The sequence below is a fragment of the Stieleria varia genome (assembly GCF_038443385.1).
GTDB classification, from domain to species: domain Bacteria; phylum Planctomycetota; class Planctomycetia; order Pirellulales; family Pirellulaceae; genus Stieleria; species Stieleria varia.
Map to the genome: position 1 here is coordinate 9,342,469 of NZ_CP151726.1, position 115,343 is coordinate 9,457,811.

Sequence of the window (115,343 nt, forward strand, 5' to 3'; positions counted from 1 at the left end):
CTTTGGTGCGGTCTCGCTGGCGGCAAGCGCACAAGCACTGTCCAGCAGGTTGATGGCCTTGTCGGGAAATCGGCGATGTGACAAATGATCCCGGCATAATTCCACGCAGGTCTGCAACAGCTCATCGCTGGGCAGGGGCAGATCGTGATGCGAGAATAAGGTATCGCTCAGTCCCTTGAGAATTTGAATCGTCTCGGGTTCGGTCGGTTCCTTGACGGGCAAAATCTCAAATCGGCGACAGAAAGCGGGATCATGTCGCTCCATCAAATTGAATTCACGCAGGGTGGTGGCACCGATGCATGGAAAGATCCCGCGACCCAAAGCAGGTTTCAGCATGTCGCCGGGATTGCTGTTGCCGCCTCCGACGACCAATTGGTGAATCTCGTCGACAAAGAGAATGATTTTGTCGCCGTGCATCTCCAGTTCTTCGACGAGTTCCTTGATCCGCTTTTCGATGCTGCCGTGGATTCCCGTTCCCGCAACCAAGTCGGTTGCTGAGATCTGGAACACGCGTCGTCCGCGAAGCGCCTTTGGACAGCTATCGTGCCCGAGCATAGCAACAAAACCTTCGACAACCGCCGTTTTTCCCACACCTGGTTCACCCACCAAAATCGGATTGGGCGCGTAGCGTTTCGTCAAAATCCTTGACAGTCGACTGACCTCCAACGAACGACCTACGATCGGGTTCTTCAGCTTGGCAGGGGTCATCTCACGTGCGAGGCTTTCCAGTACCGGCAGCTTGATCGTTTCCGGTTCGGGCTGCGACTCGGGTTTGATGATCGGAGCAACAGACAGTTCAGAGGGATCCCGGTCTCCTTTTTGAAAGAGCGTTGTCGCTTTGTCTTGCAGCAATGGTTCCAACGATTGCAGCAATTCGCCCATTCGGACCTTGCGATCCCCCGTCGTCGAAAGTTCTTCGATGATCGACTTCAGATCAGGCGCCAACGTCACCCGCTGGCTTTCGTCAATCTCTACGTCTGCTGGCGTAACGGACTCGATGGGCACAAAGCCTTGCAGAATCAGTTGGTCACGAAACACCGGGTTGGATTCGACGAGCGCATGAAACAAATCAGGCAACTCGATGGCTTGCGAATGCCGACGCAGGGCGTGTCGTTTTGCCGCAACAAAGGTAGGAACAAGTTCTGGATGTATGCTGTCCATCTAGAGATCAATCCCCAAGTCAGTGCCGCCGGAGGTCTCACCGTCACCCTCGACTCCGGCATCCGCTTTCATGCGAGCCAACAACGCCTCCAGTTGGGCGATCGCTGCGGCGCGCGACTGCGTGTCGGTTTCCAGGGTCGCCGCTTCGCCGTCGTTGATCGCCTTCATCATGACTTCATAATAGTTTTCCGCAATTCCGACCAGCAAATGGATGCATCGCTGAAGCTGGTTGGCCGTCAAGTCATTGTCCTCAAGTGGAAACTCCAGAATCATCCGGATCTCGCCATCATTGGGGTCGTACTCGAATTGGGCGCCCTTGGTTCGCAATGAAATGACGAGACAGGTTTGAAAAATGGCTTCACGATGGGGGCCATCTTTGTACTTGAATGCCATCGGGGTAAAGAACTTGATGAATTCTCCGTTTTCTTCCAGGACGATCACGATCCCGATGCCTTCATCGCCATCGGTGTCGCGATAGCTTTTGGTCTGAAAGCCAACACGGATCCACTTGTCCTCTTTGACGTCGTATTTCAGTCCCAGCGTGTCAAGGTGCTTGCTGATTTCTTGATAGGTGGTTGCCATGGGATAGTAGGCCTTTTTGTATAGCTCAGGAGTGAGTCGCCGGCGAGCGGGATGGTGCAACAATGCCGTTCAGGATGCGGACATGATAATGGAAAGGCCCCAGGTTGTGGGGCAGGCAACCCCTGATTCCAGGCCGCCTGGATCTAGCCCGGATTATTCATCAGCCGGCACGCGATAGCGTCCGGTTCTCGATTACAGGCGGAGAACCGGACGTTATCGCGTGACGGCTGATATGCGCAGTCTGCTCTCGTCCCAATCCCCGTAAGCCGTCTCATGCAAACGTATTGCGAACACTGTAGTGAGTCGCGTGAATAATCCGGGCTAGGACTTGATCAAGCGTAGCAGTTCATCCGTCGTGAGTTTGCCGCTCCGATCGGTGCCTTCCAGCAGACTCTCCGCGAGATCACGTTTCGTTGCGTGAAGGTTCAGAATCTTTTCTTCGATCGTGCCCGCCAGGATCATGCGATAGATGGTGACCGGACGCTGCTGGCCGATGCGATGGGCGCGATCGGATGCCTGATCCTCGACGGCCGGATTCCACCAGGGGTCCAAATGGATCACATAGTCGGCCGCCGTCAAATTCAAACCGGTACCACCTGCCTTGAGGCTAATCAGAAAGACCTCGCCTTCGCCCGCCTGGAAGGCATCGACACTCTGCTTTCGGGTTCGTGCCGGCGTGCTGCCGTCGAGGTATTGATAAGCGATCCCGCGTTGGTCGAGTTGCTCTCGCACCAATTGCAAATGGTCGACGAATTGGCTGAAGATCAACGCACGATGATTTCCGCTCCGCAGTTCATCGATTGTCTCCAGCACCTGAGCAAGTTTCGATCCTTCGATGTCCGACTCAGGCATGACCAATTTCGGATGACAACATGCTCGCCGCATCCGCATGATTTCGCCGAGGATTTGTAACGGTTGCGGTTTCCCGTCGGCGGCTTCGGCCAGTTTTTCAACGGCCCGAAGTCGGACTGCCTCATAGAAGGCGGCTTCGTCATCACTCGGCTGGATTCGCAGCGTCGTTTCGATTCGTGGCGGCAACTCGGTCAAGACCTGAGCCTTGGTGCGACGCAGAATGAATGGTGCGACCAGTCGCTTGAGCCCCTGGCGAGCAACAGGGTCGCCGTCTCGCTCGATCGGGATTGCGAATCGATCTTGAAAACTCTCGGAACTGCCAAGAAGCCCCGGATTGATGAAGTCCATCAGGTTCCATAGTTCGCCCAGATGGTTTTCCATCGGAGTTCCCGTCAACAAGTATCGGCAGTCGGCGGTCAACTGTTTGGCGGCCTTTGAACGTTGCGTAGCGGCATTCTTGATCGCTTGTGCTTCGTCGAGTATGAGCGTGGCGAAATCGATCTTCTTGAGCTTGTCGATTTCGTTTTGCATCAAACCGTACGAACACAGCAACACGTCGCTGGTTTCAAGCGAATCAAGCAGTTCGTTGCGTGACGATTCGGCAAGGATTCGTGGACGCAGTGTCGGGGCGAACCGAATGATTTCGTCTTGCCAATTGTGAATCACTGAGGTCGGTGCGACAACGATCGCAGGACCTTCAGCAGCCCGTTGCAGCAAGACCGCGATGGCTTGAAGCGTTTTCCCTAATCCCATGTCGTCTGCCAAACAACCGCCGACTCCCCATGCCGCCAGGCGTTGCATCCACGCAATGCCCTCGTGCTGATAGGGTCGCAACTCGGCTTGCAGCGTTTCCGGTATCTTGATTTCAACCTCGGTGGAGTCCCTCATCCGTTTCAGGCACTTCTTCCAATGCGCATCAGAGGTGACCTTTACGTCGCCCAAGTTTTCCAGCAACTCCGCATGGACGGCCCCGAAACGCAGTTTGCCTTTCGCGGAGCGACCATCACCGAACATCCGCAAGTCCTCGATGCGACGCCTGAGATTGCTCGTCAAAGCGAGAAACTCCCCGTCGTCCAGTTGGACAAATCGTCCCGGCGAAGCCGCAACCAAGTCGAGCAATTGCATCATGTCGATGGTGCGATCACGATCCAGCTTGAGTTCCCCTGATGCGGCAAACCAATTGCGGTCGCGACGAATACGCACTCGCATCATCGACTCACTTGCCTCACCGGCGAGTCGCAACGATCGCCCCTTCGGCCAATGCACACTGACGCAATCATTTTGGTTCAGAGATTCGAGAGCCAACAGCAGTTCGAGAGACTCGATCGGAGTGGGAAAGCTGGCTGTCCAGTTCTCGATCAAATGACTCGCAAAGCTTTGGCATCGATCGATCAACGATTGAGCGTTTTCAACCTCACGCGTCAAATCGCGATCTGCCGACGTTGCTTCGCCATCAATGGTTGCAAACAAGGTCTTGCCGCCTTCGCCAGGTCGGCACGTAGGACCAGTCGTGCCAAAGGGTTGCACATAAAGCTCGGCACGCAATCCTTCGCCGATCGGTATCAAATGAAGATGCAACTGTGCATCGCCATCGATTCTTCGCGCCGCAGTGCTGGTCGGCTCGTTACCGCTTTTTGACCCGTCGCTTGACTGCCCGGCGTTTCCACGTCCCATGTCTCCAATTTCGGAATGGATCGTCACCACAGAGGCCAGTTGTGTGACGGCTTCGAGCACTTTGGCCGACGCGGACTTGGGAACTCGCAAGCCTCTGCCGAGCATCTTCTGCAACTCCAGATGCGAAGTTTCAAAGATCGTGACGGCGATGTCACCCGTGGCAGTTTTGTCGAATTGAACGTCGTGGAGTCCGTCAGGCCTTGGCTCCAAGACCAACTCAATCTGTGAATCGTCGAGCTCTCGAACGATCAGCGAAATCGGCTTTTCGACGATCTCTAACGGTTGGTCGCGTTTACCCGGACGAAAGATCCTGGGATGCCCGATCAATGCACGTGAACCGGATCGCGTTTCAAATTCGGTATACTCCTCTGGATAACCGTAGTGGCCGCGTTCAGACCAATTTCTCAGGGTCTGGCAAAGCGTCACATCTTCCGGCGTCAGGAATGCGAAATCCGGTTCCGTGTACTGGTGAAACAAACGCGACAACGCCACCTTGCGTCCCTTGGACCAATCCTTTCCTTTGCGTACTTGGTGAAAGACTTCTAGCTGAAAGTCATGTTTGTCGTGGGAAATCTCAAAAATCAATCGGTCCGTCGCTTGTGGGTCGGTGCCTGATTGGGCGGAAGGCGACTTTTGACTTCCCAACATTGCGATCGCCGCTAATGTTCTCGACCAAGCCGGCTCGGGTTCCACGAAACGCACCAGGCTTGCGGTTTCGAGGCTCTGATGAAGCTGTTCTGCGAGCTTCTGCTGTTCTTCCGCTGTCTTTAGATTGGACTTTCCCGCAGCCGCATAGGCTTCCGCGGCCAACCACTCGCACCCACTGGCTTGCAACGAACCAGCCGCATCGATCAGCCCATTGACCTGCGAGGTATCGTCACCGCCGCTTGCCAGCCAGGCTTGCAAGTAGCCCGCCGCCCATTTGGCAATCGGGGTCTTCGCCTTTCCATTCAAGTTTGAAATCAGTCTCGTCGTATCACCAGGAGCACTCACGAACTGCAAGCCAAACTGAACGATGGCAAAAGCGTCGGCATAGGGCGACACACCTGACTTGATCGCCATTTCGCTCGCCTTCCATGCATTCTCCCATTTGGCGTTTGGGTGGCCAGCGACGGCCGCGAACGTTGCCAACACCGAGGGCAATCCACCAAACTTGGTCAGGATGCGTTTGTTGGATCGATTGGATAGGGTCCCCGAAAGCAGATCAAAGACGGTATCAAAATCGCCTCGCAGCAATCTCACACAGCCCTCGACATCGTTCATCGTGCCGGCTGTTTGGTCGTTTATCCGTTCCAGCAATGCCCGGTCTCCCGACGCCAGCGCCCACTCCACCAACTGCGGCATCAATTCATTTGAATAGGGAGCATCGCCGTTGAGCAGTTTACGAAGTGCTTGAAAGCCCTGTTCGTCTCTCGCCGTACCGGTAATCCATGCGGGGAGAACAAACGAAAAATACTCCTCCTGAAACTGCGGCTTCAGTTGTCGAAAGATGTTTTCACAGAAGGGAGACAGCAATGGTATGGAGCCATCGGTGATATCGCGTCGGGCGATTTTCCACGCCTCTGCATCTTGAAGATAAAAGGCAAGATAAAAATCCAGTTGCGGGTTGCGACTTGCCCAACGGCTGGCGGACTTGGCGAGCGAGACTAGTTCGCGTGCCCAATTTCCGGAAAGCCCCTCGCGGATGAGCAGGTCCATCAAGTCGGGGTGAGGATGCGTGCGCGTCGTGTTGAGCAATCTCAAGCGAATGAAATGCTGCAGCGAGTCACGGAGAAAGGCTTGAGTGAAGAGTCGGCCGTTGTCCTGTCGCAGATCAAAGGTCTTGATGTGTCGGTGGATCGCGTCGAGGCTGCTCGCTTCATGCTGAAAAGCCATCACCTGCAAGACTCGCTTTCTGGTGACATCCAAACGGCCGTATTCTTTTTGCAGTGTATTCATCCCGATATTCTGACATGGACTACCCAAGTTGAGAATCACCACGGTTGAGACAAAGAGGGCAGGCCTGGGCTGTTCAAATTTGGGGTTGAATTGATGTTTCGGCGTTTTTCTTTGTGCCGTTTTTGCCCACTGTCGCCTTCCCAAAGGAACTTGGGTGAGGTCGCGATTTGCCGTTCAGGCGAATGCGAGGGAGGGGCCGTCTGCGCAAGTCAATGATTGGCAACGGCAAAATGCTTAGCGGGGCACGCGCTATCGACTTGGAAAGTCGAGCGACGATTGTCGTTCGACTTTCCAAGTCGAAAACGAACACCACCATCCGCCCAAAAACAAACCAGACGCCTTGCGTCGTGCTTCGCAACTGCTACCTCCCAGCTGCGACCGAGGGGCGTGACAGAAACTTGCGGATCGCACAGTGCCACAACCCCAGATTTTGAACAGCCCTTACGCTAGCCCGGATATTGCATGGGCGTCAGTCGCTGCGACGCAAGTGATAGTAGCGACTTGGTTTACGTTGAACGCAGGAGGTCGCCGTTTGATACATCAGCCGCTGGCGCGATAGTCATCGCATCACGTTTGCGTGGAACGGCTTGCGCGGATTGGCACGAAAACAGTCTGCGCACATCAGCCGCCACGCGATAGCGTCCGGTTCTCACACCTATACTCGGGAAGCGGACGCACTCGCGTGCCGGCTGATGAATCATCCGCGCCTAGCCGTGGGCCTCGAACCACAATCCGCACCACTCGTCCACTCTGGCTTCTCCCCCAGCTTTTCTGGGGGAGAAGGGCTGGGGATGAGGGGGCCGAGCGCTGAAGCGTTGCTTCATCCAACACTCATCCATCCCAAGCGACGTCGCGCACGAAAAGCCAACTACCAACTTCACTCCTCCCATTTCCAACTTCCAAACATGATTCGATCCTCCTTTTTCTGATTCGAAGCTCCTTCCGTCGAGCTTGTCTCGGCGGAGGAATGAATCCATCTTATTTAGACTGTGAACAAAGAGTCACAGCCGGTCAATGAAAACATCCGATCTCAATTCGGCCAAGAACGCGACATCAAAAAGGCCGGCAACATCTATCACCGGCGAAAACCCAATACAAGGCCTAACCCCAGCAAAGCTTTCCCAATCTGACGAGGAAAAAGTGACGACTCGGCGGTTACTGGGCTATTCTTCCGCCGCAATGATTTTTAGCAGAAAAGTTCGGATATTGACACGATGGCGGGCCAGAATGTGAGACGGCCATTTAACCAGCTGGGTTCGATATGCAGTGACGTGCAGCTTTCGGGAACTGGAGGCGGAGCGAACAAACCAGCATTCAGCGTCTCGCCATCGGTCGTCAATTCACCTAATCCGATCGAGCCCCGGTGCTATCTCACGATCCAAGGAGATCACGAAGTTGAGTTCTGTGGGAATGGACACGATGCAACTAGCGCCTGAGAAGTGGGTGGATCGATACGGCGATGCGCTATTCCGGTACGTCGTCTCTCGCCTTCAAGACGCTGAGTTGGCGGAAGAGCTGGTTCAACAGACGCTGCTCGCTGCGCTCGCAAATCAATCGCAATTTGCCGGTGCTGGTAGCGAGAAAGGCTGGCTGATGAGCATATTGAAGCGAAAACTGATTGATCATCTACGATCGCGAAATCGATCGCAGACCCGAGATTTTAGCGACGAGTCTGACGAGTCCCTTGATGACTTTTTTGATCGACACGGCCGTTGGCGACAGAGAGTGCGAGCTACACTGCTCGAGCCCTTGGACTCAATCGACCGCGATGAGTTTTGGCCCATCTTTCAGGGGTGTGTGTCTGAATTGCCGGACAAGCAGGCGGGTGCTTTTCTGTTGCGTGAAGTTGACGAATTGTCAACGCCCGAAATCTGTAAGGAGTTGCAGATTTCCACGTCTAATCTTTGGGTCTTGCTTCACAGGGCACGGCTGAGATTGGCCGACTGCATGACGAGACGTTGGCTACACGAAAAACAATAGGATGCAGGCCGGCGAATGATGCGAAGTTGTAAAGAAATCTCAAAGCTTGTCTCAAGCTCGCTCGATCGAAAATTGTCATTTCGAGACCGGATTGAAGTGTGGATGCACCTCAAGATGTGCCGCCTTTGCGGAGCATTCTGGCGTGATCTCCGGAGACTCAGGTCGAACGTTCGAGGTCAAATCGTCGAGAAGGAGCAAGATGAATCCATTTGCTTGAACCCCAGTTCCAAAGCAAGGATTCAAGCTGAAGTTAACAGTAGAATTGGCGGTGATGATAAAGAGCCGTGATCGCTGGCAAGAGTGCGATGGAGATCACCAGTAGTCGGCGAGGTCACCATTCCCGGTGTGCGGTTGAAGTTTCAAGACTGGATGCTACGGATCGGTTGTTGCTCGTTCGCAAGCATAAATTTTGGGACATTCTGTAAGCATCCTCACAGTTCTACGTCCTGTTCAACAGAGTGTTCGGTGATCAGCAACCGTCGAGTTGCCACCGATCGCGTTGTGAGATTGGAAACGCATCTGTGCAACGGACGATTTGGCATTTACAGCACTGCGACATTTTTTCGGAGCTCTCTATCGAGAGCTTGGAAAGAATCGAACCAAGATGTCGGGCTCGCAAGTTCGCAGCGAGAACGCCGATTTATCTACCCAGCGAAGTGGCAGACAGTGTTCTTCTGCTAACGAGCGGAATGGCAAAGATTTGCAATCTGACCAACGAAGGCAAGCAATCCATTCTCGCGTTTGTCGAACCCGGCGAGCTGTTCGGCGAACTGGCCGTATTTGAGCGAGAAACGCGTGAAGAGTATGTTGAAACGATCGAAGCATCGACACTGGTCATGATACCGATCACTGCAATGCAAGAGCTGGTCGAGAAAAATCATCGGGTGGCTCTCTCGCTTACAAAAATGATTGGACTCCGAAGGCACCGCATCGAACGTCGCCTCAAGAATCTGCTCTTCCTGTCCAACCACGACAGGCTGGTCCACCTCCTGCTCGACTTGGCTGAACAGTTCGGGATTCACTGTTCGGATGGGATCAGGCTTCGGATCAAGCTGGCACACCAAGAGCTTGCCAACTTGATGGGTAGTACCCGTGAAACCGTTACGATTCTCCTTGGGCATCTGAAAGACGAGGGTTTGATCGAGGTCGGTAGAAAACGAATTGTGTTGCTGGATGCTACTCGAATGGCTAGTCAAGTTCATCGGAAATCGACTTGGGATCACCTCGACGGACCCAATTGAATAACAGCAGCAGGAACCATGGTGCAAATTCGATCCAGGTAAACACAAAATCAAAGAACGCGGGTCCGGCATAGCGAGTTCCCAAGACAGCAGAGTCTGGGAAGTGATCCGTGAACCAGAATCGCAGGTAATATGCAAAAACGATTCCGCTGATCCACACCCAGGCACGGTTCTTTGCGAAGGGCAGCAATGGTAGCGTCCATGTCCAATACCACGGATTTTGAGTCGGCGCAAGCAGCCAAAACCACGCGATGGTGAGGAACACGCCTTCGAGAAACCAAGCAACCTGATCTTCGGTTTGGTGGCGACCGTTTCCGTAAGTCCGGGCAATCCAGAATGCAATCAGCAAGAAAGTGAGCGAGGTGACTCCTCTTGCGATCAGAAACGGAGGGGCAAGCTCTGCAAGTGAGCGCCGCCAGGAGTCCGGCACGACGGTAAACCAGGGTTTTGCGTGTGCCCCACGTCCGTTGTCAGGACGCAAGTTTTCGACGGTGATCAAGAACAGGAAATCGTTCATCTCCCATCGTTGCAAGAACGTCTTGACGCCCTCACCAGGGTCACTGCCAGCTGTCCCCCGGTACGTCATGGGCGACAGCAACATGACGATGAAAAGGCATCCAACTCCACCCCAAATGATGCTGCGGCGCAAGCCGATCTTGTGAAACGCGTGCACCGCGAGCATCGGTGCGATCACGATCGGATACAATTTCGCTCCAACGGAAAGTGCGAATGCGACAACCGTTGCCAGGCACACACGCGTCGGTACTACCGAACCTCTCTCTACGCAAGAGATTTGTTTGGCTATCAGGTAAACGGTCAGAGTCATGAAGAACACGGCGATCGCATCGAGATGCCCGCTGTTTGCGATTTCCTTGACCAAAAGTGGGCACCAACCGTAGATGATCGAAAGCGAGACGGGCTGTCTGGCGACCCGCAATAGCTTGATGACCAGCCAAAGTGTTGCCAAGTCAAACGCAGTCAACCACGTCTTCATCACGATCAAGCGAGTGTAAATGCTTGCTTGCTCTGGCGTCGTTATGTCGGACAGGGCGAACACGACCTGACTGACGATCGGATAGACGGTTGGTAGCTCGGCAAAATGGATACGATCCAGCACCGCGGCAAGCGACGGTCGATGATCTCGAAGATCGACAAGTCGTTGCAACGTATCGTCATCGACGGTCGAACTGGCGTTCTTGACCTTTTCAGGCGAATAAAGAAAGGGGCTGACACCTGCCGACGTCGCGGCACCGTCCCAAATGTATCGATAGATGTCGATCTCCAAGATCGGAATGGAGAACAACATCGTCACACGGAACACTACGCTGCCAGCAATGACGATCTGGAGGCACCGGCGATGGTCAGAGAATTTTCGAACCAGTCGGATGCCAAGCAGATACACAAAGAAAAGGAGCCCAAACAGCGCAAGGGTCAGCAGGGTCGGTCGCTGCTGTGGGTCCGAACCATACTGGAACCGCCAGCTCAGCCAAGAAATCCATCCGTAAATCACGGCGGAGGCGCAGACCAGCAATCCCATGTGGACCAGTTGTCGATGACTCGGTGGTCCTGTCTCGCGTTCAACCATTGCCGATATGAGTCGCCTGAGCAAACGCTGCAGATCGAGTGCTGCGGATCGACCTCGGGGCGATCAGCCCGTACCTGGCGATCGACCACAATATTTTGTAACCGGCCTTGATCGTGCCGGTTAGGGTGCCACTGATCTTGCTGTGCCCGATGCGTTTACGATAGGGGACAGGAACTTCCAGAAATCGCAAGTCGTGTTTAGCCGACTTGATCTGCATTTCGATCGTCCACCCAAAGTTCTTGTCTTCCATTTCGAGCTGTTGCAGCTTGCGATAGTCGATCGCACGAAACGGACCGAGATCGGTGTAGCGGACGCCGAACAGGATTCTCATCAAGAAACATGCCAATCGATTTCCGTAGACGCTCTGCGGCGGCATTGCGCCCCGTTCGCGTTCTCCTAGCAATCGAGAGCCGAGGACGAAATCGTATTGGCCATCTTGAATCGGCGAAACCAATGCAGAAAGAAACTCGGGATAATCACTGTAGTCGGCATCGAGGAAAACGATAATCTGCGGCGGATTTCCCGATCGAGCGCAGCATGCTCTGAGCGTCTCAAGACCCTTTAGGCAGGCTGCGCCGTAGCCTCGGTTGGTTTCGGAGACCACTGTTGCACCGTGTGCCGCTGCAACACTGGCGGTGCTATCGGTCGAGCCGTTGTCAACGACAATGACCCGTCCAACGCGAGGTAAATCCTGAAGCACCAACGGAAGAGAATGCTCTTCGTTCAGCGCCGGGATGATGACCGCAATGCCCTCAAATGCTTCGATGGTTCCGCGATTGCTTTCGGTTGACATGATTTATTTCCTAAGGGGAGCACGTGAGGTATCCTTCCTCATGAATGATCATATCTGCGTCTGGCCCGCACGTCTGTGTTGCATCGCACAATTTGAGCAACTTTATGCTGCAGGCGGTTACAGCATGCTACAAGGAGTTACAGCATGAAAATCCAATGCCATGAACTGTTAGATCAGGAACAGTTTGCGAGCCCTCGCCCATCCGATCCATTAGATGACAGACTCGTCGGCCTCTTGGATTGAAACGGATAGATTTAAATGTGGCGTAGACCTTTGCTACTGAATTTGATTCCTTTACTCGTTTTGCTAGCGAGTGGGTGTCAGTCATTCCTTCACCAGGCCGCCTCTCTTGCTTACCGCGACCCAGCAACCGAAATTCACGTTGAACGCGGAAGACCTAATCGACTCATTGACGGGATAGGTTCGGTTGTCGGCATCCCATCCAAACTGACCCTTTGGGATCATAGGGCGGACAATCATCAGGTTTCCAAGGAAACGGAAGCCGCGTTACTGGAGTACATGGACCGAAATCAGCTCAATGAAACGCTTGTGCGAGTGAATCAGTATCATCCTTGGGGCGAATGGAAACGACTTGTGTCAAATCAACGTGTGCATCCGGGATGGCGGTACACGTTTGGTGTCTACAATGGCTTGAAATACACACTACTGCCGGGACGTCTTCTTGGCGGCGATTGGTACAATCCATTTACCGACACAACCCACATCTATTCTGACTTGGCTCCCCTGGCCATTGCCCGCACCGCCTATGCCAAAGATGTGCGTCAGCAGTCTCGTCCAGGGATGTATGCGGCCTCTCAGGAACTACCGTTGGTGGGAATGATCCACGAGTCACGGGCGAGGGAGGAAGCTTTGGCATATTACAGTCGACGAGGTGATGCACGAGAACTGCAGGACGCTAAGCGTGTGATTGAACCCGATTACGGTGGGAGCTGGGGAGCACAAGTGGCCTCATTCCTTCCCTATGGTGCCCCGCTGGGCCGACTGGTCGGTGCTGGTGCCGGTCACCTGACCAATCGTGTTCGCGGCGGGCGCCCTGTCGAGCGGACAGGGCGTGCGTCAGGGGATGGTCCCAATGCGTGCGATTCGGATTCGTACGATCGTGGGTCGGACGCTTGGCCACACGCATCAACTAAGCTGTCAGCGCGCGAGCAATAAAGGATCGATCGACAGCCCAGGGTACGCACTTGAGTCCATTGCGAATGGGCCATTCCACGATTCACCGCAACTGTCAACGACAGTTTTGAAATCTACAATGCGGCCGGACGAAGTGACCAGAGAAGTAATTGGAATTGCCCGACGAATAGTTTGGATACGCAATTTGTTGGCTCACGTAGCCCGAAGAGTAGACGGGATAGCTCGGGGATCCATATTGAGGTACGGGAGCGGAGAAAGTTGGTTGGCTGTAGCTGTGATATACCGGCGCGTTCGACACTACGGTTGCTCCTGCACAGTTCCCTGACGCGCAACCTGCACCCGTAACCATTGATGCTGGCTGTTGATACGCCTGGGCGCTGGCGGGTGCTGAATAAGTTGGGACGGATGATGAAGACATCGCAGGTGCCGCGTAGCCTCCGCGAGATCCGCTCTGCGCGAAAGCATTCGTCCCGAGGACGAAGACGGAAACGGCCGAAACCAGTACTACGACGACCGTTCGTTGTGACGCAAATTTCATTCTTAGATTCTTCCAGGCGAGGTATCGAAATCGTTATTGGCACGATTTGACGCGCCAAACAGTCTGGGAATTGTGGGCAGACAGTAGCGATTGAGGTGTGAGGAGGCTCACACTCGGGCGAAAAAATCTGAATAGATTCCTTGCCAAACCACTGACTCCTCGCGACATATCGGGAATGTCAAGACTGATGTCTAAGCGCTCAAACGATTCGAAACTCAGCTCAATACACTTATTGATTGGGAACCGTACCAGAACCGAAGGAGGCCTTGGGGGTGTCGGCTTTTCCAGCAGATTGCGTTACTCCTTGACCGTTGAGCGACCAGTCGTAATCCATGAACACAACATCGACCGACCCAAGGTTCGCGTGGATGAGTTTCTGTTTCAAGTTCTGATCCTCGGTCAATCCAGAAAGCCAAGCTAAATAGCCGCCGGCGGTACTCCAATCGTCTCCGTACCAATCGAGCAGCGGACTCAATTGCACCGTATTTGTGGACTCATCGTAATGAACGTACTTGGGTGTGTTGGCAAATAAGACGCTTTGGTCTTGGAGTTGCGTGCCCAGACGGCGGCCGGTGTATGCCTCTCGTCGGATGGATGGGCAATCACGTGCGGCGCAGACCAATGCGACATGTATCCGAGGCTCTCGAAACCGCTTGCGGATCAGCTCGTGTTCGATCTGGTTCAAGCTGAGTGTCTTTCCCGCAAATAGATGCTCTTTGATGTCAAAGAACCCCAGTTCGTCTTGTTGGAAGTTCATCACCGAATCGGCAATCTTGTGGCGGATGACGCCGTCGATGACAAACGCATTGTAGGCGTTGCAGAGCAGCGCGAGTTGGTCGGTCGCGGTTGTCAAGTTTTGTGGCTCAGCCTCGGAGAGCTGTCGGAGATAGGTTCTGAAGAGATAGTCACGCGACATCGCGTCATAGTCGACCAGTCCTCCGTCGACGTATGATTTCAGCAGGTAATCCCACAGATTGTGGTCCACTCCTGAGGGGTCGGCAGAGATGCTGGGACGGGTCGTTAACTTGACCTCGTGGAACGCCTTGGCAGCGACCACGAAGGGAACGGCGAAGGAGATGAGTGCAAGCCAAAAAAATGGACCATAGTATCCGTTCTTCTTCACTGGGATTTCTCCAAATTCTGTTTGGGTAGGATTCGCATCACGCCACACAGCGATCATCCTGCTCGGTCGCTTCAGCGGCGATCACTGGTAAAGATTTCGTTGAGGTGTTGAGGTCACCCAAGTGAAGAACATCCATGGGACATCTCACGATGCACTCGTTGCAACCGACGCAAGGAGAATCCGTCAAGGTGATCGGCAACCCCTTCAATGCACGAGATTTAATGTCGATTCCCATTTGGCAGTACTGGTTGCACACGTTGCAGTCGATGCATTTCCCTGGCTCGGGCGTGATCTTGAAGCGAGACCATCTGCCCCAAAAATTCATCCAAAACGCCAGCGGGCACCACATGCGACACCACAGGCGTTGCCCAAGAAACGGATAAACGCCGATTGCGACTGCGCCTGCCAACGCCGTCCCGACCCACAGGTTGTATTGGGACAAAGGGCCGGTGAATCCATAAAGATCAGCGATGGTGACGATGGCAGCCAAGGCGACAAACACAAATCCGTATCGTTCATATCGACGAGGAGTATCTCCCTTGGGGCCTCGATGCCGATATCCATTGCCCACGGTTTCCGCTAATGCTCCACAGGAGCAAATGTAAGAGCAATAGATTTTCCCCCAGCGAATCGTCATCAGCGGGATCACAACGAAAGTCAGGAACACGGCCCACACGACGCCCGCGACAGCAACGGTATGCCACCATGCCGGATCACTAGGGCCGACTGCGGGGGCAACCTGAAAGGCGGCTAAGTTGAGCGGCCACGCGTTCAGTGATTTGGAGATCAATGGCGTCCAAGGATTCCTTCCCAGGAAAACGGCAATGAAAGTAGGGATCCCCCACCAAAGTGTCCATTGGGTTACGATGATCGTCAGGTTGCGTCGCCAGATCATCGCGTGACCCGACTTCGCGGCCCAGTAGATTCCGAATCCGGCAATGGCTGAAAAGTACGCTAGGTAGTACAGACCGTAAGCGTTGCCAAAGTATGTCGGTAACAAGTGATACATCCAGGCAAAGCCGGGAACGTAGTACGGACCAGGACCGGCTTGTCCAGGGTCGAGCGTTACGACTGATGGCAAGAGGTGCGACGCCAAGTACGCTAATGCGCCGGTCCATAAGATCTTTCGCCCATGCGGTATTTCGAGAATCGGGTGTTTTCCCTTGGATCGCATACCGGCCGCGATCAGATCGATTGCCAACATGGGGAGCAGGATCAGTGGCAGAAACCATTGGCATATCGCCGACATCGTTTTAAGAGGAATGACACTCGCCAGGTGGTCTGCTCCCGGAATCAGCCATCTCCCTTGTCCCGCCGCATCAGGGTGCAATGCAAGATGCTTTGCACCGAAGTAGATAAACACCCCAACGAGCAAACCGATCAATGCATAAAAAACACGCTTCTTGTTCCAGATGCCATCCAATTCCAAGTCGCTATTGAGATAAAAGTCGATCGGAGGCAGCGTACCGAGTTTGGCGATGACAACGTCGTTGCGAAGCGTCTCCGAGGAGTCGCCGACCGTTAGTTGGACATCATGATCCCCGATTTCGGTAACCTGGCTGGACATCACTGCTCGCAATCCACCGTCTTGAATTGCCGCCTCCAACTGACGCCGATTTTCTTTCTTGGCCCGATAAAATTCTGTGCCACGATACGACAGCGTGACGCGATTGTGCTGCATCAGCATCAGTGTGGATTCGATTGCGGAGTTGCCTCCACCGACCACCAGTACATCACGATTCACATAGTCGGTCGGCGATCGCAGTTGATAAACAACGCGTCCTTCTTTGTCCGCGCCAACGCATTCGAGCGGTCGAGGCTCTCCCTGGCGACCGATCGCAATGATGACTTGGCGAGTCGGGAAGCGTTTTGACTCAGAGGTGACGACTTCGAAAGCGCCGTCCTGCCGTCGTTCAATCCGTTCGACGGAAGTATCTTTCTTGACGACGAGCCCTTCCTCGGTGACCAGTCGATCGAGGCGATCCATGAACGTGTCTCGATCTTCGTCCACGTCGAAACCAATGGCGCTAGAGTCCGAGACGCCACGCGGCTCGCTATACACCATCTTGCCAAGTGGAAAGTCGGCAATGGTGCTGGCCAACTGCCCGCGCTCGAGCAACACGTACCGGAAACCCTGCCGTTTCGCCTCGACAGCCGCCGAGATTCCTCCCGGTCCCGCACCAATGATCACGACATCCAGCGGTCGATCGGCTGGATCCGATGCGGCGTCTGATTTCGCCAAGTATTGGACCACTTCCCGACCGTGTTGAGCAGCAACTTTGACCAGCGGCGTGCCGGTAGCGTCACCAATGACAAAGATTCCCGAAACACTACTCTCGTGACGATCGTTGGTGACCGGCACAATTTCCTGGGTCGGGACGGTCGCGAAGTAAGTCGCTTTGTTGCGGGAACGGCTTCGGCTCGTCTGCATGAAACATCCTTGTACATTCTTGGCGATCGAGCATTTCCTGTTGGAAGATGCCTTTTCCGCGAGACGTTACTGGGGCTCCACGGTCGTGTCCGTGAGGTCACTCACAATGGATCGGATTTCAAGAAATCATGGGAGTTTCTCAATGATCGAAGCGGGGTCCAGACGGTTCTTGTAGTCTAGATCGCTGTGTGCGAACACAATTTTGCCAGTCGCATCGACGATATAAACGGCGGGGATTGGCAGGGCATGATGGTCCCGCCCCGAAGCCGATTCCAGGTCGATCCCGAAGCCCTTGTACTTTTTCACTGTCGCATCGTCGACTTGAAAAGCGAGGCCAAAGGCTTTGGATGCCTTTAAGTCGGAGTCCGAGTAGATGGCAAATGGAATGGAGTTTTTGGCCTTATTATTCGATGTACTAGCCGGACTGTCAGGGCTGATTGCCACCAACTGTGCTCCCTTGGATTGGATCTGCGGATAAGCCTTGATCAATTGTGCTGTGTGTCGCGTGCAGATAGGGCACCATCCGCCTCGGAAGAACACCAGTACCGTCGTTTTGCCCTCCGTCAGTCTCTTGAGTGTCGTCTCCTCTCCCTTGGCGTCCCAGAGGGTCGCATCAGGTATTTGCGTCCCCTGCTCGATGGGCTTGGTCTGTTCAGCCGATTTGGCAATGGAAGGTTCGCCGCCGCCTGCGGTCGACGTCACGATGAGAGATGCTGCCAGAGAAGCCAGGATTACGGAGCGGACCATGGAATGTTGCCTTTTGAAGGAGAGTAACGAAGGGCACTAGGGAAAATGTACATCTTCGGAAGTAGTCCGCCGGGGTTCCATCAGCAGTTCGAGCATCCTTGTCGTGAAATCCGGGTCGGAGGTCAGTTTTCGATGATTTGCACTCACTTCGCCGATCGTCGTCCAAGAAATGATTGGATTACCGTACTGCATGGGCCCCAAAGCGCTACGCACCGTTGTTGTATTGTCCCCAGGTTCTTCACTTTGGCGTCTGACGACGTTGTTTCCAACGTCAGACGCTAGAACGCTGGGAGTCTTGAGGGATGTGCCAACAATCAGGTGCAGGCTGGTGCCAGCAGGCGACTCGGCAGGGGAGTCGAGGGCTTGGTGAAAAGCCTTGGCTTGGGCGAGGCAATTTCGCAAATGATCCACGGCGACCCAATAGCGTTGCTCTTCGTTTGCGGTGGCGGGAAGCAACTCTTCCAAATCGCTGGCATCGCCACGGTTCGCTAAGCCCCAGCCACGCTCCATCCAAGTTCGCACATCATAGAAATCCAATGATTCACCTGTCACGGTATCGACGACACGTCCATCCTGCGGTCGAGGGAGGAGCTGATAGACTGATGGCATCGTTCCCAAGACGGCAGGCGGATAATAAGGAAAGAAACGGGAGAGTTGGTGGCCGTTGACAAGGTCCTCTACTGCAAAAGTGGATCCCGTATTCGGTGTTCCGACCAGAATTGCGTTACGCACATGACTGGCGCCTGCCTAGGCAATTACCTGCGAGCTGTTCTCGTGGTCGCTTGATCGTTCAGGCCCCAGTCATATTCCAAGAAGCTGACGGAGCCGCGGCCCTGAGAGGCGAGTTGCTGTGCCGGGCCTTGTGGCAAGTAGGGAGCGATTCGTTGAAGTTGGGATGCTTGGTTTGCACCGAAATCCTCGCCAAACCACTCCAGGATTGCGGAAAGCTGGAACTGTTGACGTTGCGCGTCAAATCGAAAATTTCGTTGGTTGGAGAAGAAGTTCCGCGAGTTCGTTGACAGTTGTTCGTCGAGACGATCTGCGGTGTAAGCTTCATTGAGCAATCGCGGGCAGGAGATGGAGGCGCAAACAATCGCGAAGTGAATCCTCGGCTCGCCCATCTTTCTCAAAACTTCGTGCTCCATCTGATTCAATGAATAAGGCTTGCCTCCGACGGTCAACAGCAGATCGTCCCAGATGTTGTAGCCGATCAATTTTGCGGTGTGATTGCGGATACTGGACGTCGGATATTCACGCAAGATTCCCTTGATCGTGACCGCATTGTAAGCATTGATCCAGAACGAGAGCTTGGCCGCTGATGACGCTTGGGCATTGGGGTTGGCAGCGGACAAATGTGACAAATAGGTGTCAAGGGCCTGTTGATCTGCCGCTGACTGTTTCCATGCTTGGTAGTTCACATTACCGTTCTGGTCAACGTAGCGCTTCAGTAACGCATCCCAGCTTCGGTGGTCAATCTGATCGACCGATACTTGCTGCACAGGAGCAACGCTCGCGCCAACGGAAACCTTCGTTCCCGCCGCCGCTTGCTGAGAAGGAATCAGTAACGCACACACAGCCGCCAGCGGAACCAGGCAAAATGAAATTGACATGCATTTCATGGGATGGGACTCCATTCGAGAAAAAGGTTGGGATGGGAGCAAACGAACTTCGCTTTGCCGAACGAAATGACAATAGCGAGCGAAGCTTCAAGCCCGCCAAATCATGGCAAGTTCCAGCCCGGATTAGTCACTCGACTCACGATAGTCATCGCAACACGTTCTCATGAAACTGTTTACGCGGACTGGCACGAAAACAGTCTGCGTCTATCAGCCGCCACGCGATAGCGTCCAGTTCTCCGCCTGTAATCGGGAACCGGACGCTATCGCGTGCCGGCTGATGAATAATCCTTATCAAGAGTTCAAACATCCGGCGAAACGTCTCGCCTGACGTCACTCACTCTACGGAGGCAACTAGAAACTGACTGTGAGGTGACGAACTCTCTAAAGAAGTATTTCGAATGTCTTTGTTGTGAGCTACTGATTGTGGCTTTTGCATCGACTCCATTCTCTTGCGGCAGTCAGGACACTTGAGCAAATGGGTTTGGATCGCAGTCACTAGAGACGGGGCCAAGTCCCCGGAACTCAACGAATCAAGATGCGAAACCACGTCAGTGCACGTGATGCCTCCGAATCGAGGCTGCGAGGGCTGGGGCGCGTCCGATGAACCCAGCGAGACCAGCAGCAGGAGGAGGGGAAGCAACGCGACGGGCGTTCCGGCGCGGACGAGTTGCTTTCGTCTTCGTTGTGATCTTGCTCGTTTCGCGAAAGTGGTCAACGCTCCGGTCGTCAGCGGTGTCCATTCGGTCGAGTCGCGGTTTCCTTGGCGGATCATGGTTCTGGTTGCACATTAGGGGAGTGGTGGAATTCCGGCCCTGGAGTTTCTGCGCGGACAACATCCCTGCCCGTCGATTATCTTCGCACCACGGAGCCCTGCGACTCAGTGTTGTGGCTCACAGATGCGTCCTTGGTTGGCAAAAAATCGGCACTCTTGATTATCAAACGAATCGTTCGAACTGGAGCTTGGGGTAGTGCCGAAAGTTCGCTATAATGCCGAGCTTGGAAAGCAACTTCAGGCTCGCTGTCACCTCGTTGGCTGGAGGTCGATGGTGAACGATAAACTCGGGCCGTTTCGTCATATTTTCTCGGGTGTGCGAGTTCTTGCTTACTCGTACCAGTTTAAATGATTCCGTCTTCACTTTGACGCAATTCTGCCCGATGTCGCCATCGACTGAACTCACTGTCCGCCTCGGATTCTTTGCCGGCGTCTTGTTATTGATGTGGCTCGGGGAGATGCTGTTCCCGCGTCGTCGTCTTAGTTTGCGGAAAGGGCCTCGGTGTGGTAGCAACCTCGGTCTTGTCGTCGTCAACAGTCTGTTTTTACGTCTCGTCGTTCCGGTAACTGCGGTCGTGGCGGCGGGATACTTTCAGGCCCACGGTTGGGGCCTCTTTATCCTGATTTCCTTGCCGGTGTCGGTTGAGTTCATTCTTGCATTGTTGATGTTTGATTTTGGCATCTATCTCCAACATCGGCTGTTTCATGCAGTTCCGCTGCTGTGGCGATTCCACATGGTTCATCATGCGGACCCTGATTTCGACGTGACAACGGGGCTGCGTTTTCACTCATTTGAAATCGTGATCTCTGCCGCACTGAAGCTTGCATTGGTTGGCCTGATTGGTCCCAGCCCGATGGTGGTGATTGTGTTTGAAGTCCTGCTCAACGCCTCATCCATGTTCAATCACAGCAATCTCGGTATTCCCAAACGCATCGATCAGGTACTCCGATATGTCGTGGTCACGCCCGATATGCACCGTGTTCACCATTCTATTGATTCACATGAGGCAAATCGCAACTTCGGTTTCAATTTACCATGGTGGGACCGGATCTTGGGCACCTATCTGGATCAACCGAGTCGGGGCCACACTGCGATGGAAATCGGCGTAAGAGGGCACAGCAATGAACGACAGATTGCTCGCCTTTTGGGAATGGTCTTGCTTCCGTTTCGTGCGCAGCCCGATGACGGTCAGTTCACGCGTCGCCCATGAAGGCCCGCAAGACGAGAAACAATAGCAGTTGCGTTCAGCGAAAGCGTCGCTGTCGAGCGATCAAGCAGATCTCCGGTCCGCTCAGACTCAAGCTGATCGCCTTGCAAATTGCTTTGATTCGTTGCGGTTTGTGAACTTATTCACAGAAACCATGCGAGCTCCTTTGCTAATCCGCACTCTGTCTGCATCGGCGTTGCGGCGGTGGATTCTGGTGTCGAAATAGCGGCGAGTACTTTTCGCCATTGTTAGATCTCTCACAGAGCCACGGTAGCTGGATTGTCGATGAGCATCATGAACCTTGTTCCAGAAAAACGTCAAACTCAAAAGGGAAAAATGCGCAAGTCACTTCATTCAACTGTCTGCGTCTCCGCAATGATTGCGGTGGTTTCGTTCGGCTTCACCGGCTGCCGACAGGCAGGCGGTTGCCAGAATGGTAGTTGCCCGGCTCCGTCCGGTGGCTACTCCTCGCCTAGCTATGGTGGACCAAGCAATCAAGGATCGGCAACCGTATCTCCCAGTTACTCGGCACCGTCGCAAGAATACGCGGCACCCGGCGGATCTGGCACCCGCAGTGCGCCTGTGATGAGCGGATCAGGCACACGGTAATAAGTTGTTGACCAGGTGCGGTAATTCGTCGGAAACTTGACGCCACGGTGCTGGCAAAATTTCCATAAAATCCAATTCACACTGTAAGGAGACCTGAATTGGAGCGTCCTTCTCTGAACCAAGATTACCGTGCGACCCACGGTTTTGTTCACCGAATTCTTTGGAAGGATGCCCGCAACAATGAGTCAAGCAACGCAAACTGATGTTTCGACAGCCGAGTCGGCCGTTTACCAACGTTATGCCTCGGCGGCGCAGGCGGTCGAGCCGGAGCTTTGTTGTCCTGTTGATTACCGCGCCGAATACCTGACGGCGATACCCGAGGAAGTCATTCAGCGAGATTACGGATGTGGAGACCCCTCTCGCTTTGTTTGCGAGGGCGACGATGTACTGGATTTGGGAAGCGGCGGCGGGAAAATCTGTTTCATTGCTTCGCAAATCGTCGGAAAGACAGGGTCCGTGACCGGTGTGGATTGCAATCAGGAAATGCTTCAGCTCGCGCGCCGTTCGGCGGACGCGGTTGCGGCGAATATCGGCTATCACAACACGTCGTTTCGCTACGGTTTGATCCAAGACCTGGCGCTAGATCTTGACGACCTCACTGAGGTGATCGCTTCGCAGCCTGTTTCTGATGCAACAGGATATTTGCGACTCCGTAACTTGGAGGAGCAGCTTCGTACCGAGCGACCGATGATCGCAGATGAGTCAATCGACTGTGTGCTTTCCAATTGTGTTCTGAACCTGGTACGTCAACCTGATCGCAAAAAAATGTTCTCCGAAATCTTTAGGGTGCTTCGGCGTGGCGGACGAGCGGCGATTAGCGACATTGTCAGTGACGAGAGCGTGCCCGAACGGTTGCAACAAGACTCAGCTTTGTGGTCGGGATGCATCACGGGCGCGTTTCGTGAGGATGAGTTCCTGGCGGCCTTTGAAGACGCTGGGTTTCATGGCATGGAGTTGGTCAAGCGAGAAAGCGATCCGTGGCGAACCGTCGAGGGGATTGAGTTTCGAAGCGTTACCGTTGTCGCCTATAAGGGCAAGCAGGGTCCTTGCCTAGAACGTAATCAGGCGGTCGTGTATCGGGGACCATTCAAGAAAGTCGAGGACGATGACGGTCATGTTTTCCGACGTGGAGATCGGATGGCCGTCTGCGACAAGACATTCGGGCTGCTTCAGCAGGCCCCTTATCTCGAAATGTTTGCTGCGGTTGAACCCCGAGAGAGAATTCCGCTCGAGAATGCTGTGCAATTTGACTGCCGCCGCAGTGCGAAGCGAGACCCGCGTGAGACCAAGGGGACGGATTACGACGCAACGTCGGATGCTCCTGCCGGTGCCTGTAGCGATGGAGCATGTTGTTAAAGGATGGGCAGAGTAATTGCTCAACGGTATCAGTCGAACAAACGTCTCTAGATGGATTGCCATTTTGTCATTACCACTCGTGCACCAAGATGAGGAAGGAAACGCCGCGATTGAGCGAGAGATCCTCGAAGGCGTTTCTCCCGGGCGAAGTATGCCGCTTTTTCGTCAAAAGATTCGCGAATGTGGAATCGATGGGCTGAAAGCCACCGGCATCGAAATCCTGCAGATTAATGTCGGAAAGGTTTGCAATCAAACTTGTACGCATTGCCACGTCAATGCTGGACCAACTCGTCGCGAAAGCATGTCTCGCAAGACGGCAGAGGCGGTCATCGATGTGCTTTCGCGCACTGGCATTCCCACGCTGGATATCACAGGGGGGGCACCGGAGATGAATCCCAACTTTCGGTGGTTGGTTGAGCAGGCCCACGCACTGGGGCGACGAATCATCGATCGCTGCAATCTGACTATTCTGGTGGCTGGCGGATTCAGGGATCTTCCAGAGTTTCTGGCCGAACACAATGTGGAGGTTGTTGCCTCGTTGCCTTGTTATCTCGAGGAAAACTGCGACAGCCAGCGAGGTGACGGCGTCTTTCGCCGCTCCATTGAGGCATTGAGACGGCTCAACAGTCTCGGCTATGGACTTCCCCGATCTGAGCATAAACTTTCGCTGGTCTACAATCCCATCGGCCTATCACTGCCCCCCCGGCAGGAACAGCTGGAAGCGGATTATCGCCGAGAACTACGAACTCGCTACGGTATTGAGTTTACGCATCTGCAAACGATCACCAATTTGCCCATCAGTCGCTTTTTGGACGATCTCTTGAAACAAGACCGACTGGATGAATACCTGCAACTGCTCATCGACAATTTTAATGTCGCAACCGTTGGAGGATTGATGTGTCGAACGATGATTTCGGTCGATTGGCAGGGCCGCCTGTTTGATTGCGATTTCAATCAAATGCTCGATTTAGAACTGAGTGGACAATGCCCACGAACGATCCACGATTTTGACTTCGGCAAGCTTGCCAATCGTGCGATCAAGACAGGCCGACATTGTTTTGGATGCACTGCAGGCTGCGGTTCGAGCTGTCAGGGCGCGATTCTTGCTGGCGGGGAATCACCAGTAACGAACATTCAATACTGAAGCACCAGGTCAGTCTGATGATCGATCCAATCTTTGCCCATCTTGTAAGAAACCGAAGTGACAGTCGTCATCTTTGTATAGGGCTCAAGTTTTCCCGTAACAATCCGATTCGAGTAAAGACATGCAACAATCAAAAATTCAAAAACAGTTTCGTTCCATCAGCAAAATCTCCGGTTTTGCAGTGGCAATCATCACTTCATTTTCAATGGTAAGCTTGGCATCGGCTCAGTCTGGAACACGTGCGGTACCGCAGTCCGGAAAAGTCGCGGGAAGCGGAACAACGAGTCCCACAAGCAGCGTTGGTCTTCAAGGCTACTGCCCTGTTTGTGTCATCGAGATGAAAAAATGGATGAAGGGGAGCACGCAGTTTTCTGCGCAGTACGACGGAAAGACGTATTTGTTTCCCGGTGAGGAGCAGCGGCAGATGTTTTTGAAAAGCCCAGAAAAGTACACGCCGGCACTTGGCGGTGACTGTGTCGTCGCGTTGGTTGAAATGGGAAAACGCGTGCCGGGAAATCTCAATCTCGGCGCGTTGCACGACAAGCGACTCTATCTGTTCGCAAATGAGCAGGCTAAGGGGATGTTTCTCGCCGATCGTGCAAAGTATGCGAACGCGGATTTGGCCCTCGGCGGCAAATGCTCGGTCTGCCGTGTCGAAATGAACCAAGAGGTTCTTGGATCAGCCGAGTTTACAAGCATCTACAAAGGACTTCGCTATCAGTTTCCGAGCAAGGATCAGCAGCAAATGTTTAATCAGAATCCAGACAAGTACAAAGTGGCGAAGTAGATCCCCTTGTCTTGAAGGCTGGCCCTTTCAACCTCGCAGCCGCGGAAAGCTCGCGTCGAAGCCATGGCGTGGACGTGAGTTTTTCGTTTTCTTTGCGGTAACACTGTTGGCGCATTTCAGTCTCGTATGAGTTCTGTTTCAGGATGAAACGCTTTCCATGCAAACCAGAAAGAGTGCATCCAAAACACACCGCTATCGGCGTCGGTCACGCGAGCGGTTTGCGACGTTTTATTGAATGCAATCGAGTATGATTTTCCTCCAAGAGTGTATTTTCGGGCCGCTGACATGCCCGGATCGGGCTCTGCGATTCGATGAGCGTTTGCTTTTCCCTCATCGGTCCAAACAACGAGGATCGGCGTCTTGGCGGGTAGTGTGCGGTCCAAAGGTTGGACAGGAAACATCAGATTGGGTGAGTTGAAATACTGAGCATAGGGGTTGTGGCGATAGTCCCTGATGTGCCCGGTCTTGCTGGAAAGTACTTTTGTTTCAGGGTGCATTTTTTTCCACTCGCCCCAGGTCACCAATTCCATTGGTAACGTCTTTAACTTTTTGCCTGCGGCGGGTCCCGAAACGCCCTCTCCAAGGACTTGTGACCACAAACTTTCTGGCTGTCCCCCTCTGTCGTAGATCAGAACGTTGCTGTTGTAGAGCAAGCCCGAGACGCCAAATTCTCGCACACCAAGAGGTGTTCGCCGGTCGAAAACGGCGGCTGAGTCACAGAGTGGGCAATAGGTGACCGCGAACGGAATCTCATCGAGCTGATCGTTGACAATTTCGTGGAAATTCAAGATTCGAATCGGATAGGCTCTGACATTGGCTCCGGATCGCACTCCGACGACTCGGTCTGAGGGGCTCAAGAAATCAGCCTCATTAGCGCCTACAAAAGTGGGACTCGTCAATGCAGGGATGCCATCTTTCGGAGGTCCGCCAGCACGAATTTCGTTTCGAGGAATTATTGCGTTTCTCAAGTCGAAACCCACACCTCCATGCTGAATGATGAGGCGGCTTAGGCTTGAAGCTGATGAATGGTCGTCGACATGCTGGCTTTCTAGCGTTGACCAAAGAGACAGCGCAACGCCGATCGATATCGATATCGCCATCATGATACGTAACTTTAGTGACATGATTTTCTCCGCAGTTTTCGGAACCAAGAACAGAACCCGAGTGGATTCCGATACAGATTATTCTCGACCATCATTTCGCTGTCTGTGAATTGGGGCACGGAAAACTCGTTCGTGAGAGACGATAAGAGACCACGGGACGCAACTGCGCGTAACAGAGTCCGCCTCGATATGTATTTCGTCGACTTGGCGGAGACTGACTCGCAAGAGTCATCACGTAGCGAGGGACGATCTCTCAGGGTTGGATCACATCCGAAAACTAGGCATTATGGAAATCACAATGAAAATGACCGTCGTACATTGCTTATTGGTGCTCTGCAGCTCGGCAGTACTCTTGGCGGCCTGTCAGGCCGGAGAAGAGGCTCCGTTTGCAGCGGCAGAATCATCTGACGTCAGCACAGATGCGCGTCATGGTGGTTCAGTCGGAACGAGAGTGAACAATCGGTACCATGCCGCTCGCAATGGCGACGTGCTCTTGACGACGGCAACGGCGAACGCTCACTCGCAAGGCCCCACATTGATAACGCTCGGCGCGGGCGACGATTTGCGGCGACATCTCAATGGTTCGCATCGCCGAGTGATCTTAGACTTCTACGCCGATTGGTGTGGGCCCTGTAAACAGCAGGGACGTGTATTGCATGAAATCGAACATGTGGCAGCGGATGCAAATGCTTTGATCATCAAGATCAATGTTGATCAACACAAGGATTTGGCGGAGATCTTCTCGGTGAAAGCTCTGCCTACGGTCATGGTGTACGGAAGGAGGACGATCCTTCAGCGACGCACAGGACTGACCAGCGCTGAGGTGCTTACGAGCTGGGTTCACTAGCAACAGTGATTTCCCACGGTATTCCCATTGGTCGCAACGGTGGGTTGAGTCCGGTCGTCTCTCTTGAAGTTAAACTCTGACAGAGAGCCTGAGGGCAGAGAGCCTGAGGGCAGCGGGAGTTTAGCTGCTTTGTCTTGAGCGTCATGATGCGTTACTGGACCATTGGGTGGTGACGGTGACAAAGGCTTCGGTGAGTTGTGTGAGTTCGTCTGCGGTGATCGTCAGTGAGGGGGTGAGGTAGATGCAGTCTCCAAAGGGACGCACCCAGACTCCCGCGTCGACGAAATGTTGCCTCAACTGATCCAGTTGGTGCAGCCTATCGACTTGGACGACCCCGATCGCTCCTTTGCAACGGACGTCGACCACATTCGAGAGATTGCGGCAGGGTTCCAGTGCTGTGACCAGTTGGGATTCGATTTGAGAAACCTGCTCCAAACGAGGCTCGGTTTCGAACAGATCGAGCGATGCGTTGGCCGCTGCACAGGCCAGAGGATTGCCCATGAAAGTCGGGCCGTGCATCAATGCTTTGCTGGGGTCGTCAGACAGGAACGCTTGATAGACCCCGTCACGGGCGACCGTAGCGGCCAAGCCGATCGCGCCCCCCGAAAGTGCTTTTCCCAGGCAAATGATGTCCGGCACCACCCCGGCTTGTTCGACCGCGAACATTGTGCCGGTTCGTCCGAATCCTGTCGCCAATTCGTCCGCGACCCACAGCACACCATGCTTGCGACAGCTGCGATCGATTTCGGTCAACACGTCCGCGGAGTGAAAACGCATACCGCCGGCGCCCTGGACCAGGGGTTCGATGAAAACGGCTGCGATCTGTTCTCCATGCCGCGTCAGGAATTCGTCGAACTGCTCAAGCCGTTCTGGCGAGTCAGGTATCGGCAGGCTGTGCTGTTGCAGCAGGGCGTCACCGAAGTGCGCGTGCATGCTGCGTTGAGGGTCGCACAATGACATCGCTCCCGTGGTATCGCCGTGATACGCATGGGCGAATGAGACGAAACGTGTTCGTTGTCGGTCTCCGAGGTTGCGATGAAACTGAATCGCCATCTTCATCGCAACCTCCACAGCCACGCTGCCGGAGTCCGAGAAGAAGACGTGATTCAGATCGCCCGGCAGGATCGCCGCCAATCGCGTTGCCAGCGTGGCGGCCGGTTGATGTTGAATGCCTCCCATCATCACATGTGGCATGCAGTGCAATTGCCGTGTCATCGATTCAACGATGTGCGGATGATTGTATCCGTGGCATGCGGACCACCAAGAGGCAAGACCATCGATCAACCGACGTCGATCGGAGAGAATGAGGAAAACGCCTTCGGTCCGAGCAACAGGCGTCGGCAAGGGTGCCGTTTGCATCTGGCAGTAGGGCATCCACAAGTGTTCGCGCGAGGCGGATTGCCATGCCGGAGTGCGATCGGATGCTTTGTCGAAGCCCATGGATGGTGATTGACGGAAAGTAGAATGCAAGGGTGAGCGGTTGACCGTGGGCCGTCAGGCACCGGGCATGTTACTGTTAAGTGTAGCGGGCAGTGTGTAAGGGGTAAGGCCCGGCCACTATCGAGAACGTCCCGCTTAGGACGCAGCGGAATCAGAGAAATTCACAGAAAGTGACGTTCAATCCCAAACAGCTCAACATATCCAAACGGATGACGCTACCAAACGCCATGAGCCGTGACGCGTAAGCGGCCGGGTATTACACGCTTCGAGCATCCGTTTCAGTGCGTCAAACCCGTGGCCTGACGGCCAGTGGCTCTGGGCGTATGACACCACGGAGCGTTTGTGCTAAGCGGGACGCTCGCTTGCGTGTCGCGGCTCACAAAGACTTGGTCGAAAGATGCGGGCCTGTAGGTTCAGTGCGGGGAATTCTGGCGAATCCCATTACGAAGAGTGAAGCGGGGTCGGACGATTTTCGGTGCGGGGTGTGTTCGCTGAAGTTCGCATGCGTCGGTACGAGAACTCGGAGACGGGATCGTTTAACATTTGATCCAAGCTGCGATCCAATTCGGCGGGATCGATCCGTACGTCACCGTGATGGACACATTGTTGCGGATTCACCCTGTCGGAAAACGCGTAGTAGTAATCTTGGCCAGCAGCGGTCGCGAGTGTGACGTAGCAGTTGGGGGTCAGGTCGACGCGATCGCGAATCTCCAAAACGCGTCCAGCGGGCGGCATCGCGATCATGTTGGTCAGCCCGGCTCCGTGGATCGACACCAGATGACTCGTCGATGAAAACAACTCGACTTGTTCACGCCACGAATATGAATCGGCCGCCACACTGTCAAAACGGTGATTCGTCAAAACGGATGCCAATTCGGCTTCGTTGACCACCCGACGCCGGTTCGCGTCTCGGCGACTGAGGAAGACTCGCCGCGTGCATGGGGCTGCAGTGCCATCTGTTGATCCAGCGCTGACATGCTTCCAAAAACGATCTCGCATGGCGTCGATCAAGTCCGGGCGAAAGGTTCCCGTGACTGCTGCATGACTTGGCAACACAAGTTCATCGCAGTGAACACGCTGAAATCGACTGAGCTGCCGAACGTCGGCCAGATCAAATGCGTCGAGACTGTCCCGGATGAACCCGTAGCGTTTGGCTGCAGCGGGCAACAACAACGTCAGCTCCGCCGTCGATCGGACTTGCTCGGCCAACAGCAGCCTCGGTAGTGCATCGCAGATCCAGTGAAAGTATCCACAGCTCCAGTTGTCTGTGATGCAGAGGGCGGGGTTCGTCATGCGAGATTTTGGGCGAACCAGCGATTCGGCAAATGCTCGCCAATGTTTCCTGCGTCGATAGAACTCCGCGGGGCCGTCGTCGGTGGCGAAGCATTCGCGGAGGTATTCACCTTGCCATCGGATCGGGCCACGACCGGGCACCGTGATTTGGTGATACGTGGTTACCGAAGTTTCCGGCAAGGCACAGCCGCCCGCGAGATTGTCAAACATCCAGTCATCGACGGGCTGGATGTTTTTGGGCGGACGAATCGGATAGTGGCTTGCAGCGTCCAACGCATCGATCGAATGGCCAATGCTGGGGCGGCCAATGCTGGGGCGGCCAGCAGACGAGCGTTTTTGGGGCGAGGAGCAGGGGAGCCGATTCATCGAAAAACATTCCGGGCGGATTCTTGAGAACCAATCACACCCGATAGATCAATCGGCTCGGGATGGCAAGACAGATTTGGGATCTGAAAGGCTGGGCAAAATCTCAGCGGCGTTCTCGCAGTTCCTGGACTTCACGTGTCAGACGCTCCAGGTGTTCTCGCATTTCAATGATTTGGCGGGTCAGATCATGCATCTTTTCTGGACGCACGGCATCGGGAGAGCCTGGTCGATGAATCAATCGCTGAGGAGGTGGGATGGCACCAGGAGGACGGTTTTCGTGCGGTGCGTTGACGCGTGGCGGCGCGTTGTCTCTTTCGTGATGTCGACTCTCGTGCTCGCGGAGTTCCCGTGCGGTGGCCTCGATCCGCTGCTGGATGTGATGGGCGACATCGGGCATCCCGGCGTGATGCAAGTGTTCGAGGGCTTGTTGCATGTGTTGCAGACGTTGGCGAATCTCGTGGGCGGGATTGTCATGTCCAGGTCCGTGTTGGTTGGGTCCGTGGTTTTCAGGTCCGCGGTTTTCAGGTCCGCGGTTTTCAGGCCCGTGATCAGCGTGCTCGTGGTCGCCATGCTCGTGCTGATCGGGATCGTGGTGGTCACCGTGCTGGTCGACATTGAATCGGTGGGCCAGGTGTTCCAGTTCTCGACGCATGTCTGCTGCGGCGTGCTCCAGTGTTTCGGCGGCGAACCGGTTGCCGTTTTCGCCTAACTGTCGGGCGCCCCTGATACAAGCTTCCACGCGCTGCTCCAATTCACGTTTCTCGTCGTGCATGCGTTCCATCCGGGCTTCCTGATCGCGATCATTTCGGTCGTCATCGGCGCGGACATGAGAATTCTTGGAAAGCCCGATTGTCCCCAACAACAGGACAACAGCAAAGCAAATGCGGAGCGGCATGGAGTGTGGGCAAGGCATTAGTTGGTTCACTCTTGGTGGGAGAGGGAGGGAAACGACTGATACGCTCAATGTAGCATCGGGATGGTGGCAGCAGTGCCGACCGCGTCGGTGTTCCTTTGAGAGCGGATCAGTTAATCTACTAGGCGACGGAAATTCTGGTGAATCCCATTACTTTGAGGATCAGGATTCAAGTGTCCAAGTTTGTCATTCTAGAACACCGCATCGGCCCCGGTTTTGCTCGCAATCCGGATAGGATCACGCCGGATAGGATCACTCAAAATGCCGTGCATTGGGACTGGATGTTTCAGACGGGAGACGTCCTGAGGACCTGGGCAACCGATCCGATCGCCGGTCTGGCGGATGCAGTGGAGTGCTGCGACGAGGCGGGCGCTGAGCGACCCGCATTGTCTGGAGTCAATGTAGCACAGCGACTGGCCGACCACCGGATCGCGTATTTGACGTTGGAAGGGGACATCGGTCGGCAGCGTGGAACGGTTCGACGAATTCTGTCGGGAGTGTTCGGTCTACTATCGGATGAGCCGGATCGCTTTTCGGCGGAATGTTCACTGGACAGGCGTGTCGGACGACTGGCCATCGAGTTTCACCGAAGCGTTCCAGAGCGATCAGACGAAGTGCGTGACGCTGATCGCACTGCGTCCGATGCAGAATCGCTATGCGAGTTGTTGTGGGAACTCGACTCCGAATCGTCACCGGATTGATCTAAAACAAGCATCGTGGCACCGGGCAACATCGTCAAACCCAGCAGTTCGTGTTCCGCGATGGAAACGAACCGATGGACACGGCCCTGAGGTTGAAAGGACGCTTCCGCTTTGGGGCCGGTGTGACCTGCAACACTGAGAATGCCATCGGTCATTTGGACGGACTCCACCACAACGGGACTGACGACGTATTTTGGATGATCTCTGGGAACACTGATCAGTGCGACGGGACCTTCGTCAGTCAGGTCCCATTTGACATCGACATCCCCCTTGGCGGCTTCGTTGGTGATGTTGTCGAGAAAGCGTTGCATGGGCAGCGGCAGTGCGCCCGCACGTAGATTGCTGATCTGAACAGCCAGCAAGTTGGCATGCTCTGTTAGCTTCACCGACACCTGGAAAGAAACCACGGTATCGATTTTGCGATTCTGGTATTTCGCCGCCACCAACATGTGGTCGTCGCGGATCAAAATGCGAGGGTCGCTGACGCCGCGTGTCAGCAGGATAGGAAACTTGCGAGGCAGCTCCTCCAGCAACCAAGCGTTGATTTGTTCATCGCTGAACTTTGCCCGCCAGGAGCCGCTCTTTGCCGCTTGACTCTGAAGCTCCTCGACGTTGGCGGTCAACTCTGAACTCGCCTCTGCCGTTTCCACCGGCATCCGCTCGATCGCTTCGGCGTAAAAGTCAGGAACTTGTTGAGTCTGGCGATGAGCCCAATAGAGAACCCCCGCACCCACGATGCCTATTAGCACGAGGGTCATCACAATGCGTTTGATCCATCGCCACATGCAGGGCCTCAGAATCTAAGGGGAGTTGGTAACCAATTCTTGATACGTTCTGCCACGGTCGCTTGTTCACTGGAGGCCCCCGGTGATCGACCGTCACCTGGTTCGCTGGCGCTGTTGGTTCCCTGGGCAGGCGGGGCTGCCTGAGTGGTCGGGGGGACGGGCTCGGTGTTGATCAAATGCCGGGCCCATTCATTCTGCAACAAACGTGCCGCGTGTGTGAGGTCTCCGTGTTGTAAACCCTGCATGGCCAAAAAGGCTTTTCCTTGCAGCTCGGCCCGCTCATTTTGCAGCGGGAACCAATCGTGCAAGTGCACATCGTCGATCCAGACTTGACCATGCGACAGGCTGTCTATGGTCAATCGTAGCGAGTCCACCCGTTCCGGGTCCAGGTTGGACACTTCCAAAACCAACGTTCTGGGTTGCCATTGTCCGTTGAGTGGCACGAGTATTTCATTCGCAAAACGAATGGGTCGGCCATTCTGATTGGCTTCGATCGAGACCCGTAATCGGTGCTGTTGGTCGCCGCTGCGCATCGCACCTCGACACGCCAGCGACACGGCCAAACGTCCGGTGGCAGGAGGCGAAATGGTTTCACTGACGATCCAAGTCCGACCGAGTCCCTGAGAATCGGTGGTCATCCGTACCGACTGTTTCCCCTCCACGGCCTCGCCGGTGTCCAAGACGACGGAGTCGAGTGGATGCTGGGTATGCATCCATCCTGGCACTCCGACCGCGCCAGATCGCTCGAATCCTCCGTTGGACAGCAGCCCACCGTCGGCTGGTTGCGCGAGTTTGGCAATGCGTTGGATGACGGCTGCGACATGGCTGGAGATCGCTGCACGCGTGCTGGGGTCATCGATGTCAGGACTCTCCCATCGCGTCAAAGGCATACGGACAATCGTGCCCGTTTCGGTCGCATCAACGGGCAGCGACAGCACGCGAGTTTCGGATGGACCCAGTGTCACGACAATCGGATCGACCTTTCGACCGACCGCATTGATCGCTTGCGCTGCGAGCTCGGCACGCTGCAAATTGCTCATTGCAGGAGTGTCCTCATTCAGTGCTCGTGTCCAGTTTCCGTCGTCGGCTCTCGGATGCAGCACCATGGTGTTTTGCCAAGGTGTCACGTTGCAAATCCAAACCAGCAACTGGTTGTTGTGATACGCGAATCGCAGTTGAACGGTTTCGTTTTTCTGATCGGTCGGTGACATCGAATGCATCGGACCGACCGGCAATTGTTGATACCAACTCAGCAAGTCCAGGATTTCGGTGTCGATGCTGCTCAAATCGCCGGAGGAATCGACCACCACCATCACGGGATCATGAAACCGGATGGCTTGATTGATGTCGTGCCGCAAGCTCTCGGAATGTTGCCAGCAAGGCGAACCGGAGTCACTGGCACAAAGCCCCAGTCGCACCGCGGTGGACAGAGAACCCGTGAGTTCACTTTTTTCTGTAACCGTTTTGGGCTCTGCATTCAAGTCGCCCATCCATGGATCGGTCGCATGTCGCCGACGATCCGCCATCGCGATCAGTCTGCCATGAGCGGCTGCCCCGGCTTGACGTTTCCACTGCACGAATCCCTCGGGTCTCGTCGAGAGAATCGTCGTGGCGTGGTCGGGTAATTGATTGGCGATCGATTGATAGAATTGGTAGCTGGTTTCTCGGATCCATTGCTGCAGGACTTCTTTGCCGGAACGCTGGACCCAAGCGGCCAGACCGGCACTCTCCGTTGGCACACTACCCAAGCCACCCGGCAATACGCTCGCTTGCATGACACCGGATTTCGCAAACCGTTGCAGCGTCGCGAAGTCATGGGCGTCTGATTCAGCAGGCAAAGAAAGGTCGTTTCCGTCGTCCGTTTGTAAAATAACACCTGCAAAGGAGGTTTCTGATTGGATGGGTCCGACCGCATCCATTACAAAACGCTCCAACTCTCGACGCACGGTCGGATGCAGCAAGTTGTAGGCAACCGGTCGGCCACTGCCTGATCGCAACAGGCCAGACGCCGCCGGATTGGTTTCCAAGCCCTGTTGCCGCAAATGCTCCAGTCGTGTCAGCCGAATCTGAGTACTCACATCCACGTAACAGGCCAATCCAAACTCGCTCATCCAACGAGCAAAGCAGGCTGTACGATACGCATCGTACTGATTCTGTTCACGCGAGGGAGTACATGAGTTGGTTTCAAACCACACTCGCTGGTTGTCATTGACGGGCAATGAAATCGCGTTGTACCCGGATGCAATCGCGTGGTTGGCGACACGCTTCGACGCCACCCAGTATCGATACATTGCAACGGTCGATGGATGTAGGTTTTGGTCGGAGATGCGTTGGGCAGTGTCAGTGGTGATCGATTCCGGCCATGACAACCCCTTCAGACGAAAAACGGCAACACGACCGGTGTCCAGCGAACCGCCAGAGTTGGTTGCCTGTTCCGAAGAATGAGTCAGATCCTCTGGACCTGATGCCACGGTGATCGACACGAACTCGATGCTTTGCGATGAACTGCGGTTGACGATCCGAATGAACTCGTCCCCATCGCGTGGATAGTGCACGAACGAAAACTCGTCCCAAGCGGACGACGATGTTTCACTGATCGATAGCAACCGGTGAGGACTATCGAGCGACTGACTGGGCAGAATCAGTTGCTGGACCGGGAGATCGAAATCGTCGCGGTTGGAGATCTCCACCGATGCATCGATTTGCTGGCCAGATGGAACGCGCAGGGTGATTCGGTGCGGCGAGAATCCTTGCCGATGTGGCAGCTTTGCCGAGTAGGTTTCTTGGGGGGGCAGCACCGAGACCGGTGTGCCGGCACGCTCAACAGATGGCAGTTGACGTTTCTTGACGATGCCATTGCCGGGAATCCATCGGGTTGCGGACTCTGGCAACCATTGCGAGATCTCCCAGTCGCTGTGTTTCGCAGGATGAATCGTCGCCAGCGTTTGCCAAACGATGCTGTCTTTCAGCGTGCTTTGCACCGACGATCTCGCCGCATCGTTCCCAGGAGCGGCAAACACGATCAGCGGACGGCGAAGCTCCATCAGGGTTCGTTTTTGACCACGCAGCCGAGAGAGCAGGTTCCCCGAATCATCTGTCATCACGCGACAACGTATTTCGTAAACGCCGGGCTGGTCCGGTGCGACTTCGTCGACCCTGATCGGACGGCCGTTGCCGAATGCGTCGATGGCAACCTTTGTTTCTTCTGCAACGACCGTTCGTCCATCGTCGACTCGGATCAGTTCGTATCGCATCGAGACGTCTTGCGAAGGCGCGGTGAGCAACGACCGAATCTCAACGAACACCGACGCGGATTGTTCCGCTGAGAGCAAGGGCCATGTCGGCGCGTCACTGGTGATGCGAATCACGTCTTCGGCAATCCTGCCGATCGACCACTGCAAGCCGCTGTTGTCGGCAGTGGATACTAAGGGCTCGGCAAGCAATTGAGCGGCCGTTGTGGTGGTCGGTGGTATCGCTTCGGCACCGGGCACGACCGGACGAAACGTCACTGTGAGGGGTGTCTCCGGCGGACCTTGAAAAACAAATCGAGTGCGACCCGACAACGTCAGAGCGTCGCTGCGAAACGACAATGATTTGCCATCGGCGCTCAACATCAACGCCCCGGTCGAACTCTCGTCCTGGCTCGCGTTGATTACTTTGGTGAAGATCGCGCTGGGCGAATTGACCGAGACGGTGAACTCACACGCTCGGGCTTGAGGAGATTGCCATGCCAATTGCAGTTCCGCATCGATCGCATCACCGATCTGCGACTCACTGCGCAGTGGCGGCGACTGGCCCAACACACGGTTTGGCGAAACGATCCCCAGCAATACGAGGAAAACGAACGGACACACCGCAACCATCGCCCCACGGCGAAGCGGCGCGACCGTTTGTCGCCGATAGATCAGACATCCTTGTCCATGCATTCCGAAGAACCCTTGAGAGATCCAGCGTCGCATTGCTTGCAATTGCGCGACACTGCCATCGGCGAGAGTAGCTGTTGGCCGGGTGACGCGTAAAGATTGAATCTGTGTTCACATCTGTGTTCACTATTGTTTGCGCGTCGTGATGCGTTCTCGCCGCAATCGGTGAGAGGTATCGAAAAGCCTCAGAAAAGAGAGGCAAACCACGCCGACGGTTCCCAGCGTGGTCGCGCCGGCGATCAAAAACATGATCACAATCTGGTATTTCACCGCTTGCATCGGCGCCATTCCGGAAACCAGTTGGCCCGTCATCATGCCGGGCAGGCTGACGAGACCGACGACCATCATCGAGTTGATGATCGGGATCATCCCCGTTCGAATCGCGTCACGCATCGATGACTGGGCGGACTCCCAGCGTGTCGCACCCATTGCCAGCAAACTTTCGATTCGATCTCGCTGAGAGGACAGGTTTTGAGTGAAGGAACTCAAGCCGACGGAGATTCCGTTGAGCGTGTTTCCCAGCACCATGCCCAGCAGGGGGATCGCGTACTGCGGCTGATACCACTTTTCCAAATCGCGGAAGACGACCAGTAGGGCGAATCCGGTCACCGACCAAGCGCTGATCCAAACGGCCGTGATCGCAACGGCCCGCATCCCGGCGAAACGGTGTGGGCCGCGGCCGGCCGCCGTCAAAGCAGCGATCAGCGTCATCACGGCCCCCACGCCGATCACCGGAGCCCAGTGCTGCAGCCGGAAAATGTACGATAGCAAGTATCCGACAAGCAGCAGTTGCACGACGGTCCGCACGCTGGCGATCAACAGCGTCCGCTCAAGCTTGAGTTGCATGAGCACCGAGATCACGCCGTTGACCAAGACCAGTGAGGTGGCCAAGGCGACGTGATAGAAATCGAGCTCCAAGTATGGACGCATCATTCAGTGGCCTATCGAGTGGCCCGCTAAGAGTGAAATGGACCGCTGGGTCATCCGCTCTGACTGCCGGGCATCGTGCGAGACCCACAGGAACGATCGCCCGCTCTGTGAAGCTTGCCATTCCAAGATCAAGCTCTCCACCAACGCAGTGGTGTCCGGATCGATCGCCGCAGTGGCTTCGTCCAAGAGCAAGATGACCGGATCCAACTGCAACGCGCGAACCAACGCAATCAACTGCGATTCGCCACCGGACAATTCCGAGTGCAGCTGTGATAGCATGTCGCCAGGTCGGCCCAAGCGTTTCAGCCAATCCGCAGCGTGCTGGCGAGAAAATTCACGATGACGATGGATCGACAGGGCGTATGGCATTCTCAGTACGTCCAGGACCGTCTCATCAAACTGGGCGGTACGTTGCTGGACGTACATCACTTGGCTGCGAAAACGTGGAACGTCTTTGTCCGCCAAGGTGGCACCCCGCCATTGCAGCGTGCCTCCGTCAATCGGTTCCAGCATCGCAAGGCTTCGCAGCAGCAAGCTCTTTCCGCTGCCGGACGGCCCGGTCACCGCGATCCGTTCTCCACCGTTGATCGAGAGTGACACATGATCAAGCACCGCGCGGCCCTTGAAAGAGCGACACAGCTCGGTGGCTTTCAGCAGGACGTCGTCGGTCACGTCAGGTCTTCATTCTCCCAAGGGTCATCCCACTGGTTCCACCGTTCCAAGTAAGTTGCATAGGCGGCACACAGATCGGCACGCTGCTCGATCCATGCTTTGGATTGGGCGACCAGCTCCAGTTCTCGCTCGAGAGACATTTTGCCGGTCAGGACCATGGAACGCAGAAAGACAAAGTACGTGTCCAGAACATCGCATCGGCAATAGTCGCTGATGGCCTGCAAGTCCCCCGCGTCGTATTGCTCCTGGACTTGGTCGCCCGTCAAAGTGATCTTGCCGGGTTTGCCGAGGATCTGAGCCGCCAGATTCAGACCGCCGTTGAAACGCGTCGCACTGAAATTCGTCAACAGATCTTGCAGGTCCATGTGGGCGTCGACAGAAAACCGATTGCGTGGCGATCGATAGCCGTCGGATTTGAACCACTGGCCGAGCGAGATTCCGTAGCGAAAGGCGGCCATTTCCATCAGCGGGAGGTCAAAGGTGCGTCCGTTGAAGGTCACCCATTGCGGGCGTTTGTAGACCTCCCAGCCCTTCCAAAAGTGGGCCGTGATCACGTGGCTGCGAAACTTGGGCTCGTCCAAGGAAACCAGATCGATCAACTGAAAATCCTTGGCGACTTTCGCCACCACGACGGAAATCGGCATTTGGAACGTGTAGGGTATGAAGGTCGTCCCCTTTTGCTCCATCAATTCGTCCTGGTAAGTCTTAATCGCCTCACAGGCAGAAAGACCCTGTCCCGGGTAGCGGACTTTCGCGATCAGCTCACCATCGGCGATACTTTCGCAATCAAAGACTAAATGAGCTACGGCTTCTGGCATCGCGTAGGTTCGATCAGGATGGAGACGAAGTCATGAACGCCGAGGCGATAACTTACCACACCCGCCCGATTGTCGAACCCACCCGGAGCAACAACGCGAGATGATTTCGAACGACCCCAACCACTCGTACCATCGCGTCGTGATCCGCCGGGATCGCCTGCTGGAGAGGTTTCTCCGCTATGTCCAGATTGGCACGGCGGCGGATCCGCACAGCCAAACCTATCCCAGCACGGCATCTCAAGCGGCGTTGGGCAAGATCCTGCTCGCCGAGCTGCAGGAGATGTCCGTCGACGACGCCCACCAAGACGAAAATGCACTCGTGTGGGGAACCGTGCCCGCGACAGACGGCGGCGGCAGCCCCGCGGTCGCTTTGGTCGCCCACATGGACACCTCGCCGGAGGCCCCGGGGGATAACGTTCGGCCGCAAGTCATCGATGCGTACGCGGGAGGCGATATCACATTGCCGTCAGGCGAGATGATCCGAGTCGACTCGTGCCCGGCGCTAAAACAACTGATCGGCAGCACACTTATCACAACCGATGGCACCACGTTGTTGGGTGGAGACGACAAAGCCGGTGTGGCGATCATCATGGAACTCGCCCACACTCTGATCGAAAACCCGCATCTGATGCACGGCCCGGTTCGAATCCTGATGACTTGCGACGAAGAGATCGGCCATGGCACGGACAAGATTGATCTGGATAAACTCGATGCGACGGTCGCCTACACGGTGGACGGCGGCGGTGCAGGCGATATCGACGTGGAAACCTTTTCGGCAAATGCCGCGACGGTCCGATTCATCGGCGATAACATTCATCCGGCGATCGCCAAAGGACGCATGATCAACGCCGTGCGTGCGGCGGCCGATTTTGTCGCTGCCTTGCCGCGCGACACCGATACGCCGGAAACAACCGACGGACGCGATGGGTTCATTCATCCCCATACGATCAGCGGTGGTGTCGGCCAGGCAAGGGTCGATCTGATCTTGCGTTCCTTTGAAACCGACGACCTGGATCGCTACGCCGCTCAGCTCGAGCAGGTGGCGCAATCCGTGGCCGATAAAACGCCGGGCCTGAAATTCGAAGTCTCCATCCGACGTCAGTACCGAAATCTGCGTGACGGACTGCAATCCTTGCCCCAAGCTGTCGATTTGGCCCAACAAGCATTCCAGAATCTCGGACGCCCTTGCAGCCTGGAGATTGTCCGCGGCGGGACCGATGGTTCACAATTGACCGAGCGAGGTTTGCCGACGCCTAACCTGTCCAGTGGACAACACAACATCCACAGCGTTCGTGAATTTGCCTGCTTGGATCAAATGGTTCAGGCGGTCGAACATCTCATCGAGACCTTGCGGTTGTGGAGCGAACAGCGATGCTAGTGGAGCGTCAACTTTTAATCTTTCGGTGAGCCGTCCATCAAATTGGGCAGCAAACGCAAAGCGGATAATGAAATGATTTCCCCAGAAAAAGTACGCTTCGGCGACCTGGACAGCTACGTCGTTGCTCCGCGCAGTCGACCGGAATTGGCCGTCGTGCTGTGCCACGGCTATGGCGCCCCGGGACATGACCTGCTGGGCGTGGCGATGGAATGGATCGAGTGCCTGGGTTCGGATGCGTCGCGAATTCTGTTTGTTTGCCCGATTGCACCTCACTCGCTCGCGGAGTTCGGGATGCCCCAAGGTCGCGCATGGTGGCCGCTGAACATGGCCGCGCTGATGGACATGGTCCAGGCCAAGCGGTTTGATGAACTGCACCAAAAAGAGCCGCCGGGAATCGTCGAGGCTCGGGAGGCACTTTCCTCACTGATCCGTGCCGTCGTCCGTGAAGTCGCCAGAAAAGAAATCCCGTCAGGAGAAAAAGCGCCCCTTGCGCTGGGCGGATTTTCTCAGGGGGCCATGCTCTCGATGGAAACCACGCTCCGAGGTGACATCCCCAAGCCACAGTTGCTGATGCAGTTTTCTGGAACCGTCGTGTGCGAGTCTCAGTGGAAAGCAGCCATGCCAGATCACTTGGCGGGAGTCCAGGTCTACCAAGCACACGGCACCCAGGATCCCATCCTGCCGTTCGAAAGCGCCAAGCGTTTGAGGGATCTGCTGAAAGAATCCGGTGCCGATGCACGATTCCATGAGTTCCTTGGACCACACACCATCGATTCGCAGTCGATCAACGACACCGCGGACGCCATCAAAGATCTGCTTGATCAATTGGAAATCTAAATGAAACAGCGATTTGCAAGTCGCCGTTGCGTGGGCGATGAATACTCAGCCGACTACCATCGACAACTGATAGAGAACGTGCCGGGCGACTGTGTTCTCTCGGTCATGCAGGACCAAATGCATTGGCTCTGTGAACTTGCCAGTAGCATCAGCACCGAACAAGTCGACCGAATCCATTCACCGTATGGATGGACCATTCGCCAAGTTTTTGAACACTGTGCGAACGCCGAACGTGTGAGCGGCTATCGAATCTTGCGGTTTGCCGCCGGTGACCCAACGCCACTACCAGGCTGGGACGAGAATGCGTATGCGGATAGCCGATTCGGCCTGGGCAACTTCTCGCACTTGATCACCGAGCTGGGCGATTTGAGAAAAGCAAATCTGATGTTGCTGAAGCGATTGTCGCCGCTTGCTTGGGACCGTCGAGGGACGGCCGACGGCCAGCAGCTCACCACGCGCGCGCTGGCGTGGATTGCCGCTGGTCACCTGCAGCACCATCTTGAGATCGTTGAAAAACGATGCGGTGTGATGGTGCCACGTCATTCGAATCGAGGCGAGTGATCCCGATTCATCGTCTCGCTGAGCCAAAGATTACTCAGCGGTTGTTTCCGTCGACTCTTCTTCTTGTGCCACTTCTTCTGGAGTGACTTCTGCAGCAGGCTCCACCACAGCGTTCTGTGGCTCACCGCAACCCGTCAGGGTCGTCAACGTGCAGAAAACGGGAAGCAACAGGAACAGGAATGCGAACTTGCGCATGATGGGCCTCGAATCTGGTTTGAATTGAAATCTGTGTCGGGACGTTATTCGTAGGCGGTCCCGACACAACCGCCAACTAGAAGTATTCCCTGGTAACCCATCCAGAACAAGCCGCCTAACGGACGAATAGGCTTCTCGCGGCAGTACAGTCCCTGCAAACGATCCAGGTTCCGGTGCCTCGAATAGGCAAGTGAACACGCCTGCCAAGCAGCTTGGAGCAGGAATCTGCCGTTCCCACCCCTTCACGCTTGATTCTCCGCCCGCAATCGCCCCAAACCGTTGTCTTCCTCTCCCCCGCAACGCCAAACCAGCGACCAAAAAAATATTGATGCCAGAAGGACACAAAACCCATTGGATTGCACGCCGACACGACCAGATGCTCCGGGACCAGGTGATCCGAGTCACCAGTCCACAAGGACGATTCCGCTCCGACGCCCGCAACGTATCCGGCAAAACCCTGACCGGTGTTCACGCGGCAGGGAAACATTTGTTCTACGAATTTGAAGGCCAGCGGATCGTACACATCCACCTTGGACGCTACGGCAAATATCGCGAGCATAAAGTCCCGCCGCCTCCACCGGTCGGCCAAGTACGGTTGCGAATGATCGGTACACAAGCGTGCATCGATCTGAACGGCCCGACGACCTGTCGTGTGATCACTCTCGAAACACGAGATGAGATCGTCAGCAAGTTGGGACCAGACCCTTTGGCCGGAGGCCGCAAATCCGTGGCATGGGATTCTATTTCCGTAAGCAAGAAACCGATCGGTGCGTTGCTATTGGATCAATCCGTGATCGCCGGCGTGGGAAACATTTTTCGCGCCGAGTTGCTTTACGAGATAGGGATGGATCCCAATAAGCCCGGCAATGCATTGACCAAGCCAGACTTTGATCACATGTGGAAAGTCTTGACCAGGATGATGAAGACGGGATTGAAATACGGCAAGATCATCACCGTCACAGCCAGCGAAGCCGGCAAGCCAATCTCCCAGTTGGCCGACAGCGAACGCTTTCGAGTCTATCGCCAACCAAACTGCCCCGGTTGCGACTTCGCAATTGAAACCACAGACCTAGCGTCAAGAAAACTCTACTGGTGCCCCCACTGCCAATCCCAAGCACGTCAGGCTTTCTAGCCTGTCACCTCTTGTCCCGGTCCCTTCGCCGCGACGCACCAGGCCTGGACAACACATGACGTTCGACGTAGCGGCAGACGGTAGAGAAGTGGTCGTCACTTTGAACAGCAAAACTCTTGTAGCGGCCTTGGTAGAGATGGCCGGTTCCGGTGGTGTGATAGTGTGCATGGTAGCGTGCCGTATGAGTCATCGTGACCCAGTACATCCCGGCGACATCGCATTTGGGGGGACGAGGCATGGATCGAACCCAAGGCTACGAAACGAGGGCGAGACCAACTCCACAAAACCCTACCAAAGAGAAAGCTACCCCTTCAACCAAAAAGGCTCCTGATATTCTTTTGTCAACGCTGGCGAAGGTAAGCAAGCAAGTCGGCCATTTGCTGTGGCGTCACTTCCTTTTCGATCCCCTCGGGCATCAGGGAAATGTCGTTGGATTTGATTTCCTCGATTTCATCTCGCGAAACGGAGACGACTTTGTTTTCCGCCATCTTCAACACCACGTTCCCTCCCGAATCATTGACGATCAATCCACTATAGACTTCACCGCGATCGGTCAGAATCGAATAAGACGTATAGCGTGGCTCGACCTTTGCATTGGGATCTAAGATGTCATAGAGCAAGGCTTCCGGGCTGCGATTGACCGCGTCTGTGAGGTCAGGTCCGATCTCGTGTCCGACATCTCGCAATCGATGGCAGTTGGCACATGCGCGTTGAAACACGGCCGCGCCATGTTGAGGCGATGCGTCAGCGGTCAAGGCCGACTGATACTGCCCGGCGACCGCACGGCGATTGGCCGATACCGCACCGCCTAACAACTCAGACGCAAGCGAGCGGATGGACGCGTCGCTGTGTTTGAGCAGCCGAACACGTTGATCGATGGATAGCAATGATGGCGACATGGTTTTGTCTTTCATCGCCTCAAGCATCGAAAGGGTCCCATCAGTGCGACGCAGCATGGTATCCATCGCTATGGGACGCGCCGCCGGCGCGAGTTGAGACCAATGCTCAATGAGCAACTGACATTTGGCAGTCGATACGACGCGGGAAAATGAGCGAACGGCCGCGACTTGAATCTCTGATGGTTGATCCGCACGGAAGAGCTCACGCCAAATCGGCAAGCTCTCTGCTTCACCGCGTTGAGACAACAGCCCGATTGCAGCAACGCGGCTTTCCAGAGATGCATCGGGATCGCTCAGCACCGATTCGCCGTCTCGGATCCAGTCGGCCAGAACGCCGGCGACCGCGGCAAGTTCGCTTGGGGGCGACTTCACAAAGGCCGCCAAGGTCGTTCGCCCCATGGGGCCACGATGTCGCTGCAAGCCATCCGCAAAACCAACGACGGCGGCGTATTGCCACCATGCTTGGAGCGGTGCGGGGTCGCCAAAGAATGACCGCACAAAATCCCGGATTTCGTTCGTCTCTCCGCGAGCGCCGGTGATGGCGGCCAAATCATGAACAAAGGAAAGCCGATCGTCGGTGGCGGAGGAAACAAACTCCGCGTCGGCTACACACGCTTTCAGCAGTTTCGTCGAACGCATTGCCGCCGTCGTCAGGATAGCGTCCCGAATCAGTGAGTCGTTGAAATGTTGTTTTGCTGCGTTGGCCAACGCAGCGGTCGCCCCTTCTGACGTCGTGCCGCCCAACGAAATCACGGCTTGCCGCACCACCGAATCGTCGGTGTCTCCCACGTGGCCGATCAAGGTGTCCAGCAATGCTTCGTTGTCGAGTCTGTCCGACGAGAGTTGAGCCGCTGCGGCGCGGACATGCCAGTCGGAATCTCCCAGTGCAGCGATCAAGTCTTGATCCTCCAACGCATGGATCCCCGCAAGAGTCCAGAGACAGTGCAGCCGTCCACTGGAACTTTGACTCAATCGCAACTGCTGCCGCAATGCCACCACCATTTCGCGTGAGCTGCCCGATGCGGCGTAGTCTTCTACGATCAGTTGTTGCGCGATGAATTGACGCCAGCCGTTCGGGTCGCTCAACATGGCGACTCGCTCAGCGACGGTCCTGGGCTCGACGTAGGGTGCTGGCGGAGACACGTCCTTGGCAACGATGCGATAGACGCGTCCTCGATCTTCTCCTGCGCGCCAATCCAACTTGGCGGCGATCTCTGGCGGCAAGAACTTGGGATGCTCGACCCACAGTCGATACATGTCGGCCAGATACAGTGCGCCGTCGGGTCCACTGGCGAGACTGGCCGGACGGAACCAGGGATCGGTGGATGCTAAAAAATCAACGCGTCTCTGAGCTCGACTTGCCGTCAGCATCGAGCCTTCGCGATCGATCACGCTGCGAGTCACAAGGTGCCCGATGGGTTCACACACAAACACGCTGTCTTGATAAGGTCTGTCGGATGTATCCTTTCCCAGGGCATCACCGGTCAACGCCGTCACACCGCACGCCGCGGTGTGCGTTCCCGCGTGAGAAAGGTAGTTGCTCTTCATCTCGATCAACGGATAGACGCGTGAGTCGCCGCCGGAGGGTGCAACATCGTATGACATCCGCGAGACCAAATGAAAGGGATTGCGCGCTGCGATCTCTGGCGTCAATGTAGTCGTGATGATCGGGTTGCGGTTGGTGCAGTAGAATCGGTTGCCCCAGCGATCGACCGTGTTGCCGAACTGTCCCCAACCGCCATCGGCACGAAATCGCAGCGTTCGAGGATCGAAGAGAAAGTCTCGCCGAGGCATCTCGACCGCTTCATCCGGTGACGCCGACGAGACGATCTTGCCGGGCCCGTAATTACAATGCACCCAGTTGTCGATTCCCCACCTCGGGTTTCCGATTTGCATCTGCGGGTGCGCGGGCGTGAATCCATCGAAGAGCACGTTTCGAACATCAGCGATGTCGTCGCCATCGGTATCGACCAAGTGCACGATGCGAGTTTGCTCCCCGATCAGCAAGCCGCCGCGATAGGGCATCGCGCTGTGACAAAAATTCAGGCCATCGGCAAACACGGTTCGCTGGTCCGCCCGTCCGTCGTCATCCGTGTCCTCGATCAAGACCACTCGTGAAAGCGGTGGCTCGCCCTCTGGAGGTCCCGTCGGATAGTCTCCGTATTCGACAACAAACATTCGACCTTGGGGGTCGAATGTGATGGCAACGGGATCCATGACCAGGGGCTCTGCAGCGAATAGTTCCAGTCGCAACGATTGTGCGATCTCAAAGCTGCCGAGAGAATCCTGGGCTTCCATCGGATCGGCGGTGGCCGCGTCGACCCAGTGCCGGCCTCCCCGTGTGCTTTCGATCACCTCCAGGGCATCGTCGGCAACCGTAGGCGGATCTGCAGCATGCAACGGGCAGGCGAGCCCGTAAAACACAAATGAAACGGCTAAATAGGCAGAAACAGCGAGTCGCATGGTGTGTGTCCGTTTGGTAATGCGGGCGGGGGCATCAGTGCGGGTGGGGACAATGGCAAACGCGTCATCGTAACCGCTCCAGAGCGTGTGAGCGGTCATCCTGGCCGCGAGTCACGGTTTTTCAGAGCTGCCTCGGCGACGTCGGATTGAGCCCGAAAGTAGTGGAAAGTCGGGCAAATAGGGCATTTCTGGAGGTGGTCATTTTTGACTGTCGAGTAGAATGACTGGACCCTCTGTGGTTCGTCGCATTCGAGGCGAGACCTCGACTCCCCCTCGGGGTTCAAACGAATCAGGCACTCCCGCCCCCGCCCCTTCTCAAATTGAGTCCGGCCATGCTCCATGACCGATTGTCATTATCATCGCAGCGTTGGCAATTCTGCCGTTGCCAAATTGCACATCGCCAAACCGCACATCGCCAAATTGCACATCGCCGCCGCGGCAGTCTCCTGGGAGCTTTGCTCACCGTTCTCGTGATCGCCGGATTGGTCGGCTATGCCGGCTACCGTTACATGCTGGAGAAACAGTCCGGCATCGATACGAGCACGCTCATCACCCAGGCGGTGGTGGTCGCACCCTTTGATCATATCGTGCTGGAACAGGGTGAAGTCGAGAGCAGCAGCAATATCGAATTGGTTTGTGAGATCAAGTCGCGGGGAACCAGCAGCGGAATTCCGATTCTGTGGGTGATCGACGAAGGAACCCGTGTGAACGAAGGCGACAAGTTGGTCGAACTCGACGCTGCGGCTTTGGAGACGGCGCTCAAGGAGGACAAGATCAGTGTGATCGCAGCGGAAGCCAACGTGACCACCGCTCGTGCGGCGGTGGAGCAAGCCAAGATCGCCCGGCAAGAGTACCTCGAAGGTGTCTTCAAAACAGAGGAACGTGCGATCCTCAGCGAGATGGCCGTTGCCCAACAAGACCTCCGCAAGGCCCAGTTGGCATTGGGCAGCAGCCAACGCCTGGTCGCGAAGGGCCTCGTCAAATCCCTGCAACTCGATGCAGACAAATTTGCCGTTGCCAACGCACGTAACCAGCTGGCCGCAGCGGAGGGACGCTTGAAGGTGCTGCAGGATCTGACTCGCAAGAAAATGCTGGTGCAGTTTGACAGCGACATCGAGGCCGCCGAGGCACAGTTGGCCGCCTACGAAAGCGAACTGGAGGAAGAGCAACTGCAGCTTGCCGACACGACCGCTCAACTGGAAAAGTGTGTGATCAAAGCCCCCGCGGCTGGTGTCGTCGTGCATGCCAATCGCTACAGCAGTCGTGGCGGAAACGCGGAATTTGTGGTCGAAGCCGGTGCGACGGTCCGCGAACGCCAAGCCATCATTCAACTTCCCGACCCTTCGCTGATGCAGGTCAACTGCAAAATCAACGAATCTCGCATCACCCTGATCGAAGCAGGAATGCCCGTCAAAATCGCCGTCGATGCGATCCCCGGTTTGCAGCTTCGCGGGCGAGTGACCAAGGTCAATCGCTATGCCGAACCGGGCAGCTTCTTCAGCTCGTCGATCAAGGAATACGCGACACTGATTGAGATTCTCGATCCACCAGACGTGATCCGAACCGGTATGACCGCAGAAGTCCAAATCTTTGTCGAACAGATCGCCGACGCTGTTCAAATTCCAATTCAAGGACTCTACGAGCACGGCGACAAAATGTATTCGCTCGTTCAGCGGGGACCTCAAGAGTTCGAAACGGTTGAAGTCGAACTCGGCGCAACGAACGACACCATGGCCAGCATCAAGTCTGGCCTGAAACCAGACGAGGTCGTTGTTTTGAACTTGAGAGAACATCTCGACCTGATGGACCTGCCTGAGCTGAGCGCGATCGACAACAGTGAGATGAAAGACATCGGCCGCGGCAATCCCGGCGCGGCGGAATCCGCAGAGCGTGGTCGCCCTGACGGTGCCCCCGGAGAACGCGGAGAACGCGGTGGACGCGGTGGACCAGACGGTGGACGCCAGGGTGGTGGTCCCGGTGCCGGTGGACCTGGAGGAGGCGGCCGCCCCGATCCGGCCACCATGGTCGAACGTTCCATGAGCAACAACGACAAGGACGGCGACGGGGTTCTGTCGCCCGAGGAAATCAGCGCGATGGATCCTCAGTATCGCGATCGTGTCGCGGAGGCCGATGCAGACGGAGACGGTTCCATCACGCGGGCGGAACTCACCGAGCATATGCAAAAGCGTTTTGGAGGAACCTGAGTCGATGTCCGTTGCCGACGCTTATCGTTCGCAAGATTCCAGTGACAACGTCGCGGGCACACGTCCAAACGCCACGTCGATCCGCAACTTGCAAAAACATTACGTGCTCAAAAGTGAAACGGTGAAGGCGCTTCGCGGTGTTTCCTTTGATGTGCCCGAAGGCGATTACGTTGCCATCATGGGACCGTCGGGAAGCGGCAAAAGCACGCTGCTGAACTTGCTGGGTTGCCTGGACAAGCCCACGTCGGGCAGTCTGCTGTTGGGCAACGATGACATCGCCATGATGACTGATGACCAACTCGCCGAAATTCGATCCGAGAGAATCGGATTTGTGTTTCAGTCCTACAACCTGATCCAGCAACTCACGGTCGTCGAAAACATTCAGGTGCCGTTGTTCTATCAGGGCAAATTGGGTGGCAAAGAATACCAACGCGCCGTCACGTTGGCCTCGCGAGTCGGCTTGGGAGATCGCTTGGATCACCGACCGACACAGCTATCCGGTGGTCAGCAACAGCGGGTTGCGATCGCACGCAGCCTTGTTAACGATCCGTACTTTGTTCTTGCCGACGAGCCCACCGGTAACCTCGATTCGGTCACCACAGAGGAAATTCTCAGTCTGTTCGACGAACTCAACGCGGAAGGCCGAACGATCATCTTGGTCACTCACGAAGACGAAGTCGCCGAGCGAGCAAAACGCGTGGTACGACTCAAAGACGGTTTGCTTCACACCGACACACTGAACGATCCCGCGCGACGCGAAGCAGCGAAGAAACGCCAAGCTTTGCACGCCGCAGAAATCGCCGCGCAGGAATAAACACCACCATGATTTGGCTTCGCACTCTCCGCCTCGGCGTCAAAAGTTTGGCCCTGCACCCGCTTCGCAGCGGCCTGACCATGCTCGGGATCCTGATTGGTGTTTGGTCGGTTATTCTATTGACCGCGATCGGACAAGGCGCCAGCGATCAAGTCCAGCGTCAATTCGAATCGCTCGGTGCCACCACCATCATCGTCCGCAGCCAAAAACCGCCCGAGGAAAAATTGGCCGGCATGAGCGCCAGTCAGTACGGTTTGCTGCGAAGCGACATGGACACGCTGCTTGCCACCGTCCCCACTATCAGGACCGCGATTCCGATTCGCGAAATCAGGCGTCAGTTCACTTACCGCGATCGAATGATCGACGGACGACTCGTCGGTTGCACTCCCGGTTACGCCGAAGTCAACACGTTGAAGGTCCGGGGGCAAAGCGGTCGCTTTCTCTCCGACGCCGACGGCATCAACCTCGACACGGTCTGCGTGATCGCCGCCGGCGTTGCCGAACGACTTTTCCCTTACGAAGAACCTCTGGGCAAGCGGGTCTACATCCCAGAGAGCAAGGACTACTACCGCGTCGTCGGCGTCTTGGAGGCTCGTAATCCATCGGCAGCCATCGGTGGCTCATTGGACTCGCAAGATTTCTCGGCAGACATCTATGTGCCGATCGAGACCCTGCGAAGTCGTGTCGGTGACACCATCGTGACTCGCCGTAGTGGACAGTTCCAAGTTGAGATCATGGAACTCAACCAGATCACCTTACAAGTCAACTCGGTTGACGAAGTCAAAAAGACAAAAAAGATGATTGAGAATCTGCTCAATCGTTCGCACGGTGATATCAACGATGTCGCCGTGGTCGCACCCCTTGAGTTGCTTGAGCAAGCCAAGAACTTGCGGCTGATGTTCTTGGGCATCGGCGTTCTGATCGCCTGCATCTCCCTTGTCGTCGGCGGCATCGGGATCATGAACATCATGTTGGCGAGTGTCACCGAGCGAACTCGCGAAATCGGCATCCGCCGCGCACTGGGTGCCAAGCAGCGCGACATCGTTCGCCAGTTCTTGATCGAAACGCTCGTGCTCAGCTTCGCGGGGGCCGGACTCGGCGCCCTGCTGGGGTTCCTCGGCCCATGGATGTACTCCCAACTCATCTACGTGGTCAAAGAAGGCTTTCCGGACAAGTTCGCGGCGTTACCCGAAGCGATTCGTGAAGCCGAACCGACGATCGTTTATGAAATCATCCCATTGGCCATGATCATCGCGGTCGTGGTCGGTCTCTTTAGCGGACTCTACCCGGCAATTCGGGCCGCCAAGATGAATCCGATCGACGCATTGCGTCACGAATAATGAACAGCGATCCGACCGACAGCGGGAAATGGGTCAACTTAACCAATGCGAACGAATGCGTTGCCTCGGCCGCGCAGATCACTTTAGAACTCCGATTGCGGGCGGTGCAAACCTCATTGCCGGTCGCTGCCGAGCAAGCGGATGAAACGCCGGAGCATGTTCATCGGCTGAGAGTGGCAACCCGACGCGCACTAGCTGCATTGGAGCTCTACGCAGATTTTGTGCCCGGCAAGGATGCCACTTGGCTTGCTAAGCAGATGAAAAAAATTCGCAAAGCGGCAGCGCTCGCGCGTGACCTGGATGTGCTTACCTCGCGTTATCACAAGTCACCAAGCTCCAAGCGTAAACACATCTTGCGTCGGCTCAATCGATTGCGCAGCAGGGCACAACGATCGATCGTAGGTCTGAATCAAAAACTGACTGAGAACGAACGCCTGAGTCGACGAATCGATCGAGTGCTGCGCGGAATCGTTCAGGACACCGATGTGAAATTGGTTGATTTTGCCCTGTCAAAGATCGGGCAACAGGCCAATGCTTTTTTCAATGGTGCGCCGGTTGATCTCGGCGATATCGATCAGCTTCACCGATTTCGTGTCCAAGCCAAGGCGTTTCGATACTCAATGGAGCTCCTCTGCGACGCTTTGCCCGAAACGATCCGCTCGGACATTTACCCCTTGGTCTGCCTTGTCCAAGATCACCTTGGCGAAATCAACGATCACGCCGTCGCGCAGCAAAAACTCAAGCAGCTTTGTCGCAAAGAGAAACGTGATGGACATTCACGCCAGGTGAAAAAGTTGGCGAGGAGAGAAAAACAGGCTATGCAGTGGGCGATCGCCAGATTTCAAGACTGGTTCACTCCCCGTTTTCTGAACGATTTTCGGCTCAAACTCGACGAAATCCTCACCAATTCTCCCTGAGACACCCTCCGCGAGCATCCAATCGCTGAATCACCGTTGAGTAAAATCCGTGTCTTGCTGTTAGAATATGAGAACACACCCCCTCAGCTTTCCCACCTCCAACTTCCCGCCGATTGAGTTTCCACGATGACGCGATCATTGAAGCTTTCCCGACGAACCCTCCTGCGTGGCACCGGGGCCGCTGTCGCTCTGCCTTGGCTGGACGCGATGTCCTCTCGCAGTGCTTGGGCGGCCGAGACGGGCAAGCCGCCGGTACGCTTGGCGTTCTTTTATGTTCCCAACGGCGTGAACATGAACGATTGGCGTCTCGGGGAACCCGGTGAGCTCAGCGAACTGTCCCCGATTCTCAAACCGCTCGATCCCGTCAAAGACAAAGTCAACGTGTTGACAGGGATGGCGGCCGACCACTGCAATGGTAAGTCTGCTTCGCATGAACCGGCCGGCGGCGGCTACTTGGTCGGACGCAAGTGCAAACACTCCGAAGAACCCGAGGTCGGTGGCGCGTCGGTCGATCAAGTCATCGCGAGACAGATCGGCTACCAAACTCCCATCGATTCACTGGCCCTGGGAATCGACCCCGGTCACCGTGGCGACCACGGTTACAGCGGTACCTACATGTCACACATCTCATGGCGTGACAAACAAACACCGGCGGCGCTGGAACTCAATCCGAAACAACTCTACGACCAACTGTTCCGCGGCAAGACTCCCACCGCACCCGACTGGAATGCCCCCAAACCGACCGAGGCGGCGCAGAAAGATGATTCGGTCGAAGCCAGTGTGTTGGATTTGGTCCGTGACGAAACCAAGTCACTGCAACGCCAACTGGGTTTCAACGACCGTCGCAAACTCGAAGCGTATTTGGATGGATTGCGAAGCATCGAACGACGTATCGCATCGGCCGATCGTGATGCTCACTCGCACCATCAAGACTCGTTCGCAGATGATGCTCATGTACAGGGGGCACACGGCAGTGACTCGGCGGCAGAAATCCCCACGCTGATCATCCCCGAGGGAAAGGGCATCCCATCCGTCTATGCCGACCACGTCAACTTGATGCTCGACATCATGACACTCGCTTTTCAAACCGATACCACTCGTATCGCGAGCTTCATGTTCTCCTACGAGAAATCCGGACGCTCCTATCCAGAGATCGATGCCAAGGGATCGCACCACTCGACATCCCACCACCAGAGCAAAGAAGAAAACTTGGTGCAGTTGACCCGCATCAACAGACACCACATGGAATTGTTCTCGCGAATGATCCAGCGAATGGCGGAGATCCAGGAAGGCGACGCAACGCTACTGGACAACGTGATGCTCTGCTACGGCAGCGGCATCAGCGACGGGAACAAACACAACAACGACGACTTGCCCCTATTGATCGCCGGAGGCGGTGGCGGAACCATCAAAGGCGGTCGCCATCTCGTCTACAAAGACAAAACACCGCTGTGCAACCTGTATCTCGAATTCCTATCGCGAATGGGCGACCATCGTGAGTCGTTCGGTGACAGCAGCGGACTGTTGGGCAATTTGCAGGGATGAGCGATCCAATCATGTTGCGTTCATTTTGGCACTCAACGGTGCGTCCAGTCGTTGCTTGTTCGCTCGTTTGGATCTGTCTGGCAACGGTCGCGCAGGCTCAGCCCGGACGCGACAAGGATCCTCTGTCGTGGGACCGCAATGTCCAAGCAATCGTCAATCGGTTCTGCGTCAAGTGTCACAATGAAAGTGAGCCCAGCGGCGATGTGAATCTCGCTCAAGACGAAGACATCCGGCAGATCCTGGAACATCGTCGCACTTGGGAAACGGCACTGTCGGTTGTCGAGCAAGGTGAAATGCCGCCCGATGATGCACGTCAGCCCTCGGACGAACAGCGACAACACTTGATCGGTTTCATCCGCCGCACCCTTGAGGAACTCGACTGCAGCGAGGCCGCCGATCCTGGGTACCCGAATGTCCGACGTCTGAACCGTGTCGAGTACGATTTGACGATCGAGGACTTGACCGGACTACGGATGAATTTGGCGGAAACCTTTCCGCCCGATGCCAGCGCGTACGGCTTTGATCACTTGGGCGAAGTCCTCAGCCTTGCGCCCTCTCAAGTCCAACAGTATTTCGACGCGGCGCAAAAAGTTGTCGCTGAGCTGATCCGGCAAAAAGATACTCGACCCGAACTCTACATACGAGCCTTTGGCAACAAGCCGGCCAACCGCGACGACGAGCGTGTGCAAGCGAAAGCTGCGGCAGAACGTTTCGCCACGCGCGCTTTTCGTCGACCTGTCGAATCCGACTATATCGATCAGTTGATGGGGCTCTATGACAAAGCCCGTCAAAAAGACCAGACGCACCAGCAAGCGACCGGGCATCTGTTGTCGGCCGTCATGATCTCACCCAAGTTTCTCTTGCGTGTTGAACAGAATCGGCCCGGCCTCTACGAAGCGTATCCGGTCGACGAGTATGAGCTGGCGACGCGATTGAGCTATTTCCTGTGGTCACGACCACCGGACGATCGACTGTTGGATCTCGCTGCGGGCGGCAAACTTTCACAGGATGACATTCTGGAGCAGGAAACTCGCAGAATGCTAGCCGATCCACGCAGCCTCGCTCTGGCAGAAAACTTCTTCGGTCAATGGTTGTCCCTGCGAGACGCTCAGACACATCAACCCGATCGCGAGCAATTCCCTCAATTCAACGAAGCTCTGCGGCAAGCGATGCAGGACGAGATGCGGCTGCTGTGCAGCGAGATCGTGCAAAACAATCAACCGGTCAACGACCTGATTGATGCCGATTACACCTACCTGAACCAATCGCTTGCTGAGCACTACGGTATTGATGGTGACTTTGGCAAAGAGCCTCGCCGTGTGCAGCTCGCCGATCGCAGACGCGGCGGTGTGGTCACGTCGGCTGCCCTGACGATGCTGTTGGCCGACCCGGCTCGAACCAATGTTCCCCGACGCGGAAACTTCATCGCCGGTCGTTTACTGGGAACGCCACCACCACCACCGCCGCCCAACGTTCCGCCACTGGAAGATGTTGCCGACGATGGCACGCACAAGACGTTGCGTGAATTGCTGGAACTGCATCGTAGCAAACCCGAGTGCGCCAGTTGCCACGCCAAAATGGATCCGCTGGGTTTTGCTCTGGAGAACTACGACGCGATCGGTCGTTGGCGTGACACGGACAACGGACAACCGATCGACGCCTCCGGTGAATGGACCGGTGGCGAAGAGTTCGACGGTCCCGTGGGCTTGAAAGATTTGCTGTTGGAGAAACGCGATGAGTTCTCCGCGACACTCATTCGAAACCTATTGATCTACGCATTGGGCCGTGGCTTGCACGGCAGCGATGAATGCGTCGTTCAAGATTGCTTGAAAGCAGCTCAGCAGGACGAGTACCGTTTTGCAACCATCGTCGTGGCGATCACCAAGAGCGTCCCGTTCCGCTACCGACGCAACCCGATCGACTGACCGTTTCGCCTCGCTCTGATTTTCAAGTACGGCGGCAAAAATCTCGCGCGGTGCTCCAGGCTGCCCTCTGGTGCCCAAGCATCGCCACGCGGCGGCTCCGAGATTTCTTCGATCATAAATCCGCTGCGGCACAACCCACCCAGCAGCATGTCGAGGCCGTGTACGAACTCCACGGTCCCGGTTTCACGATAGCCGTTACATTCCGTTCCTCCAGGCAAACGTCGTCCTTCATCACACGGGTGAGCGATCCGAAAACCGCTGGCGGGATCAAAATCGGTGGCTTGCAGGCTGCCCGGCTGTTTCTGCTGTGAAAAATAAACACCGCTAGGTTTCAACACGCGTGCAATCTCTCGGTAAACAGGCCAGACGTCGGCCACATAGCACAAGCTGACCGGATGCAGCACCGCATCGAACGTCGCGTCGCCCAACATCGACAAGTCGTCCATCGACGCTTCGATCAGTTGCAACGACAGCCCCATGCGTTGGGCGACCAGTCGATCGATCGAGAGTTGCAGAGAGCTGAAATCGACGACTGTAACGTTCGCGCCCGCGATCGCGTGCAGCGGCCCGTGCGTTCCCCCTCCCGCCGCCAAACACAACAAGGATCCGCCACTGAAACAGACTTCGTCTCGCAACCAAGGGTCGACGGCCTGCAACGCCTCCTGTCGTGACTCAGGCAAAATGCCGCTGAACACGAAGCGAGGATCGTTTGCCTTATCGTCCCAAGCTTGACGGTTTTGTTGCTGGATCGGGATGTTGGACGATTCCTTGTCACGACGCAGCGCTGCAGAGAGTTCGTTTAGGCTTGGTGAACTCGGATCGGTCAACCGGCGTCGTACTGCATCAAGAGGGCTGTAAATCACTCCACCGATCAATAACTTGGGCGGTGTCGGCTCACTGACTCCCGTCCATTGACCACCGAAATGCAACGCCAGGTACTCGCCCCACCATGCACCGTAAACCAACACCAGCGATTGCAGAAATGCCGGATCGCCAACAATCCGCTCACGATCCAAAATCTGATCCACTGTCACCAGCGATCCGACGTCGCCCAATTCAATCGCACAACGATGTTGCTCTCGAGCGTGCTGCCGAGCAGCTATCGCATACGCGTCAAGTGGACCGGGTGAGCTCAATCCGTGGCCCCGCCTGATTTGCGAAGCGTCATCAGGTATTCCACCAGATCGACAAGTTGATCGACTGTCATCAGTCGCTGCAGATCTTGCGGCATCAACGACTTGGATTGTTTTTTCAGGATCTCAATCGAATCTTGAGCGACGGTTTTGTCGATCCCTTCGCTGGTCCTGAGAGTCACTGCCTGATCGGTCTCGCTGATCAACAATCCGGTTACGGTGCTACCGTCTTCGGTCAGCAGTGAATAGGTTTCAAAGTTGTGGCTCACCGCAGCACTTGGGTCCAAGATGGAAACATACATGGCTTCGCGCGACAGCTTGCTGCCGATCTCCGTCAGGTCTGGCCCCACTTCTTTTCCTTCTCCGCGAACCTTGTGGCAGTTGATGCAGGTTCCTTCGGTTCGGAACACGATTCCACCGGCGTCAACATTGCCTTTGCGTTTGACCAGTTCGGCGACGGTCGGCAACGGCTTGCTGTCTTTGGTCGCAGGCAATTCCAGGTATTTGGACGCTTCGGCGGCAATCGCCTCGTCGTCAGACGACAACAAAACGTTCGCCGCAGCAAATTTCAGTTCGTTGGCTAACTTTCCAGCGGCCACCAGTCCGAGGACTTCTTTTTGCCCGGCAGTTTGTCGTCCCAACGCGGCGATCGCTGCCGACTGCAACTCGACCGTTGTGTTAGAGTCTGTCAGCAGTGGCAACAACATGGTGACCGTTTTCTTTCCACCGGAACGACCGATCAGTCCGATCGCCGAAGTTGCTTTGACCGCGTTGTCGCCCTTCGCGATCGACAACAACGCCTTTTCCTGGCCCATGGCAAAGAGTGCATCTGCCGCGCGAACGCCACCGGTCTCGTCAGCATGACTCAGGCTGTATGCGACAAGGTCATCCGTGATCTCGGTCGGCTGAAACCGCCCGATCAATTCAAAATACTGATCCGTTCCGGGCTGTGACTTGAGGTATCGCAGTACGGCGGCTTTGGCGGGTTCGGAGGAATTGAGGTCAAACGACTTCATCCTCAGCACCGTTTCAACAACCAATTTGTCCTTGGGGTTCAACGCGGGCGGTTCGTCCGCGCAGACCAAATCCACGGCCAGGAAAGCAGCAACGAATAAAACAAATGTGGTTCGTAGAATCATAGAATTACGTCAGCCCTCAAGTACGTCAGCCTTTCCAGGCTGACATGCGAAAGATAATGTCAGCCTAGAAAGGCTGACGTACTACAGATAATGTCAGCCTGGAAAGGCTGACGTGCGGGTGTTTGTGTCAGCCTGGAAAGGCTGACGTACTTGAGCACCCTACAGTCCCAACAAGGACTTCAACGCTGCTTCCTTTTTCGCCCCGTCGTGGAAGTCGAACGCACGCATGTAGTGATCCGTTTGATCCGCGGGGGTGCTGGAATCCTGAAGGATCTTCACCAAGTAGCTCGCTGCATCACCCGCCCGACTTCGCCAAACGATATCACGTCCGGCAGGCGTATTCCAATCCTCGCCGACTTGCTCCAGCCATGTGGCGAAAAACTCGTCCGCACGCGGATCCGATGCGAGGCCCAATGCCTCCAGGTACCACCGGTCCTTGCCGTCGTACTGTTGAGCAAGCTGCGCCCAAAGCTCGGCGGCTTGCGGTGCGGTGCTGTGCCGGAGAGCAACCAACAGTTCACGTCGGACTTGAGGTGACGGATCGCGAACGACAGCGTTGGCATATTGATCAACACTCATCTCGAGCTGACGAGCCAAGCGGATGCCGACGATGCGGATGTTGGGATCTTTGTCCGCCAACGCTTGTTGAACAGTCTTGGCACCGTTTCCTTCGATCTTGCCCAACAACCACAGCGCCCGGGCGCGATAGATCGGGTTGTCTGACGCCGTCATTTTTTGTAGTGCCGCTTCTGCGCCACGGCCCATCTTGTGCAATGCTTGCCAAGCAAGATAGCGAGTCGCGTAGTTCGGATTCTTGAGTGCTTCGATGGCACCATCGGCCGTGCTGAAATCAAACTTCGGAACGTTGTATTTGCCGCTGTGGTCCAGCGGCAAGATACGGAACAAGCGTCCTTTGTCCAAGTCACCCATGCCGTGCCCGCCGACGCCGGGATCGTACCAATCAGCAACCACGAGCGATCCGTCCGGAGCGATCTTAACGTCCGATGGACGATACCACTTGTCCTGCGTTCCCGTCAGGATGTCTCGTATCTTGGCACTGTAGCCGGCGCCGTCGTCTGACAGAATGTAGGCGCGGCAAACGTTCGGACCCGCATCGCAGTGCAACAATTGACCACGGAACATCGGCAACAAGTCGCCTTCGTAAACGGTGATTCCCGTGGGTGAACCGGCGCCGGTTTGCAGAAGGTTCGGAACGACGCCTGGATCATTCAGGTGCCAGTGTTGCAGTGGGACTTCATTGCTCATGCCCGTTCGAGCGGTCTTCCATCCGGCACCCGTCTTTTCGTCCTTGTAGCCGTAGTTCCCAAACTCCATCACATAATTGATGCGGACACCTTTGTTGCCGTCGTCGTCGTTGTCCGACTGCCACAGGCTGCCATAGGAATCGACGGTGACCATCCAGTTGTTGCGAAAGTTCCAGCCCAGCGTTTCAAACTCGCTGCCGTCCAGATTGCAGCGGAACACCATTCCCTCTTGATACGGTTTGCGATCCACCGTCACGCGATTGCCCGCCATATCGACCAACAAGTTGCCATCTTTGTCTTTGATCTCACGACCGGCGTTGCCGAAATTGAAATAGAGTTTGCCGTCCGGCCCGAACGTGAACGCATGGATGCCGTGGTCATGCTGTGAACCGCTGATGCCGCTGAACAGCACCTCTTTGCTGTCCGGCTTGTCATCGCCGTCGGTGTCGGTGAACACTTGGACTTTGTCGCCAGCGGACACGATCACCTTGTTGCCCAACACGCAGACACCGTGCGGTGAATCGATATCGGTTCCTTGGTAGTAGACCGTTTCCTTGTCGGCCTGTCCGTCGCTGTCGGTGTCTTCCAAGATCAGGATGCGGTCGCCCTCGGGGCGTTGGCCCAGATGTTTGCGATAGTTCACGATTTCGCAGACCCAAACACGTCCGCGATGATCGATGTCGATGTTCGAGGGGCTCAGCAATTGCGGTTCGGCTGCGAACAAGCTCGCTGCCAATCCCTCGCCGACCTCCAATCCATCCAGCGCAGCCGAAGCTTCTCGTGACCCTCCGCCGCCGGTTCCCGACGGTGTCGGGGGCTTGCTCGTGTAAACCAGGAACTCAACGCTGCTGGAATCACCACAACTGCCTTGATCGGTTCCTCCGTTGTCCAGTCCCGCGCGTGCTTGGAACCGGTTGTACCCGGTCGGCAGATCAAACGCGATGACGGAATTGGCATGCGTTCCGAAGCCGTATGCGACTGGCTTGCCGTTGATTTGCAGTTTCGCGCCGCCCGCGTTTTTGTCGACTCGAACTTGGCCGAAATCTGTCGTGGCGGACTTCCATTTCAAGTCCGTCAGCTTCATCTCGCCGGCCGGCCCCGTCAAACGGGGTTCGCCCCAGTCGGCCCAGTCACACCCGTAACCATTGCCTCCATCGGTGACGACGAGGTACAGCTCTTTTGCATCGCCGAGTTCCACGTTGATATCGACGCCGTTGGCAGCCTTGGTGATCGTCTTGCTCGCGAAGATCGGTTTCGCACCTGCTGACTTGGCGTTTGCGTTGATCACAGACCGCTTGATCTTGCGACCGACCTTCTTTTGTTCACCCGGTTTGGGTTCGTCCTGATTCGCTTCCAGGTCTTCTTGAGTCGGATTCGCGGTGGTCACGCCATTGGCGGGCACTTCCCCGTGCGCGGTCCAGACGATCGCGTTGAGCATGACCTTGCGGAAATTTTCGTCGCCCCAGTTCCAGTGAAAGTGTCCGCCGGTGAAACCAAAGCCGCGGCCACCGCCGTCTCGCTCGGCGGCCCAAGCCATGTGCTGGATTTCACCGTTGGCAACCGCTTTGCGAACAGCAGGGTTACCACTGTGGGGACCATCGCCGCGTCGCATGGTTTCCTCCGGCGGATGCGCCGACAAAATCGGCGTGACGCCCTTCATGCCGTCGCGAAACCGCATGTGAAAGTACCATTCATCATTGATCTTGAAGGGTTTCACACCTCGCGTCGTCGGGTGATCTGGAAACGAGGTGTAGTCGGCGGACCAGTGAGGATTGACGGACCAATGAGGCTCAAAGTAGCCGCCCATCCAGTCCAAAAACGCATCGCCCGGTTTTCCCTTGACCGTTTCCACGCCGTAGTGAATGCAGACCAGTCCGGCACCTTTCTTCATGATCGGATCAAATTCATCCAGGTGCGGGTTCAACAAGTGTCCGCCGCCGCCGTCACAGTACACGACCACCGAATCGGCGTCGGCCAACGCTTGGGCTCCTTCCTGTGGCCAGCCGTTGCGGAACACTTGGACTTCAAAGTTCGGCATCGCCTCAGCAAGCGCGCTGGCCAACAGTTGGCTTCCAGCGTAGTGCTCGTGTGAACCGTAGCCGTGACTCGGTCTGCCTGCGATGAAAACGACCTTCTTCTTTTCGCCGCTCGCTTTGCTCACGGCATCGTCGAGTTTCTTGAGGCGAATGTTACGGAACTGAACCTTCATCGGCGGTCCGGCGTGCAACTGCAGGGCGATGATGCCTGAGTCACGTCGCTGCTCGGTGTCGTTGTCCGTACACTCGGCGGTGGGCACACCGTTGATCTTATGGACGAAATGGAATCCGTCGGCGGTGATGGAGTATTCGTTCCAGTCTTCTTTCTTGATCTTGGATTGAATCTCTGCCGACTCACCCACGGAGCCAACGACCTTGACGGTGAACTTTCCGTCGTTGCGAACCAGTTCGGTTTTCTGGCCTCGGTTGGCGAGGATGCCGCGGAACTTTTCGCCGTAGAGGATTCCCGAGTAGGTATCACCTGCTTCGAAATCACCCTGGTAGCCACCGACCACCCATTTTTGATTTTCGGCATCGGGCTCAAAACTGCGATATTGAACGCCGGAGTTGCCGCCGATGATCTTGTACTCGAACCGCAACTCAAAGTTGCCGAACTCACCACCGCGGTAGATCAGGAACGTGTTTCCCTTCGTCGGATTGTCCGCCGTCGTCTGGCCGGTGATCGTTCCGTCCTGCACACTCCAGAACTTTGGGTTGCCATCCCAGTTCTCCAGCGTCTTGCCATCGAACAGTGAGACGAAACCGTCTTCGGCGGCACCGACGTTTCCGGCGAAGAGAAACAGCAGGGGTAGGAAAATGAACAAGCGAAGCGATCGCATATTTCAAGCCTCGTGGGAATCAGCGGGGGGGGGTGAGCGGCCATGAAGCGAGTCTTGCAGGCCTGGAAGGAACGCTGGGGACGATTATAGCCACTCTGCGCAAGGATTTCTTGGTCTCGCCGATCGCCGTTTTGGCTGGCGCCGATTTGCAGCCAACGCTCATCCACGGAGATTTCCCCGTTGGTGATCGCATTGGCCGGCATAGGACGATTGACTCCGTTTGCAACAAAGAACACGTGGAAAAACGCCTTTCAAGTAGCTGAGCCTCGTTAGCCGGACGATTCGCGACTCGGGCAGAGGCAGGCGACGCCGCTAACCTTCAATCCGGCCGGTCCGAATGGTTGCATCGTGCACAGACGAATATCGCACACAGGCGAATATAGCGGGACACTTGAATTCGAAACCTCGCCCTGAAACGGTCCATATCGCACACCGCGATCACACAGTCCGAGGCATTCACGATTGCTTCGAGAAAATTTGTTCGGTCTAGCTATCTGCATCATTCGAATCGCACACTCTGACCGACTGCTGCTACCAATCGGCTGATGGATGAGGCACATGCTTTGCTACCTCAGCAACAACACGTGTCTCCGGTGATTAATCTCTTTCCAAGACAAGTGCTCAAGAAGTTCGGCAATCACCGCCTACAGAGAAGCATCATGAATTTCATCGCGTCTCACTCAAGTGTACCAGATGAACAGTTGCCAAGCCCGGCTTGCTTTGGGGAACGCGAGTCAATCGACGAGCCGATCGCGATCATTGGGATCGGTTGTCGCTTGCCGGGCAACATCAAGAGCCCTAACGACTACTGGCGAATCCTGTGTGACGGGGTCGACACGATCGAAGAAGTGCCTTCGACTCGCTGGGACCAATTCAAGTTTTATGACAGTGAGCTAGGCCAGCAAGGAAAGATCATCACGAAATGGGGCGGATTCGTCAAAGACATTGACAAGTTCGATCCAGGCTTCTTTGGGATTTCTCCACGTGAAGCCGCCTGCATGGACCCGCAACAACGATTGGTTCTGGAGTCTGCGTGGGAAGCGTTGGAGGACGCCGGGCAGCGAGTCGAATTGCTGGCAGGTACGAACGTCGGCGTCTTTGTTGGTGTGTCAACCTTTGACTATGGGTTGATGCAAAACACATTCAATGACGTCAGCGGCGCGGGACCGTACACCAACACGGGACAAGCGCTTTCGATCTGTGCAAATCGACTTTCGTTTGTCATGAACTGGAAAGGGCCAAGTTTTGCCGTCGATACTGCTTGCTCCTCGTCATTGCTCGCCTGCCACATGGCCGTCAACAGCATTCGTAGTGGTGAATCGTCGATGGCGATGGTATCAGGTGTCAATTTCATTTGTGCTCCGTCCACCTATGTCGGCTTCACGGCGATGGGCATGCTGTCGCCGGATGGTCGATGCAAGGCTTTTGATGCATCGGCCAACGGTTTTGTTCGCGCAGAGGGAGGTTGCAGTGTCCTGCTCAAACCGTTGAAACAAGCCTTGGTAGACTGTGACCGGATTTATGCACTCGTTGCCGGTTCAGCATGTAACCAGGACGGGCACACGCCCGGATTGACGATGCCCAGTGAGGCGTCGCAACAAGCTCTGGTTCTAGAAGCGTGTCGTCGCTCGCGAATCGAACCGTCGCAGATCCGCTATGTCGAGGCGCACGGCACAGGAACACCCATCGGCGATCCGATCGAGGCCAATGCTTTGGGCTCCATCCTGGGACGCGGCCGCAATGTTGACAATCCATGTCTGATCGGATCCGTGAAAACCAACATCGGGCATCTCGAAGCAGGTTCTGGAATTGCCGGTTTGATCAAGGCGGCGCTCGTCCTCAAGCATCGCCAAGTTCCTCCCAACGTGCACTTCAACGATCCCAATCCTGAGATTGACTTTACGGCACTTCGACTCAAAGTGCCAACCGAGATGACGGAGTTGCCCGTAGGCAACGGCCCGGCCTACGCAGGGATCAATTCATTCGGGTTTGGAGGTACTAACGTTCATGTGGTTTTGCGTGAGTATCAACCTCTACCGGTGCGGCAGAGCGGAAACGCAAACCATCGTCGCGTAGGGTTCATGCCGATTTCCGCAAAGTGTCCCGAATCCCTCAGAGCGATGGCAAAAACTTACGCAGACGCAATGCAGGACGGAGGGATGTGGTCCGACGCTTCACTGTCCGACATCCTTTACACCACTTCACAGCGACGAAGTCACCATGATTTTCGCACTTGCGTCGTGGCACGAGACAAGAACGAACTCAAGCTGCGTCTCCTCGAATTGGCAGAGAACGACAGTGATCCGTCGATGAAATCGGATCACCCTCAACGGGGTGGGGCTCGGCCAATCGCGTTTGTGTTCTCCGGCCAAGGTCCCCAGTGGTGGGCGATGGGCAGAGAGCTTTTACGAAGTGAACCCGTTTTTAGCGATATCGTCGCGCGTTGCGACTCGCTGATTCAAGAGCTCGGCGTCTGGTCTTTACTAACGGAACTGTCACGCGACGAAGCAACCACTCGTATCAACGACACGACGTATGCTCAACCAGCGATCTTTGCAATCCAAGTGGGCCTGGTGGAGCTTTGGAAATCATGGGGGATCAAACCGCATGTCGTTGTCGGACACTCGGTGGGAGAAGTCGCTGCTGCATACGCTGCAGGCATCTTGAATCTCAAAGATGCCGTGAAAGTGATCTTCTTTCGTGGGCAAACCATGGGAGTTGTGCGAGATGCCGGAGCGATGCTGGCAGTTTCCATGACGCCAGACGAAGCCACCAAGTACATTCGCCCATGGAAACATCGAATTGACTTGGCAGCGGTGAACGGCCCATCGACCGTAACCCTCTCGGGCGACACAAGCATGATCGCACAAATGGAACATGACTTGGAGTCGATGAGGATCTTCACTCGCCGTCTGAAAGTCAACTACGCATTCCATAGCCAACAAATGGATCCCGTTCGCAAGGAACTGGTGAACTCACTCGCCGACATCAGGCCTCAGGCTTCATCGATCCCGATGGTCTCGACCGTAACGGGGCAAACCATCGATGGGCATGAACTCGGGGCGGACTATTGGTGGAAAAATGTTCGCCAGAAAGTGCTCTTCCTCGACGCAATGAATCAGATGCCGGAAAGCGATCAAGCGATATTCCTGGAGATCAGCCCCCACCCTGTTCTCGCCGGTGCGATCGGAGAGTGCTTTGCCGCCAAAGGTCAACAAGCTGATGTGGTCACCAGTCTGCGAAGAGGTCAGCCAGAGCGAGCAGAATTGCTCAAGTCTCTCGGGAAACTCTACGGTTTGCATTGTTCGGTTCAGTGGCCGGTGCTTGCGCCAACAGCAACCTTTCTGCCGCTGCCTGCTTATCCGTGGCACAAACAATCTTACTGGTCCGAGTCCGAGGATTCACGGGTGTCGCGTTTACCCTGCGAAGGTCACCCAATCCTTGGCGCCCGCGTGCCTGGTTCACGGATGGTCTATCAAGGTTTCATCGACACGCGAATTCAGCCATTTGCGGTGGACCACCAGATTCAAGGTCATGTCCTGATGCCGGGAACCGGGTTTCTAGAAATGGGGATGGCGCTCGGCCGAGAAGTACACGGCGAAGGGAACTTCGTGATCACCGATGTGGAGTTGCTCAAGGCCGCGTTCATGCCCGTGAAAGAGACCTTAATGACGCACACCATCCTGGACATCAGGACGGGACGCTATTCGATCGAGACGCAGCCTCTTGGCCAACCTCATCGCCCCTGGACGGTTCATTGCACCGGCTATTTGCGTGAAAGGGCTCCGGTCCCTCCTTCCATTAAACCGGAGTTATCAGATGTTCGGCGGCGGTGCATCGAGTCCTTGCCGGCAAAGGTCTTTTACGACTTCTTCCGTCGTTGTGGATTCCCTTTCGGTCCCTCTTTCCGAGGGCTCACGCAAATCCGACTGGGCATCGGAGAAATGCTCGGTTGCGTGGACGTGCCACCGGAATGTGAGGCAGACTTTGATGATTACTTGTTTCACCCGGCTGTGTTGGATGCATGCCTGCAAGGCAACTTTGGTTGCTTCATGACCCACAATCGCACAAGTAATAACCTCGGTGACTTGGAGGAACGGATTCGCAAGGCCGAGATTTTCATGCCGAGCGGATACGATGAGGTGCGACTGTATAAAAGACCCAATCAACGCATGTGGACCTACGTTCGCATGCTGGAAAGATTCAAGGATCAATCAAGCTCCGATGTCTTTATCTTTGACGATGACGGAGAGTTGATTGCCGAAATCCGAGGCTTCAAGGAAACCCTGGTCGGTACCGTTGACGGCAATGCTGAAACGACCAGTGGCCTGTTGTACGAGTATGAATGGAAGCTACAGCCACACCCGAACACCGACGTAAAGCGACATCGGCTTCCGTTGCTCGCCGATTGTGTCGACGCATTCAGCGTAACAGAAACACAATCCTGGGACGTGCTGGTCGCTGCGGTCGACAGCGAATCGGAATTGCAATCCCAGTTGCATCCCATCTGCGGTGCCGTGGTCGCCGGTGCGATGCGTGATCTTGGTCTGCGTGGTAAACCAGGAACCGTGGTTAGCTTTGACGCAGTGTCCAGTCTCCTGAACATCCCGGCGAATCGTTGTGGGCTCATGCGTCGCTTGTTGGATATCTTGGTTCAAGATCGCATGGTCGAAAGATGTGACAGCGGTTTTGAACTGATGGAGGGCTTCAGTAAGGCATCGCAATCAAACGATCGACCATGGCTCGCTGCGTTGCGCCGACTGTTTCATTCCCACCCCGTTGCGTACCCACAACTGATGCTGCTCGCGCGATGTGCAGATCGACTGCCCGCAATCCTGCGAGGTGAACTCGACCCGTCAACGCTACTTGCTCCCGATGATAGCGATGAAGTGCGCGAACAATACTGGGTCAGTTCGCCTTCTGCGCACGTCGTGTTTCGATTGTCGGCTCAGTTCATTGCCAGTTTGTTCCATGACATGAATCCAGGCCGCAAGGCACGAATCCTGGATTTGAAAGGAGGCAGTGACCGACTGGCCGCCGAAATTCTAGCCGCATTGCCTGCCGGTCTCGTCGAATACGTTTCTGCCGATGTCTCGGAGCACGGATTTGCACAAGCCGAAGAGGATCAAGAGAATTTCCAATACGAGGTGATCGTCGCGGATGATGTGTTGTGTCCTGGCGACGACCTGGAGGATGCAATCCGCCGCCTACACAATCGCTTAGTTCCCGGCGGTGTCTTGCTATTGATCACATCGGACAAAGGTGATCGCCTTTATGACTTGACGCTGGGTTTGAGGGACGCTGAACGGGACCTGACTCATCAGTCAATTGCAAATTGGTATGACGTTCTTTTCTCGGCCGGGTTCGACGATGCCAGAGTGCTCCATCCTGATCTCCAATCCACTGACGTGACACGTTCAGTGATTGTTGCACAGCGATCTTTCGGCGATGCGGCTGCTCAAGCGGACTCGACGACGGAACACCAGGAACTTGCAATTGCAGACATTTCGGATACCCAGGCGATCGATGGCGGCGATTGGCTGATCTTTGCCGATACATCGAATGTTGCTGTTGAGCTAGCGGAGCTTGCGCGGCAACAGGGACAATCGGCAATCTTTGTCCACGCGGCAGAGTCGTTTGCCGAAATCAGCCATGATCATTTCTCGATCGACCCGACCTCGCTTGAGGACTATCAGCGATTGCTGAAATCGATCAGTGAGCGCGCTCTCACGCAGGTGGTCTATCTGTGGAGTCACAATGTGCCTGAACTGTCTGTCGACCCCGCATCACTTCAGGCAGTGCAAACATTTAATGTTTTAGCTCCGATTTTGATCTGCCAAGCTTGGACTCTGATTCACGGTGCCTTACCGATTCGATACTGGCTAGCGTCTCGTTGCGCTCAGTCTGTTGGCAATCTGTCGTTAACTCACGCCGTCGGGCAAACTCCGTTGTGGGGAACCGGCCGAGTGGTCATGAATGAGTTTCCACACCTGCATTGCCGTCTGGTTGATCTCGGCGTTGCGACCGAGAATGAACTTCGAGCGTTGGTCAATGAGATTCTGGGGGAGTCGGGCGAAGACGAAGTCGCGTTGAGAGACGAAGCTCGATTTGTGCATCGGCTGGTAGCCAGTTCACTAAGCAAGTACTCGGATCGCGGCGACGAACCCGGGCAACCCTATCGTCTTCATCTCTCCGACTACGGCGCACTTGACGGTATGCGTCTGCGTCCCGCCGAATTGCCCAGACAGCTAGGCTCGCCGACGCTGGTTGAAGTCGAAGTGCATGCCGCAGCGCTCAATTTCTCGGATGTGATGAAAGCACTGGGACTCTATCCAGGACTGCAGGAGGGGTTTGTTCCCGTCGGGATCGAGTGTGCGGGAGTCGTTACCAAAGTCGGTGATGAAGTGACCGATTTCCAGATCGGCGATGAAGTCGTTTGCATCACGCCCATGGCGATCTCAAGCCACACGTATACCGATCACCGATTGGTGGCGCACAAGCCCAAGCAACTCACAATGTTCGAGGCAGCGACTCTACCGATCGCTTTCTTGACGGCACGCTACGCATTGCATTATGTCGGTCGGATGGAGTCCGGCGAAAAAGTTCTTGTCAATGCGGCCACCGGAGGCGTCGGCCTAGCCGCAATCCAGTTGGCGCAGACCGCAGGGGCGGAACTGTACGCGACCGCTGGGACGATCTCGAAACGTGAGTTACTGAAATTTCTTGGTGTACCCCATGTGATGCATTCACGTACGCTCGCATTCGCCGATGAGATTCGTGAGCAGACGGCCGATCGAGGAGTCGATCTGATCCTCAACTCACTCTCCGGCGAAGCGATCAGTAAGGGGATGTCCATTCTCGCGGATTACGGTCGTTTTCTAGAAATTGGCAAACGCGATATCTACGCCAACACTGCCTTGGGGATGCGTGCATTTCGCAAGAACGTCACCTTCGCGGCAATCGATCTCGATCGAGCCCTACGAGAGAAACCCGATCTCTGCTCGCAGATCTTTCGCGAAATTGTCGCCGATGCTGAGACGGGTAAGATCATGCCGCTGCCCCATCGCGTCTTCCCTGCCACTGAGTTGGTTGATGCGTTTCGCTACATGAGCAAAGCGAAGCACATCGGCAAGGTGGTGGTTGACATGAAAGGCCAACCCGTTCGCCCGGTTCGCGATCCAACGGAAACGACTGTTCGGTTCAGAGCCGATGCGACTTACCTGTTGACTGGGGGCCTCGGCGGCCTGGGAAGTCATTTGGCTCAGTGGATGGCGGATCAGGGAGCGCGTTGTCTCGTGCTCGCCAGCAGAAGCGGTGTTTCAACTGTCGAAGGCCAGCAGTTGGTGCGAAAGCTGGAGCAACGCGGCGTGCGAATTGTCATTGAGCAAGTAGATGTTTCGCAAGCGGATCAAGTAGCCGGCTTGATCCGGCGAATCAAGAGTAATCTGCCTCCGCTCCGCGGAATCATGCACGCTGCGGTTGTCTTGGACGATGGCTTGATCTTGCAGCTCGATCGAGATCGCATTGAGCGTGTTTGCGCGCCAAAGCTAAACGGAGCATGGCATCTCCACAACGCCACGCAAGATCACGTGTTGGATTTCTTTGTCTGCCACTCCTCCACCAGTTCGACCCTCGGAAACGCGGGTCAAGCCAACTATTCGGCCGCCAATGCCTTCTTAGACGGCCTCGCCGAATACAGGAAATCGATCGGGCAACCGGCACTGACGGTCAACTGGGGATACTTGGGCGATCTCGGCGTAGCAGCCGGCAATGAAAAACTTGCAGAGCGATTCGCTCAGCAAGGAGTCAGACCGATTGCACCAAGCGAAGGACTGCCGATCCTTGGAGGTCTGATGGCCTTTCCGATCAATCAGATGTCGGTCATGCGTGTGGACTGGACTCGTCTTCGCCAATTTGCTTCTACGATGGCGCGATCACTTCGATTCAGTCAGTTGATGCATACGTCGGCAGAAGGCGAGGAAGCAAAATCACATTCGGGCAGCGACATTCGTTTGCTGGTTTTGGCCACGGCTCCAGAGGAACGAACGGATATCATGCTGAGTATCGTCCAGAAAAAGGTTGCTCGAGTCTTGGGTACGCGACCAGAGAAAATCGAGCTCGATCGATCTTTGATGGATCTGGGACTCGACTCTTTGATGGGATTTGAACTTCGCAACTGGATCGAAGGCGAGTTGCGAGTCAATGTTCCGGTCGTCGAATTGATGCAGGGGCCGACCGTCCAAAAGCTGACGAGTCTGCTGCTCGCTCAATTGGAGAAAACGGAAACCCCTGTGAATGAAGCGGTCGAGTCGGCAGAGCGTTCCGATGTCCTTGCGAATCACGTCGCGCGTTTGAGTACGCATCCGCAGCAGGAGGCTGCCATTGCGGGTCTGCTGGCGATGGCAGACGAATTCAAAGATGAATTGCAAGGCTGCGACTCGATCGATTTAGTATCGGAAGCCCAATTGCCAGATGATGTGCTAGGCGATGACTTTGCTGAGCGATTGCGAGCGCAGATGCACCAGCGGCAACCGATTCAATGCATTTTGGTCACTGGCGGGACAGGTTTCCTCGGTGCTTACCTGCTTCACTATCTGCTTGAGAGCAATCCGCAGCTTCAGATCCATTGTCTCGTCCGGGCGGATTCTGCAGCAGCGGCAATCCAACGACTTCAAGAGAACCAAGAAAAATATTGCCTTTGGAATCCGGGATTTGCGGAGAGGATCCATGTCGTTCTTGGCGATGTAACATTGCCACGTTTGGGTATTGATCAGATGACCTACGATCGATTAGCGGACGAGGTCGAATTGGTGTTGCACAATGCGGCAGGTATTAGCTTTTTGCAGAACTATGAGCAATTGAAACCCGTCAATGTCGCTGGCACGCTTGAGGTGTTGCGATTTGCTAGTCATCGTAGGATCAAATCCTATCACCACGTCTCGACACTGTTCGTGTTCTCAATTCTGGATCACCTTGAACTGAACACGGTGAGTGAGAGCGATGATCCCTCTCGCCATGAGTTTCTGTTTGGCGGATATCTCCAGACAAAGTGGGTTGCCGATCACTTGGTTCAGGAAGCACGACGACGCGGCATGCCTGTCACTATCTATCGGCCTGGAATCATCACAGGTGATAGTCGTACCGGAATCTGCAGCGATGACGTGATCTCACGAATGCTGGCCAGTGCAATCCAGCTCGGCTGTTGTCCCGCAGACGAAACAAGGATCACGTTCACGCCGGTAGACTACGTCGGCAAAGCGATCGCCACTCTACTGATGTCTCGAGAGAATTCCAGTCGCAACTACCACTTGGTGAATCGAGATGCGATTCAATGGCAGACCGTCGTCAGATGGCTGGCCGAGTTAGGCTATGACGTGCAGATGCAACCGTATGACAAATGGTTAGAACAACTTCGTCAGAGCACGCGGGATGATGAGAGCACGATGTTGTCTGGACTACTGCCGCTGATTCCTGAAGTCCGACTGACGGGACCAACTGCAGATTTGATCAAAATGAACTTTGACTGTGGTCAGTTGGATGAAATGCTGGCTGACACAGGGGTGCTTTGCCCCACCGTGTCGCTGGATTTGATTTCCACCTATGTCAATCACTTTGTTCGCTCCGGAATAATCTCTCCTGGCCAAACATCGATCGATGGTGAGAGCGACGCCTCACAACAAGCAGCGGCTTCGATGCTGATCGACGAGAACTAGCATGTCTCCACTCAATCGAATGAAAACCATCTGCCGGTTGATCGCGAACAGGGATCGTGGCGACAATCATGCCGAGCGACTGGAGAACTTTTACGCACGGCAGGCGGAGTCGTATGACGACACCCGTAGTCGCATGCTGCATGGCCGTCAGGGATTGATCGATCTGATTCCGGTCGTGAAGAACTCCGTTTGGATTGAACTGGGAGCGGGCACTGGCTCAAACCTGGAGCTGCTGGGGGACCGGATTGACGAGATTCAGCATTTGCACTTGGTCGACTTGTCACCTTCGATGATCCAGATCGCTCAAAAACGCATCAAGAGTCGCAATTGGCGGAACGTCACCACGCACCTCGAAGACGCAACCAAGTTTTCGCCGCCCACATCGGCCGACGTCATCCTTTTCTCGTACTCGCTGACCATGATTCCCAACTGGTTTGCAGCGATCGACAACGCTCGGCGAATCCTCCGCCCCGGTGGAGTCATCGCCGTTGTGGACTACTACGTCTCGCGTTATCGCCCCGACAATGGCTGGGTTCGGCATGACTGGGCTTGCCGAACCTTCGCTCCCAACGCATTTGCTAAGAATGGCGTTCATCCAAATCCTGATCACATCTATTACTTGCACGAATACTTCCAACCATCCTACTTTGCCGAACACGTCAGCAAGCTCCTGGGGCCATTCTTCTCGGCACCCTACTACCAGTTCATCGGCAACAAGAGCGGTTAGTGCACAACATCGACTCTTAGCATTGGCAACAATACCTGTCGTGAAGGAATGGCACACGACGTCCTATTCACTTGTCTGCCAAGAGTGACTCAGACGCCGTTATCTCATTCGTGGGTGCCTGTTTCGTAGGTACCTGTTTCGTAGGTGCCTGTTTCGTTGGGCCGTTCCATTCAATGTCCATTGTCGCTGCTTGGTCGATGTTCACGGAGTACTTGCGTGCACGTGCAAGTACGGGGAGCAGATTGAATCCAAACATGAGTAACGGTAATGGATCATGCACGGAGAGCAGAATGTCTTTTCCCCAAATGAACGTGCGTGCCCAACGTTTCAGCTCACTCCACGAACGCACGTAGCCGATTGCCCACAACAACAGGATCAAAGTATGTTGAACCGGCCGACGTGATCGGGGGACGAGCATCGGTCCCGTATGTTGCTCAGGATGAACGAACGCGTGTCCTAAATCGATCCGTCTGCGAAACAAATGCAGCCCGCTGGTGGAGCGTGGATTGCACTCGATTGCAATCACAGACCCATCCTCACGTTCGATGAAGTCGAAAGCAATTTGCCCGGAGAATCGCTCCGCTGCGACAAATTGGGCTACCCACTGCAGCATTGCGGGATGGGCGATCGGCTCGTAAGCGAACGTGGGGCCGATGCCGGTTGAGAAGTTCATCGGGTAGTTCACATGCGCCAGCAGTTTCCCTTCATGGGCGAGGCTGTAGGTGCTCAACTGGCGGCCACTGATGTATTCCTGCGCGACCCAGGGAAACTCGAGGTTGGGTTGGACCGCGGCAAAATCATCCAGACACTTGGGGCGAACCACTGTGCTGCTTGCGAATCGCGAGTAGACCGGTTTAAAGACAAGCTCGCGGCCTGATTCAAATTCCAGTTCGCACGCTCGGCGACTGGTCAGCAGTTTGGTCTCTGGAACCGCCAACTGATACCGACGTGCCTGGTGAATGAATAGCCATTTGCTGTGCAAGGTGTGCAATTGCGGCCACTCAGGTGCCAGTAGAACGCATGTGTGCGGTATGCGCTCACGTCGCTCGGCGAGATAATAAATTTCCTCGCAGGTCGGAATCAGCAGGGTTGCCTGTTCTTTGTCAATGATTTCAGCAATAGAGTCGACGTAGTTGTCTGGTTCTCGACTCGGCCAGGGGACGAAGTAATTTCTAGCCACTGCCCAGGACTGACGGGAGAGATGCCAGCGAAGCGACTCAGCCATCACCACGCGGTAGCCTGAGGCATGCAACAGCCTGACCAGCTCTAGTGCTGCAGGTGCTCGGCCACCGGTAACCAGGATCGTCTGCATCAGGGGGATTCCTAGTGATATTGGAGCTGCACCGAACTGATACAAAGGGTATCAGAACTCAGCTCGTCCAGTCGTGACCCGCGGCGCGAAATTGGTACACATCGCCATACGGTGAATTGCGTTGACAGCCTTTACGGCTGCGATCAAGATGAATCTAGGAAAACACTACCAGGACGTTATTCTCCTGCGGCGTTTGAACACAAAATACCGGACGACGTTTTGGCGAGCTCGAACGCAACGCTGCAAATCCGTGACTTGGCAAAGGTCTACCAAACTGCCGCTGGGACGGTGAATGCCCTGCGTGGCATCAATCTTGACTTTCAACGCGGCGAAATGGTCGCAATCGTTGGACCATCGGGCAGTGGCAAATCGACGCTACTCAATTTGATCGGCGTTCTCGATCGACCGAGTTCCGGTGAGGTATCGATTGAAGGCATCCCTGTGAGTTCACTGAACGACAGTGAGCAAGCCTTGGTTCGCAACCAGTTGATCGGATTTGTGTTTCAATCATACAACCTGATTCACCGATCCACTGTCATTAACAATGTGGCGTTGCCAGGAATGATCTCTCATCGTAATCGACGTCAACTGCTGGATCGCGCGAGGAAACTTCTGTCCATCATGGGAATCGCCGACAAATCTCACTGTCGGCCATCGCAACTTTCTGGTGGCCAGCAACAACGCGTCGCCATCGCTCGTTCATTGATCAACGATCCACCGATCATCTTGGCCGACGAACCAACAGGAAACTTGGACTCAAGCACGGGGCAGGAAGTTTTTGATTTACTGTGTACGCTCACTCGGCAACTGAATCGAACCGTGATCATGGTCACGCACAATTTGGAACTCTCGCAGTTGGTAGACCGCGCAGTTTACCTTCGTGACGGGATGGTCGAGCGGGAGATTCGAAATTGAATTCTTTTTCTCAACCGTCGGCCATCTTGATTCCTGTGCTGCTGGTGATCGGCTCTCTGGTGCTGGACGCTCGAAAGGCAGACGCTGCGGATCTGGAAGTCGTTGAGTCGTTCTGGACAGATTCAACTCAAACGCAGTCGTCGGTCGCGATGGACCAGGGGGGCGTTGAAGTCAGCACCGCCGATACCGCAGCCACGTTTGCCGTAAACGTGATCAATCGTCGCGGCGAAGACATCACCGCGATTCGAGCGACGATCGGTTTGCCCGACGGAATCATTTGCGTCAAGAGTCACGACTCCCAGGCGACAACGGTTTGTCCGGGCATCACTCGTGCCGGAGAAATGTTCACGCTCTTGTTTCCGGTAGAGATCACATCGTCATACCTGGACAAAACCTTTCGCTGCTCACTGGTGATCGATTACTCCGCCGGATCGAAACGTGATACGATTCGACAAACGTTGACCGCCAACTTGCGGATGACAGGCGATACCAACCTGGAATTGACACCGATCAACGGCCTGTCGCCTGGATCGACATCCGCTCTGAAGTTCCGACTGAGTAATCGAGGTACTGCCAGTGCGACGGGGATCAGACTCTCCCTACCTGGCATCTCGGGTATGAATCCGAGCACTCAGCAACCTGCGTTGTCTGTGCTTGGGCAAAGGTCATTTAAGCAAGTTTCGTTGAGTCCAGGGCAGTCCGTCGATTGGGAAACCTCCCTCTACGTCAATCCCTTTGCGACCGGCTCACTGCAGTCACTCGATGCGGAAGTTCGTTACACCAACGCTTGTCTAAGGCAGAAACGAATACAGACTGCGTTGGGCGTCTCTATCTTCGCTGCGCCGAATAGCATGTCTCTTGAGTGCAGTGAACCAAATGCTCAGCTCCACGCGTCCGCAGGAAAAATCTCCGCGCTGGCAGTCGAGTTCTGTAATCGCTCTGGACATGAGTTGTCCGACGTCTCTGCTTCCGTACGCTCTGGAAACGACGCACTGAACGTCATGGGGCAACGAAACTGGATGTTTGACAGGGTGGATGTTGATGGGATCATTCCGCTGACGATCTCGGTCTTTGCAGCAAAAGAACTGATGGGCCGCGTGTCTACGCTTGGTGTTTCATTTCAGTTCGTCGTGGATGGCCAACCACACGCCGAAATGATCGAACTAAGTCTCTACAGTGAGGGCGAGATTCTCGTTCGACTCAACGACGTCGAGGTCGGCGATATCGCCAGCGTGCCCCATCTGACCGGCAACCTGTTGAACGAAGGAGTCGGGACCGCCCTCTTTTCGACATTAGAAGTGATCGATACCGAGGGCAATGTGATTGCGGAATCCATCTACCTAGGCGACTTGGTGGAAAACTCGCCGATTCCATTTAGCATCCCTTTAGGCGATTCCTTTTCGCATATGTCTGGAGATCGTATCGTACGACTGCGTTTGAGTTACCAGGATGCTTTGCGTAATCCAACCACAAAGCTGTTGCAGACAACCGTCTCCTTTACTTCGCGTGCTGAAACCGCGACTGCAACAACAGATGCGACAGATGAGCCCTACGGTAACGCCTTTTCGATCTTCTGCTTTGTCGCCGGGATCGGCATCGGATTTCTGGTTGCTATCCTGCTACGTCGAAAACACAACGCTGAACTCCAGCGTGTTTTAGAAGAAAGCAAGCGTCGAGGAGACATGAGTCTCGACGAGGCGATCCAGTCGTCAGCCCTCACGACGAGTGAGCAATGAGAGCGATCCTGGATATCTTGAGGCTCGCCACCGGCGCGCTCTGGGAACGCAAGACACGCACCTTGTTGACAGTATTGATGGTTGCAGTTGGTTGCAGCTTGATGATCGCGTTGAAGGGTCTGACAGCAGGATTCACGAGTTTCATAGACCTGCAGTTTGCAAAGTTAGCGCCAAACATACTTTTCGTGAGCAGCGCACAGGACTCAAACAACGATGCCTACTTCGCCAAATCGGCACCTGCTGTCAAAGCGATCCTGAATGATGTCGTGGCAAAACGAATTCGCAGCTCCGCCTGGGTCGCAGATGTTATCCCGGTCTATCAAGGATTAATCAGCCTGGAGTCTCATGGCCGCACGGTGGAGTCCACTGTTTTTTCAATCGATCCGACAAAACTGGCTGTCGTTGCGCCGACGATGACTTTGACCACCGGTTCGAAACTTCGTGCAAACGATCCCTCAGCGATCCTGTTTCCAAGACGCCTAGCCGAACCGCCCGGCCAGCCTCCCTTCGTCGCCACGGGGCAGACGGTCAAAGCCACCTACTCGTCGGTTTCCCCCGATACGGGGCATCCGACTGTCATCACTCGATCTTTCGTCGTTTCAGGATTGATCAACGACACGGGTGATCCAAATATCGATCGTGGAATCGTGATGAACCACGCGGCAAGCAATCGGCTGCTTCAAAAGAATGGTAGGTACGATGGACTATTGGTTGTCGCAGTGTCTGCTGACTACGTTTCGTCGGTCGAAGCGGATTTGCGGGAAATGTATGGCCGTGACGTTGGAATCTCGACCCCACGTGCTGTCCTGCAAACATTGAATGAATTCATCGATGCGTTCGGATCATTTACCGATAGCACTGCCATCATTGCTTTGCTAGTGGGAGCCGTTGGAATCATCACGACACTATACACGTCGGTCACTGAACGAACTCGCGAGATCGGTACCCTTAAAGCACTCGGTGCCGACAAGAGATTTGTGCTGGCGATGTTTCTAACGGAGGCGAGTGTCATCGGCGTCGTCGGCGCGACCGCCGGGGTGGGGTTGGGCATCGTCGGCGGCTACGCCCTCATCGAGCAGTTTGCCGCCACTCGTCCTGATTTGGTACCCGTCTACCGGGTCGAAGACCTCGCATGGGTTTGGGCCTTAACCGTCATCCTTGCCTTGCTCGCCGGACTCTATCCCGCATGGCGTGCCGCAAGAGTCCCAGCGATCACTGCGCTGCGACGAGACTGACAATGGCGACCGCACACGCATTTTGAAGTTGATCGCTAGGTTCCAACCCGCATTGACGTGACGCTCAACGGCGGTGGTGACTACGACGAGCGAGCGACCGCTGAAAGAACAATCGAGAACGACCGCTTTGTATGTGATGGACCGCGGCTATGCCACGTTCGCACTCTTCAACTCGATCGTGCAATCGCAAACTAGCTGCGTTTGTCGACTTCGCGACAGCACGGTTTGCCAAGTGGCCCAGGAGCGGACGCTATCTGCAGCTGCCATCAAGGCAGATGTGCTGTGCGATCAAGTCGTGTTACTTGGCAAAACCAGCAAGATCGGTGGCAAACTTAATCACGCGATTCGGTTGATACAAATGCGTTGCACGCCTCACCACAACCGAACGGGTGGAAAAACCATAGGCTCTACGGATCCCAACAGCGATGGCGTTTTTCAGATTGCCATGAATTTGCTCGTCGTTCCTGCCGAGATCATTGCTCTGATCTGCTCTCGACGCTGGATCATTGGAGTTTTCAATCTGGCTTATCCTTAACCACAAGAAACCACCGCTGCGGCTGAGTGATTTCGGCGTTCGCTAATAGAAACGAAGAGGCATCATGGCTTAGCCTTGAATTCTTGGCATGGTGGGTACGCGATTGGGGACGATCTGGACATGAAATTCAGATGCGACCTATGACGCTGCCACCGAAGGCTTGAGCTAGTCCTCAGAGACGGTCAAGATGTAGAGCAATTGTTTCAGGTCAGGACGATGGTCCTTGCTGTGCCCCCTGTTGGATCGCGACCGTCAGCTTTCCACGTCGCAGGACAGGCTGTTCAAACTCGTCGTAGTCGCCGTAGAATCGCACTGTCGTTGAATCGTTATGTAGTTCGTTAAGGTTCAAATGGAATTCATCAACCACCTTTCGAGTGACGGCCATGGCCAATTCCGGCAGGTTGGCATCGAAGAGGCGATCGAGTGCTCGCCCGACACGATCATCATTGAGTGATTTTAATTGCTGTTGTTCCAGACCGAGCAATTCGGGCACGAACTGAGAGACCCAGGCCCCCAGCCCGTAAAGCGGCTCCCTGTTGATCAAGATGTTCTTGATCAGCAGGGTCAAAGCGGTGGACGTGCGCACCTTGCTTCGGCGGTCTTCTTGCGGCAGGAAACCACAGAGTGTGGAATCGAGTTCCAGACGCTCGATGATCCTATTGATGATGGGAAAGACGCCGATGGTGCATGACTGAAGACTCTTTTCACCTCAGGAGGCATTGGGTACCAACTTCGCTGCATCGGGTGCTCGGTGAGCAGGCCTTTTTTCTCGGTTCATGCCAGCACGATAGGCCGTATCGGCCGCCCAGTTCCAGGTGTCCTGGGGGCAAGAAAAATGCGTCAAAAATCACTTACGACGATGGCTCGTGACGTAAGTCGAACTCAAAGAATCCGGAAAAAGATTACTTGGTTGCCAGACACACAATAAACCTGACCAAGAACTCAGCGACGGCGATTGCACCGCCGCAGAAATTCGAAGAAACTGAAATTCAAACGTGCGGAAAAGAAGTTGCACGGCAGGACTCAAGGCGCCGTTGCCCAATGGTCACTTTTTCGTTCGTCCGCCGTGATCCTGGACGATCAGCGCGGCTAGCGATCGAGTGCAGTGTGGAGGCAGAGACGGAGCGGAGTTCTCAATTGCCCCACGGTCGAGTTGACCGGGTACAATAGCATGGAGCGACACTGGTTCGGGCCGTCGCTCCTTGTACCGCGATGATCCATGTCGATTCACCCAAGCCGCGGGTGTCGTCGTTACGTACCACAAGAGACCACCGCCGCGGCTGGGTGATCTCTGCGTTCGTCGGCAGGTTTAGTTGTGAGGTATTCGCTGCGTCAGATACTGTTGGTTGCTGCGGTATTGGCCATGGCTTTCGGTACGTCAACAACTCTGCTTCCGCGGCCGCATGAAGCACCGCCTTCGCTGGTTGCGTTAAATGCAGTACGGAATTTTCGTTTGATCGAAATGGCTCGGACCGGCGAACATCCAATTTCGGGGATGTCCACCACCGAGATTGACGACGCTTGGAATGAATTGACATCAACAAACGATCCATGGGGAAGCCGATACGAAATCGTCGAACGCGCTGATGAATGCGTGTTCGGTTCGCGCTCCTCCGTGCACGTCTATTCACGTGGAGAGGATGGTGTTTCTCATTCGAACGGAGAGGATGCAGACGACATCAGTTCTTGGTCGCCAAAGATGAACCAGTTTTACCAACGTCGTCAATCAATCCGGATCTTGATTTCATGGGCTGTATACTCTCTGATTCTTGCGATTCCGCTGTATGCGGTCTCCGTTCGTGCCGCGAACCGATTTTTCGGTAGAACGAAATGCGACGAACCTACGACCAGCACCAGCCAGCACATGGAACAAACAACGTACTTGCCTCACAACCGCCGAGCGATCGGATCGAGTTACTTCATCCAACAAACCCCTGAGGACGAGAAAAAGGGAAGAGGACGAGAAAAAGGGAAGGGGGGCTTTGTTGCATTCCATAATCGATGGATCGTCCTGCAGCGTGAAGATGGACGCCGGGGAAGCAAGAGGGGAAGCGGGACGTTTTGGGCCATCCGCCAATGAGATGACGCGAGAGTTACACCAGACAATGGATGAGGTAAGAAGGCATATATGATGCACGAGCGCAACTCTATGACATCTGGTGGAAAGACCAGGCGGATTCTCGACCTCGCACAGAGCAACCCCGCGTTCCGAAACAAGGTCATCGCACTCGGTGCTCTTGGCGACCAAATGACGTATCCCTCAATGGAGTTGTTCCAGCGATTTGTGCCTCTGATGCTCGAAATAGCAGCAGAAGTTGGTTTGCTGGATGGAATCGATCAGAGCGCGGCGGACGAGTTGAACGAATGGTTCTTAGACTCCGCAAACGAGCTTGCCTATCTCGTGTGCAACCGACAGCGGATCACCCCGAGTCGCAAGTTCAAGAAGCCCATCGGCAACGTGTTCGTCTCGTGGACGGTGAAGAACCCGCGAGATCGCGAAGCAACTCGTGGCGTAAAGGCAGCCCTTGACTGGTTCAACATAGACTACTTTGACTACACAGAACACCAACTCGACGATGAAGCAGACATGTCCCAGCAGATCACGCAACAGCTTAAGGACGCCATTGCTAAATCACGATTTTCGGTCGAGATCGTTTCCAGTGAAGCGAGTCGACCTTGGGTACAGTTCGAGAGATCGCTAATCGCTAAGAACGCCAGCATTCGTCGCTTCCTTGTATGTCTTGAATCGGACAAGGCAAGGTTCATGCGAATGTCTGCAGAACTCGAAGCACGCATCACCCGAATAGACATGTCGGGAGGGCGGTTTGGAACAATACAAACGGAGAGTATGGAGCAGTGGATGAGGCAAGCTGCAGACACGAGCTATTTTGCGACAGTCGACTTCTCATACCACTGCTACAAATTAGCGGACGTGATTCGATCTCTGCTATCTGGACAACGCAAACGGCATCCGATCTTCTCTTGCCTTGATGCGTTCCGATTCAGTGTCCTCTGTCAACAGTTGCAGCAGTGAGGGCGTTCAAAGGGGTCAGGCCTCGTTGTTCACCAATTGCGTTCACCTTAGAAGCCTGACCCCTGGTATGTCCCCCAGATCAAGTAAATCTGGATAAGTGACCATCCAAACGTCGGTGCATCGGCAAACCCACGGGGATCATTCAAGATCGAGTCGAAAAGGTCGGACCGGCGCATTTTGGAGTCGTCTCGGTCGACTGCGCAAAGCGACGGTCGAAGTGGATGCTTTGTGATTTTTTCGGCAGGGTAATCATCGAACCGATGATTGTTGAACATCAACGAGTGCGCGAGAAAAGGGGATGGGGGTCTTTATTGCATTCGCTTTTCAAGGGATTCGTAGCTCCCGAGATCGACGTGGCAAATAACAATCCGATGGACCGAAGCGGTGGATCGGCCGCTTCTTGATGGAAAATTTACTTGCTCCCGCACGGTCATCGGGGGCGTTCTGCATCAACATAAGGCATCCAAGCGTGAGTGACACAACCTCGTTGATTGCGTATCGTCGATCGTGGAAACGCACATTTGCTATGTCGATCCTAACTGCAGCTGTCGCCTTGCTCATGGCGGTCTACATGTGGCCTCTTTTATTCCCCGTCCTTTACTCCGACGGCATCCGCGCCAAGGTGTTTTCGGTTGGTATGGGCCTTGTCCTCGGAGTAAACCTCGTAATGTCGCTATGGATTGCGATTACAGTGGCTTCCATTCGACGCGACGTTTGTGTCACGCTCGACACCAAGGCACTGACCTGCTCGATTCCCGGTGAATTGGTCTCCAAATCGTTTTCCGTGGCCTTGGATGACATTACTGAGATCAATAAGTATAGACAAAGACAGTGGCCCAGAAGCATTTCGCATTCATACGCAGTCTGGTACGTTTGATCTCTACGGCAACTACGGAATTCCAACTCGTCGCATCGTGATTGAGATTGCGAAACTCCGGCCGTCCGTCATCATGGGAACCACATAAAATAAGATGCAGAACCAAGCCAATCGGGATAGGGGCCCGGTTGCCCGGGACCCCTCCCACAACACCTAGCATGCGGGTCCGCACTAGATCGATGAATACAGTGCGTTTCGCCGCAAGGATGCAAGCGATAGCCAGTACTCTTCAAGAATAAACAAGCCCTCAGCGGCCAGATACTCGTTGGATAAAGCGCGCTGGACGCCAGACGTCGTGGAAAGACGCTCTGCCTGCCAACCAACACGGGCCCTTGCCGCTCATCGCAAAGCCACGAGCGACACGATAAGACCCCACTGGCCTCGTGCCAGTGGCAACGGGACGAACGCGACTTGAGATGTCCAGTGATCGTCCTTGCTTCCACCGGCACGAGGCCGGAGGGGAGCCAAGCGAATCGACTGCTTCTTTGTAGCTCATCAGTCTTGCTTCCACCGGGTCAAGCCCGGATGGAGAGCGAGGAAGCATCAGAGTTCATCGGTGGTTCGTTCCTTGTCTTGTGACGTTCAGGCCTTTGTGTCGCCGTTGGACTCGGCGGGTCACTCCTATGCCTTCTGCTGCCGACTTCGATCGTGGGTTCGTGTTACCACGGCCCACCCCGCGTTGGAGCAAGCTCTACTGGCGGGCACAGGATGAAGTCCTCCCCAAATAAGGGACGTTTCAAGACGCGATGGTCTTGAAACACGTGATCTATCCCCACCCAAGCTCCCCATCTACCTCCACCAACTTTTCCGGTTCGGTTTCGCTGTCAGCAGATTTTTGGGAATCGCACAGCGATGGGCCTGCGGTGTCGGCCTCTATACGGTTTCTGTTCCGTGCTACTGCAAGCTCCGCGCGGACCTGATGGGTCTTGGCGTGAATGCGTCTGGAAACGAATTGCGTTGAACCATGCCCGAATCGGCGGGACTGACCCTATGACCCGTACGGTTCTCGGCGGCTATCCAGCTTGACGCTCACATTCGCAGGCTTCCTCCCCACGGTTTGTCACCTCCCCACGGTTTGTCACCTCCCCGCAGTTGCCCTCGCCTCGTACTGTCTTTCGTAAGAGTTACATTTGGTATACTGCCTCGTGTTGAAAGTAACCGGAACTAAGTACAGGGGACTTTCACCCCACAAGATCACGCCCATGTTGGGCGTACTGCACGGGAGAACAGGTGGTTCGTTTTCTCGTCTGCTTGCAAGTTGTTCGCCCGTTCCCCGTAATTTCTACCGTTCTGCCTTTGAAGATTTGATGCATCATGCAAATGCCCACCGCTTACGACGATGACATTCTCAACGTCGAAGGCGGTTCCTACCCCGATAGCACGCCGACACGGACGACCGTCTATTCCATCGTCTACCCGCCGGTTGGCTTTTTCCCTTTCGCAGGAACCGGAAACGGCGACTATCACGGGTTCTACTGGCCAATTGGCCGCGAAGACCGGCCACCATTGGTTGCGTACAGTAGCCACGATGCATACGCCCTGATCCCAGAACATGGCGATCTGTCTGCTGCCGGACGTTGCCAGCTTGCACGCGACGAAGACCGCACGCTCACATACGAATTCGAATCCGCATTTGATTCTGCAAACGTTCCGCGGCCGACTATCAACATTGCTGATGTTGTTGCCGTCGATGATCACAAGCAACTATTGACTCTTGACCCTGACTCTCCATTCCGCAATTGTGCCGTTGCGGACCAATTGATCGCTGAGAATAAGCTTGACGACGCGGAATCACACTACCGCAAAGCAATCGAATTGCTCCCGGAGTATGGTGCTGCGCATTTCGGCCTCGGCTATTTGCTCCGGCGGACTCGGCGGCAATCGCAGGCATCGATTCACTTGCGCCAGTCACTACTCTGTCCGCTTGCTTTCTGGGGCGGTTGTTTCTGGTCCGATCACATTCTGCCAGGTTCCTTCAGACCCGACTGGGCCCGCAAAGCGCTACTGTGGCTACAGAAGCTCAAGGAACCCGATGATTCTCTTCGCGACGATCCGTTCATGCAGAACGTTCAATACTTGACTCTCGATACTGGTGTCGCGGAAAGCCGCGACATCGAATTGTCGATTGCAATGGTTGACAATTATCACCGACGTGGACAGTTTCTCGATGCCGTTTTCGTGTGGATCACCATTGGTGATCGTGCCGCGCTCGAAACAACGTCCTTTCGCGAACGATACGGACTTACGGCACGTTCATTCGGCACACGCTTGGCTAGGCTATTTCGTGATGCCGGCATTGATCGCCGCGCGGAACTCGTCGACAATATGATTTCGATGATGGAGAAACCTGAGGGGCTCTATCTCTAACGCAAAGAAGGCAGAACCAAGGGTTGCAACGGAGGCCGCGAGCTGACGTTTTCGAAGTGGTAAGTCGTCCGCGCGGCCCCGCTGAACCCTACCGTTCTGTGACTGAAAAGTACAAGCCTGAACCTGATGGCGGATGTTTGCCAAAGATTTCAACATCTCCGATCTTGAACGACTCGGACCGATCATCGAACAACTGCTCGAATCTGGCAAACTGTCTGATGACGAAGCATGGGCAGTCGATCTCGCATGCCGCGCTGCAACAGACCTTGCCTCAATTCGACATTCTGAGGTCGCACAACGATTCTATTCCCGTCCTGACATTGAAGCTCAATCTGAATCAACCACTGAATCGTGGCTGGCGAAGAATGCAGATGCGGAACCGGGGACGATCGCTATGATTTGTGGGCGTTTGAACGTCGCCTCAATCGGAACTGACGGCAAACTACAACTCACGCCGGTTTTCGATCTTTGAATTGTATTTGCACGTGACACGTCGTTTGTGACACAATCGCGGGGAACCAAGCCAATCGGGATAGGGGCCCGGTTGCCCGGGACCCCTCCCACAACACCTAGCATGCGGGTCCGCACTAGATCGATGAATACAGTGCGTTTCGCCGCAAGGATGCAGGCGATAGCCAGTACTCTTCAAGAATAAACAAGCCCTCAGCGGCCAGATACTCGTTGGATAAAGCGCGCTGGACGCCAGACGTCGTGGAAAGACGCTCTGCCTGCCAACCAACACGGGCCCTTGCCGCTCATCGCAAAGCCACGAGCGACACGATAAGACCCCACTGGCCTCGTGCCAGTGGCAACGGGACGAACGCGACTTGAGATGTCCAGTGATCGTCCTTGCTTCCACCGGCACGAGGCCGGAGGGGAGCCAAGCGAATCGACTGCTTCTTTGTAGCTCATCAGTCTTGCTTCCACCGGGTCAAGCCCGGATGGAGAGCTAGGAAGCATCAGAGTTCATCGGTGGTTCGTTCCTTGTCTTGTGACGTTCAGGCCTTTGTGTCGCCGTTGGACTCGGCGGGTCACTCCTATGCCTTCTGCTGCCGACTTCGATCGTGGGTTCGTGTTACCACGGCCCACCCCGCGTTGGAGCAAGCTCTACTGGCGGGCACAGGATGAAGCCCTCCCCAAATAAGGGACGTCCGTTTGGTCGATGGGGGCCATCGATTTTCACGGACACGTGATCTGTTCCCGTCACTGTATTCATTGCTTGTTGGGCCACATCTACCTGTGCCCTGCTTTTCCGGTTCGGTTTCGCTGTCAGCAGCCAGCTCACCTAGGGTCATCGGCCTCAATGTGATTTCTGTACCACGTTGCTGCATGCTGCGCGCGAACCTGACGGGTCTTGGCGTGGATGTGGACGGCACGAGTAGCCGTGGGAATTCTGTCCGATTCAGTTCTCGTCGAACCGCACGTTCCTCTGGCCGGAACCGTCTTTCCGAGCACATCCGCAGGCTTCCTCCCCACGGTTTGTCACCTTGTGCGCAGTTGCCGGGCATCTTGGAGACAGGGCCTCGTACTCTCTTCTTTCGGATCCACATTTGGTATCCTGTCTCCTACTGGAAGTTACCGGAACTAAGTACAGGGGACTTTCACCCCACAAGATCACGCCCATGTTGGGCGTACTACACACGAAGCCGCCGATCGCGCGGTTTGCCAATGGAGAGCGTTTCTCCGGCGGCTCGGTGACGGCTACCGTTCGTCGGACTGATCTGAACTGCAGTTTATATGTTGTCCTCTGCCGAAATCACTCGCCTATCGCGTCGTCGAGCGTGGATTCTTATGCCCGCCGCCGTGTTGGGAGTTGCTGCGATGCTGGCTTACTTCGCATTGGTTGGGGTTGTGCGTGATTCATTGGTTGATTTGACACAACGAAAAGTTGGAAAGACTGCTGCAGATGTTTTGCCAATTGTGTTAGTTCTTCCATCGCTTGGATTCTTCCTTGGAGCATTGCTTTGGGCAGAACGAATGTCGAAGCGATTCGCCCTTTTTTGCCCTGAATGTGGCACGGATGTATCCAAATCAACAAATCGTGTTCTGGCGACGCGGTGCTGCAGTTCATGCGAGATGCAAATCGTCGAGGGGCGTCGAACGCATGGGGCTGACGTGTTCGAACGCTTTTCCCAACTAAAGCAACGGCGATTTCTCATTTACTGGTTCTGGATATGGCCCGTTTTTGGTTTATTCGTACTTGCCTACCACTGGTTTGATCAAACTGCGTGGGCAAACTGCCCGCAGGCGCTGTTTATTCCGGGATTGATCGGAACAACCGCAGCCGGATGGGCTTTTGCCCGTACAATCGACATGCGTTACCTTCCACAACTTGGTGTGTCTGCCCTCGTTTTCCTCCTTGGTGTTGATGCGTTTTGGTGACGCAGACGCTCCGACGAACCATGCCGTGAACCGAAGCGGCGAAGTCAGGCGGTCCTGAAATGGAAACTCTTTCGTCGCCGCTCGGTTACGGCGAATCGATCGTCAAATTTTATTCAAAGATGCGTATGGTCTTTCGGTTTAGCTTGAAGCAACTCTTGCTAGTGTGCGTCTGTCTTGCACTGGTTGTTGCTTGGCTGGGGATTCAAAACCAGTTTCAGCATATTGGTTACTCAGGCGAGACAAAATGGCATTCGTTTGCACCGTCCGGTGGGTATCCGGGCGATGGGATTGGCGGCGTTCACATTGTGGCAATGGCCTCGCATCTTATGCGGACATCCGTGATCCAGCCGATTTCGAAAGGCTTGCCGAGGTCCCTAACGCTTGCCAGCATTTGACCTCGGCATTGATTTTCGGACGTGACACTCTTGATGAGTTCGATCCTGCTGACTTCCCGAATCTCAAACATTTGTCGATTGGTGGTAGCAAGATTTCAGCTAATTCGCTTAAGAAGCTAAAGATGATGCCAGAACTAAGCGACCTGGACATATCGGAATTTGAAATCGATCCCAGTACCGAATGACACCCAGCCGTCCACCGAAGCCGTGTCCTCTCATGGGGACACAGCATCCGAGCGTCCCTGCAACAAGGTGCTGCCGATGAAACCAAGCGGCGGTCCATCAGTGGCCTGAGTTCTTGTGGCTTCTCGTGCTTTTTGTGGCAAGCAGCCTTCATTCTCTGGGATGGGGGCAGCGACGGCCACGAAGAACACAAAGAGACACGAGCTGGATTCAGCGTGAATGATACGCAGTGGGTTGAGCCTGAGCTGCAGGCAGGCCCATACACGCACTACTCGATTATTTGTGAACGAAGCGAAGACCAGACGACGCTTTCAATTGATACTTACTTGCTCGAACCATGGGTAAACAGCAGGACGGGTGAGACCGGAGAATCACCACATGGGACGGGAGAGGATTATGTTCTTGACGCGGACGGATGCTGGATTGGGGCTGATCGTCGGTGGAATCGTTGGCAAGCTTCGCAATTAACGCGTTCAAGCCCAAGCATCTCGACATACAGAACCATCCCGCACACGTGCAGACTGGCAAGGCCTGATCGACGAGCGAGGTGAGACCCCGCCTGGGAAACTGCTAGCCACCGGCCCAAGGTTTCTTCCTCGCTGCGGGTTCTCTGACGCGGTTGCGGTAGGTCATGCTCTGCATGACATTCAACGCACGATGGATGCATGCACGTTCTTCGCTTCCATGGATTACACTTCGTTACCCGACTGAAACCAGAATCGACGGGTGATCAACGTCAGTTACGGCGCCTAGCGGAGTACACATGACCGCGAATCCGTACCAAACACCGGCGCCCACGGATGATGCATCGCAAAACCGCGTTCCATTCGTTTGGACACTGTTGTTTTGGATTGGTGCGGGGCTTTCCGCTATTGCGTTTGCGTATGCGTCGTTGGTCCTCTGCGTGAACTACGAATCGTCGTTGAGAAAGGGCGAATTTCTGCCCGAATACGAAATAATGCTGCTTCTGACGATCCTTTGCTGCGTAGTCGGTTTTGTCTACTCTTTGATTCGGTGGCGTTCACGTCAGGTCCGACCTGCACTCACCTCACTCGCGATTGTCTTCATTGGACTGGTTGCATGCCCGTGGGTATTGATATTCGCATTGTACGGTCTTCACCAATGAACAATGGAATGACGGTTAACCAGTAAAGATTGACCATCAAGTGGCAGGACGTAATCGTTGAGTACTGCCTGCACAACTGCTCGAAGGTTCATCGCGACACACCAGAAAGCCAGTCCGAAAGGAATTCTGGCGAATCCCACTACCGAGTGCGCCCGTAAATGAATCGTCGCTCCTCAGGATGTCAGTCCCGCCAGTTCGCTGGCTCGTTTGACGCGGCTGATGCCGATCATGTAGGCGGCCACTCGGAGTGAGACTTCTTTGGAATGCGCCATCTGCCAAACCGCTTCAAAGGCTTCTGAGAGCGTGTGATCGAGTTCTTGTCGCACGCGGTCGAGAGACCATCGATAGTGCTGGCGGTTTTGCACCCATTCAAAGTAACTGACCGTCACGCCGCCGGCGTTGGCCAAGATGTCAGGCAACACCGTCACGCCACGCTCGTGCAGGATCGCGTCGGCGTCGGGATCGACCGGACCGTTGGCGGCCTCGATGATCGCTTTGGCCGAGATCTTGTCCACGTTGTCCTTGGTGATCACACCACCCAGTGCCGCCGGGATCAGCACATCGACATCGGGCAATGAGAGCAAAGCGTCACGCGGCATGACTTCGCACTGAGTGTATCCTTCCAATAGTCCGTAGCGATGTTTCAAGGTGTGACGCAGCAGTTCCTGAATGTTCAATCCGTCTTTGCGGAAATAGGTGCCCGAGGTGTCGCTGACGGCAACGATGGGAAACTGGGATTCCGCCAAGTACTTTGCCGCGTGCGAACCGACGTTGCCAAATCCTTGGATGGCGATCTTTGTCTTTTCCGCTTGCATGCCCAATCGCTTGACGACTTTCACCGTCAGTGATCCGACGCCACGCCCGGTGGCTTCCTCGCGACCTTTGGCCCCGTACTCCTCGACCGGTTTGCCGGTGATCACGGCGGGATTGAATCCGTGGTACTTTTCCCACTGGTTTCGAAACCACGCCATCACTTGATGGTCCGTCCCCATGTCGGGCGCGGGGATGTCAGTGTCGGGACCGACGATGTCGTGAATCTGATCCACAAACGCACGCGTCATTCGTTCGATCTCGCGTTTGGAGAGTGAACGGGGATCGACCCCGATGCCACCCTTGGCACCGCCGTATGGCAAATTGACGACGGCGGTTTTCCACGTCATCAAACTCGCCAACGCTCGGACTTCGTCCAAGTCAACTTCGGGGTGATAACGCAGGCCGCCTTTCATCGGGCCTCGGCTGTTGTCGTGCTGCACGCGGAAACCGACGAAATTGGCCAAGTCGCCGTTATCACGCTCGATGCTCACTTGAACCTGCACCTCACGGCGTGGCATCAACAGGGCTTCGCGTAACGAGTCTTCCAACTCCAAATGTTCAGCCGCAGCGTCAAAGAAACGCCGCATGGACTCAAAGGCTTTCATGGTGCGGTTTATCCGGTTGGCAAAGTAAGGGACGCGTTCAGGCGGCACGCCGAAGCGGAGTCTCACTGTAACGAAGCTGACGAGTGGCGCGGACCCAGGCGGAGATGGTTTGCAGGTCGGGAGGAGAATTGCCCCGCAAATATCGCCGGCCCGCAGTCGTCAATGCGAAACGCGACACCTCGATGTGTACCAATCGGGCATCACAGATCGCCAGTTGCCGAGCCGACTGGTACCCGGCACCTGCCAGCAACTGGGCGTCTAGGCCGGTCAGGCGGGGAATCTGGCACATCAAGGTCGCTTGGGCCTGCCATTGGCGTACGGTCTGAGCATCGATCCAGTACGTGCTGAGCCTCACCGCCAACTGCTCGGGATCCTCCATCAGAAATTGCCCGACGCTGTGTATATGGATCCGCAAAAAACGCTCCGCAGTCCGCGCACCGATCGACGGTGCATGGATCATTTGATCGTAGGGACTCAAGTTCAAATCGTCACAGTCCATGGGTACCAACGGCACGCCGACGGATTTCTCCGTGGAGCTGCTAGGCACGCTGCGGGCAACCGCCGCGGAATGCTCATCGTGGTCGGAATGATTGCCATGTGCCGCCGCGCGTGCTCGTGCCCAATCTTTCCTGCGTTGTTCTCGCTCGACACGGAAACGTTCTTCGCGTTCCAAAATCGCCACCACCCGGTGCTTGATGTCGACTTCGGCAGGCACGTGATGACGTAGCTGACCGGTTCGATAGTACTCGGCCGCCAACTCTTGAACAGCCAGCGTTTCCTTGGCATGCCGCACTCGTATTCGCCAGAGCGAGAGTGGAGTCGTGGCAACGGCGGCGACGGCCGGCCAAATGATCGGCGCCGTTGGTAAAGTGCCTCGACGGATGGTTTCTGCATCAGAGGCGGCACGTTCCAAGACGCGTGCCCAACCCGTGATCGCCAACCCGAAGACTTCCGAAAGAATCCGAATCGATGACTCGTCCAAACCTTCCGCAGGCTCCTCGACTCCCTCGTGAAAGGAGTAGCGATTGATCAACGTCTCAAAATGAGTGTGAGCCTGTCTTGCGGCGTGCAACATCATCGAACCGAGCCAACCGGGACGATCCGAGAGTTGCATCACAATCCGCAACTGGTCGTCCTGCCAAGTCCGATAGATGTGGTCGTACATGGTCGCGATGCTGTGATCCAAGGGGCGATGAACCAAACACTCACGAGCGCTCAGACCGGTATGCAACGGTGAAACACTGTCGGTAAAATAGTGGCTCAGCACGCCGGCCGCGTGCGCCGCGTCAGAATAACGATCCGTCCTCAAATAGCGTTGCAATCGGTCGTACCATTGATGGGCGACGCGTGGCGCGCCGCCCCAGTATCCGTTCTGGACGTGAATGAAGTGATTCTGGAAATCACGAAAACGAACATCCGGATCGATCGCGCCTTGCAAATATCGCCGATGATGCCGCAGCAACCAAGTCACCAATCGGCGTCCCGATTCGGTTTGGACCAACGGCAAAGCATCCACAGCGAAACGTTGATGCGTTTGGCCACAATGTCCCCATCGTAGAATCCGCTGGAACCAAATCATCTCAGGCGTCGGTCACGTTGGGTTATGAGGCATAGGGCAAACTGCTGCGTCCAGACGTCGACGTCGATTCGGACATCAAATCACGACGCGTGGGACGAACGCGAGGACGATTGGGGGCTGGCATCACATCGCCCGCCACGTCGATTCGGTTCAGATGCACGTCCATCTGCGGGTACGGAATCTTGATGCCGACGGCGTCAAGCTGCTGTTTGACTTCGCCGGTCAACAACTCCATCATCCGCCAATAGTCGCCCGTCGCGACCCACATTCGGACCTTCCAATCGACTGAGCTTTCGCCCAATCCTGCCAAAACCACTGCACTGCCACGCCCGGCTCCTTGGATCGTTTCGGCGAGAAAAGTATCCACGGCGGTCTGCAGAGCATGACGCGTTGCATTTAAGTCTGCTTCGTAGTCCACACCCACGAGGACTTCGACGCGACGATGGGGATGGTAACTCATGTTTTCGATCGTGCCTCCACTGATGGAACTGTTGGGCAAGATCAACCGGCGGTTGTCGGTGGTGTCCAGCGTCGTATTGAACAGATCGATCTCGTTCACTTTGCCGGTCACCCCGGCAACGCTGATCATGTCGCCCACTTTGAAGGGACGGAAAACGATCATCAACACGCCCGCGGCGAAGTTGCTGAGGGTACCTTGGAATGCCAAGCCGATTGCAAAACCGGCGGCCGCCAACAATGCAGCCAAACCACCCAACGGTGCGCCTAACTTGCTGGCCACCGATGCGATCACGCCGCCCATGATGGTGTAAAACAGCACCGTGCCGACAAAGCGACCCAGTGTTTCGTCGACACGTTTGCGAAGCGGTTGGCTGACGACCCGTGAGACGTACTTGGCGACGAAGTAGCCTACGAAAACCAATGCCAGTCCGACCGCAGCAGGCACCATGTTGGGCAACATCGTGCCCATCATCCATTCACCCATCAAATCAAACTTGCCGTGCACCGCCGCGTTGGCGGCGTCACCAAAGTTCACCAAAACATCGGTTTCACCGGCGGCAATACTGGGGTCGACAACAAGGGGATCGACAACTGTTGGTTCGGCCACTGCTCACATCCTTGCGCGTGGGACACGTTTTCTTCGTAGCCCTCACCCAGGGCAAAACTTCTGATGTATCGCCTATAGAAGAATCACCGCCCACCTGTAAAGACGAGCTTGGATTGTGGTGGCCTGTCTGCGCCAGATAGCGATTGGGAATGGTAAAACGCTTGACGGGACACGCTATCGACTTGGAAAGTCGAGCGTCTCCGCTCAGTGGTGGAAATGGTTGCCGTGATGCAAGTCGTAGTGGCCGGGGACGTAGTCGTAGTGGTTTCCGTGTGGCACCAGCGACGGGCCGTGGTAGTCCAAGTGTGGCCTACGAGGATGGTAGCCGTTCCAATGCGACCGATAGCTTGGATACACCGGCAGCGAATAGCTGTTGTATCGGTACGTCGGCACGATCGTTCGATTCGATGGCAAAATGGGACGGTACGAAGGCATCCTGGCGTAATAGCCGCCTTGCCCAGGACGTAATCCAAAGTCCGCGTTGGCCGATGGCCCAGACACGGTAAACATTGCCGCGATTGCAAGCAAACCGGAGCTTGCCCAAGTGATGACTTTTGACATGGGAAATCTTCTTTCTTTGACGGTGTCGGTGAACGGCAAACGACTCCGCTCCAGCTCATCGCGGTTGCCGTGAAACTTTGCGTGAAACAATTCACGTAGGTCACCCAGGATGCAATCGGCGTACCGCTGCAAACCACCTTTCATCCCTCGCAACAGCCAGGCGATCCAATTGGGGGGCGTGCGTAAAATAGTGGTCCTGTCTTCTTGCCAAAATCACGCGGAGCGATGATTGCTACGTAGATTTCCCGACACTTACTCTCTGCACGTCCCGCCAAGTACCAGGCCACAAAATTCGCTTCACTACCGTTGATGCTCAGCGACGAGGATCCAAACAGAAACAAAGTGTGATCCTTTTGATCACACTGCTGTCGCGATTCTGTACTTCGCGAGTTGCCATCTGGCTCTCAAGACCACTTCGTTAGCTCGGATGATTCAGGCGACTCACTACAGTCTTGGCAAGACGGGTCGGAAACAGAGGTCTCGCCAATTTGCAAAGATCACGCGGAGCGTGATTGCTACGTTCTGTTGACGAATACGATCGAGCAGACCGAGCTCGGTTCAAGCTGCGCGGCGTTGCTCATCGATTGAAAGCCCGGGGACCGAACCGCGTTCACGACGCAACGTGCGGATGGTGGCGATCTGATCGTGCAGTTGATTCTGCAACTGACGAATCGAATCCTGAGCCGCCTCATTGGCCTGCAAACTGCTTTCGTGTTCGGCCGTGACTCGTTTCAAGTGCGCGATAAGCTCTTCCACTCGGTAACCAAGAGCCTCATTGTCTTGTCGCACCGAACTGAGGTCGTCGAGCTGGATCTGCAAATCCTGAACCATCGTGGTTTTGACCGACAACTGTTCGGTCGTCTGTTTTCGATCCAACGAGATCTTTTGCAGCTCCTTGGATTTGGTCTCGAGCTGGCGTTGCAGATCTTCGATCGAGTTGGCGTGCATCGCCACATGTGTGCCCAACTTAGCAATTTGTTTTTCCAGTTCGCCGTTGACGCGGTTCAACTCGTCACGCTGCTCGCCGATGATCGGTAATTGTTCTGCAGACTGAAGCAATTGTTTGCGTTCGTCTTCGATCACGGACAATTGCGACTTCAGACGATTGATTTCTTCGCGTTGCTCGGCAAAGGCCCGTGTCTGCATGTCACTGCGTTGTTGCAACTCGCGAATCATCTGATTCTTTGTGTTGACTTGCTTTTCCATCACGATGATCTGCTGCATCTCCAAACGCATCTTGGCGATTTCGTTGAGCAACTGTTCATTGTGACCACGAAGCTCACCGTTCTTGGTTTGCTCCACGCTCAAATCGTCGTCCACGCTGCTCAAACGTTCTCGCAGGACGTCGACCTGCTGCAACTGCTGCTTCAACTCAGCGATTTCGTTCTGACGTTCGGTGACGATCGCTGCCATGTGCAGCTTTTCGTCATCGGAATGTGCCAGACGCTCGCTAAGCTGAGTGTACTCGGATTGCAACTGGGCGAATTGCTGCTGGACCTGCTGGAGTTGTTCGATCTGTAGATTCAGATCTTCGATCTTGTTTTCCAACGCTTCGTTGGCGGTATTCATTTCCACCAGTTGGGCGTTCAAGGTTTCCGCTTTTTGAGTCAGCGGTTCGATGACTTCACCACGTCGGGCCAGCTCGGCGATCCTGGTTGTCTTTTCACTCAATGCATTTTGCAATTGCCGCTGAATCGCCACTTGGTCATCCAGTTGTCCCTGCAGCATCGCCCGTTCACTGCCGACCTGGGCCAGTCGCTGTTGTACCTCCTCCAAGAACTTCAACTCCTCGGCTTGCTGGGCCAACGACTCACGCAGCGTTTCATTGACGGAGTTGGCTTCTCGAAGCTGTTCTTGGATGGCCGCGGTCTGTTCCGAAGCGGCACGGGTTGCCTCGATGGTTTCTCTCAGAGACTGAATCTCTGCCAGTTGAGCGGCAAGCTGCTGTTCTTGATCGGAAATCTGCGTTTGTTGAGCGGTTGACTCCGATTGTTTTTTCTCCAGTGAACCACGAATCCGGTCCAACTCATCCTGGATCGGCTCCATGCTTTGCAGTTCATCGATCAGATCGACGATCCGTTGTTGTTTTTCATCGACGAGGTCGGCCAGTCGTTCATTTTGGTCGGCGGTCCGCTCGGCTTGATCCAGTGCGGAAGCCAGTTGCAGTTGTAGTTGCTCGACATCGCCAGCGAGTTGAGTGCACTTCTTGGACGACTCTTCACGCTGAGCCTCCAGTTCGGCGATCTTTGCCAGATCGGATTCCATTGCCGCGATCCGAAGTCCACTTTCGCTGGAATCGTTGGCCGCGTTGGCCAACGCTTCACGCAAGGAATCGATCGTTTCCTCTCGCTGTTGAACTTCCGATTGCAGTGAATCGATGGTTGAGAGAGCGGAGTTCTTTTCCTCGTCCAATCGCAGGAGATCATCTTCCTTGCGTTTTGCTTCCGCAGTCACGTCAGCAAGCTGGTCTCTGAGTTGGTCGATCGTGATTTGGGAGGATTCACTCTGCGTCGCCACGTCGGATTCCCAACGCGTCAGTTGTTTTTGCAACTGTTCGATTTCGATCCGTGCGTCTTCATTTTGTTTGGTCAGCTGGTCGATCAACTCGCTTTGACGGCCCAGTTCGTCTCCGGCCTCACGTGCGGCGTCCTGCGATCGGCCGTGCCGTTGCTCAATGGATTCTTTCTCTGCGATCGCGTTCTGCAGTTTTATCGCGGCATCCTCGGCATCTTGTTTTGCCAAACGCAGAGATTCTTCTGTGGCTTGCAATTCGCCATGCAAGATGTCCAGTTCGGTCTCTCTCTGTTGGCGTAGCAAGTCTTGCTGAGCCAGTTTTTCTCGCAGTTCATTCGCTTCGGCTCTGGTGGATTCCAAGTCGGACACGCTGTCATTGAGCGACTGTCGGACTTGCAAGATCTCCTCGCGATGGGCATCGGGATCCCCGCCTGCCTTGGAGAGTTTGTGTTCCAGGTCGCGGATCTTTCGCTCATCACCACTACGATCTTGATACCAAATGAGGTACCCGATCATGATTCCGGCAACGAGAAAGAACAGGATCGAGGGGAGTGGTAAGTCAAAGAGAATGCCCATCAGAATCCGTCCTGAAGTAGTGCTTGGTCATCAAGTTGCCGGTCCCTCCGGCGTTTCGCACGCCAGATCAATCGCACCGTCATCACCCTGAAAACGTGGTGTGAAAGCGGATCTAGCAAATCCGCGGGGCTGCTGTCGACGTGAATTTTGCCCGGGCTGCCAAAAAGTTGGGGTTGGGGCTGTTTCGAATCGGAGAGTCGAACGACTGTCTCTCGACTTTCCAAGTCGAGAGCGTGCCCTGCCGTAGCAGTCTGTTGATTTAGTGAGCCGCGACGCGTGAGCGGCCGGGCGATACGCATTGCCCGAGGCCTTACGGCCAACGGCTCACCAGTATTTCGGCAACACCAAGTAAATCAATAGGCTGGTAGGTCTTGCCAATTTTGAACCGTGCCTTGCACAGACAGGCCCCTCGTTACTCGGACGCTAGGCATTCTTCGAACCGCTCGATGTCCACGGCTCGACCTTGGTCGTCGCTTTCGACAATCGCTCCGCAGAGGCGGATATCGCCCGTGGCGACGTGGAAATGGCAGGGCTCGTTCGTACGCGTGGTGTGCGTGACCCTGGCGATATCGCGACCGATGATGCTTTCATAGGGGCCGCACATGCCGACGTCGCATTGAAACGCGGTGCCACCGGGAAAGATACACGCGTCCGCGGTCGGGACATGGGTGTGTGTGCCCAAGACCGCCGTCACACGGCCGTCCAGGTATCGAGCGATGATTTGCTTGTCACTGGTCGCTTCGGCATGCACGTCCACCAAGATATGGTCGGTATGACTTTCGATCTCCTCAAGCACCCGATCCAGGGCGTCAAAGGGACAATCGACCGGCTTCATGAACACTTGGCCCATGATCGAAACGAGCGCCAGCGGCTGGGATGCCGTGGGAATCGGCAAAAGCACCCAGTTCTTGCCGGGGGCGGCCGATGGATAATTCGCCGGCTTGACGATTCGATCGCTGCTGGTCAGGACATCGACGATTTCCTTGCGACGATAGATGTGGTCCCCCAACGTGATTCCATCGACGCCAGAGGAGATCAATTTTTGGTATTGCCGGGGCATCAACCCGGAACCGTCCGATGCGTTTTCGGCGTTGACGATCAATGCGTCCAGCTTCAGCGTCTTTCGCAGACGCCCTGCATGGCGGACCACGGCGCTATAGCCCGGTTTGCCGACGAGATCACCAAGGAAAAGAATACGCATGCGTCGGCGGGATCCATGAGTGGGACGGACAGTCAGCAAGTTAATATCGGGGGCACCCTGTTCACAACCCAGGCAGCGGCTCCCGCCTGCCCGCCCCACCTGATTGCCGGTGATCAACGTTGACCCCCTGGGTTGATTCGTCAAGAATCCAGGTTGAATCTCTCTGTGCAACTTTGTCCATTTTATCTCGCTTGATCCATGTCCACCGCCGCTGCATCGCTCTCCGCCACCGAAATCGCCGATTACTGCCGCCAGACGGCTGCCGACGCCCGGCAAGCCTCCACGGAGCTGCGGGTTCTGGATACCGCGGTCAAGAATCGATGGCTGATGGAATCCGCCGACGCTTTGGTCGATTCGGTCGAAACGATCGTCGCCGCCAACGCGTTGGACCTCGAGGCGGCACCGGGTTACGGCTTGACCGAGGCGGCGATCGATCGCCTGCGTTTGGATGGCCAGCGGATCGGCGGTATCGCCCAAGCCCTTCGTGAGATCGCGATGCTGGGAGATCCGGTGGGTGAAATCCTGGACGGGTTCACGCGACCAGGTGGACTGCAGATCGTCAAAAAACGCGTGCCGTTGGGTGTCGTGTTCTTTATCTACGAAAGCCGACCCAACGTCACCGCCGACGCCAGTGCCATTTGCGTCAAGAGCGGCAACGCCGTCATCTTGCGAGGCGGCAAGGAAGCGATCCACAGTAGTCAAGCGATCGTGGACTTGCTCTGCGCGGCTGCCAAGAACTGTGGTGTTCCCGAGAAAGCCGTGCAGTTGGTTGCCACGACCGACCGCGCCGCCGTCGGTGAGTTCCTGAAACTCAACGACCTGATCGACGTGGCGATCCCGCGCGGGGGCGAAGGTTTGATTCGTCGCGTTTCCGCAGAAGCCACCATGCCGGTCATCAAACACTTCGATGGCAACTGTCACGTGTACGTCGACGAGTCGGCCGAGATCGAAATGGCGGTCAAGATCATCGAGAATGCCAAGTGCCAGCGGATGGGTGTTTGTAACGCGTGCGAGTCACTGTTGATTCATTCGGCCATCGCCGAGAAAGCCCTGCCGGCGATTGCCCAGCGATTACAAAAACATCAGATCGTCATGCACGTGGACGATCGCGCCGCACCCTTGGTCAGCGGCGGTGTGCCCGCAACGCAGGATGATTGGGGACGCGAGTATCTGGGACCGGAGATCAGCATCGCCGTGGTCGACTCGATCGATCAAGCCATCGAGCACATCAATCAATACGGGTCCCATCATACGGATGCAATCGTCACGAGTAACCTTCGCGCAGCGGAGTCCTTTACCGCCGGTGTCGACAGTTCGGCGGTGATGGTCAATGCGAGCACACGATTCAACGACGGAGGCGTCTTTGGTCTGGGCGCAGAGATCGGAATCTCGACGGATAAGTTTCATGCGCGTGGACCCTGCGGTCTGAGAGAATTGACGACCTACAAATACGTCGTGCGTGGCGACGGCCATATCCGTGAATGATCTCAGCGTTCGCGATACGTTTGCACCAAATGGCTTGCGGACGCCTCCTTCGCTTTTTCCCAACCATCAAGGATGATCGCGTGTCGACGACCAACCAATTCAACGACAATCAGGTCCGACGACTGGTTCAAGCCATGGAGGTGCAACCCAGTGATCGTCGCGATAGACCAGTCGGGTATCGAGTGGACACTGCCGGTCGTGAAACAGCAACCGCGAATGTCGACTACGCTGAGAAAGACCTGTTGTGCAAGACGCACCAGCAACATGATCGCGTTGCCAAAGGATTTGCCGAGTCACTGTCTCAAATCTGGCAAGGACCCGTTCAAGTCTCGGTCCATCACGTTCGCAGATTTTTGCCAGGGCAACCAAACGTCGATCCACTCAACCGACTGTACAACGTCCCGTTGCCCAACGCCGGGATACAGATTCAGTCATCTCTGGCATTTGCATTGATCGATCGCATGCTCGGAGGCCAGCCGGACCTGACGGATTTTGCCGGACGCTCGATGACGGTCTTGGAGCAACGCTTGCTGCACCGCATCATCGATGACTTTGTCATGCACTGGCAAATCGCGTGGCGTGATGGCGCTGTGTTCAGCCGGAGCACGATTGCCGACGCAGGCTTTGGACGTGATTTATTGACGTCGATGGATTCGCAACACGAAATGATCTGCGTGGAACTGAATATTCAGATGACGGGCAGTCGGGGCGCGTGGATCTGCGTCATGCCGGTGAGCGAACTCGCGTGCCTGAGCGACAGAATCATCGCAGAGGACTGCGAGACGGCAGTGACCGACGAGTCCGATTCCCACTCGCTGTCTGACCACTCGTTGTCTGACCACTCGTTGTCTGACCACTCGCTGTCTGACCCCGAGGTGGAGGTCACGGTGACGTTGGAGGTTGCGTCATGCGATGGTGCATCGTCGCCGTCACTGCAGGTGGGCGAATGCTTGACGCTTGATGGGAGTGCACCGATCGTCGCCGACATTCGTGTGGCCGGCGTTGTGGTCCGTCGTGGCATGTTGGGTCAATGTGACGGACGCAAGGTCGTGCGTGTGGATCGCGACAAAGGGTGACCAGAGGCGAAAAAAAACGGCGTCGAGATGCAATCCCGACGCCGCTTGTTGAGTTCAGATCTTTCAGCAGAAGCCTCAGATCATTTCCTTCAGTCCCTTCAGGGGACGAATCACGACCTTCTTGCTGGCCGGTTTTGGCTTCAGCCAAATTTCGCTACCGTCGGCCGGGTTGCGGCCCTTACGCTTCGGCTTGGCCGGAACGTCCTTGCGTTGAATCTTGCACAGCCCTGGGATCGTGAACTGACCCGATCCGGTTCGACCAAGCGCCTTGGCGATTTCGCTCGACAGAGCATCAAAGACGGCAGCAACGTCCTTCTTTGAAAGCTCGGTTTCTTCTGCGATGTTTGCCAGGATCTGAGTCTTGGTAGGGGCTTTTTGCGGAACTTTAGCCATTTGCGAGAACCTTTTCTGAATGTCTATGATAGGCGGATTAGATGGGAAAATCGGCCCACGTCGTTTCTAAGGGCCATGTGTTATGCGTGCGAGAACAAAGTTGCAACCCGGCTTTCGTCTAAAAAGCCCCCAAATACCGGTGTTTTTGGGCGTTTCGCACCTCTCGAACCGTAGCACGATATCTCAGCGAGGCCGTGTGGAACCGCAAAAAACGCGAAAAACAGCGGTTTTTAAGCCAAAAACCGGTCGTTTTGACCGGTGTCGGCATCCACACGAGAAAAATCCCCGGGCATGGGTCGATTTCTCTCAAAACGCGGCCCGAATCCGGCCTTTGCGGGGCGAATCAGAACGACGACGAGAAGAACCGTCTGGAGCGGACCGGTTGGGTCAACGCCTGATCTACCAACGCCTGATCCAAACCAGATGCGGAGTCACCCGCCAGGACGTCCTCGGTCGCACTGACCAACGTGATCGACTCGGCAATGTCCTGGACCGCCTGATCGACCCCGGAGGACGTCAGCAGTCGTCCACGCGACGATGTGACGACGCTCGCCGGTGTCTGGCTGTCAGCGGTTGTGGCGTCAGAATCGGACGACGCAGCCGCCGTGGCAGGGAGTGACGTGCTGTCGGTGCTCACCGCAGCGGAAGTCACCGCAGCGGAGGCCACCGATTCGCCTTCGGGCGTCCCGGTCGCCAGCAACGTCCCGGTCGCCAGCAACGTTCCGGTGGACTGGCTGACCGCATCGGAGACCTCTGATGGTGCGTCAGACGAGGTCGCTGCGGAAACGCCGGTTGACGTGCTGCCGGTGGAGACGGTGGTCGCCGTGAACGGCACCACGCCGTCCTCGACGTTCACGCGATACAGAACCAAGTTGCCCACTTGTCCGCGACGCTGGATTCGATTCCCGTCATTCACGTTGACGGTCGCGGAGACTTCCGCCGAGTCATCCATGCCGACGATGGTGAGCTGGTTGCCGGCTGCGTCCAGGTGAGCTTGGGGATCGGTAACGGTATCGGTCGACGGAGAGGCTTGCGTCAATACGCTGTCGCTGCCCGGCTCGACGGCCACCAGCAAGCTCTTGCGAGGAGTTGAACCCAGCCAATCTTGGATCGACAGAAACTCCGGACGGATGCGTCCCAGTCCGGTCTCGATGGTCATGTCGCCGTCGTCCGCAGCACTCTCCACGTTGATGGTCTTGGCGTTCTCGCCACCGATCAAGAAAGGAATGGCGGGTACGTTGACCTGATAGTTTCCGGGCAAAACATCAGCGAATCGGAAATTGTCGTTGGCCTGATCGTAGAGCACTGGAACGTCGATTGTGTCGCCCAGCAGGTTCGATCCGGTCAAGCGAATGCCTTGATAGTTGGCTGTTCCTTGATTTGAGAAGTTGAGGAAAATATCTCGCACCTGATAGTCATTGACGTTGATCGTGAGCGTGCCGCCGCTGATCAATCCGCTACCGTCGGTGACCGAAAAGGTGAACGTTTCCGTTCCGACGAAGGTCGCCGAAGGCGGTGTATACAAAACATTGCCGGTCGAGGACTCGATCTGAACCGTTCCACCGGCGGACGGTGTACCGAGATTGGTGAATGACAATGTCTCGCCGCTGTCCACGTTGGTCGGCAAATCGCTCAATCTCAAGACGGTCGTCTGCCCCACACCACGACTGAGCCCCCGTGTCGGGTTCGTCACCGGCGGCGGATCATTGACTGCTGTCACCGTGAACGTCACCGTTGCCGATGCCAGTCCACCGCCCGTGTCCCGGATCGTATAGACGACTTGATCGGTCCCGTTGAAATTGGCCGCGGGCTTGTAAAAGAACTGCGTCCCGTCGCTGCTGATCCGCACGGTTGCACCCGATGAACCCGCATTGACGGAATCCAGCACGAACGCCTGACCCTGAGCATCGGTTTGATCGTTGGTCAAGACATCATAGGTGGCTTCGGCAGCGTCTTCGGCAACCGTGAACGCGTCACCGACGGCAACCGGTGGCGGATCCGCAGAAGCAACCGTTACCGAGACGGTGACCGTCTGTGTCAATGCCCCATCACTGACCGTGTAGGTGAATGAATCGGCACCGGTGAATCCCGCCGGTGGCGTGTACAGCACCGCCTTGTTGTCACTGGAGATCGTAACCACCGCACCGGAGGTCTGGCTGTTGACTGCCGTGACGCTCAACGTTTCTCCCGTATCGGGTGCGATCGAGTCATTGGCCAGAACGTCCAAGCGAGTCGCCGTGGTGTCTTGCGTGACGTTGAACGTGTCCGCGATACCGGTCGGCGGGTCATTGACCGGCGAGACCGTCACCGTCACCGTCGCATCGTCTTGGGCACCACTGCCGTTGCCTGCACGATACGTGAACGTCGTCACGCCATTGAAATTTCCTTCGGGAGTGAACACCACTTCGCCGCCACTGATCGCGACCGATCCGCCATTGGTCGGTTGCGTCACCGAAACGACCGACAGCGCTCCGCTGCCCGAGCCGATTTGATCATTGATCAAAACGTCGATCGTGGTCGCGCCCGAATCTTCGTTGACCGTCGCCGAATCGTTGACCAAGGTGAAGTTCAACCCGACGGTCACAGACGCCGTTCCATAGGCCACTTGGTCGGCCGGGATCTGCGAGCTCTCGCCGAACAGCAGCACATCGTTGCCCACCGCGTCGGCCGGATCGGTTCTCAACAACGCGGTGCCCGTGCCAACGGTTTCGAATCGAACCGTGGCGATCAAACTTTCCTCTTCGTTGGTCGCCGCCAACACGCTGCTCACGGCACCGAGTTCATCAACTTGTCCGCTCGCGATCGTTCCCGCTTGCAATGATCCGAAACCATTTGAGAACTGGATTGTGGAACCCGGCACCACACGTACGACATCGGAATCAAACAACAAGTCCGCGTAGGCAGAGAACACGCCGAGCCGATTGACGAACGACCTTGCATCGACGGCGATGAAGTCGACCAAGAACTGTTCACCCACGCCGAATGAATTCGTGACGTTGCCTGCGGTGTCCTTGACCACCAACTTGAGTTCAGCCAACGGCTCACCAGCAACCGTGACCGTAAAGGCTTCCGTGCGTGTGTTGCCAGCGGCATCGGTCAGCGAGATGGCGACGGTATTGGAACCAAGTTGACTGGCGGTCGGGGTCCAACTGATCAAGCCCGATCCACTATCGATCGTCAGTCCGTTAGGCACGTTCACGGCGGCATACACCAACCCAGAGCCTTCCTCGGTGCTGTTCAGATCGGTCTGGAACAAACGCCCCTGATTGGCCTGTGTCGCAGCGGTTGCGGTCACGGACGATGGCTGAGTGGTGTCGTAGGTCAGCGACAAAGTGGGCGACAGCGTGCTGGTCACACCGTTGCGAGTTTGCCGGGCGGCCAAGTTGTAGGTGCCTTGGCCCAGTGCTGCGATATTGGTTGTCGTGATCACCACAGTGGTGCCCACAGCGGTTCCCGTCCCCACGACCGTCGAAGTCGCTTGATTGACAATGTCGACGGTCGCTCCGTCGAGCACGCCCACGACTTGAAAGGACAACGTCTGCGAGTTGGTGATGTTGTCCGTGTTGCTCGCTCCGCTGTCACTGGTTGCCAACAGTCCCAGCGAGGTCGGTGCTGAAACCGTGGTCTGCTCTGCTTCGAAGTTCAACCGAATGATCTGCGTGTCCTGATCGCTGGAACTGTTCCCCGCCACACCGGCACCCGGCCGTACGCCGACCTGGACATCAACCGGTCCCGTGTACCCGTTCGCGGGCGTCACGGTCAAAACGCCAGTGGTGCTGATCGATGCCGTCGCCTGCGCGCTCGATGCGACGTTGGCAAAGTACTGAACCGGATCGGCCTCCACATCAACGCTGGTGACCTGAATCACCGCGTTTTGTCCCGCAGGTGACGACGCGGGCACTGCGATCGGCTGCAGGAACGGCTGGCTGTTGGCCGTGTCGTTGTTAACATCGACTTGGAATGTTTCGCTGTGCGTATTGCCATCGCCATCGGTCACGGTCACGGTGACCGAGGTGCTGCCCGTCCCGTTGCCTGTCGCCTTGAGCATCACGACACCGTTCTCCGTGTCGTTAAAAACTTCGACGGTTTCGATGGTGATCGGAGTCGAGGGCAAACCGGCGCTGTTCACGGCGTGGTTGCTGATCGCTTCACGCACATCCTCGCCTTCGACCAACTGCCCCATCACGGAGTGGTTGAAGTCCAAGTGGCGAGTCGGTCCTTCGGTGATAAAGAACTGTGAGTTGTTGGTGTCGTCGCCGGCTTTGGCAAACGACAAGACGCCAGAACGATTGTGTTGTAACTCCGCGTCGAAATCGTCGTCCAAGTCAGGCAGGCTCGATCCGCCCGTTCCCGTTCCGTTGGGATCGCCACCTTGGATCACAAATCCGTCCAAGACACGGTGAAAGATGATCCCGTCATAGAAATCCGCGTTGGCCAGATCGATGATCCGACCCGTCGCATCAGGGGCACGCTGCTCGAACAACTCGAACACCATGTCGCCATAGGTCGCCATGTCGATGCGGATCGATCGGTTGCCCGTCAGTACAGACGCCTCCAGCAACTGCGGATTGGCCACCGAGACCGAAATCGTCAACGAAGGGTCATCGGGGTCATAAGCATCGACCGGAATGTGCAAGGGTGATCCGATCAATACCGTCTGATTGCCAATGGGCTCAAACGTGGGTTGATCGCCCTGAGGAATCGACACGCCCGAAAAGGTGCTCAGCTCCGCCAACGTCATCAGCCCCACATGCCGGTCCAACTCGGTTCGCGTTTGAGGGTCCGACGACGAGTAACGCACCCAAGTCGGATAGCTGGTGACATTGTTGTCGATCGCAATTTGCCCCCGAGATCGATCCGGATTGGTGACTTCCACAAACGGCAAGTCGTCTTTGCCGTCCTGAAAGAGTTCTTTCTGATTGGTACAGATAGGACACCAATTGGCCCCATAAAACACCACGTTGGCGTCGCCGATGTCCTTGGCAAACTGAACCAGATCCGGAGCTGCCTCGCCCTCAGGCTGCATCGTGACTTGCAAGAACGACGCAGGCTCTGGCCCCATCAGCGCCGACTGATCGGCAGAGGCGTCCGTGGCGAACAATTCGACGTCGCCGGCAAGCAACTGACGACGTTCCAGCGACTCAAGCATCAAATGCCCTCGCTGTGTCTTGGTACGTCCACCGTCTCCGGATTGGATCAGACGGCCCAATAAAAGACGGGCAGTGTCAGGCATCGAGCGACGATTGCGTTTCTGAGACATGTTTTCTATTCAGCTTTCAAACGCTGGGGAAAAATCAAAGTTGCACTGGGCTAGCAAATGGGGCTAGCAAAGTGGTCGCGAACAAATTGGGCTAGCAAATCCGGCATCTCGTCTCCAATGCCGGTTGCGCGAGATACACCGTCCATCGATCGTTCGACCATTTGACCAACTTCGGCTGAGAAAATTCAGCACAACCGGCAGGGTTTGACATGCCGGTGGCACGGTAACCCGATTATCGATCGACTTTGGGGAAAGGGAACTCAACAAATGTGCATATTCATCTGCCATGCGACCCGTGGCCTCTGTAATCCACTTAGGCCTGAAATCCGGCGGCTTTGTCACGAAAAACAACGCGAAAACCTCCCGACAGGCTTTTCGTTAGCGATTAGGACGCACGCCGACAGGCCGTTGTTCCCTCAAGATGCAAACGAAGGTGCCAGAGAGCGGCAAAACACCCCTCCACAGAGGTTGCGACCCCGTCGTTTGACCCGCAGCCGCAGGCGTAGGAGACACTACCAAATGGATAGAAACGCAGCGTCAAACGCCGATTCCCCCTGCGCCTGCGGCTACGGGTGGACTGCTAAGAGTTTTGTGTTGACATTGTTTTATCAGTCCATGTTTTTGTTCCATGCATCGCGATCAAAGTGAGCCTCGGGCACTAGCCGTGGGCCGGCACCACAATCCGCCTCAGACGCTAGCCCGGATTACTCACGCCACTGACTACAGTCTTCGCAATACGTTTGCACCAAACGGTTTACACGGATTGGCACGAAAACAGTCTGCGCATATCAGCCGCCACGCGATAGCGTCCGGTTCTCAAGCCTGTAATCGGGAACCGGACGCTATCGATAGCGTCCCTCTTAGAACGCGCAGGAAACAAAGCATTTTGCGAGATAGTGGCGTTGAATCCCAAACAGATCAACGTCGCTAAGCGGATGACGCTACCAAACGCGGTGAGCCGTGACGCGTGAGCGGCCGGGTCTTACACGTATCAAGTATCCATTTCAGTGCGTAAAACCCGTGGGCTGACGGCCAGCGGCTAAGGGCGTATGACACCAAAGAGCGTTTGATAGCACAACCACGCTAAGCGGGACGCTCTTTATCGCGTGCCAGCTGATGAATAATCCGCGCCTAGCCGGCGGCCGGCACCACAATCCGCCTCAGGCCCACGGCTAGCGCCTGAGGCTCATTGGGGGCCACCAGCTGTGCCGGCAGTAGGGACAGAAACCTGCGCAAACCCAAAAAGACACAACCCCAACGTTGTGACAGTCCGGGCTACGGGTCAAACAGGTCGTAGGGCCTCAGTCTGGCGGTGGGTCGTAGCCGCCGGGGTTCCATGGGTGACAACGCAGGATGCGGCGGCACGTCAGCCACAGACCCTTGACGGCCCCCTTTCGCTCAATGACTTCCTTGGCGTATTGGCTACATGTCGGCGTGAATCGACAATTCTGACCCAGCAGCGGGCTGATCCCGATTTGGTAAAACCGGATCAGAGCGATCATGAACCAACGAACCATCCATTCACTCCGTCACCCCGGTAGCGTCGATCAAGCTTGAAAACCGTCTTCGATCACACCGTTCTTGATGACGATGGAGATTCCGTCACGAATCTGGAATGCCTCGTCTTCGCCCTGGGTTTGAATTCCCGTTTCGTTGGTGATCCGAACGTTCTTTCCGATGCGGCTGTTTTTGTCCAGGATCGCGCCTTGGATCACGCTGTTGTCGCCGATCCCCAACGAGATGGATTCGGAGTCCAATTGATTCTGATCCTCCATGTAATCGGCGCCCATGACAACGGAGTCTTTGATCGTAACGTTGTCTCCAATCCGGGTTCGCAAACCGATCACGCTGTTCTCGATCGTCACGTTGTTACCGATTCTGCAACCGTCGGCGATCAAACTGCCGTCGATCTTGACGTCCCCCATGATCGTCGGTGGCAAGAAACGCGGGCGACTGTAAATCGGCGCTTCACGACTGCCGATTTCGAACGGCGGGTTCTTGCTCGCCAGGCTCAAGTTGGCTTCGTAGAATGCTCGGATCGTTCCGATGTCCTCCCAGTAGCCGTCGAACAAGTGCACCTGAACCTTGCGTGAACCGATCGCCTTGGGGAAGACCTCTTTGCCGAAGTCCGAGTCGTCGTTTCCCTCCAGCAATTCCATCATCACGGACTTGTTGAAGATATACAGCCCCATGCTGGCCAAGCAGTCGCGGCCTTTGCTGGGGATGCCACGCGCGTCGATCCACGCCGGATCCATCCGAACTTTGGCCAGATCTTCTTCGGTCTGAGGTTTCTCGACAAACCCCCGGACATTTCCTGCATCATCCACCTGCATGATTCCTAGCGACGAAGCGTCTTCGCGATCGACCGGGATACCCGCGATCGTCGCATCCGCTCCCGACTCGATGTGCGTTCGCATCATGTCGCGAAAGTCCATCCGGTACAGTTGGTCGCCCGACAGAATCAGGACGTGTTCGACCCAAGGCTGTTCGATGTAACGCAAATTCTTTCGGACCGCGTCAGCCGTTCCCTGGTACCAATCGGTACCCGAAGTGACCGTCTGCTGAGCCGCCAACAATTCGACAAACCCACCATTGAAATGGTCAAAGAAATAGGTCTGGCGGAGGTGACGGTGAAGACTGACCGACAAGAACTGCGTCAACACGTAAACACGATTCAAACCGCTGTTGATGCAGTTGCTGATCGGAATGTCGATCAAGCGATACTTTGCCGCGAGTGGTACCGCTGGTTTGGCGCGGATCTTCGTCAGCGGAAACAAACGGGTCCCGCGACCGCCACCCAAAATCAACGCGATTGTATTTGAAAGATCCATCAGCCTGTCCGATCGGTGTCGTTTTACTTCAGAGGTATACAGCAACTGCCATGCGTTCAGTTTTAACGGAGCCATGCACCAATTGAAACCGGCCCCACCGGCAAAGAAACACTACCAGTACTTTTCAAATAGAATTCGCCCGGGGCCTTCGTGTTCATGGTGTTCGTGAAACCCGGCCTCCCGCAACAGCGGCAACATCCCCGGCGTTGGCAACGGATCTCCGCCCGGTGGCACATAACCGATCATCGACGGATTGCCACACAAAAAGACATGTGTGTTGGTCGGCGACAGCGGATCGCCAGCGGCTTCCGCCAACCGCCCGCTGGTGAACAAATCCTGCAAGTATTGTTTGCCCACGTAACCTGGCATGGCGGGGTCCAGATTGATCGGTTCACGCGTGGTGTACGACAGGTAACGATACTGCGGATACGCTTGCATCAGCCGCTCGTGCTGCGGTTGGTAACCAAGGTCGCCGAAGTAACGAACACTGGTCACGTTCACGATGCGGCCGCGATGCCCACGAGACAACAACGTTGCTGTCATTGCATTGTGCGGCGCTTCCCCGGTTCCGGTCCCCAACATCAATACCGTGTCTTCGGGAGCAATCGCTCCCAGTGTGTAGTTTCCCACAACTTTCTTGCCGACCGCCACTCGATCACCGACGGCGAGTTGAAACAGCCGCGGCGTCAAAACCGGCGGCGATTTGTCCGGCGAACCGGACGATCGGACCAGCGTGATGTAAAACTCCAAATAGGCAAGCGAGTCCACAGGCGCAATCCTGCCATCCTCACCCAACAGAGGGCAGGAAATGGAATAGGCCCGCTGAGCGACACGTTTGAGCTTGTTTGCCGGTACCTGATCGGGTTGCGTTCCAGACAAACGCGGTTCCCAATATCCCAGACCCAACGTGACATATTGCCCCGGTTGAAACCGCGGCACACCGGCGTCCGGGCGAACTCGAAAAATGGCGAGATTTTCGTGACAGTCGATCCGATCGATCACCGTCGCGTTGTAGAGCTTCGACCGCAGGTTCTGGACCTCGATCTCGCTCACCATTGCTTGTGATTGCGTGTCTTCTGATTGGGCAGGCTGACTCAAGACATTCCTCTGAGTGTGGGGAGCAACACAACCGTGAGTGTCACTTTCAAAACCAACTTCAATGCCAACTTATCAATGCCAACTTCATTGACACTTTCCGGGCGTAATCCGTGCATTCCGGCAGGGGGGCGGGCGCACAATTGCCCGCAGATCACAACTTCGCTGAAATCTGGGCGGACTTTCGGCCCGAGAACCAATATACTGGGTTTGACCAGCTCGTTGTGACACCCAATTCACAACACCGCCCGGCAGCCCAAACTATCCTGTCAGGCCGCCGCCCCCAAAATCGCAATCCCTCATTTGCCATGATCCACCAACGACATCCTTCCCGATCCTGCCACCTGAGAGCACCAAAACGCCGCGCCGGTGAGCAGACCACTCGATCGCGCTGCAACCCGAACTCCCTGGTCATCGGTTTTGCCATCGTCGCTTCGTTCATCGGTTCAACCGCACAGGCCGAGAGATGGACGGCATTGGGTGGCACCAAGACCATTGATGCCAAGATGATCGGGCTCTGGGGCGACAGCGTCGTGCTGCAACTCGATGGCGGTCGCCGCGTCACCGTCAACTTGCTGAATTTGCAAGCCGAGAGTCGTATCCAAGCCCAAGAACTGGCGCGAAAGCAAGTCACCTTTCGAGAAACCATCGTGGGCGAAATCAAGAGCGCCGCCGAAGAAGCCGCCGCGCCCGCACCGACTCCCTTGCCCGAGCCTCCACCCGCCGCCACCTACGTTCCCTTCAAGTCCGGCATGTCGGTCATCGACCAACTGGAATGGAGCAAACAACAGCAGCAAGCCGGACACATCATCGCCGCCTTCGATGCCTTGCCGCCGAAGTACCAAGCCGATATCGAGCAACTGGCCAAAACCGCCGCCGCGAAAATCGATGCCGCCACGCTGCAATCCATCATCAGCTCGATTCACCAAATCGGCGATGTCATCGTGACCAAACAACGCTGGGTGTTCTCACATCCCAGATTCGCCGCGATGGAAGACGGCTCGGCCGATGCGATCAAAGAGATGCTGTTGCCCGTCGCCGGGCTGATCCGAGTGGGGCTTGATCCCAAAGCATTTGATCTGGCCGCGTTTCAAAGCACACCGTTTCGATCGTGGTTGATGCAACGCGATCAAGCGATGGCACCCTACATCGCTGAACTGAACGAACTCTCTGGCGCCGCCAACCTGCTGTCTTTCCAACTGAAAGGCGAAAAGGATGGCGTGGCCACGGTCGAAGTCACCATGGGGACGGTCAAAACGCTGGTTCAATTCATCGCCGTCGACGGACATTGGGTAGAGAAAGCGAGCGCCGATGAATGGGATAAATCAATCAGCGAACAAACGCAACAGCTCGCCGATACGCCAAATGGGTCATACTTGGCCGGAGGCATGACGTCCATGATCCCCGATCTCATCACTCCCATGGTCAATCCCATGGCACAAGCCACCACGGCCGAAGAAATGCACGTGGCGATGGACCCTGTGTTCGACAACTTCGTCGGACCCGCCGTGGGCACCCTGATGGCGGTGGCGAACATGTCGACCGGACCGGGACGCGGGAACAATAATCCCTACGGTTACAACGACGGTGCATACGATAGCTACAGTAGCGGCTATGGTGAGGAAGGCATGGGAACAGGCATGGAAGCAATGAACATGGAAAGTTACGGGGAATCCTACGGACAATCACAGGGAGGCAGCGGCCCGTCGTCCAGTCCGCCAACATCCGACAGTTCCAATGGCGGTTACAAAGAGGCGATGGAAGCGATGAAGAACCGGGGCAACTAGACCGGATGCCACTAGTGGTCTGGAACAGCTTATCTTTAGGGTAGTGGATCTTGTTAAAGATCCTGTAGCGGTGGGATCTTTGACAAGATCCACTACGGCAAACCCTAACTTCTAGCTGTCCTAGACCACGAGCCCGGATTGTTCACGCGACTCACTACAGTCTTCGCAATACGTTTGCAAGAAACGGCTTACGCGGATTGGCACGAAAACAGGTTGCGTCTACCAGCCGCCACGCGATAGCGTCCGGTTCTCGCGCCTGTGATCGGGAACCGGACGCTATCGCGTGCCGGCTGATGAATAATCCGGGCTAGCCACACGAATGTCGTTTGCTGAGACTCCATGTCAGATTCATCGTCCTCTCTATCATCCGCTCAACGCCGTGTCGTGATCATCGGCGGTGGACTTTCGGGTCTCGCCACGGCCGTGCATTTGCACTTGCTCGACCCCAGTTTGCAACTCACCGTTCTGGAGTCTGCTGACCGCGTCGGCGGCGTGATCCACACACAACAGGTGACGCTTCCCAGCGGTCAATCTTTCGTGCTCGATCACGGTGCCGACATGTTCGCCACCCAGCCGCCCGCCGCATTAAAACTCTGCGAACGTCTCGGCGTCGCCGACCAACTGATCTTGCCCAACACCGACGACGCCGGTGCGATGATCGTTTTCAAAGGACGATTGCAACGCATCCCCGACGGGTTTGTCCTGATGCGTGCCACCCGCGTTTGGCCGATGATCACCACGCCGCTGCTGTCCCCCTTGGCCAAGCTGAGGCTGCTGGCCGAGCGTTGGGTCCGCCCGGAAAACAGTGCGCACCGAAACAAGCAGCAAAACACAGAAGGAAATACTGGGCAAAACTCAGCGGACCCCGATGGCGATGTAAGCGTCGCCCACTTCGTCCGCCGACGCATGGGCACAGCCGTCCTGGACAAGATCGTCAGTCCACTTGTCGCCGGGATCTACACGGCAGACGTTGAGCGCCTCAGCATGCTTGCCACCATGGCACCCATCGCCGAGATGGTCCGCCAGCATGGCTCGCTGACCGCAGCGACCAGACGACGCAAGCGGGAGGGCAGCGACGGCACAGAACGAAACAGCGCCGGTGCCCGCTACCACAACTTTCGTGCTTTCCGCGGCGGCATGATCCAACTGATCCAGTCCCTCACCGCCGCGTTGCCCGATCAGACGATCCAAACACAAGCAGACGTTCAGTCACTGAATTGGAACGCATCACAGAAAACCTGGGCGGTCCGAACCGGCGATCACGAAATCCAGTGCGACGCCGTCGTCTTGGCCACCCCAGCCCGCGTCAGCGCCCGATTGCTGCAAACCATTCCAACAAACGATTTGAAACCAGCCGCAAACGCTGCTGCAGATCAACTCTCGCAAATCGAATCCGCATCCGCGGCCATCGCGGTGTTGGTGGTTCGCAAAGACCAGATCTCCAAGCCGATTGACTTCTTCGGGTTTGTGGTCCCGATGCTCGAACGACGCAGGATCCTGGCCGGCAGCTTTGCGAGCGTCAAATTCGCCGGCCGATGCGACGACGATCATCTGATCGTACGCGTCTTCATGGGCGGCGCGCTCCAAAGCGAACTGCTGGAACGAGACGACGATCAATTGATCCGAATCGCTCGCGAAGAACTTGCCGATCTGGTCGGTCTGTCCGGTGATCCTGTGTACGCGGCGGTTGTTCGTTGGAACGCGGCGATGCCTCAGTACCACGTCGGGCACCTGGAACGTGTCCGTCAAATTGAATCGAACCTCGCCAAGCTGCCTGCACTGGAAATGACCAGCAACGCATTGCACGGTGTCGGCATCGCCCCCGTGATCTCAGCAGCCGAATCCACGGCCAAGAAAATCGTGGAACAACTGTCGCCCGACCCTTCAGATCGCTAGGGTGTGGTCCTCTCTCACGCAGCCCGTCGCGACGAGCGCCGTAACGACTGCTGCTCGGCCACTTTGCGATTTCCGGTCTGATCGCTCAGCGGATAGCGAATCTTGGCCATCGCGTTGTACATCGCGACCGCATCACGAAACCGCTTCTTGGGCGCAGGATCGATCGACTTGCGGATCACATCAACAAACTCACGTGAAAGTCCACGGCGTAGTCGATTGAATCCCGGCAGCGGTGCTTCGAAGGGATAATCGGGGATCTCGCCCGAGAGCATCCGATAGATCACCAATCCCAACGAGAATACATCGCTGCGATAGCTGGGGTGCCCCATGGCTTGCTCGGGAGCCATGTAGCCGAGTGTTCCCGAAGCCGAAACGTCGTGCGTTCCCTGCTCGACTCGCGCCAGCCCAAAATCCGTCAATCGGATCTCGTAGTTGGGAAACAGGATGAAATTCTCTGGCTTGATGTCGCGGTGCAGCACCCGGTTCTCGTGTGCGTATGCGACCGCATCGACCATCTGCAAGATGTAGTCCACCGTCGTCGAACGAGACAACCGGCGGCTCAAGCGGTCGCACAACGATTCCTGCCCCAAGGGAAAGACCATCACGAACCGGTCGTCGATGAACCGTGCATCCTTGAGTTGCAGAACTCCTGGATGATCCAACTTGGCCATGATCCGGACTTCGCGTTGCAAATCGTCCAGGGTTTGCGAGTTGGTCGAGTACCGTTCATCGGGAATCTTGAGCGCGACGCGTCGATCTTCGACAAGGTCCACGGCGGAATACACCGTCGCAAATCCGCCTTCACCCAGCCGTCCAACGATTCGATATTTGTCCAAGCGGCTACCGCATCGCAACGGACGATTGCGTTCGGGTTGACCACCAAAGATTTTCAGTTGGGCCACAGTTGCTCACAGCCATCGCGTTCGAAGAGGTGTCTCCCGCGGCGCGTACCGCAAGCCACCTGATCTCGCAATCGTCAAAAACGCGTCTGTGATTACAGTTTTTCTGGTTCGAACGAAGCAAAACCAGGCGATTCTCAGTGAATAGATCCCGGATAGCGCCCCAAACAATGGCCCCAAAAGAAGAAACGGCCAATGGCTCACGGCAAGCGACGAAACATCAACAAACGCATGTCGGCCACTTGCTCACCAGGGACATCAGTCGCCCTCAAGGCCAACGTGGTCCGACCGGGCTCCAAATGAATCTGGCCCAAGGTCATCGGTTTCCAGCGTCTGACATAGCCCTCGGCACGCTGCAGCCGGTCCTCTTTCATCCCGATCAGCGGGGCATCATTGGGCTCACTGATCTCGGCGTCCAAAGTCGATTCACCACAAGTCAATCGGATGGTCGACCCGACGCTTTCGGCCGGGCAGCTGTAGTACATTTGGACTTCAAAATCACCTTCGGCCAGCACGTCCACGTCCCATGTGATCTGGTCCCGCGTGTTGGTCCATTTCGTCATGAAGGTGCAGTTGGGGAACCGGTTGCTTCGCACGATCGCGCCGGTCGATTTGGCATCCCGCGCGGGCAACTGGGTCCAAGTGGCCTGCGGATGCCCCAGCGGAAACGGACGTGTCTCCTTGTGGTCGCGAGAAAGCGGTTTCGTTTCGGCAATCCACGCATCCAATGCGGATTTCATCTTGCCTGCAATCTCCGGCCTCTGCCCGGCGATGTCGGTCGTCTCACCAGGGTCGGCCGCCAAATCATACAAGCTGCCGTCGCGTTGCATCCGATACTGCTGGGAACGCACCGTCGCTTTGCCGCCCCACGCGCTGAACAGCAGACGGTCGGTCGGCCCGGTCGACATCTGCCGAAGCGCATCGGCCAATGAAATCCCGTCCAAGGGCCTCTGCTGCTCCCATCCGATCTCCGCAAGATCCGCCAGCGTGGGCAACAAATCGATCGCCGCCCCGACCTGTTTGACATGCGTTCCTGCTGGAATCTGAGCGGGGTAGCGGATCAGACACGGCGAACGCAGACCGCCCTCGGTTGTCGAGCCTTTTCGACCACGCATTCCGCCGTTGAAGCGTTTGCCATTGGGACCGTTGTCGCTGAAGTAAACCACGATCGTGTTGTCGGCCAACTTCTGCTCGTCCAAGTGACGCAGCAAGCGTCCCACGTTGTGATCGATGTTTTCACACATCGCCATCGCCGCACGTGTGTGCTGAATGTCTTGGCCTTTGGCGTTTTCGGGAGCCGGATCGGGCACCATTGCTTTGTCCGCAAACCGGTCCCAAAACGGATCGGGCACCTGCATCGGCGAGTGAGGCGTGTTGAGCGGCAGGTAGACAAAAAAGGGCTCGCTGCCCTGCTCAGGTTCACTGTCCGCGGAATTGCTGTGTGCCGAAATGAAATCGATC

General features: G+C 55.7%; 72 protein-coding genes and 1 pseudogene (2 of these 73 only partly in view). 33 read left to right on the forward strand and 40 right to left on the reverse strand.

Annotated features, from left to right (window positions below):
- From Pla52nx_RS31575 to Pla52nx_RS31585, 3 genes are all read right to left on the reverse strand, one after another.
- Positions 1-1,161, reverse strand: the 5' portion of a protein-coding gene (locus tag Pla52nx_RS31575) for an AAA family ATPase (protein ID WP_146519273.1). 1,014 nt of this gene lie to the left of the window's left edge; the window shows 1,161 of its 2,175 coding nt (coding positions 1-1,161); the start codon lies at positions 1,159-1,161; its stop codon lies off the left edge, out of view.
- A complete protein-coding gene (locus Pla52nx_RS31580) occupies positions 1,162-1,743 on the reverse strand; it encodes a CesT family type III secretion system chaperone (protein WP_231741856.1) in 582 nt (193 codons plus the stop codon).
- A gap of 321 nt (positions 1,744-2,064) precedes the next feature.
- Positions 2,065-6,207: a DEAD/DEAH box helicase gene (locus Pla52nx_RS31585; RefSeq protein WP_146519271.1), complete on the reverse strand. Its 4,143-nt coding sequence runs from the start codon at positions 6,205-6,207 to the stop codon at positions 2,065-2,067.
- Positions 6,208-7,626: 1,419 nt separating this feature from the next.
- Between Pla52nx_RS31585 and Pla52nx_RS31590 the strand changes: the two genes are divergently transcribed.
- The 3 genes from Pla52nx_RS31590 to Pla52nx_RS31595 all read left to right on the forward strand — a co-directional run bounded on the left by Pla52nx_RS31590 (position 7,627) and on the right by Pla52nx_RS31595 (position 9,428).
- Positions 7,627-8,187 (forward strand): sigma-70 family RNA polymerase sigma factor, encoded by a 561-nt coding sequence (locus Pla52nx_RS31590; RefSeq protein ID WP_231741855.1) that lies wholly within the window; start codon positions 7,627-7,629, stop codon positions 8,185-8,187.
- An 18-nt stretch (positions 8,188-8,205) separates the two neighbouring features.
- Positions 8,206-8,475 (forward strand): zf-HC2 domain-containing protein, encoded by a 270-nt coding sequence (locus Pla52nx_RS33075; protein ID WP_425289856.1) that lies wholly within the window; start codon positions 8,206-8,208, stop codon positions 8,473-8,475.
- A gap of 233 nt (positions 8,476-8,708) precedes the next feature.
- On the forward strand, positions 8,709-9,428 hold the full coding sequence (locus Pla52nx_RS31595; protein WP_146519270.1) for a Crp/Fnr family transcriptional regulator: 720 nt from the start codon (positions 8,709-8,711) through the stop codon (positions 9,426-9,428).
- On the opposite strand, the gene Pla52nx_RS31600 is transcribed toward Pla52nx_RS31595, so the two are convergent.
- Both Pla52nx_RS31600 and Pla52nx_RS31605 read right to left on the reverse strand, forming a co-directional pair.
- Positions 9,376-11,013 (reverse strand): hypothetical protein, encoded by a 1,638-nt coding sequence (locus Pla52nx_RS31600; RefSeq protein ID WP_146519269.1) that lies wholly within the window; start codon positions 11,011-11,013, stop codon positions 9,376-9,378. The genes Pla52nx_RS31595 and Pla52nx_RS31600 overlap by 53 nt on opposite strands.
- The gene (locus tag Pla52nx_RS31605) at positions 11,006-11,806 is read right to left on the reverse strand and encodes a glycosyltransferase family 2 protein (protein ID WP_146519268.1); all 801 of its coding nucleotides are present in this window, start codon (positions 11,804-11,806) and stop codon (positions 11,006-11,008) included. The genes Pla52nx_RS31600 and Pla52nx_RS31605 overlap by 8 nt, the downstream gene beginning before the upstream one ends.
- A 519-nt stretch (positions 11,807-12,325) precedes the next feature.
- Here Pla52nx_RS31605 and Pla52nx_RS31610 point away from each other — a divergent pair.
- Complete coding sequence (locus tag Pla52nx_RS31610) at positions 12,326-12,982, forward strand: hypothetical protein (RefSeq protein WP_146519267.1); 657 nt, start codon at positions 12,326-12,328, stop codon at positions 12,980-12,982.
- Positions 12,983-13,728: 746 nt separating this feature from the next.
- Here the strand turns inward: Pla52nx_RS31610 and Pla52nx_RS31615 are convergent.
- The 5 genes from Pla52nx_RS31615 to Pla52nx_RS31635 all read right to left on the reverse strand — a co-directional run bounded on the left by Pla52nx_RS31615 (position 13,729) and on the right by Pla52nx_RS31635 (position 19,419).
- A complete protein-coding gene (locus Pla52nx_RS31615) occupies positions 13,729-14,622 on the reverse strand; it encodes a DUF547 domain-containing protein (protein WP_197454426.1) in 894 nt (297 codons plus the stop codon).
- Between the two features lie 37 nt (positions 14,623-14,659).
- Positions 14,660-17,053, reverse strand: a complete 2,394-nt coding sequence (locus Pla52nx_RS31620; RefSeq protein WP_146519265.1) for an NAD(P)-binding domain-containing protein — start codon at positions 17,051-17,053, stop codon at positions 14,660-14,662.
- 126 nt (positions 17,054-17,179) lie between these two features.
- Positions 17,180-17,800, reverse strand: a complete 621-nt coding sequence (locus Pla52nx_RS31625; protein ID WP_146519264.1) for a peroxiredoxin-like family protein — start codon at positions 17,798-17,800, stop codon at positions 17,180-17,182.
- Between the two features lie 36 nt (positions 17,801-17,836).
- Entirely contained in the window at positions 17,837-18,532 is a 696-nt protein-coding gene (locus Pla52nx_RS31630; protein ID WP_146519263.1) for a hypothetical protein, read from the reverse strand.
- A 23-nt stretch (positions 18,533-18,555) separates the two neighbouring features.
- A complete protein-coding gene (locus Pla52nx_RS31635; RefSeq protein WP_146519262.1) occupies positions 18,556-19,419 on the reverse strand; it encodes a DUF547 domain-containing protein in 864 nt (287 codons plus the stop codon).
- A 1,155-nt stretch (positions 19,420-20,574) separates the two neighbouring features.
- Between Pla52nx_RS31635 and Pla52nx_RS31640 the strand changes: the two genes are divergently transcribed.
- The 4 genes from Pla52nx_RS31640 to Pla52nx_RS31655 all read left to right on the forward strand — a co-directional run bounded on the left by Pla52nx_RS31640 (position 20,575) and on the right by Pla52nx_RS31655 (position 25,295).
- Entirely contained in the window at positions 20,575-21,402 is an 828-nt protein-coding gene (locus Pla52nx_RS31640; RefSeq protein ID WP_146519260.1) for a sterol desaturase family protein, read from the forward strand.
- Between the two features lie 786 nt (positions 21,403-22,188).
- Positions 22,189-23,364, forward strand: coding sequence for a methyltransferase domain-containing protein (locus Pla52nx_RS31645; protein WP_231741853.1), 1,176 nt, complete (start codon positions 22,189-22,191; stop codon positions 23,362-23,364).
- A gap of 151 nt (positions 23,365-23,515) precedes the next feature.
- Positions 23,516-24,508, forward strand: coding sequence for an arsenosugar biosynthesis radical SAM (seleno)protein ArsS (arsS, locus tag Pla52nx_RS31650; protein WP_146519651.1), 993 nt, complete (start codon positions 23,516-23,518; stop codon positions 24,506-24,508).
- 121 nt (positions 24,509-24,629) lie between these two features.
- Positions 24,630-25,295: a hypothetical protein gene (locus Pla52nx_RS31655; RefSeq protein ID WP_146519259.1), complete on the forward strand. Its 666-nt coding sequence runs from the start codon at positions 24,630-24,632 to the stop codon at positions 25,293-25,295.
- A gap of 116 nt (positions 25,296-25,411) precedes the next feature.
- Here Pla52nx_RS31655 and Pla52nx_RS31660 read toward each other — a convergent pair whose 3' ends face one another.
- A complete protein-coding gene (locus tag Pla52nx_RS31660) occupies positions 25,412-26,419 on the reverse strand; it encodes a DUF3179 domain-containing protein (protein ID WP_146519258.1) in 1,008 nt (335 codons plus the stop codon).
- A 277-nt stretch (positions 26,420-26,696) separates the two neighbouring features.
- Here Pla52nx_RS31660 and Pla52nx_RS31665 point away from each other — a divergent pair, with 277 nt between their 5' ends.
- The gene (locus Pla52nx_RS31665; RefSeq protein ID WP_197454423.1) at positions 26,697-27,245 is read left to right on the forward strand and encodes a thioredoxin family protein; all 549 of its coding nucleotides are present in this window, start codon (positions 26,697-26,699) and stop codon (positions 27,243-27,245) included.
- Between the two features lie 141 nt (positions 27,246-27,386).
- Here Pla52nx_RS31665 and Pla52nx_RS31670 read toward each other — a convergent pair whose 3' ends face one another.
- From Pla52nx_RS31670 to Pla52nx_RS31680, 3 genes are all read right to left on the reverse strand, one after another.
- On the reverse strand, positions 27,387-28,685 hold the full coding sequence (locus Pla52nx_RS31670; protein WP_146519256.1) for an adenosylmethionine--8-amino-7-oxononanoate transaminase: 1,299 nt from the start codon (positions 28,683-28,685) through the stop codon (positions 27,387-27,389).
- Between the two features lie 441 nt (positions 28,686-29,126).
- Positions 29,127-30,344, reverse strand: coding sequence for a glycosyltransferase family 61 protein (locus tag Pla52nx_RS31675; protein WP_146519255.1), 1,218 nt, complete (start codon positions 30,342-30,344; stop codon positions 29,127-29,129).
- Between the two features lie 103 nt (positions 30,345-30,447).
- A complete protein-coding gene (locus Pla52nx_RS31680; RefSeq protein ID WP_146519254.1) occupies positions 30,448-31,257 on the reverse strand; it encodes a hypothetical protein in 810 nt (269 codons plus the stop codon).
- A gap of 173 nt (positions 31,258-31,430) precedes the next feature.
- On the opposite strand from Pla52nx_RS31680, the gene Pla52nx_RS31685 reads away from it, so the two are divergent.
- Positions 31,431-31,958, forward strand: coding sequence for a hypothetical protein (locus Pla52nx_RS31685; RefSeq protein WP_146519253.1), 528 nt, complete (start codon positions 31,431-31,433; stop codon positions 31,956-31,958).
- Here the strand turns inward: Pla52nx_RS31685 and Pla52nx_RS31690 are convergent.
- From Pla52nx_RS31690 to Pla52nx_RS31710, 5 genes are all read right to left on the reverse strand, one after another.
- Positions 31,841-32,716 carry a hypothetical protein gene (locus Pla52nx_RS31690; protein ID WP_197454421.1) on the reverse strand — a complete coding sequence of 292 codons (876 nt, stop codon included), beginning with the start codon at positions 32,714-32,716 and terminating at the stop codon, positions 31,841-31,843. The two genes, Pla52nx_RS31685 and Pla52nx_RS31690, sit on opposite strands and share 118 nt — an antisense overlap.
- A gap of 35 nt (positions 32,717-32,751) precedes the next feature.
- Positions 32,752-36,702, reverse strand: coding sequence for a hypothetical protein (locus tag Pla52nx_RS31695; RefSeq protein WP_146519251.1), 3,951 nt, complete (start codon positions 36,700-36,702; stop codon positions 32,752-32,754).
- Between the two features lie 90 nt (positions 36,703-36,792).
- Positions 36,793-37,599 carry an ABC transporter permease gene (locus Pla52nx_RS31700; protein WP_146519250.1) on the reverse strand — a complete coding sequence of 269 codons (807 nt, stop codon included), beginning with the start codon at positions 37,597-37,599 and terminating at the stop codon, positions 36,793-36,795.
- Complete coding sequence (locus tag Pla52nx_RS31705) at positions 37,600-38,268, reverse strand: ABC transporter ATP-binding protein (RefSeq protein WP_146519249.1); 669 nt, start codon at positions 38,266-38,268, stop codon at positions 37,600-37,602.
- Positions 38,265-39,086, reverse strand: coding sequence for a 3'-5' exonuclease (locus tag Pla52nx_RS31710; RefSeq protein WP_146519248.1), 822 nt, complete (start codon positions 39,084-39,086; stop codon positions 38,265-38,267). The genes Pla52nx_RS31705 and Pla52nx_RS31710 overlap by 4 nt, the downstream gene beginning before the upstream one ends.
- Before the next feature lie 139 nt (positions 39,087-39,225).
- Here Pla52nx_RS31710 and pepT point away from each other — a divergent pair, with 139 nt between their 5' ends.
- The 3 genes from pepT to Pla52nx_RS31725 all read left to right on the forward strand — a co-directional run bounded on the left by pepT (position 39,226) and on the right by Pla52nx_RS31725 (position 41,862).
- Complete coding sequence (gene pepT, locus Pla52nx_RS31715) at positions 39,226-40,464, forward strand: peptidase T (protein WP_146519650.1); 1,239 nt, start codon at positions 39,226-39,228, stop codon at positions 40,462-40,464.
- Between the two features lie 72 nt (positions 40,465-40,536).
- Positions 40,537-41,301 carry an alpha/beta hydrolase gene (locus Pla52nx_RS31720; protein ID WP_146519247.1) on the forward strand — a complete coding sequence of 255 codons (765 nt, stop codon included), beginning with the start codon at positions 40,537-40,539 and terminating at the stop codon, positions 41,299-41,301.
- Positions 41,302-41,862 carry a DinB family protein gene (locus tag Pla52nx_RS31725; RefSeq protein ID WP_146519246.1) on the forward strand — a complete coding sequence of 187 codons (561 nt, stop codon included), beginning with the start codon at positions 41,302-41,304 and terminating at the stop codon, positions 41,860-41,862.
- A 30-nt stretch (positions 41,863-41,892) separates the two neighbouring features.
- Here the strand turns inward: Pla52nx_RS31725 and Pla52nx_RS31730 are convergent, their stop codons facing one another.
- Positions 41,893-42,057 carry a hypothetical protein gene (locus tag Pla52nx_RS31730; protein WP_197454420.1) on the reverse strand — a complete coding sequence of 55 codons (165 nt, stop codon included), beginning with the start codon at positions 42,055-42,057 and terminating at the stop codon, positions 41,893-41,895.
- A gap of 328 nt (positions 42,058-42,385) precedes the next feature.
- Between Pla52nx_RS31730 and Pla52nx_RS31735 the strand changes: the two genes are divergently transcribed.
- Entirely contained in the window at positions 42,386-43,189 is an 804-nt protein-coding gene (locus Pla52nx_RS31735; RefSeq protein WP_146519245.1) for an Fpg/Nei family DNA glycosylase, read from the forward strand.
- Between the two features lie 55 nt (positions 43,190-43,244).
- Here the strand turns inward: Pla52nx_RS31735 and Pla52nx_RS33080 are convergent.
- Positions 43,245-43,388 (reverse strand): annotated as a pseudogene (locus Pla52nx_RS33080) (transposase); the annotation flags it as partial.
- A 142-nt stretch (positions 43,389-43,530) separates the two neighbouring features.
- Positions 43,531-46,650, reverse strand: a complete 3,120-nt coding sequence (locus tag Pla52nx_RS31745) for a PVC-type heme-binding CxxCH protein (RefSeq protein ID WP_146519243.1) — start codon at positions 46,648-46,650, stop codon at positions 43,531-43,533.
- A gap of 233 nt (positions 46,651-46,883) precedes the next feature.
- Between Pla52nx_RS31745 and Pla52nx_RS31750 the strand changes: the two genes are divergently transcribed.
- The 6 genes from Pla52nx_RS31750 (at position 46,884) to Pla52nx_RS31775 (ending at position 55,296) form a co-directional block, all read left to right on the forward strand.
- Positions 46,884-48,755: an efflux RND transporter periplasmic adaptor subunit gene (locus Pla52nx_RS31750; RefSeq protein ID WP_146519242.1), complete on the forward strand. Its 1,872-nt coding sequence runs from the start codon at positions 46,884-46,886 to the stop codon at positions 48,753-48,755.
- Between the two features lie 4 nt (positions 48,756-48,759).
- Complete coding sequence (locus tag Pla52nx_RS31755; protein WP_146519241.1) at positions 48,760-49,569, forward strand: ABC transporter ATP-binding protein; 810 nt, start codon at positions 48,760-48,762, stop codon at positions 49,567-49,569.
- Between the two features lie 8 nt (positions 49,570-49,577).
- Positions 49,578-50,909 (forward strand): ABC transporter permease, encoded by a 1,332-nt coding sequence (locus Pla52nx_RS31760; RefSeq protein WP_146519240.1) that lies wholly within the window; start codon positions 49,578-49,580, stop codon positions 50,907-50,909.
- On the forward strand, positions 50,909-51,826 hold the full coding sequence (locus Pla52nx_RS31765; protein WP_146519239.1) for a CHAD domain-containing protein: 918 nt from the start codon (positions 50,909-50,911) through the stop codon (positions 51,824-51,826). Before Pla52nx_RS31760 ends, Pla52nx_RS31765 begins: the two co-directional genes overlap by 1 nt.
- Before the next feature lie 126 nt (positions 51,827-51,952).
- A complete protein-coding gene (locus Pla52nx_RS31770) occupies positions 51,953-53,371 on the forward strand; it encodes a DUF1552 domain-containing protein (RefSeq protein WP_146519238.1) in 1,419 nt (472 codons plus the stop codon).
- 11 nt (positions 53,372-53,382) lie between these two features.
- Positions 53,383-55,296, forward strand: coding sequence for a DUF1592 domain-containing protein (locus Pla52nx_RS31775; protein WP_197454419.1), 1,914 nt, complete (start codon positions 53,383-53,385; stop codon positions 55,294-55,296).
- Here the strand turns inward: Pla52nx_RS31775 and Pla52nx_RS31780 are convergent.
- The 3 genes from Pla52nx_RS31780 to Pla52nx_RS31790 all read right to left on the reverse strand — a co-directional run bounded on the left by Pla52nx_RS31780 (position 55,272) and on the right by Pla52nx_RS31790 (position 61,708).
- Entirely contained in the window at positions 55,272-56,330 is a 1,059-nt protein-coding gene (locus Pla52nx_RS31780; RefSeq protein WP_231741848.1) for a class I SAM-dependent methyltransferase, read from the reverse strand. The genes Pla52nx_RS31775 and Pla52nx_RS31780 overlap by 25 nt on opposite strands.
- Positions 56,331-56,428: 98 nt before the next feature.
- Complete coding sequence (locus tag Pla52nx_RS31785) at positions 56,429-57,568, reverse strand: c-type cytochrome (protein WP_146519236.1); 1,140 nt, start codon at positions 57,566-57,568, stop codon at positions 56,429-56,431.
- Between the two features lie 159 nt (positions 57,569-57,727).
- Positions 57,728-61,708: a PVC-type heme-binding CxxCH protein gene (locus Pla52nx_RS31790; RefSeq protein ID WP_146519235.1), complete on the reverse strand. Its 3,981-nt coding sequence runs from the start codon at positions 61,706-61,708 to the stop codon at positions 57,728-57,730.
- Between the two features lie 659 nt (positions 61,709-62,367).
- Here Pla52nx_RS31790 and Pla52nx_RS31795 point away from each other — a divergent pair.
- On the forward strand, positions 62,368-71,421 hold the full coding sequence (locus Pla52nx_RS31795) for a type I polyketide synthase (protein WP_197454418.1): 9,054 nt from the start codon (positions 62,368-62,370) through the stop codon (positions 71,419-71,421).
- A 1-nt stretch (position 71,422) separates the two neighbouring features.
- Positions 71,423-72,148, forward strand: coding sequence for a class I SAM-dependent methyltransferase (locus Pla52nx_RS31800; RefSeq protein WP_146519233.1), 726 nt, complete (start codon positions 71,423-71,425; stop codon positions 72,146-72,148).
- 67 nt (positions 72,149-72,215) lie between these two features.
- Here the strand turns inward: Pla52nx_RS31800 and Pla52nx_RS31805 are convergent, their stop codons facing one another.
- A complete protein-coding gene (locus Pla52nx_RS31805; RefSeq protein ID WP_146519232.1) occupies positions 72,216-73,460 on the reverse strand; it encodes a hypothetical protein in 1,245 nt (414 codons plus the stop codon).
- Positions 73,461-73,679: 219 nt separating this feature from the next.
- Between Pla52nx_RS31805 and Pla52nx_RS31810 the strand changes: the two genes are divergently transcribed.
- From Pla52nx_RS31810 to Pla52nx_RS31825, 4 genes are all read left to right on the forward strand, one after another.
- Positions 73,680-74,375: an ABC transporter ATP-binding protein gene (locus Pla52nx_RS31810; protein ID WP_231741847.1), complete on the forward strand. Its 696-nt coding sequence runs from the start codon at positions 73,680-73,682 to the stop codon at positions 74,373-74,375.
- Positions 74,372-76,111: a hypothetical protein gene (locus Pla52nx_RS31815; protein ID WP_146519231.1), complete on the forward strand. Its 1,740-nt coding sequence runs from the start codon at positions 74,372-74,374 to the stop codon at positions 76,109-76,111. The genes Pla52nx_RS31810 and Pla52nx_RS31815 overlap by 4 nt, the downstream gene beginning before the upstream one ends.
- Positions 76,108-77,346, forward strand: a complete 1,239-nt coding sequence (locus Pla52nx_RS31820; protein WP_146519230.1) for an ABC transporter permease — start codon at positions 76,108-76,110, stop codon at positions 77,344-77,346. Before Pla52nx_RS31815 ends, Pla52nx_RS31820 begins: the two co-directional genes overlap by 4 nt.
- A 76-nt stretch (positions 77,347-77,422) precedes the next feature.
- Entirely contained in the window at positions 77,423-77,881 is a 459-nt protein-coding gene (locus tag Pla52nx_RS31825) for a hypothetical protein (RefSeq protein WP_146519229.1), read from the forward strand.
- 208 nt (positions 77,882-78,089) lie between these two features.
- On the opposite strand, the gene Pla52nx_RS31830 is transcribed toward Pla52nx_RS31825, so the two are convergent.
- Positions 78,090-78,563 carry a DUF4277 domain-containing protein gene (locus Pla52nx_RS31830; protein ID WP_146519228.1) on the reverse strand — a complete coding sequence of 158 codons (474 nt, stop codon included), beginning with the start codon at positions 78,561-78,563 and terminating at the stop codon, positions 78,090-78,092.
- Positions 78,564-80,030: 1,467 nt separating this feature from the next.
- Here Pla52nx_RS31830 and Pla52nx_RS31835 point away from each other — a divergent pair.
- The 3 genes from Pla52nx_RS31835 to Pla52nx_RS31845 all read left to right on the forward strand — a co-directional run bounded on the left by Pla52nx_RS31835 (position 80,031) and on the right by Pla52nx_RS31845 (position 86,541).
- Complete coding sequence (locus Pla52nx_RS31835) at positions 80,031-80,915, forward strand: hypothetical protein (protein ID WP_146519227.1); 885 nt, start codon at positions 80,031-80,033, stop codon at positions 80,913-80,915.
- Between the two features lie 2,191 nt (positions 80,916-83,106).
- The gene (locus Pla52nx_RS31840; protein ID WP_231741846.1) at positions 83,107-84,159 is read left to right on the forward strand and encodes a hypothetical protein; all 1,053 of its coding nucleotides are present in this window, start codon (positions 83,107-83,109) and stop codon (positions 84,157-84,159) included.
- A gap of 1,791 nt (positions 84,160-85,950) precedes the next feature.
- A complete protein-coding gene (locus tag Pla52nx_RS31845; protein ID WP_231742784.1) occupies positions 85,951-86,541 on the forward strand; it encodes a hypothetical protein in 591 nt (196 codons plus the stop codon).
- 1,877 nt (positions 86,542-88,418) lie between these two features.
- Here Pla52nx_RS31845 and Pla52nx_RS31850 read toward each other — a convergent pair.
- The 6 genes from Pla52nx_RS31850 to Pla52nx_RS31875 all read right to left on the reverse strand — a co-directional run bounded on the left by Pla52nx_RS31850 (position 88,419) and on the right by Pla52nx_RS31875 (position 97,160).
- Positions 88,419-89,663, reverse strand: coding sequence for a Glu/Leu/Phe/Val family dehydrogenase (locus Pla52nx_RS31850; protein WP_146523430.1), 1,245 nt, complete (start codon positions 89,661-89,663; stop codon positions 88,419-88,421).
- Positions 89,664-89,700: 37 nt separating this feature from the next.
- The gene (locus Pla52nx_RS31855; protein ID WP_146523431.1) at positions 89,701-91,242 is read right to left on the reverse strand and encodes a DUF4332 domain-containing protein; all 1,542 of its coding nucleotides are present in this window, start codon (positions 91,240-91,242) and stop codon (positions 89,701-89,703) included.
- Positions 91,243-91,264: 22 nt separating this feature from the next.
- On the reverse strand, positions 91,265-92,308 hold the full coding sequence (locus Pla52nx_RS31860) for a mechanosensitive ion channel family protein (protein WP_231742792.1): 1,044 nt from the start codon (positions 92,306-92,308) through the stop codon (positions 91,265-91,267).
- 204 nt (positions 92,309-92,512) lie between these two features.
- Positions 92,513-92,869, reverse strand: a complete 357-nt coding sequence (locus Pla52nx_RS31865; RefSeq protein ID WP_146523432.1) for a hypothetical protein — start codon at positions 92,867-92,869, stop codon at positions 92,513-92,515.
- A 558-nt stretch (positions 92,870-93,427) separates the two neighbouring features.
- Entirely contained in the window at positions 93,428-95,959 is a 2,532-nt protein-coding gene (locus tag Pla52nx_RS31870; RefSeq protein WP_146523433.1) for a hypothetical protein, read from the reverse strand.
- A 412-nt stretch (positions 95,960-96,371) separates the two neighbouring features.
- The gene (locus Pla52nx_RS31875) at positions 96,372-97,160 is read right to left on the reverse strand and encodes a TIGR00282 family metallophosphoesterase (RefSeq protein ID WP_146523434.1); all 789 of its coding nucleotides are present in this window, start codon (positions 97,158-97,160) and stop codon (positions 96,372-96,374) included.
- 198 nt (positions 97,161-97,358) lie between these two features.
- On the opposite strand from Pla52nx_RS31875, the gene Pla52nx_RS31880 reads away from it, so the two are divergent.
- Positions 97,359-98,645 carry a glutamate-5-semialdehyde dehydrogenase gene (locus Pla52nx_RS31880; protein ID WP_146523435.1) on the forward strand — a complete coding sequence of 429 codons (1,287 nt, stop codon included), beginning with the start codon at positions 97,359-97,361 and terminating at the stop codon, positions 98,643-98,645.
- An 80-nt stretch (positions 98,646-98,725) separates the two neighbouring features.
- The gene (locus tag Pla52nx_RS31885; protein WP_197455104.1) at positions 98,726-99,721 is read left to right on the forward strand and encodes a FliM/FliN family flagellar motor switch protein; all 996 of its coding nucleotides are present in this window, start codon (positions 98,726-98,728) and stop codon (positions 99,719-99,721) included.
- 75 nt (positions 99,722-99,796) lie between these two features.
- Here Pla52nx_RS31885 and Pla52nx_RS31890 read toward each other — a convergent pair whose 3' ends face one another.
- The 5 genes from Pla52nx_RS31890 to Pla52nx_RS31910 all read right to left on the reverse strand — a co-directional run bounded on the left by Pla52nx_RS31890 (position 99,797) and on the right by Pla52nx_RS31910 (position 109,303).
- Positions 99,797-100,114, reverse strand: coding sequence for an HU family DNA-binding protein (locus Pla52nx_RS31890; protein WP_146523437.1), 318 nt, complete (start codon positions 100,112-100,114; stop codon positions 99,797-99,799).
- Between the two features lie 343 nt (positions 100,115-100,457).
- Positions 100,458-105,347, reverse strand: a complete 4,890-nt coding sequence (locus Pla52nx_RS31895; protein ID WP_231742794.1) for an Ig-like domain-containing protein — start codon at positions 105,345-105,347, stop codon at positions 100,458-100,460.
- Positions 105,348-106,675: 1,328 nt separating this feature from the next.
- Complete coding sequence (gene yidD / locus Pla52nx_RS31900) at positions 106,676-106,891, reverse strand: membrane protein insertion efficiency factor YidD (protein WP_146523439.1); 216 nt, start codon at positions 106,889-106,891, stop codon at positions 106,676-106,678.
- A gap of 30 nt (positions 106,892-106,921) precedes the next feature.
- A complete protein-coding gene (locus tag Pla52nx_RS31905; protein WP_146523440.1) occupies positions 106,922-108,205 on the reverse strand; it encodes a glucose-1-phosphate adenylyltransferase in 1,284 nt (427 codons plus the stop codon).
- A gap of 111 nt (positions 108,206-108,316) precedes the next feature.
- Positions 108,317-109,303: a ferredoxin--NADP reductase gene (locus tag Pla52nx_RS31910; protein WP_231742796.1), complete on the reverse strand. Its 987-nt coding sequence runs from the start codon at positions 109,301-109,303 to the stop codon at positions 108,317-108,319.
- Between the two features lie 305 nt (positions 109,304-109,608).
- Between Pla52nx_RS31910 and Pla52nx_RS31915 the strand changes: the two genes are divergently transcribed.
- Positions 109,609-111,087, forward strand: a complete 1,479-nt coding sequence (locus Pla52nx_RS31915) for a hypothetical protein (protein ID WP_146523441.1) — start codon at positions 109,609-109,611, stop codon at positions 111,085-111,087.
- 339 nt (positions 111,088-111,426) lie between these two features.
- Positions 111,427-112,983 (forward strand): protoporphyrinogen oxidase, encoded by a 1,557-nt coding sequence (gene hemG / locus Pla52nx_RS31920; protein WP_146523442.1) that lies wholly within the window; start codon positions 111,427-111,429, stop codon positions 112,981-112,983.
- A 14-nt stretch (positions 112,984-112,997) separates the two neighbouring features.
- Here hemG and Pla52nx_RS31925 read toward each other — a convergent pair whose 3' ends face one another.
- Together Pla52nx_RS31925 and Pla52nx_RS31930 are read right to left on the reverse strand one after the other, a co-directional pair.
- Entirely contained in the window at positions 112,998-113,885 is an 888-nt protein-coding gene (locus tag Pla52nx_RS31925; protein WP_146523443.1) for a serine/threonine-protein kinase, read from the reverse strand.
- Positions 113,886-114,082: 197 nt separating this feature from the next.
- Positions 114,083-115,343: the 3' portion of an arylsulfatase gene (locus tag Pla52nx_RS31930; RefSeq protein ID WP_231742808.1), read on the reverse strand. The gene runs 602 nt beyond the window's last position; the window shows 1,261 of its 1,863 coding nt (coding positions 603-1,863); its start codon lies off the right edge, out of view; its stop codon occupies positions 114,083-114,085.

Bases quoted from the DNA above. Each gene is read 5' to 3' on its own strand.
- Pla52nx_RS31580 (WP_231741856.1), bottom strand. From the start codon at position 1,743: ATGGCAACCACCTATCAAGAAATCAGCAAGCACCTTGACACGCTGGGA.
- Pla52nx_RS31585 (WP_146519271.1), bottom strand. From the start codon at position 6,207: ATGAATACACTGCAAAAAGAATACGGCCGTTTGGATGTCACCAGAAAG.
- Pla52nx_RS31590 (WP_231741855.1), top strand. From the start codon at position 7,627: ATGCAACTAGCGCCTGAGAAGTGGGTGGATCGATACGGCGATGCGCTA.
- Pla52nx_RS33075 (WP_425289856.1), top strand. From the start codon at position 8,206: ATGCGAAGTTGTAAAGAAATCTCAAAGCTTGTCTCAAGCTCGCTCGAT.
- Pla52nx_RS31600 (WP_146519269.1), bottom strand. From the start codon at position 11,013: ATGGTTGAACGCGAGACAGGACCACCGAGTCATCGACAACTGGTCCAC.
- Pla52nx_RS31605 (WP_146519268.1), bottom strand. From the start codon at position 11,806: ATGTCAACCGAAAGCAATCGCGGAACCATCGAAGCATTTGAGGGCATT.
- Pla52nx_RS31610 (WP_146519267.1), top strand. From the start codon at position 12,326: ATGGACCGAAATCAGCTCAATGAAACGCTTGTGCGAGTGAATCAGTAT.
- Pla52nx_RS31620 (WP_146519265.1), bottom strand. From the start codon at position 17,053: ATGCAGACGAGCCGAAGCCGTTCCCGCAACAAAGCGACTTACTTCGCG.
- Pla52nx_RS31625 (WP_146519264.1), bottom strand. From the start codon at position 17,800: ATGGTCCGCTCCGTAATCCTGGCTTCTCTGGCAGCATCTCTCATCGTG.
- Pla52nx_RS31635 (WP_146519262.1), bottom strand. From the start codon at position 19,419: ATGAAATGCATGTCAATTTCATTTTGCCTGGTTCCGCTGGCGGCTGTG.
- Pla52nx_RS31640 (WP_146519260.1), top strand. From the start codon at position 20,575: ATGTCGCCATCGACTGAACTCACTGTCCGCCTCGGATTCTTTGCCGGC.
- Pla52nx_RS31645 (WP_231741853.1), top strand. From the start codon at position 22,189: ATGAGTCAAGCAACGCAAACTGATGTTTCGACAGCCGAGTCGGCCGTT.
- arsS (WP_146519651.1), top strand. From the start codon at position 23,516: ATGCCGCTTTTTCGTCAAAAGATTCGCGAATGTGGAATCGATGGGCTG.
- Pla52nx_RS31655 (WP_146519259.1), top strand. From the start codon at position 24,630: ATGCAACAATCAAAAATTCAAAAACAGTTTCGTTCCATCAGCAAAATC.
- Pla52nx_RS31660 (WP_146519258.1), bottom strand. From the start codon at position 26,419: ATGTCACTAAAGTTACGTATCATGATGGCGATATCGATATCGATCGGC.
- Pla52nx_RS31665 (WP_197454423.1), top strand. From the start codon at position 26,697: ATGAAAATGACCGTCGTACATTGCTTATTGGTGCTCTGCAGCTCGGCA.
- Pla52nx_RS31670 (WP_146519256.1), bottom strand. From the start codon at position 28,685: ATGGGCTTCGACAAAGCATCCGATCGCACTCCGGCATGGCAATCCGCC.
- Pla52nx_RS31675 (WP_146519255.1), bottom strand. From the start codon at position 30,344: ATGAATCGGCTCCCCTGCTCCTCGCCCCAAAAACGCTCGTCTGCTGGC.
- Pla52nx_RS31680 (WP_146519254.1), bottom strand. From the start codon at position 31,257: ATGCCTTGCCCACACTCCATGCCGCTCCGCATTTGCTTTGCTGTTGTC.
- Pla52nx_RS31690 (WP_197454421.1), bottom strand. From the start codon at position 32,716: ATGACCCTCGTGCTAATAGGCATCGTGGGTGCGGGGGTTCTCTATTGG.
- Pla52nx_RS31695 (WP_146519251.1), bottom strand. From the start codon at position 36,702: ATGCGACGCTGGATCTCTCAAGGGTTCTTCGGAATGCATGGACAAGGA.
- Pla52nx_RS31700 (WP_146519250.1), bottom strand. From the start codon at position 37,599: ATGATGCGTCCATACTTGGAGCTCGATTTCTATCACGTCGCCTTGGCC.
- Pla52nx_RS31710 (WP_146519248.1), bottom strand. From the start codon at position 39,086: ATGCCAGAAGCCGTAGCTCATTTAGTCTTTGATTGCGAAAGTATCGCC.
- Pla52nx_RS31720 (WP_146519247.1), top strand. From the start codon at position 40,537: ATGATTTCCCCAGAAAAAGTACGCTTCGGCGACCTGGACAGCTACGTC.
- Pla52nx_RS31725 (WP_146519246.1), top strand. From the start codon at position 41,302: ATGAAACAGCGATTTGCAAGTCGCCGTTGCGTGGGCGATGAATACTCA.
- Pla52nx_RS31730 (WP_197454420.1), bottom strand. From the start codon at position 42,057: ATGCGCAAGTTCGCATTCCTGTTCCTGTTGCTTCCCGTTTTCTGCACG.
- Pla52nx_RS31735 (WP_146519245.1), top strand. From the start codon at position 42,386: ATGCCAGAAGGACACAAAACCCATTGGATTGCACGCCGACACGACCAG.
- Pla52nx_RS31745 (WP_146519243.1), bottom strand. From the start codon at position 46,650: ATGACCGCTCACACGCTCTGGAGCGGTTACGATGACGCGTTTGCCATT.
- Pla52nx_RS31750 (WP_146519242.1), top strand. From the start codon at position 46,884: ATGCTCCATGACCGATTGTCATTATCATCGCAGCGTTGGCAATTCTGC.
- Pla52nx_RS31755 (WP_146519241.1), top strand. From the start codon at position 48,760: ATGTCCGTTGCCGACGCTTATCGTTCGCAAGATTCCAGTGACAACGTC.
- Pla52nx_RS31760 (WP_146519240.1), top strand. From the start codon at position 49,578: ATGATTTGGCTTCGCACTCTCCGCCTCGGCGTCAAAAGTTTGGCCCTG.
- Pla52nx_RS31765 (WP_146519239.1), top strand. From the start codon at position 50,909: ATGAACAGCGATCCGACCGACAGCGGGAAATGGGTCAACTTAACCAAT.
- Pla52nx_RS31770 (WP_146519238.1), top strand. From the start codon at position 51,953: ATGACGCGATCATTGAAGCTTTCCCGACGAACCCTCCTGCGTGGCACC.
- Pla52nx_RS31775 (WP_197454419.1), top strand. From the start codon at position 53,383: ATGTTGCGTTCATTTTGGCACTCAACGGTGCGTCCAGTCGTTGCTTGT.
- Pla52nx_RS31785 (WP_146519236.1), bottom strand. From the start codon at position 57,568: ATGATTCTACGAACCACATTTGTTTTATTCGTTGCTGCTTTCCTGGCC.
- Pla52nx_RS31790 (WP_146519235.1), bottom strand. From the start codon at position 61,708: ATGCGATCGCTTCGCTTGTTCATTTTCCTACCCCTGCTGTTTCTCTTC.
- Pla52nx_RS31795 (WP_197454418.1), top strand. From the start codon at position 62,368: ATGAATTTCATCGCGTCTCACTCAAGTGTACCAGATGAACAGTTGCCA.
- Pla52nx_RS31800 (WP_146519233.1), top strand. From the start codon at position 71,423: ATGTCTCCACTCAATCGAATGAAAACCATCTGCCGGTTGATCGCGAAC.
- Pla52nx_RS31805 (WP_146519232.1), bottom strand. From the start codon at position 73,460: ATGCAGACGATCCTGGTTACCGGTGGCCGAGCACCTGCAGCACTAGAG.
- Pla52nx_RS31820 (WP_146519230.1), top strand. From the start codon at position 76,108: ATGAGAGCGATCCTGGATATCTTGAGGCTCGCCACCGGCGCGCTCTGG.
- Pla52nx_RS31835 (WP_146519227.1), top strand. From the start codon at position 80,031: ATGACATCTGGTGGAAAGACCAGGCGGATTCTCGACCTCGCACAGAGC.
- Pla52nx_RS31840 (WP_231741846.1), top strand. From the start codon at position 83,107: ATGCAAATGCCCACCGCTTACGACGATGACATTCTCAACGTCGAAGGC.
- Pla52nx_RS31845 (WP_231742784.1), top strand. From the start codon at position 85,951: ATGCCCGCCGCCGTGTTGGGAGTTGCTGCGATGCTGGCTTACTTCGCA.
- Pla52nx_RS31850 (WP_146523430.1), bottom strand. From the start codon at position 89,663: ATGAAAGCCTTTGAGTCCATGCGGCGTTTCTTTGACGCTGCGGCTGAA.
- Pla52nx_RS31855 (WP_146523431.1), bottom strand. From the start codon at position 91,242: ATGATTTGGTTCCAGCGGATTCTACGATGGGGACATTGTGGCCAAACG.
- Pla52nx_RS31865 (WP_146523432.1), bottom strand. From the start codon at position 92,869: ATGTCAAAAGTCATCACTTGGGCAAGCTCCGGTTTGCTTGCAATCGCG.
- Pla52nx_RS31870 (WP_146523433.1), bottom strand. From the start codon at position 95,959: ATGGGCATTCTCTTTGACTTACCACTCCCCTCGATCCTGTTCTTTCTC.
- Pla52nx_RS31875 (WP_146523434.1), bottom strand. From the start codon at position 97,160: ATGCGTATTCTTTTCCTTGGTGATCTCGTCGGCAAACCGGGCTATAGC.
- Pla52nx_RS31880 (WP_146523435.1), top strand. From the start codon at position 97,359: ATGTCCACCGCCGCTGCATCGCTCTCCGCCACCGAAATCGCCGATTAC.
- Pla52nx_RS31890 (WP_146523437.1), bottom strand. From the start codon at position 100,114: ATGGCTAAAGTTCCGCAAAAAGCCCCTACCAAGACTCAGATCCTGGCA.
- Pla52nx_RS31895 (WP_231742794.1), bottom strand. From the start codon at position 105,347: ATGCCTGACACTGCCCGTCTTTTATTGGGCCGTCTGATCCAATCCGGA.
- yidD (WP_146523439.1), bottom strand. From the start codon at position 106,891: ATGGTTCGTTGGTTCATGATCGCTCTGATCCGGTTTTACCAAATCGGG.
- Pla52nx_RS31905 (WP_146523440.1), bottom strand. From the start codon at position 108,205: ATGGATCTTTCAAATACAATCGCGTTGATTTTGGGTGGCGGTCGCGGG.
- Pla52nx_RS31915 (WP_146523441.1), top strand. From the start codon at position 109,609: ATGATCCACCAACGACATCCTTCCCGATCCTGCCACCTGAGAGCACCA.
- hemG (WP_146523442.1), top strand. From the start codon at position 111,427: ATGTCAGATTCATCGTCCTCTCTATCATCCGCTCAACGCCGTGTCGTG.